Annotated in this window: 103 protein-coding genes (1 of these 103 only partly in view); 67 read left to right on the top strand and 36 right to left on the bottom strand. The window is 67.2% G+C overall.

The genetic code is table 11. From position 1 onward, the window contains the following. A protein-coding gene (locus LZD57_RS17565; protein WP_233720840.1) for a circularly permuted type 2 ATP-grasp protein crosses the window boundary here: on the bottom strand, positions 1–194 show its 5' portion. It extends 1,201 nt beyond the left edge of the window; 194 of the gene's 1,395 nt are visible here — the first part of the coding sequence; its start codon is at positions 192–194; its stop codon lies beyond the left edge, outside the window. 275 nt (positions 195–469) lie between these two features. On the opposite strand from LZD57_RS17565, the gene LZD57_RS17560 reads away from it, so the two are divergent. From LZD57_RS17560 to LZD57_RS17535, 6 genes are all read left to right on the top strand, one after another. Further along, positions 470–1,423 carry a sugar-binding transcriptional regulator gene (locus LZD57_RS17560; protein WP_233720785.1) on the top strand — a complete coding sequence of 318 codons (954 nt, stop codon included), beginning with the start codon at positions 470–472 and terminating at the stop codon, positions 1,421–1,423. Between the two features lie 269 nt (positions 1,424–1,692). Next, complete coding sequence (locus LZD57_RS17555; protein WP_233720784.1) at positions 1,693–3,012, top strand: ABC transporter substrate-binding protein; 1,320 nt, start codon at positions 1,693–1,695, stop codon at positions 3,010–3,012. 290 nt (positions 3,013–3,302) lie between these two features. Continuing rightward, positions 3,303–4,175, top strand: coding sequence for a carbohydrate ABC transporter permease (locus LZD57_RS17550; protein WP_233720783.1), 873 nt, complete (start codon positions 3,303–3,305; stop codon positions 4,173–4,175). Between the two features lie 13 nt (positions 4,176–4,188). Continuing rightward, complete coding sequence (locus tag LZD57_RS17545; RefSeq protein ID WP_233720782.1) at positions 4,189–5,019, top strand: carbohydrate ABC transporter permease; 831 nt, start codon at positions 4,189–4,191, stop codon at positions 5,017–5,019. 11 nt (positions 5,020–5,030) lie between these two features. Then, positions 5,031–6,056, top strand: a complete 1,026-nt coding sequence (locus LZD57_RS17540) for an ABC transporter ATP-binding protein (protein WP_233720781.1) — start codon at positions 5,031–5,033, stop codon at positions 6,054–6,056. A 151-nt stretch (positions 6,057–6,207) separates the two neighbouring features. Further along, a complete protein-coding gene (locus tag LZD57_RS17535) occupies positions 6,208–7,680 on the top strand; it encodes a mannitol dehydrogenase family protein (protein WP_233720780.1) in 1,473 nt (490 codons plus the stop codon). A 152-nt stretch (positions 7,681–7,832) separates the two neighbouring features. Here the strand turns inward: LZD57_RS17535 and LZD57_RS17530 are convergent, their stop codons facing one another. Further along, positions 7,833–9,512, bottom strand: coding sequence for a glycosyltransferase (locus LZD57_RS17530; RefSeq protein ID WP_233720779.1), 1,680 nt, complete (start codon positions 9,510–9,512; stop codon positions 7,833–7,835). A gap of 350 nt (positions 9,513–9,862) precedes the next feature. On the opposite strand from LZD57_RS17530, the gene LZD57_RS17525 reads away from it, so the two are divergent. Together LZD57_RS17525 and LZD57_RS17520 are read left to right on the top strand one after the other, a co-directional pair. Continuing rightward, a complete protein-coding gene (locus LZD57_RS17525; RefSeq protein WP_233720778.1) occupies positions 9,863–11,506 on the top strand; it encodes an FGGY-family carbohydrate kinase in 1,644 nt (547 codons plus the stop codon). A gap of 131 nt (positions 11,507–11,637) precedes the next feature. Continuing rightward, the gene (locus LZD57_RS17520) at positions 11,638–12,144 is read left to right on the top strand and encodes a DUF3429 domain-containing protein (protein WP_233720777.1); all 507 of its coding nucleotides are present in this window, start codon (positions 11,638–11,640) and stop codon (positions 12,142–12,144) included. Between the two features lie 29 nt (positions 12,145–12,173). Here the strand turns inward: LZD57_RS17520 and LZD57_RS17515 are convergent, their stop codons facing one another. Continuing rightward, on the bottom strand, positions 12,174–12,674 hold the full coding sequence (locus tag LZD57_RS17515; RefSeq protein WP_233720776.1) for a lysozyme inhibitor LprI family protein: 501 nt from the start codon (positions 12,672–12,674) through the stop codon (positions 12,174–12,176). A gap of 91 nt (positions 12,675–12,765) precedes the next feature. Between LZD57_RS17515 and LZD57_RS17510 the strand changes: the two genes are divergently transcribed. Then, complete coding sequence (locus tag LZD57_RS17510; RefSeq protein WP_233720775.1) at positions 12,766–13,251, top strand: TspO/MBR family protein; 486 nt, start codon at positions 12,766–12,768, stop codon at positions 13,249–13,251. 71 nt (positions 13,252–13,322) lie between these two features. Then, positions 13,323–14,087, top strand: a complete 765-nt coding sequence (locus LZD57_RS17505) for an SDR family NAD(P)-dependent oxidoreductase (RefSeq protein WP_233720774.1) — start codon at positions 13,323–13,325, stop codon at positions 14,085–14,087. A gap of 63 nt (positions 14,088–14,150) precedes the next feature. Here LZD57_RS17505 and LZD57_RS17500 read toward each other — a convergent pair whose 3' ends face one another. Beyond that, positions 14,151–14,573, bottom strand: a complete 423-nt coding sequence (locus LZD57_RS17500) for a MarR family winged helix-turn-helix transcriptional regulator (RefSeq protein ID WP_233720773.1) — start codon at positions 14,571–14,573, stop codon at positions 14,151–14,153. A 173-nt stretch (positions 14,574–14,746) separates the two neighbouring features. Here LZD57_RS17500 and LZD57_RS17495 point away from each other — a divergent pair, with 173 nt between their 5' ends. The 10 genes from LZD57_RS17495 to LZD57_RS17450 all read left to right on the top strand — a co-directional run bounded on the left by LZD57_RS17495 (position 14,747) and on the right by LZD57_RS17450 (position 27,638). Beyond that, on the top strand, positions 14,747–15,832 hold the full coding sequence (locus LZD57_RS17495; RefSeq protein WP_233720772.1) for an efflux RND transporter periplasmic adaptor subunit: 1,086 nt from the start codon (positions 14,747–14,749) through the stop codon (positions 15,830–15,832). After that, the gene (locus LZD57_RS17490; RefSeq protein ID WP_233720771.1) at positions 15,829–16,920 is read left to right on the top strand and encodes an efflux RND transporter periplasmic adaptor subunit; all 1,092 of its coding nucleotides are present in this window, start codon (positions 15,829–15,831) and stop codon (positions 16,918–16,920) included. The genes LZD57_RS17495 and LZD57_RS17490 overlap by 4 nt, the downstream gene beginning before the upstream one ends. After that, positions 16,917–20,081, top strand: coding sequence for an efflux RND transporter permease subunit (locus LZD57_RS17485; RefSeq protein WP_255700023.1), 3,165 nt, complete (start codon positions 16,917–16,919; stop codon positions 20,079–20,081). Before LZD57_RS17490 ends, LZD57_RS17485 begins: the two co-directional genes overlap by 4 nt. Before the next feature lie 193 nt (positions 20,082–20,274). Next, positions 20,275–21,072, top strand: coding sequence for a FadR/GntR family transcriptional regulator (locus tag LZD57_RS17480; RefSeq protein WP_233720770.1), 798 nt, complete (start codon positions 20,275–20,277; stop codon positions 21,070–21,072). Positions 21,073–21,130: 58 nt separating this feature from the next. Then, positions 21,131–22,198: a multiple monosaccharide ABC transporter substrate-binding protein gene (chvE, locus tag LZD57_RS17475; protein WP_233720838.1), complete on the top strand. Its 1,068-nt coding sequence runs from the start codon at positions 21,131–21,133 to the stop codon at positions 22,196–22,198. Between the two features lie 158 nt (positions 22,199–22,356). Continuing rightward, positions 22,357–23,889 carry a multiple monosaccharide ABC transporter ATP-binding protein gene (gene mmsA, locus LZD57_RS17470; protein WP_233720769.1) on the top strand — a complete coding sequence of 511 codons (1,533 nt, stop codon included), beginning with the start codon at positions 22,357–22,359 and terminating at the stop codon, positions 23,887–23,889. Positions 23,890–23,900: 11 nt separating this feature from the next. Next, positions 23,901–25,118: a multiple monosaccharide ABC transporter permease gene (gene mmsB, locus LZD57_RS17465; RefSeq protein WP_420844831.1), complete on the top strand. Its 1,218-nt coding sequence runs from the start codon at positions 23,901–23,903 to the stop codon at positions 25,116–25,118. Between the two features lie 5 nt (positions 25,119–25,123). Then, the gene (locus tag LZD57_RS17460) at positions 25,124–26,068 is read left to right on the top strand and encodes a Gfo/Idh/MocA family protein (protein WP_233720768.1); all 945 of its coding nucleotides are present in this window, start codon (positions 25,124–25,126) and stop codon (positions 26,066–26,068) included. After that, entirely contained in the window at positions 26,065–26,994 is a 930-nt protein-coding gene (locus LZD57_RS17455) for a 2-dehydro-3-deoxygalactonokinase (RefSeq protein ID WP_233720767.1), read from the top strand. The genes LZD57_RS17460 and LZD57_RS17455 overlap by 4 nt, the downstream gene beginning before the upstream one ends. Continuing rightward, positions 26,991–27,638, top strand: coding sequence for a 2-dehydro-3-deoxy-6-phosphogalactonate aldolase (locus tag LZD57_RS17450; RefSeq protein WP_233720766.1), 648 nt, complete (start codon positions 26,991–26,993; stop codon positions 27,636–27,638). Before LZD57_RS17455 ends, LZD57_RS17450 begins: the two co-directional genes overlap by 4 nt. A 7-nt stretch (positions 27,639–27,645) precedes the next feature. Here LZD57_RS17450 and LZD57_RS17445 read toward each other — a convergent pair whose 3' ends face one another. Then, positions 27,646–28,500, bottom strand: a complete 855-nt coding sequence (locus tag LZD57_RS17445) for a D-amino-acid transaminase (RefSeq protein ID WP_233720765.1) — start codon at positions 28,498–28,500, stop codon at positions 27,646–27,648. Positions 28,501–28,673: 173 nt separating this feature from the next. On the opposite strand from LZD57_RS17445, the gene LZD57_RS17440 reads away from it, so the two are divergent. The 9 genes from LZD57_RS17440 (at position 28,674) to LZD57_RS17400 (ending at position 38,098) form a co-directional block, all read left to right on the top strand. Next, positions 28,674–29,324: a hypothetical protein gene (locus LZD57_RS17440; protein WP_233720764.1), complete on the top strand. Its 651-nt coding sequence runs from the start codon at positions 28,674–28,676 to the stop codon at positions 29,322–29,324. A gap of 167 nt (positions 29,325–29,491) precedes the next feature. Beyond that, positions 29,492–30,328, top strand: a complete 837-nt coding sequence (locus tag LZD57_RS17435) for an urease accessory protein UreD (RefSeq protein ID WP_233720763.1) — start codon at positions 29,492–29,494, stop codon at positions 30,326–30,328. Between the two features lie 40 nt (positions 30,329–30,368). Beyond that, positions 30,369–30,671, top strand: a complete 303-nt coding sequence (locus LZD57_RS17430) for an urease subunit gamma (RefSeq protein WP_163466018.1) — start codon at positions 30,369–30,371, stop codon at positions 30,669–30,671. A gap of 132 nt (positions 30,672–30,803) precedes the next feature. Continuing rightward, positions 30,804–31,679: a bifunctional helix-turn-helix transcriptional regulator/GNAT family N-acetyltransferase gene (locus LZD57_RS17425; RefSeq protein ID WP_233720762.1), complete on the top strand. Its 876-nt coding sequence runs from the start codon at positions 30,804–30,806 to the stop codon at positions 31,677–31,679. Positions 31,680–31,766: 87 nt separating this feature from the next. After that, positions 31,767–32,174: a DUF1810 domain-containing protein gene (locus LZD57_RS17420; protein ID WP_233720761.1), complete on the top strand. Its 408-nt coding sequence runs from the start codon at positions 31,767–31,769 to the stop codon at positions 32,172–32,174. 234 nt (positions 32,175–32,408) lie between these two features. Continuing rightward, entirely contained in the window at positions 32,409–36,206 is a 3,798-nt protein-coding gene (metH, locus tag LZD57_RS17415; protein WP_233720760.1) for a methionine synthase, read from the top strand. A gap of 332 nt (positions 36,207–36,538) precedes the next feature. Next, a complete protein-coding gene (locus tag LZD57_RS17410; protein ID WP_233720759.1) occupies positions 36,539–37,354 on the top strand; it encodes a ferredoxin--NADP reductase in 816 nt (271 codons plus the stop codon). A gap of 206 nt (positions 37,355–37,560) precedes the next feature. After that, complete coding sequence (locus LZD57_RS17405; RefSeq protein WP_233720758.1) at positions 37,561–37,893, top strand: BrnT family toxin; 333 nt, start codon at positions 37,561–37,563, stop codon at positions 37,891–37,893. Beyond that, a complete protein-coding gene (locus tag LZD57_RS17400) occupies positions 37,874–38,098 on the top strand; it encodes a CopG family antitoxin (RefSeq protein ID WP_233720757.1) in 225 nt (74 codons plus the stop codon). Before LZD57_RS17405 ends, LZD57_RS17400 begins: the two co-directional genes overlap by 20 nt. A gap of 142 nt (positions 38,099–38,240) precedes the next feature. Here LZD57_RS17400 and LZD57_RS17395 read toward each other — a convergent pair whose 3' ends face one another. Then, positions 38,241–39,128, bottom strand: a complete 888-nt coding sequence (locus tag LZD57_RS17395) for an SMP-30/gluconolactonase/LRE family protein (protein ID WP_233720756.1) — start codon at positions 39,126–39,128, stop codon at positions 38,241–38,243. 307 nt (positions 39,129–39,435) lie between these two features. Between LZD57_RS17395 and LZD57_RS17390 the strand changes: the two genes are divergently transcribed. From LZD57_RS17390 to LZD57_RS17370, 5 genes are all read left to right on the top strand, one after another. Then, a complete protein-coding gene (locus LZD57_RS17390; RefSeq protein WP_233720755.1) occupies positions 39,436–40,527 on the top strand; it encodes a sugar ABC transporter substrate-binding protein in 1,092 nt (363 codons plus the stop codon). Between the two features lie 167 nt (positions 40,528–40,694). Continuing rightward, positions 40,695–42,287: a sugar ABC transporter ATP-binding protein gene (locus LZD57_RS17385; RefSeq protein ID WP_233720754.1), complete on the top strand. Its 1,593-nt coding sequence runs from the start codon at positions 40,695–40,697 to the stop codon at positions 42,285–42,287. Beyond that, on the top strand, positions 42,284–43,243 hold the full coding sequence (locus LZD57_RS17380) for an ABC transporter permease (RefSeq protein WP_233720753.1): 960 nt from the start codon (positions 42,284–42,286) through the stop codon (positions 43,241–43,243). The genes LZD57_RS17385 and LZD57_RS17380 overlap by 4 nt, the downstream gene beginning before the upstream one ends. A 3-nt stretch (positions 43,244–43,246) precedes the next feature. Further along, complete coding sequence (locus LZD57_RS17375) at positions 43,247–44,227, top strand: ABC transporter permease (protein WP_233720752.1); 981 nt, start codon at positions 43,247–43,249, stop codon at positions 44,225–44,227. A 109-nt stretch (positions 44,228–44,336) separates the two neighbouring features. Further along, the gene (locus LZD57_RS17370) at positions 44,337–45,092 is read left to right on the top strand and encodes a sulfite exporter TauE/SafE family protein (protein ID WP_233720751.1); all 756 of its coding nucleotides are present in this window, start codon (positions 44,337–44,339) and stop codon (positions 45,090–45,092) included. 207 nt (positions 45,093–45,299) lie between these two features. Here the strand turns inward: LZD57_RS17370 and LZD57_RS17365 are convergent, their stop codons facing one another. Together LZD57_RS17365 and ubiG are read right to left on the bottom strand one after the other, a co-directional pair. After that, on the bottom strand, positions 45,300–45,647 hold the full coding sequence (locus tag LZD57_RS17365) for a hypothetical protein (RefSeq protein WP_233720750.1): 348 nt from the start codon (positions 45,645–45,647) through the stop codon (positions 45,300–45,302). A gap of 353 nt (positions 45,648–46,000) precedes the next feature. Beyond that, on the bottom strand, positions 46,001–46,744 hold the full coding sequence (ubiG, locus tag LZD57_RS17360) for a bifunctional 2-polyprenyl-6-hydroxyphenol methylase/3-demethylubiquinol 3-O-methyltransferase UbiG (protein WP_233720749.1): 744 nt from the start codon (positions 46,742–46,744) through the stop codon (positions 46,001–46,003). Positions 46,745–47,108: 364 nt separating this feature from the next. Between ubiG and LZD57_RS17355 the strand changes: the two genes are divergently transcribed. From LZD57_RS17355 to LZD57_RS17335, 5 genes are all read left to right on the top strand, one after another. Continuing rightward, positions 47,109–48,362, top strand: coding sequence for an aspartate kinase (locus LZD57_RS17355; RefSeq protein WP_233720748.1), 1,254 nt, complete (start codon positions 47,109–47,111; stop codon positions 48,360–48,362). Positions 48,363–48,639: 277 nt separating this feature from the next. Further along, a complete protein-coding gene (ptsP, locus tag LZD57_RS17350; protein ID WP_233720747.1) occupies positions 48,640–50,847 on the top strand; it encodes a phosphoenolpyruvate--protein phosphotransferase in 2,208 nt (735 codons plus the stop codon). A 121-nt stretch (positions 50,848–50,968) separates the two neighbouring features. Then, complete coding sequence (gene prfA, locus LZD57_RS17345) at positions 50,969–52,054, top strand: peptide chain release factor 1 (RefSeq protein ID WP_233720746.1); 1,086 nt, start codon at positions 50,969–50,971, stop codon at positions 52,052–52,054. A 22-nt stretch (positions 52,055–52,076) separates the two neighbouring features. Then, on the top strand, positions 52,077–53,063 hold the full coding sequence (prmC, locus tag LZD57_RS17340) for a peptide chain release factor N(5)-glutamine methyltransferase (RefSeq protein ID WP_233720745.1): 987 nt from the start codon (positions 52,077–52,079) through the stop codon (positions 53,061–53,063). Between the two features lie 352 nt (positions 53,064–53,415). Then, positions 53,416–54,534 carry a DUF4167 domain-containing protein gene (locus LZD57_RS17335; protein WP_233720744.1) on the top strand — a complete coding sequence of 373 codons (1,119 nt, stop codon included), beginning with the start codon at positions 53,416–53,418 and terminating at the stop codon, positions 54,532–54,534. Between the two features lie 639 nt (positions 54,535–55,173). On the opposite strand, the gene LZD57_RS17330 is transcribed toward LZD57_RS17335, so the two are convergent. The 8 genes from LZD57_RS17330 to LZD57_RS17295 form a co-directional block, all read right to left on the bottom strand. Then, entirely contained in the window at positions 55,174–55,662 is a 489-nt protein-coding gene (locus LZD57_RS17330) for a VOC family protein (protein WP_233720743.1), read from the bottom strand. A 5-nt stretch (positions 55,663–55,667) separates the two neighbouring features. Further along, complete coding sequence (locus LZD57_RS17325; RefSeq protein ID WP_233720742.1) at positions 55,668–56,450, bottom strand: VOC family protein; 783 nt, start codon at positions 56,448–56,450, stop codon at positions 55,668–55,670. Between the two features lie 45 nt (positions 56,451–56,495). Then, complete coding sequence (locus tag LZD57_RS17320) at positions 56,496–57,203, bottom strand: DUF1428 domain-containing protein (protein WP_233720741.1); 708 nt, start codon at positions 57,201–57,203, stop codon at positions 56,496–56,498. A gap of 68 nt (positions 57,204–57,271) precedes the next feature. Then, positions 57,272–57,709 (bottom strand): VOC family protein, encoded by a 438-nt coding sequence (locus LZD57_RS17315; protein WP_233720740.1) that lies wholly within the window; start codon positions 57,707–57,709, stop codon positions 57,272–57,274. 65 nt (positions 57,710–57,774) lie between these two features. Next, positions 57,775–58,434, bottom strand: coding sequence for a glutathione S-transferase family protein (locus LZD57_RS17310; RefSeq protein ID WP_233720739.1), 660 nt, complete (start codon positions 58,432–58,434; stop codon positions 57,775–57,777). Further along, positions 58,431–59,042, bottom strand: a complete 612-nt coding sequence (locus LZD57_RS17305) for a dihydrofolate reductase family protein (RefSeq protein ID WP_233720738.1) — start codon at positions 59,040–59,042, stop codon at positions 58,431–58,433. Before LZD57_RS17305 ends, LZD57_RS17310 begins: the two co-directional genes overlap by 4 nt. A gap of 39 nt (positions 59,043–59,081) precedes the next feature. Further along, on the bottom strand, positions 59,082–59,777 hold the full coding sequence (locus LZD57_RS17300; RefSeq protein WP_233720737.1) for a DUF899 family protein: 696 nt from the start codon (positions 59,775–59,777) through the stop codon (positions 59,082–59,084). A gap of 32 nt (positions 59,778–59,809) precedes the next feature. After that, positions 59,810–60,499, bottom strand: coding sequence for a glutathione S-transferase family protein (locus tag LZD57_RS17295; RefSeq protein WP_233720736.1), 690 nt, complete (start codon positions 60,497–60,499; stop codon positions 59,810–59,812). A 94-nt stretch (positions 60,500–60,593) separates the two neighbouring features. Here LZD57_RS17295 and LZD57_RS17290 point away from each other — a divergent pair, with 94 nt between their 5' ends. The 6 genes from LZD57_RS17290 (at position 60,594) to LZD57_RS17265 (ending at position 64,777) form a co-directional block, all read left to right on the top strand. After that, entirely contained in the window at positions 60,594–61,028 is a 435-nt protein-coding gene (locus LZD57_RS17290) for a MarR family winged helix-turn-helix transcriptional regulator (protein WP_233720735.1), read from the top strand. A 123-nt stretch (positions 61,029–61,151) separates the two neighbouring features. Continuing rightward, positions 61,152–62,285 (top strand): endolytic transglycosylase MltG, encoded by a 1,134-nt coding sequence (gene mltG / locus LZD57_RS17285; RefSeq protein WP_255700020.1) that lies wholly within the window; start codon positions 61,152–61,154, stop codon positions 62,283–62,285. Positions 62,286–62,440: 155 nt separating this feature from the next. Continuing rightward, positions 62,441–63,328: a YicC/YloC family endoribonuclease gene (locus tag LZD57_RS17280; protein WP_233720733.1), complete on the top strand. Its 888-nt coding sequence runs from the start codon at positions 62,441–62,443 to the stop codon at positions 63,326–63,328. Then, positions 63,325–63,990, top strand: coding sequence for a guanylate kinase (gene gmk, locus LZD57_RS17275; protein ID WP_233720732.1), 666 nt, complete (start codon positions 63,325–63,327; stop codon positions 63,988–63,990). The genes LZD57_RS17280 and gmk overlap by 4 nt, the downstream gene beginning before the upstream one ends. A 95-nt stretch (positions 63,991–64,085) precedes the next feature. Continuing rightward, positions 64,086–64,415, top strand: coding sequence for a nucleotidyltransferase family protein (locus LZD57_RS17270; protein ID WP_233720731.1), 330 nt, complete (start codon positions 64,086–64,088; stop codon positions 64,413–64,415). After that, positions 64,415–64,777, top strand: coding sequence for a HepT-like ribonuclease domain-containing protein (locus tag LZD57_RS17265; protein ID WP_233720730.1), 363 nt, complete (start codon positions 64,415–64,417; stop codon positions 64,775–64,777). Before LZD57_RS17270 ends, LZD57_RS17265 begins: the two co-directional genes overlap by 1 nt. A gap of 96 nt (positions 64,778–64,873) precedes the next feature. Here the strand turns inward: LZD57_RS17265 and rsmA are convergent, their stop codons facing one another. From rsmA to LZD57_RS17235, 6 genes are all read right to left on the bottom strand, one after another. Next, complete coding sequence (rsmA, locus tag LZD57_RS17260; RefSeq protein WP_233720729.1) at positions 64,874–65,701, bottom strand: 16S rRNA (adenine(1518)-N(6)/adenine(1519)-N(6))-dimethyltransferase RsmA; 828 nt, start codon at positions 65,699–65,701, stop codon at positions 64,874–64,876. Then, complete coding sequence (pdxA, locus tag LZD57_RS17255) at positions 65,701–66,747, bottom strand: 4-hydroxythreonine-4-phosphate dehydrogenase PdxA (protein ID WP_233720728.1); 1,047 nt, start codon at positions 66,745–66,747, stop codon at positions 65,701–65,703. Before pdxA ends, rsmA begins: the two co-directional genes overlap by 1 nt. After that, on the bottom strand, positions 66,744–67,691 hold the full coding sequence (locus LZD57_RS17250; RefSeq protein ID WP_233720727.1) for a peptidylprolyl isomerase: 948 nt from the start codon (positions 67,689–67,691) through the stop codon (positions 66,744–66,746). Before LZD57_RS17250 ends, pdxA begins: the two co-directional genes overlap by 4 nt. A 346-nt stretch (positions 67,692–68,037) precedes the next feature. Continuing rightward, entirely contained in the window at positions 68,038–70,479 is a 2,442-nt protein-coding gene (locus tag LZD57_RS17245) for an LPS-assembly protein LptD (RefSeq protein WP_233720726.1), read from the bottom strand. A 3-nt stretch (positions 70,480–70,482) separates the two neighbouring features. Then, positions 70,483–71,562, bottom strand: coding sequence for an LPS export ABC transporter permease LptG (lptG, locus tag LZD57_RS17240; protein WP_233720725.1), 1,080 nt, complete (start codon positions 71,560–71,562; stop codon positions 70,483–70,485). Continuing rightward, complete coding sequence (locus LZD57_RS17235; protein WP_233720724.1) at positions 71,559–72,752, bottom strand: LptF/LptG family permease; 1,194 nt, start codon at positions 72,750–72,752, stop codon at positions 71,559–71,561. Before LZD57_RS17235 ends, lptG begins: the two co-directional genes overlap by 4 nt. Positions 72,753–73,304: 552 nt before the next feature. On the opposite strand from LZD57_RS17235, the gene LZD57_RS17230 reads away from it, so the two are divergent. Next, positions 73,305–74,813 (top strand): leucyl aminopeptidase, encoded by a 1,509-nt coding sequence (locus LZD57_RS17230; RefSeq protein ID WP_233720723.1) that lies wholly within the window; start codon positions 73,305–73,307, stop codon positions 74,811–74,813. A gap of 123 nt (positions 74,814–74,936) precedes the next feature. Then, positions 74,937–75,389 carry a DNA polymerase III subunit chi gene (locus LZD57_RS17225; RefSeq protein ID WP_233720722.1) on the top strand — a complete coding sequence of 151 codons (453 nt, stop codon included), beginning with the start codon at positions 74,937–74,939 and terminating at the stop codon, positions 75,387–75,389. A gap of 15 nt (positions 75,390–75,404) precedes the next feature. On the opposite strand, the gene LZD57_RS17220 is transcribed toward LZD57_RS17225, so the two are convergent. Further along, positions 75,405–76,217, bottom strand: coding sequence for a PhzF family phenazine biosynthesis protein (locus LZD57_RS17220; RefSeq protein ID WP_233720721.1), 813 nt, complete (start codon positions 76,215–76,217; stop codon positions 75,405–75,407). Positions 76,218–76,378: 161 nt separating this feature from the next. Between LZD57_RS17220 and LZD57_RS17215 the strand changes: the two genes are divergently transcribed. Continuing rightward, positions 76,379–77,515 (top strand): cation diffusion facilitator family transporter, encoded by a 1,137-nt coding sequence (locus LZD57_RS17215; protein WP_233720720.1) that lies wholly within the window; start codon positions 76,379–76,381, stop codon positions 77,513–77,515. Between the two features lie 4 nt (positions 77,516–77,519). On the opposite strand, the gene LZD57_RS17210 is transcribed toward LZD57_RS17215, so the two are convergent. After that, the gene (locus LZD57_RS17210; protein ID WP_233720719.1) at positions 77,520–77,804 is read right to left on the bottom strand and encodes a heavy-metal-associated domain-containing protein; all 285 of its coding nucleotides are present in this window, start codon (positions 77,802–77,804) and stop codon (positions 77,520–77,522) included. A 311-nt stretch (positions 77,805–78,115) separates the two neighbouring features. On the opposite strand from LZD57_RS17210, the gene LZD57_RS17205 reads away from it, so the two are divergent. Continuing rightward, positions 78,116–80,644 (top strand): heavy metal translocating P-type ATPase, encoded by a 2,529-nt coding sequence (locus LZD57_RS17205; protein ID WP_233720718.1) that lies wholly within the window; start codon positions 78,116–78,118, stop codon positions 80,642–80,644. Between the two features lie 63 nt (positions 80,645–80,707). Here the strand turns inward: LZD57_RS17205 and LZD57_RS17200 are convergent, their stop codons facing one another. Next, on the bottom strand, positions 80,708–81,340 hold the full coding sequence (locus LZD57_RS17200) for a hypothetical protein (protein WP_233720717.1): 633 nt from the start codon (positions 81,338–81,340) through the stop codon (positions 80,708–80,710). 202 nt (positions 81,341–81,542) lie between these two features. Between LZD57_RS17200 and LZD57_RS17195 the strand changes: the two genes are divergently transcribed. From LZD57_RS17195 to sdhA, 8 genes are all read left to right on the top strand, one after another. Further along, a complete protein-coding gene (locus tag LZD57_RS17195) occupies positions 81,543–82,472 on the top strand; it encodes a ring-cleaving dioxygenase (RefSeq protein ID WP_233720716.1) in 930 nt (309 codons plus the stop codon). A 267-nt stretch (positions 82,473–82,739) separates the two neighbouring features. Then, positions 82,740–83,411 (top strand): TetR/AcrR family transcriptional regulator, encoded by a 672-nt coding sequence (locus LZD57_RS17190; RefSeq protein WP_233720715.1) that lies wholly within the window; start codon positions 82,740–82,742, stop codon positions 83,409–83,411. Positions 83,412–83,451: 40 nt separating this feature from the next. After that, complete coding sequence (locus tag LZD57_RS17185; RefSeq protein WP_233720714.1) at positions 83,452–84,672, top strand: efflux RND transporter periplasmic adaptor subunit; 1,221 nt, start codon at positions 83,452–83,454, stop codon at positions 84,670–84,672. Next, positions 84,669–88,268: an efflux RND transporter permease subunit gene (locus LZD57_RS17180; RefSeq protein ID WP_233720713.1), complete on the top strand. Its 3,600-nt coding sequence runs from the start codon at positions 84,669–84,671 to the stop codon at positions 88,266–88,268. The genes LZD57_RS17185 and LZD57_RS17180 overlap by 4 nt, the downstream gene beginning before the upstream one ends. A gap of 88 nt (positions 88,269–88,356) precedes the next feature. After that, on the top strand, positions 88,357–88,851 hold the full coding sequence (locus LZD57_RS17175) for a GNAT family N-acetyltransferase (RefSeq protein WP_233720712.1): 495 nt from the start codon (positions 88,357–88,359) through the stop codon (positions 88,849–88,851). A gap of 243 nt (positions 88,852–89,094) precedes the next feature. Beyond that, complete coding sequence (gene sdhC, locus LZD57_RS17170; protein WP_233720711.1) at positions 89,095–89,487, top strand: succinate dehydrogenase, cytochrome b556 subunit; 393 nt, start codon at positions 89,095–89,097, stop codon at positions 89,485–89,487. 14 nt (positions 89,488–89,501) lie between these two features. Next, on the top strand, positions 89,502–89,879 hold the full coding sequence (gene sdhD / locus LZD57_RS17165; RefSeq protein ID WP_233720710.1) for a succinate dehydrogenase, hydrophobic membrane anchor protein: 378 nt from the start codon (positions 89,502–89,504) through the stop codon (positions 89,877–89,879). Positions 89,880–89,882: 3 nt separating this feature from the next. Continuing rightward, complete coding sequence (sdhA, locus tag LZD57_RS17160) at positions 89,883–91,754, top strand: succinate dehydrogenase flavoprotein subunit (protein WP_233720709.1); 1,872 nt, start codon at positions 89,883–89,885, stop codon at positions 91,752–91,754. On the opposite strand, the gene LZD57_RS17155 is transcribed toward sdhA, so the two are convergent. Beyond that, positions 91,700–92,263: a hypothetical protein gene (locus LZD57_RS17155; protein ID WP_233720708.1), complete on the bottom strand. Its 564-nt coding sequence runs from the start codon at positions 92,261–92,263 to the stop codon at positions 91,700–91,702. The two genes, sdhA and LZD57_RS17155, sit on opposite strands and share 55 nt — an antisense overlap. On the opposite strand from LZD57_RS17155, the gene LZD57_RS17150 reads away from it, so the two are divergent. The 7 genes from LZD57_RS17150 to LZD57_RS17120 all read left to right on the top strand — a co-directional run bounded on the left by LZD57_RS17150 (position 92,223) and on the right by LZD57_RS17120 (position 102,661). Further along, positions 92,223–94,139 carry a methyl-accepting chemotaxis protein gene (locus tag LZD57_RS17150; RefSeq protein WP_233720707.1) on the top strand — a complete coding sequence of 639 codons (1,917 nt, stop codon included), beginning with the start codon at positions 92,223–92,225 and terminating at the stop codon, positions 94,137–94,139. The genes LZD57_RS17155 and LZD57_RS17150 overlap by 41 nt on opposite strands. Before the next feature lie 262 nt (positions 94,140–94,401). After that, positions 94,402–95,181, top strand: coding sequence for a 3-hydroxybutyrate dehydrogenase (locus tag LZD57_RS17145; protein WP_233720706.1), 780 nt, complete (start codon positions 94,402–94,404; stop codon positions 95,179–95,181). A gap of 420 nt (positions 95,182–95,601) precedes the next feature. Further along, on the top strand, positions 95,602–97,551 hold the full coding sequence (locus LZD57_RS17140) for a methyl-accepting chemotaxis protein (protein WP_233720705.1): 1,950 nt from the start codon (positions 95,602–95,604) through the stop codon (positions 97,549–97,551). 179 nt (positions 97,552–97,730) lie between these two features. Next, the gene (locus LZD57_RS17135; RefSeq protein ID WP_233720704.1) at positions 97,731–97,877 is read left to right on the top strand and encodes a DUF3096 domain-containing protein; all 147 of its coding nucleotides are present in this window, start codon (positions 97,731–97,733) and stop codon (positions 97,875–97,877) included. Between the two features lie 9 nt (positions 97,878–97,886). Then, positions 97,887–99,158, top strand: coding sequence for an NAD(P)/FAD-dependent oxidoreductase (locus LZD57_RS17130; RefSeq protein WP_233720703.1), 1,272 nt, complete (start codon positions 97,887–97,889; stop codon positions 99,156–99,158). 266 nt (positions 99,159–99,424) lie between these two features. Further along, entirely contained in the window at positions 99,425–102,325 is a 2,901-nt protein-coding gene (locus LZD57_RS17125; RefSeq protein ID WP_233720836.1) for a DNA translocase FtsK, read from the top strand. 153 nt (positions 102,326–102,478) lie between these two features. Beyond that, complete coding sequence (locus LZD57_RS17120; protein WP_233720702.1) at positions 102,479–102,661, top strand: hypothetical protein; 183 nt, start codon at positions 102,479–102,481, stop codon at positions 102,659–102,661. 190 nt (positions 102,662–102,851) lie between these two features. Here the strand turns inward: LZD57_RS17120 and LZD57_RS17115 are convergent, their stop codons facing one another. Further along, a complete protein-coding gene (locus LZD57_RS17115) occupies positions 102,852–103,916 on the bottom strand; it encodes a 3-carboxy-cis,cis-muconate cycloisomerase (protein ID WP_233720701.1) in 1,065 nt (354 codons plus the stop codon). Beyond that, entirely contained in the window at positions 103,913–104,719 is an 807-nt protein-coding gene (gene pcaD / locus LZD57_RS17110; RefSeq protein WP_233720700.1) for a 3-oxoadipate enol-lactonase, read from the bottom strand. The genes LZD57_RS17115 and pcaD overlap by 4 nt, the downstream gene beginning before the upstream one ends. Before the next feature lie 182 nt (positions 104,720–104,901). Between pcaD and LZD57_RS17105 the strand changes: the two genes are divergently transcribed. After that, entirely contained in the window at positions 104,902–105,852 is a 951-nt protein-coding gene (locus tag LZD57_RS17105; protein ID WP_233720699.1) for a carbohydrate kinase family protein, read from the top strand. A gap of 232 nt (positions 105,853–106,084) precedes the next feature. Here LZD57_RS17105 and LZD57_RS17100 read toward each other — a convergent pair whose 3' ends face one another. Next, positions 106,085–106,876, bottom strand: a complete 792-nt coding sequence (locus tag LZD57_RS17100) for an outer membrane protein (RefSeq protein WP_233720698.1) — start codon at positions 106,874–106,876, stop codon at positions 106,085–106,087. 510 nt (positions 106,877–107,386) lie between these two features. On the opposite strand from LZD57_RS17100, the gene LZD57_RS17095 reads away from it, so the two are divergent. Beyond that, positions 107,387–107,833 (top strand): c-type cytochrome, encoded by a 447-nt coding sequence (locus LZD57_RS17095; protein WP_233720697.1) that lies wholly within the window; start codon positions 107,387–107,389, stop codon positions 107,831–107,833. A 170-nt stretch (positions 107,834–108,003) separates the two neighbouring features. Here the strand turns inward: LZD57_RS17095 and LZD57_RS17090 are convergent, their stop codons facing one another. The 7 genes from LZD57_RS17090 to LZD57_RS17060 all read right to left on the bottom strand — a co-directional run bounded on the left by LZD57_RS17090 (position 108,004) and on the right by LZD57_RS17060 (position 111,349). Then, a complete protein-coding gene (locus LZD57_RS17090; protein WP_233720696.1) occupies positions 108,004–108,567 on the bottom strand; it encodes an NUDIX hydrolase in 564 nt (187 codons plus the stop codon). Between the two features lie 4 nt (positions 108,568–108,571). Continuing rightward, complete coding sequence (locus tag LZD57_RS17085; RefSeq protein ID WP_233720695.1) at positions 108,572–108,865, bottom strand: type II toxin-antitoxin system RelE/ParE family toxin; 294 nt, start codon at positions 108,863–108,865, stop codon at positions 108,572–108,574. After that, positions 108,862–109,119, bottom strand: a complete 258-nt coding sequence (locus LZD57_RS17080) for a type II toxin-antitoxin system ParD family antitoxin (protein ID WP_233720694.1) — start codon at positions 109,117–109,119, stop codon at positions 108,862–108,864. Before LZD57_RS17080 ends, LZD57_RS17085 begins: the two co-directional genes overlap by 4 nt. 72 nt (positions 109,120–109,191) lie before the next feature. Then, entirely contained in the window at positions 109,192–109,872 is a 681-nt protein-coding gene (locus LZD57_RS17075) for a DsbE family thiol:disulfide interchange protein (RefSeq protein WP_233720693.1), read from the bottom strand. Continuing rightward, on the bottom strand, positions 109,869–110,060 hold the full coding sequence (gene ccmD / locus LZD57_RS17070; protein ID WP_233720692.1) for a heme exporter protein CcmD: 192 nt from the start codon (positions 110,058–110,060) through the stop codon (positions 109,869–109,871). The genes LZD57_RS17075 and ccmD overlap by 4 nt, the downstream gene beginning before the upstream one ends. A 23-nt stretch (positions 110,061–110,083) precedes the next feature. Beyond that, complete coding sequence (locus LZD57_RS17065; protein ID WP_233720691.1) at positions 110,084–110,845, bottom strand: heme ABC transporter permease; 762 nt, start codon at positions 110,843–110,845, stop codon at positions 110,084–110,086. 57 nt (positions 110,846–110,902) lie between these two features. Then, positions 110,903–111,349: a GNAT family N-acetyltransferase gene (locus tag LZD57_RS17060; protein ID WP_233720690.1), complete on the bottom strand. Its 447-nt coding sequence runs from the start codon at positions 111,347–111,349 to the stop codon at positions 110,903–110,905. Between the two features lie 253 nt (positions 111,350–111,602). Here LZD57_RS17060 and LZD57_RS17055 point away from each other — a divergent pair, with 253 nt between their 5' ends. Continuing rightward, positions 111,603–112,652 carry a GGDEF domain-containing protein gene (locus LZD57_RS17055; RefSeq protein ID WP_338034717.1) on the top strand — a complete coding sequence of 350 codons (1,050 nt, stop codon included), beginning with the start codon at positions 111,603–111,605 and terminating at the stop codon, positions 112,650–112,652. The last annotated feature ends 475 nt before the right edge of the window (positions 112,653–113,127 follow it).

The raw sequence follows: 113,127 nt of genomic DNA, 5'->3' as shown, positions 1-113,127 counted from the left end.
CGGGGGACGAGGTCGAAGGGGATCAGCCGCTCGGCCGCTTCCTCCTGCCCATAGACGTTGAAGGTGATGCCGGTTCGCCGGAAGAACGCTTCCGCCTCGCCGGCCTTTTCGCCGAGGGCGTCCGCGTCCTGTTCCCTGAACCATTCGTAGAAGCGGGCGTAGGGCTCCCGCACCTCGTCGTTCGCTGTCAGCATCTCGTCGAATGAATTCACCGGCAACCTCCGTCACGCTTCCAATCAAAGAGAAAGCCATTCGGCTAAAAATCAAGCCGTCCGATCGAATTGGATGAGTCTGATGAAGGAATGTGCATGCTGCGGCGCCGGAACGACGCGTCGTGCCAAGCTTTTCGGCAGGCTCGTGACGCAACGGCGACCTCGCCGTGGGATGGCCGCGCCGGTCGCCGCGACGACCGTTTGCCAGTGCCCGCCCTCCCACATTACACATCCCCGGTTGGGAGGACAGGCAGGCGATGGCAAAGATGCGGGACGAGGCGACGACGCGGCTCGACGAGGCGGCAAGGGCCGGCTGGCTCTATTACGTCGCCGGCAACACCCAGGACCAGATCGCCGCCAAGCTCGGCATTTCCCGCCAGGCCGCCCAGCGGCTGGTCTCCCATTCGGTCTCGGCCGGGCTGGTACGGGTTCGCATCGACCATCCGATCGCCGCCTGCCTGGAACGCTCCGAAGCCCTCAAAGCACACTTCGGCCTCAGATTCTGCGAGGTGGTGCCGTCCGACCGGGCCTCGGCCTCGACGACGCTCGGCATCGCGGAAGCCTGCGCGGCCGAGATGGAGCGGGTGCTGAAGCGCGAGGTCCCGACCATCCTCGCCGTCGGCACCGGCCGCACCCTCAGAGCCGCCGTCGAGCATCTGCCGCCGATGTCGGCGACCCAGCACCGCATCGTCTCGCTGACCGGCAACATCGCTCCCGACGGTTCTGCCTCGGTCTACAACGTCATCTATTCGATGGCCGACCAGGTGAAGGCGCCGCATTATCCGATGCCGCTGCCGGTGGTCGTCTCGACGCCGGAGGAGCGCCAGCTCCTGCACCAGCAGAAGGTGGTCGAGAGGACCCTGCAGCTCGCCGCCAGGGCCGAGGTCACCTTCGTCGGCGTCGGCGAGATCTCGGCCAATGCGCCGCTCGTCCTCGACGGCTTCATCACCGCGGAGGAGCGTGTCGATCTCGAGCGCCAGGGCGCCGCCGGCGAGATCGTCGGCTGGGTGTTCGACGCGTCCGGCCGGGTGATCGACTGCCGCTTCAACGAGCGGGTGGCGAGCGCGCCGATCCCGTCGACCGACAGGGGCGAGGTGGTCGCCGTCGCCATGGGACCGGCCAAGACCTCGGCGATCCGCGCCGCGGCGACGGGCGGGCTGATCAGCGGTCTGATCACCGACGAGGCGACGGCCGAGCGGCTGCTGGGCTGACCCCCTCCCAAAGTATCCGTGTCCTTCGCGAGAAACGCGCGGGCGCGGGGGGCCATGCCGGCGCATGGCCGAAATCTTCGCGGGCGCACCAGGGTTCTTTTGCACCGCAGGATTGCATGTGACCGGCGGCTCTGGTTCCCTCCTTCTGCAGAGCGTCGAGGGTTCGGGCTGCTGCACTGCGGCATGGAATTCGATTGACATTCGAACGCCGACGGTGAAGTTTTGCCCCGCCATTGAACAAATGCTCATCTCAGAGCTGGGAGGCTTCCATGAGATTTTCCATGCTGACGGCGAGCGCTTGCGCGCTGATCGCCGTCGCGGCGACGTCCGCCGAGGCGCAGACGACGCTGACGATCGGCACCGTCAACAACTCCGACATGATCCGCATGCAGGGCCTGACGCCCGAATTCGAAAAGGCGCATCCGGACATCAAGGTGAACTGGGTGACGCTGGAGGAGAACATCCTTCGCCAGCGCGTCACTACCGACATCGCCACCGGCGGCGGCCAGTTCGACGTCATGACCATCGGCACCTACGAGGTCCCGATCTGGGCCAAGCAGGAGTGGCTGAAGCCGCTCGACGGGCTGGGCGACGGCTACGACATGGACGACCTGATCCCGGCGATCCGTTCGGCCCTGTCCTCCGACGGCAAGCTCTATGCCGCGCCGTTCTATGCCGAGAGCGTGCTGACGCTCTACCGCAAGGACCTGTTCGAGAAGGCCGGGCTGACCATGCCCGAAAAGCCGACCTGGGACTTCATCGCGGAGGCCGCGGAGAAGGTGACCGACAAGGATGCCGGAATCTACGGCATCTGCCTGCGCGGCAAGCCGGGCTGGGGCGAGAACATGGCCTTCCTCGGCAACATGGCCCGCGAGTTCGGCGCCAATTACTTCGACGCCGACTGGAAGCCCCAGTTCGAGTCGGAAGGCTGGAAGAAGGCCGTCACCCTCTATGTCGACCTGATGCAGAAATACGGCCCTCCGGGCGCCGCATCGAACGGCTTCAACGAGAACCTGCAGCTCTTCGGCCAGGGCAAGTGCGGCATGTGGATGGACGCGTCAGTCGCCGCCTCCTTCGTCACCGATCCCAAGCAGAGCCAGGTGCCGGACAAGGTCGGCTTCGCGCCGGCGCCCTGCGGCGTCGAGGGCTGCCCGAACGACGGCTTCAACTGGCTGTGGGCGTGGTCGCTGGCGATCCCGAACTCCTCGCAGAAGGCGGAAGCCGCGCAGACCTTCATCTCCTGGGCGACCTCGAAGGAATATCTCGAACTCGTCGCCGAGAAGGAAGGTTGGGCGAACGTGCCTCCGGGCACCCGCACCTCGCTCTACGAGAACTCGAAATACACCGAAGCCGCGCCCTTCGCCGAGGCGACCCTGAACGCCATCCAGCATGCCGATCCCTCGCCGACCGACGACAAGCCCTATTACGGCCTGCAGTTCGCGGCGATCCCGGAGTTCCAGGGCATCGGTACCGCGGTCGGCCAGCAGATGGCCGCGGCGCTCTCCGGTTCGGCGACGGTCGACCAGGCGCTGAAGCAGAGCCAGGCGATCGCCGAGCGCGAGATGAGCCGGGCCGGCTATCCGAAGTGACCCCGGCCGGGATCTGACGAACACCGGCACGGGCGGCCGCTCAAAGAGCCGCCCGGCCGAAAGCTTCAGGGAGGAAGGCCGAGTTTCGCCGGCGCTGCTGGACGGCGGCCCCCGAATTCGTTCCCGACATCGCCATCCTCCCGACACGCTTGCGTCCCCGCCCTTCGGCAGATCGACCGTTTGAAGGGTGGGAGGCGGGGCGAGATGCAGACCGGCGGCCGCCATTCGATGCGCGGCCGCCTCTCATCCGCGCTTTCACGCCGCGCGCGGCGGCAGAACGGGCAAGTGGCATGGCGACCCTGCATACCAAGAGCGCGGCGCGCGCGATGATGGCGCCGGCGGTGATCGTCCTCCTGATCTGGATGATCGTGCCGCTGGCGATGACGCTGTATTTCTCGACGCTGAACTACACGCTCTACAATCCGATCTCGACGCCTTTCATCGGCTTCGAGAACTACAGCTACTTCCTCACCGACCCGACCTTCCTGGCGGCGCTCGCCAACACGCTGATCCTCGTCCTCGGCGTCCTCGCCATCACGGTGATCGGCGGCATCCTGATCGCGCTTCTGCTCGACCAGGAATTCTACGGCGTCAACATCGTGCGGCTGCTGGTGATCGCGCCCTTCTTCGTCATGCCCACGGTGGCCGCGCTGGTCTGGAAGAACATGATGATGAACCCGGTCTACGGAGTCATCGGCCAGCTTCTCCAGGCGGTCGGCCTCGCACCGATCGACTGGATGACCGAGGTGCCGCTCCTGTCGATCGTCATCATCGTCGCCTGGCAGTGGCTGCCCTTCGCGACGCTGATCCTCCTCACCGCCCTTCAATCGCTGTCGGCGGACCAGAAGGAGGCCGCCGAGATGGACGGCGCGGGGGCCCTGTCGATCTTCTGGTACATCACCCTGCCGCATATGAGCCGCGCGATCACCGTGGTGATCCTGATCCAGACGATCTTCCTCCTGTCGATCTACGCCGAAATCCTGGTGACGACCCAGGGCGGGCCGGGCTCGCAGTCGACCAACATCACCTATCTCGTGGCGCAGCAGGCGACGTCCTACGGCGACATCGGCGCGGCATCCGCCGGCGGCATCGTCGCCGTCGTCCTCGCCAACATCGTCGCGATCTTCCTCGTTCGCCTCATCGGCAAGAATCTCGACGCCTGAGGGAGGGCTGACCATGGCACGCAACGTCACCACGGGTCGCAAGATCGGAACGACCATCCTCGCCTGGTTCGTCGGGCTGGTGATCTTCTTCCCGATCCTGTGGACCTTCCTCACCTCCTTCAAGACCGAGCTGCAGGCGATCTCGATCCCGCCGGTCTTCGTCGGCTTCGACTGGACGCTGGAGAACTACCGGACCATCCAGACCCAGTCGAACTACTTCCACTTCATGGCGAACTCGATCTATCTGTCGCTCGGCTCGACGGCGCTCGGGCTGATCTTCGCCATCCCCGCCGCCTGGGCGATGGCCTTCTCGCCGACCAAGCGCACCAAGGACGTGCTCCTGTGGATGCTGTCGACGAAGATGCTGCCGGCCGTCGGCGTGCTCATCCCGATCTACCTGCTCTTCGTGCGCTTCGGCCTGCTCGACTCGCGCCTCGGCCTGATCGTCGTCCTGTTCCTCATCAACCTGCCGATCATCGTCTGGATGCTCTACACCTACTTCAAGGAGATCCCCGGCGAGATCCTCGAGGCGGCGCGGATGGACGGGGCGAGCCTCGGCAAGGAGATCACCCAGGTTCTGGCGCCGATGGCGGTGCCAGGGATCGCCTCGACGATTCTCCTCAACGTCATCCTGTCTTGGAACGAGGCCTTCTGGACGCTCAATCTGACGACGTCCAACGCCGCGCCGCTGACCGCCTTCATCGCGTCGTTCTCCAGCCCCCAGGGCAATTTCTACGCCAAGCTCTCGGCCGCCTCGATGCTGGCCATCGCCCCGATCCTGATCGTCGGCTGGTTCTCGCAGAAGCAGCTCGTGCGCGGCCTCACCTTCGGCGCCGTCAAGTAAGGAATTCCGCCATGGGACAGATCCATCTCGAAAAGGTTCGCAAGGCCTTCGGCGACGTCGTCATCATCCCCGAACTCGATCTTCAGATCGAGGACGGCGAGTTCGTCGTCTTCGTCGGCCCGTCCGGCTGCGGCAAATCCACGCTGCTGCGGCTGATCGCCGGGCTCGAAGACGTCACCGGCGGCAAGATCGTCATCGACGGCGCGGACGCGACGACGCTGCCGCCGGCCAAGCGCGGGCTCGCCATGGTGTTCCAGTCCTACGCGCTCTATCCGCATATGAGCGTGAGGAAGAACATCGCCTTCCCGCTCAAGATGGCCGGCATGGACAAGGCCGAGATCGATCGCCGCGTCGACTATGCGGCGAAGACGCTGAACCTCGACAACTACATCGACCGGCGCCCCGGCCAGCTCTCCGGCGGCCAGCGCCAGCGCGTCGCCATCGGCCGGGCAATCGTGCGCGAGCCGAAGGCCTTCCTCTTCGACGAGCCGCTGTCCAATCTCGACGCGGCTCTCCGGGTGGGCATGCGCCTCGAGATCTCCGAGCTGCATCAGCGGCTGAAGACGACGATGATCTACGTCACCCACGATCAGGTCGAGGCGATGACCATGGCCGACAAGATCGTGGTTCTGAGGGCCGGCAACATCGAGCAGGTGGGCTCGCCGCTGGAGCTTTACTCGCAGCCGCGCAACACCTTCGTCGCCGGCTTCATCGGCTCGCCGCGGATGAACCTCCTCGGCGGCAAGGAGGCCGCCGGATACGCTGCGGCGACCATGGGCATCCGGCCCGAGCACATCAGGCTCTCGACCACCGAGGGCAAATGGAAGGGCACGGTGAAGGTGTCCGAACATCTCGGCTCCGACACCTTCCTGCACGTCGAATCGCCGGTGCATGACGAGCCTCTGACGGTGCGCGCCGACGGCGAGTTTCCCGTTCATGCCGGCGACGTCGTCTATCTGACGCCCCAGGAGGACAAGATCCACCGCTTCGACGACAAGGGTCTCGCCATCAGGGGCAACGGCCGGGTCGCCGGCTGACGGCGCGCCGGTTTTCCCGAGCGGTCGCTCGGCCGGTCGTCCTTCGCACGAGCCGGGCCGGCCTTTCCCGGTGCGGCCGCAGCGTCTATCGAACTCCCCCCGCGCGGGATCGTCCCGGCGCGGCAACGACCAGATCCTCAGGAGACCTGCCATGAGCGTTAGGCTTTCCGCCCAGACCCTTTCCGACATCGCCGAAAAGGCCGCCATTCCCGGCTACGACCGCGCGAAGCTTTCCCCCGGCATCCTGCATTTCGGCGTCGGCAATTTTCACCGGGCCCATCAGGCGGTCTATCTCGACGATCTGTTCGAGACCGGTGAGGGGCATGACTTCGCCATCGTCGGTGCCGGCGTCATGCCGTCCGACGCGGCGATGCGCGACAAGCTCGCCGGCCAGGACTATCTCACCACCGTCGTCGAGCAGGACAATGCCCGCACCAGCGCCCGCGTCACCGGGCCGATGGTCGACATGCTGCCGGTCGGCGATGCCGCGGCGATCGTCGAGAAGCTCGCCGATCCGGCGATCAGGATCGTCTCCATGACCGTCACCGAGGGCGGCTACTTCATCGATTCCGACGGCGTCTTCGATCCGGCCCATCCGGCGATCGCCGCCGACGGCGCCGATCCCGAACGGCCGAAGACCGTCTTCGGCCTGATCGGCGCCGGGCTGAAGGTCCGGCGCGAGCGCGGGATCGAAGCCTTCACGGTCATGTCCTGCGACAACATTCCGCACAACGGCCGGGTCTGCCGCAGCGCCGTCGTCGGTACCATGCGGCTCTCCGACCCGGCCTTCGCCGACTGGATCGACCAGGCCGTGGCCTTTCCGAACGGCATGGTCGACCGCATCACCCCGGCCACCAGCCAGCGCGAGATCGACCATTGCCGCGAGACCTTCGGCATCGACGACGCCTGGCCGGTCTATTGCGAGGAATTCAAGCAGTGGGTGCTGGAGGACGACTTTCCCGCCGGGCGCCCGGCGCTGGAGAAGGTCGGCGTCCAGTTCGTGCCGGACGTCTCTCCCTATGAGACGATGAAGATCCGCATTCTCAACGGCGGCCATGCGATCATCGCCTATCCGGCCGGGCTGATGGATGTCCATTTCGTCCACGAGGCGATGGAGACCGATCTCGTCGCGAAGTTCCTCGACAAGGTGGAAGCGGACGAGGTGCTCCCCGTCGTCCCGCCGGTGCCGGACACCGACCTCGCCGACTACTACGCGCTGATCAAGCGGCGCTTCGCCAATCCGAAGATCGGCGACACGATCCGCCGCCTCTGCCTCGACGGTTCGAACCGCCAGCCGAAATTCATCGTCCTGTCGATCCTCGACAATCTGAAGGCCGGCAAGGAGCCGACGGGCCTCGCGCTCGAATCGGCGCTGTGGTGCCGCTACTGCCGGGGCGTGACGGATTCCGGCGCGACGATCGAGCCGAACGATCCCAACTGGGACAAGCTGACCGAGCGGGCGAAGGCCGCCGAGAGCGACCCGTCCGCCTGGCTGTCGATGACCGACGTCTACGGCTTCCTGAAGGACGAGCCGCGCTTCGCCGAGCCCTTCGCCAAATGGCTGAAGATGCTGGCTGAGAAGGGGACGGCCGAAACGCTGAAGGTCTATCTCGGGGAGGGGTGATCCATCCCACCCGACGCGGTCGAAACGCCGGCGGCGGGTGAGGAGCCGACCCGTCCGCCAGATCGAGCCGCAGTCGAGCGAGAACGCCGACGGCCTCGCACGTAGGCCGTGATCTCCGGCGACGGACCGACGACCCCACGAAGGTCAGTGAATCATGTCAGCTGGAACTGCCACGATTTCGCGGTGGATTTGTAGTCGAGCTGCGGCGAAAAGACATGCCGCGTGTACAGCGGCATGGGTATGAGCCAAGGCAGGCTGCTCCCCGAGCCGAGCACCGCCTCGGCATGGAGACGCGCAAATGCGATCGAGAACGAGCCGGGCCCGGTGTTCCACCAGATTCGGCCGTTGAACAACTCCTCCTCCGGCATGCGCGTGACGATCTCGATGGCTTCGTGCAGGAGGGGATCCTTCTTCGCCAAACTCAGATACATGTTCGGCAGTTCGACCGGCGCGACGATGCGTTGAAGCCTGACGCATCGCATTGCCTTGTCGAAGAATGGGGGCAGCGACTTGCAGAATTCGTCGGCGTCGACGTAGATCCCGCCATTCTCGTACAGGTAGAATATCCTGAACAGGTCGGCTTTCATGGCCGGGTGCTCGGCGCGCCTGAACCGCGCGCCAACCTCGCTTCCATAGGTGCGAGCCAGCCAGTCTTCGGCATTCTCCTCGTTGAACAGGGAATATTGAAAGCCGCGCTGCGCCAGGGCCTGCCACGTCCGACAGCATCGTTCGACATCCTCCGGGACGGTTCGGCTGTCCCAGAACTGAACGATTGCGCGCGGCACTTCCTCGGCTGCGGCAGCGTTCGGGAGCGTCCGGTCTCCGATGGGTGCGCCGCCGACGACATGCGACAGGTAGAATTGTGAAAGGCAAACTCTCTCTTCATGCGTCCGGCAATTCTTGTCGTCGGCGAGATATGACTTCGATCTCTCTTCGAGAGTTTCTGCAGACGTGTCACGGATGAGTTCGGTCGCCGAAAGGAACGACCGGGCGTAGACGTTGCGAAACCGATCGGTCGTCGACGCGGCGGATTGACGGTCCTTCGTGTCGCCGCTCGAAAGGGACGCATCGATTTCCGTCAGCGCGTGCTCGATGCCCGGGCCGTCGAGCCGATACATCGCCGCGTAAAGCTCGTGATTCCACGCCGCCTTCCGAAAGGAGGCATGGCCGCTCCGCTTCGCCTTGTCGATAAGCCCTTCATCGTCGATGTCGACCATCGACGTGCGAGCTCTTGCGTCGGCGAGGTGCAAGCGTAGGCCGAGCGTCTCGTCATCTTGCAAGATCAACCTTTGAGCGTCGTCGAACCAGCCGTTGGCGATCGCATGATTCGCAAGTAACGTTCGGATCGGCCCCGCATGATTGACGATGCCGGCAGCCAATTCGGCTCGTTTCAACTTGTAGAGGGCCGTTTCCAGGCCCAGGAAGCCGAGGATCTGGAAATTGATCGTCCATATCCGGAGCGCATGACGGGACAGTTCCTCCTCGGAGCAAGCGGCCAGCAGGCCCTCGAAGACGGACGAGGCGGCCTCGGGATGTCCCGCGCGCAGAAGCGCTCCGACCTCATGGGAGACGATGCCGATCAAATTGTCGACCGCCAGGGATCGCCAATTCGATGCCGGGCCCGTGGACAAGTATTTCGAGAGAACTTTGCGGGCTTCGGAATGCCGTGACAGTTCACGAAGAGAAATTGCAGAGTCGATCCACGAACGCTGATCTTCAGGGCAAAGATCGAGGAGCTTTCGGAACAGCGCCAGCGACGTCTCATGATCTCCAGCGTTGCGAGCGCCCAAGGCACGTTGACGAAGATTGTCAATTTCCTCGGATGTCGTCATCGAGGCTCCATGAAATTTCGATCGGGCATTGACGGTGCGGCGGTTGAGGAACGCAAGGTAAACATGGCTCCACCGCTGCCGCCATCGATCTTGGCACAGGCTGGCGGCACGGCGGAAGCCGAGCGCTATGGATTTCGCCTCGCTGGGTGGTTCTTTGTCGCGGTCTGGCGATCGTCGCGATCTTCTATCGCCACCGCTTTGGTCCGATCTCCGAAGAACTTCATTTCGATGGGATATGAAACTGCAGGCATCGACGCCCGGAACGGCCTCCCCGCATCACGACTGCCACCCCTTTTCTTTGCCGGTAAAATCCGGCTAGGTCGCTGGCGACGCGAACCTTGGGAGGCGGCATGGCTGAGGCGTTTCTCGGCATCGACGTGGGGACGGGCAGCGCCCGCGCCGGGCTGTTCGATCGAAATGGCCGTCTCATCGCCTCGGCCAAGCGCCCCATCCGCCTGTGGCGCGAAGAGCCGAACGTCTTCGAACAGTCCTCCGAGGACATCTGGCAGGCGATCTGCGAAAGCGTCCGCGAGGCCGTCGCGAAGGCCGGTGTAAAGCGGGAGGACGTCAAGGGCCTCGGTTTCGACGCCACCTGCTCGCTCGTGGTGCTGGACGAGGGCGGCCATCCCCTGACCGTGAGCCCTTCCGGCGACGAGACGCGCAACGTCGTCGTATGGATGGACCACCGGGCGCTCGATCAGACCGCCCGCATCAACGAGACCCGCCATCCGGTGCTTCGCTATGTCGGCGGGAGCATCTCGCCGGAGATGGAAACGCCGAAGCTCCTCTGGCTGAAGGAGAACCTGCCGCAGACCTATGGACGGGCCGGGCACTTCTTCGATCTCGCCGATTTCCTGTCGTTCCGGGCGACCGGCAGCCTCGCCCGCTCGGTCTGCACGCTCACCTGCAAATGGACCTATCTCGCCCACGAGGGCCGATTCGACGCCGACTTCTTCCGGACGATCGGCCTTGAGGACCTCGCCGCGGAGAACTTCGCCCGCATCGGCACCGAGGTCGTCGACATCGCGACGCCGCTCGGCGCCGGCCTGACGGAGGAAGCCGCCGCGGATCTCGGCCTCGTCGCCGGCACGCCGGTCGGCGCCTCGCTGATCGATGCCCATGCCGGGGGGGTCGGCACGGTCGGCGGCGCCACCGGGCAAGGCGCGGCGGCCGACCCGACGGCGGAACTCGCCTTCATCATGGGCACGTCCTCCTGCACCATGACGCTGACCCGTGAGCCGGCCTTCGTCGACGGCGTCTGGGGGCCGTATCTCGGCGCGATGATCCCCGGCTACTGGCTGCTCGAAGGCGGCCAGTCGGCCTATGGCGCGGCGCTCGATCACGTCGTGTCGCTGCATCCGGCCTATCCGGCGGCCGAAAAGGCGGCTGCGGCGGCGGGTATCGCGGTGCTCGACCATCTGGAACGGCGGGCCGTGGAAATTGCCGGGTCGCCGGAAGCGGCGGCATTTCTCGGCGCCGAACTCACCGTCGTGCCGGAATTCCTCGGCAACCGCTCGCCGGAGGCCGATCCGCATGCCAGAGGGGCGATCTCGGGCCTGACGCTCGCCTCCAGCGAGGAAAACCTCGTCAAGCTGTTCGTCGCGACGCTGTCGGGCCTGTGCTACGGCACCCGCCAGATCGTCGAGGCCAACCGGGCGAAGGGGCTCCAGCTCGGGACCATCGTCGCCTCGGGGGGCGCTGCCCACTCGGCGCTGCTGCGCCGCCTGCTCGCCGACGCGACGGGCCTGTCGGTGGCGCTGACCGCGACGCCCGAGCCGGTGCTCCTCGGCAGTGCCATGGTGGGCGCCGTCGCGTGCCGTGCCCATCCCGATCTCAAGGCGGCCGCCGCGGCGATGAGTCGCGCCGGCGAAGTCGTCGTCCCCGCGGGGGGCGCCGTCGCCGAATTCCATGCCGCGAAATACGAGGCCTACCGGCTGTTGCAGCGTTGCGAGAGGCAGACGCGGGCGATCCTGCGCCCATATGTCGGAACCTGAAGCACCGGCCGTCGGCTCCAACGTGATGCGGGGGGATATCTTCGCCCTTTGGAAACATCGAGGCGGTCACCTGCGAAATCAGCGCGGGACCCCGACGCGAGGCAGGACGGACAATGGCGAGAGGAACGACGATGGCGAGCGAACGTGACGGCCGCACGATCACCGCGACCGAGGCCGCCGAGCCGCCGCCGATCGGCGCGCTCCTCGCCTTCGTGGCGATGCTGCCGATCGCGGCCGGCGCCGTCTATCTGTGGATCGGAACCGAGGCGGAGGCCTTTCTCACCGTCAATCTGACGCTGTTCTGGGGCGCGGCGATCCTCACCTTCCTCGCCGGGGTGCGGCGCGGCGTCAGCTTCCGCCAGCCGGGCGGGCCGACGCTGATGCAGCTCGCCACCATGCTCTGGCTCTACGGCCTCGGCTTCGTCGCCATCGTCGAGACCGTCTGGGCCTACACGCTGACGGCGACGGCGCTCGAACTCGTCGGCTATCTCAGCCTCGCCGTGCTCGACCCGGTGGCCGCGAAGAACGGCGAGGCGCCGCTGTTCTTCGCCTCGCTGCGGCCAGTCCAGATGGCCATCCCGATCGTCGCGCTGCCCGTGCTCGGCTACTATGTCTGGCAGAGCCCGCTCTTCGGCTGAGAGCCGGGCTGCGAAGCTGCCCGCAAGCTTCAGCGCGGCTCGTCCGTCAGGCCGAGTTCGATCGCCCGCTCGGCGGTCATCCGGTTCTGGCAGGCGGCATAGACGGTGAAGCGGATGGTGCCGTCCATGTTGCGGGCGTAGAGCCGATCGCATTCGGCGTCGCGAAAGGCGATCCAGGCGCGCTGGGCCTTCTTGAGACCGTCGGCGGCCCCCGGGTCGCCGCCGTTCTCCTTGGCTTCCGCGTCGTAGGACGAGGCGTCCTTCATCGCCGCCTTGTAGTTCTCGTTCAGCACTGTGTCCCAAGCTTCGGCCTCGCGGTCGTAGCAGCCGTTGACGCCGGTCTCGGTCTCGGAGGAGAGGCCGTCGACGCAAGGGTCGACCACCGTCTCGATGCAGCTGCGGGGATCGTCCTTGGCGCCTTCGACGCAGGCTTTCAGCGCAGCGGCGTCGGCCGCGACGTCCGGGCCGGCGGCCGCGGCCGGGTGGGCGAGGACGAGGACAGGGAGTAGGATGAGGGCAAAACGTTTCATACGGGATGGCACCTGATGGCTTCGACGACGTTGATGGCTTTGATATCAGACACTTTCGCCCGTCTCGGCAATCGAAATCTGGGGTTTTGAGATGGCATCGCTCTTCAGTCTCGGCGTCTTCGTGGCGATCGTCCTCGTCGTGGCTTCGAGCGGCGCCGTGTTCAAGCCCGGGCCGTGGTATCAGCGGCTCGACAAGCCGGGCTGGACACCGCCGAACTGGGCCTTTCCGACCGTCTGGTCGCTGCTCTACGTGATGATCGCCATCGCCGGCTGGCGGGTCTACGAGACCGCCGGGCTCGTCGCGACTCCGTTCGTCGCCTACGGGGCCCAGCTCCTCCTCAATGCAGCCTGGTCGGCGCTGTTCTTCGGCCTGAAGCGGCCGGGGCTCGCCTTCGCCGACGTTCTGGCCCTGTGGCTCGCGGTGGCGATCAACGCGTTGACGTTCTACCCGATCGACGCGGTCGCCGGGCTGCTGATGATTCCCTATCTCGCCTGGGTGACGGCGGCGGCCTGCCTCAATTTCGCGGTCTGGCGGCGCAATCCGCAGGCGTTCCGCGCCGCCGCGGCGAACGGTTGACCGAAAGCGCCGGCCCGTCGCAAAGAGGCGCCGCAAGGCGCTTCCGCCGACGTCCCACGGAGTCTCGATCGATGCCGCAATTTGCCACCTATCCGAGTCTGAACGGCAAGACCGTCCTCGTCACCGGCGGGGCGTCCGGGATCGGGGCGGAGATCGTCCGCGCCTTCGCGGGCCAGGGCTCGAAGGTCGGCTTCCTCGATCTGGACGAAGCGGGCTCGGCCGCCCTCGGCGCGGAACTGAACCGGGAGGGCGCGTCGGTCGGCTTCGAATGCTGCGACCTGCGCGACATCGACGCGACCAGGGCGGCGATCACAGCTCTTGCCGATCGCCACGGCCCGGCGACCGTCCTCGTCAACAATGCCGCCCGCGACGACAGGCATGGCTGGGAGAGCGTCACGCCCGACTATTTCGACGAGCGGATCGCCACCAATCTGAAGCACATGTTCTTCGCCATCCAGGCGGTCGCCCCCGGCATGATCGCCGCCGGCGGCGGCTCGATCGTCAACATGGGGTCGAACTCCTGGTGGGAGGCGGGCGGCGGCATGCCGGCCTACACGACCGCGAAGGCAGCCGTGCACGGCATGACCCGCTCCTTCGCCCGCGATCTCGGCCCGCATCGGATCCGCGTGAACACCGTCGTGCCCGGCTGGATCATGACCGAGCGCCAGAAGGAGCTCTGGGTCACCGAGGCGGCGATCGAGAAGCATCGCGACCGCCAGTGCCTGAAGGATCTGATCGAACCGGCCTACGTCGCCCGCATGGTGCTGTTCCTCGCCTCCGACGACGCGGCGATGTGCACCGCCAACAACTACATGGTCGAGGCCGGCTCGATCTGACCGGCCCCGTGTTGCCGAAGGCCGGCCGTTGCGAAGCGGCCGGCGCCGGGCGTCTTTCGTCCGTCAGCCCGTCTCTTTCGGGCCGACGCATGGTACCGGCTCTTCGAGAAGGGCGCGAAGGAAGCGCGCGACGCCGATCGCCTCCTCTCGCGACAATCCGTCATAGGCGCTCTTCAGGCGGTTGCGCAGATCCTTCTGATCGTCGAGCACCTTGCCGGCCTTGGCTTCGACGAGGACGATGATCACCCCGCGCCGGTCCGCCGGATTGGGGCGGCGCGTGACGAAGCCCTCGCGCTCCAGCCTGTCGAGCAGTGCCGTCGTCGCTCCCGTCGACAGGCCGACGTGTTCGGCGATCTTCTTGGCACTGACCGGTTCGTCCGAGTCCTCCAGAAATCCCAGGCACATCAGGTCGGTCAGAGCCAGACCGTAGCGGGTCGCGAGTTCGCGATCGAGCCCGACCGCCACGTGAACCACCTGTTTGAACAAATGGGAAAATTCCTTGAAGCCTTCCGGTCGTCGCAGTTTCGATGGGGTGGGCGCGGCCTTCGCAGGAGGCATTGACGTTCCTCGTCCTCTCGATATATCTCGATCATAAAGTAATTTGATCGATAAGTCACATGGATGTTCGCACGATGGTATGGTGGTTTTTGCGACGCCCCATGCGTCGCTTCCCGAGGCTCGGTGCGTTGGCGGTCGTGCCGCTTCTCGCCGGCTGCGGCGACGAGGCGGTGCCGGAAGCGCCGCCGCAGGTCGCCGCCTTCGTCGAGGCCGAGGTCGAGCCATTTTCCCGGACGATTTCCCTGACCGGCACGATCGTCGCCCGCAACACCTCGACCTATGCCTTCGAGACCGGTGGCCGTGTCACCGAGGTCGACGTCGACGTCGGTGACCACGTCGAGGTCGGCACGGTCCTCGCCAGGATCGATCCGACCCAGGAAGAAGCCGACGTCGCGTCGGCAAAGGCCAAGGTGGGATCGGCCGAGGCGGTGGTCGCCCAGGCCGAGGCCGCCTTCGAACGTCAGACGAAGCTGCTGGCCCAGGGTTTCACGACCCGCTCGGACTACGACGATGCCGAGCAGACGCTCGCCAGGGCCCGAAGCGACCTCGATACCGCGAGGTCGGATCTGACGACCGCAGAGAACACCCTGGACGACACGGTCCTGAAGGCGAAGGCGGACGGCGTGATCACCAGCCGCAGCATCGATCCGGGCCAGGTCGTGACGGCCGCCCAGGCGGCCTTCGGCTTCGCCCAGAGCGGCGCCCTCGATGCCGTCTTCAGGGTCCAGGAACAGCTGCTGCTGGCCGGGGGGAACCCCCCGTCGGTCGAGGTTTCGCTGGTGGAGAACCCGTCGGTGTCGGCGATCGGCCACATCCGCGAGGTCTCGCCCCTGATCGACGGCGGTACCGGCACGGTTCAGGTCAAGCTCGGCCTCGAAAATCCGCCGCCGGCCATGACGCTCGGCTCCGCCGTGGTCGGTCGCGAGACCAGTGGCGGGCCGAGCGAGGCCGTCAGCCTGCCCTGGAACGCGCTTCTGGTGAAGAACGGCCAGCCGGCCGTCTGGGTGGTCGGCGAGGGCGACAAGCCCGTGCTGAAGTCGGTCGAGATCGCCGCCTATCGCACCAAGGACATCCTCGTCGCGAGCGGGATCGCGAGGGGCGAGCGCGTCATCACCGCCGGTTCGCAACTGGTGCTGCCCGGCACGACGCCCCAGCTCGTGCGCGCCGAACGGGAGAAGACGCGATGACGATCGGATCGCGCATTCGCCTCACCGGCGCCTTGTCGCTGTCGCTCTTTCTGTGGGCCTGCAGCCAGTCGGAAGAGGAAGGCCCACCGCCTTCGCCCCGGCCGGTGCGCACCACGGTGCTCGCCGAGAGCGATCCCCAGGCTCTCGGCTACAGCGGAACCGTCGAGCCGCGTTTCACGACGCAGCTCGCCTTTCGCACCCTCGGCCGCATCGTCTCGCGGGAGGTCGACGTCGGCGACATCGTGGAAAAGGGCGAGCCCGTCGCGGCGATCGACGCCGAAACCCTCGATGCGGATCTCCGGTCGGCCGAGGCCCAGCTCGACAGCGCCGAGATCCAGGACCGCAACGCCAGGGCGGCCTTCGAGCGGACGAAGCGGCTGTTTGCCGAAAAGACCGTGGCGCAGTCCGAGGTCGACAACGCCCAGCAGAGCCTCAGCGCGGCCGAGGCGCAGCTCGTCAGTGCCAAGGCGCAACTCGCCAAGGCGCAGAACTCCCTGTCCTACGCCATTCTCAACGCCCCCTTCGACGGGGTCATCACCAACCGCGCGGCCGACGTCGGCCAGGTGGTTTCCGCCGGCGAAGAGGTGATGACGCTGGCTCGCACCGACCAGCGCGAGGCGGTGATCGACGTGCCGGCCGAACGCGCCGGCGAAGTGTCGGTCGGCTCGCCCTTCGAGGTGGTGCTGCAGATCGCGCCGTCCGTGAAGACCGACGGCAAGATCCGCGAGATCGCGCCGCAGGCCGACACGCTGACCCGGACGGTGCGGATGCGCATTTCGCTCGACGATCCCCAAAGCGCCTTCCGGCTCGGCGCGCTGATCACCGCGATCCCCGCCGCGAAGGCGGATGAGCCGGTGATATTCCTGCCGCCGAGCGCGATCTTCGAGGACGACGGCAAGACCTGGATCTGGGTCGTCGACGAAAAGGACCAGACCGTGCACAGAAAGGCAGTCGGGATCGAGCGGGACGGCGGCGGCCGGGTGATCCTCGTGTCGGGCGCTGCGGTCGGCGCCGCGGTGGTGACGGCGGGCGTCCACAGCCTCGAAGAGGGTCAGAAGGTGTCGCTCTCCAAGGGGATTCGGTCTTGAGGTCGTTCAACCTGTCCGATTGGGCGCTGCATCATCGTTCGATGATTTGGTTCCTGATGCTGATCGCCTGTTTCGCCGGCCTGTTCTCCTACTTCAACCTCGGCCGCGAAGAGGATCCGAACTTCACCATCAAGACGATGATCGTCTCGGCCTCGATGCCGGGCGCGACCGTCGAGGAAATGACCGAGCAGGTCACCGACCGGATCGAGAAGAAGCTGCAGGAACTCGACAGCCTGGACTACACCCGCTCGATCACCACGCCGGGACAGACGGTCATCTTCGTCAATCTCCTGCCGACCACCAAGGCCCGGGACGTGACCGGCATCTGGCGGAAGGTGCGCGACAAGATGGCGGACATCCGTTCGGATTTTCCGTCCGAATTCCAGGGCTTCGCCTTCAACGACGAGTTCGGCGACGTCTTCGGCAACATCTATGCCTTCACCGCCGACGGCATCACCTTCCGGCAGCTTCGCGACTATGTCGAGGGCGTCCGCACGCAGCTCCTGCAATTGGGCGATGCCGGCAAGGTCGAACTGGTCGGCGAGCAGGACGAGGCGATCTATCTGGAATTCTCCCTGCGCAAGATCGCCGGCCTCGGCCTCGACCAGCAGTCGATCATCGACACGCTGCAGGCACAGAACGCCATCGCGCCCTCGGGCGTGATCCAGTCCGGCCCCGAACGGATCATCGTCCGCGTTTCCGGGCAGTACACCTCCGAAGACAGCCTCGAGGCCGTCAATCTCAGGGTCAACGACCGCTTCTTCAAGCTGAGCGACGTCGCCAGCATCACCCGCGGCTACGAGGATCCCCCGACGACGCTGTTCCGCTTCAATGGCCAGCCGGCGATCGGGCTTGCCATCGGCATGCGCTCGGGCGGCAACATCGTCGACTTCAGCGAGGCGCTGAAGCAGGAAATGTCGCGGATCGTCAGCGAACTGCCGATCGGGGTCGGGGTCCATCAGGTCGCCGATCAGGGCGCCGTGGTCGAGGAATCGGTCGGCGGCTTCACCCAGGCGCTGTTCGAGGCGGTGGCGATCGTTCTCGCCGTCAGCTTCGTCAGCCTCGGCTTCCGGGCCGGCTTCGTCGTCACGCTGTCGATCCCGCTGGTTCTCGCCATGACCTTCATCGGCATGGAATATGCCGGCCTGACGCTGCAGCGTATCTCGCTCGGCGCGCTCATCATCGCGCTCGGCCTTCTCGTCGACGACGCGATGATCGCCATCGAGACCATGGTGACGCGGCTCGAGGCCGGCGAGAGCCGCGAGAAGGCGGCGAGCTTCGCCTGGACCTCGATCGCCTTTCCGATGCTGTCGGGAACGCTGGTGACCGTCGCCGGCTTCCTGCCGATCGGCTTCAACAATTCGAACGCCGGCGAATACACCTTCTCGCTCTTCGTCGTCATCGCGATGTCGCTGATGCTGTCCTGGATCGTCGCCGTCCTGTTCACGCCGCTGATCGGCGTCCTGATCCTGCCGAAGTCGATGCACAGGCACGATGCCAGGCCGGGCTTCGTGCGCCGCGCCTTCTCCGCCGTGCTGCGCGGGGCGATGCGGTTTCGCTGGATCACCATCCTCGTCACGGTCGCCCTGTTCGCCGGCTCGATCTATCTGATGCAGTTCGTCCAGCAGCAGTTCTTTCCGACCTCGGACCGGCCGGAACTCGTCGTCGACTTCACCCTTCGCCACAACGCGACCATCGCCGAGACGCGCGCTCAGATGGACGAGCTGGAGGCGTCGCTGGCCGGCGATCCCGACGTCGACCATTGGAGTTCCTATGTCGGCCAGTCGGCCGAGCGCTTCATCCTCGCCTACGACGTCCAGCCCGCCAACCCGTTCTTCGGCCAGGTGGTGATCGTCAACAAGGACGTCGAAGCGCGCGAACGGGTGAAGGCGAAGCTGCAGTCGTTCATCCGCGAAAATCTCGTCGGCACCGACGTCTATGTGAAGTATCTCGAACTCGGACCGCCCGTCGGACGCCCGGTGCAGTACCGTCTCGGCGGTCCCGACATCGAGGTGGTCCGCGACCGGGCCCGCGAACTCGCGGCGCTGATGGCGAGCGACCAAAGGCTGACCTCGATCGTGCGGGACTGGAGCGAGCCGGCGCGCGTCCTGAAGGTCGAGATCCTGCAGGACAAGGCCCGGCAGCTGGGGATCACCTCCCAGGAGATCGCCTCGCGGCTGAATTCGGTGCTGGACGGCAGCACCATCACCGACATTCGCGACGGCATCTATCTCGTGCCGGTGATCGCGCGGGGGTCGGAATCGGACCGCGATTCCATCGAGGCGATCGAGAACCTGCAGCTGACCAGTTCGCAGGGCGAGGCCATCCCCCTCGCCAGCCTGGTCAGCTACCAGTACACCTACGAGGATCCGATCCTCTATTCGCGCTCGCGCATCCCGACGATCACCGTCAGTGCGGCGATCAACGGTCCGGCGCAGCCGGCGACGATCGTAAAGGCCCTGGCGCCGAAGATCGCGGAGTTCGAAAAGAGCCTGCCGACGGACTACCACGTCGAGATCGGCGGTGCGGTGGAATCGAGCGCCGAGAGTCAGGGGCCGATCGCCGCCGTCATTCCGGTGATGCTGCTTGCCATGCTGACGCTGATCATGATCCAGATGCAGAGCTTCCGGGCGTTGTTCGTCGTGCTCTGCGCCGCGCCGCTCGGACTGATCGGCGTCGTCGCCGCGCTGCTGCCCTCCGGCGCGCCGCTCGGCTTCGTCGCGATCCTCGGCGTCCTCGCCCTGATCGGCATCCTGATCCGCAACTCGATCATCCTCGTTCACCAGATCGACGTCCTGCGGGAGGAGGGGATGCAGCCCTGGCAGGCGGTCTTCGAGGCGAGCGAGATGCGCGCCCGGCCGATCATCCTGACGGCCGCCGCCGCCAGCCTGGCGCTGATCCCGATCTCGCGCGAGATCTTCTGGGGTCCGATGGCCTTTGCGATGATGGGCGGCATCATCGCCGGGACGCTGATCACCCTGTTGTTCATTCCGGCGCTGTATCTGGCGGTGTTCCGCATCTCGAAACCGGACGAAGGGGATCTGCCGTCGAAGGATCACGTGCCGGCGGCGCACGGGGCGCCGGCTCAGGCCTCCGGCGATGGGATTCCTGCCGGCGCCGCGGGCAATTTTCCCTGGCATCGGTCGGCGGACACCCCGTAGCGCCACCGCTCCGAAAAGCATGCAAGACGCCTCGGCGGTCGCCGGGGCGTTTTTCGTTTCGCGGCCGCTTCCGCCGTGGCCATCGACGCCAATGATACGACCTTCGTCGTAGAACCGGCGTTCCGGGACTTGCGCAATCGCCGTTTCCGGCGCAATGGTACGATCATTGCGGATGGGAGGTCCGGCGGAATCCATGGGTTACGAGCGTCCGACAATCGACGGGGAGCGGTCGAATCGTACCGTTGCGCTCGCTGCCGAATTCGGCCGCCGGATCACGTCGGGCGATCTCCTCAGCGGCGACGCGCTGCCGACGGAAAAGGAAATCCAGTCCCACCACGGGGTGTCGCGCACGGTGGTGCGCGAAGCGATCCGTCATCTCGCCGCCAAGGGCCTCGTCAGCGTCGGCCCCAAGGTCGGCACCAAGGTGCGCCCGCGCATCGCCTGGAACATGCTGGATGCCGACGTCATGGCGTGGCATCTCACCGCCCCGGTGCGCCGCCCCTTCGTCGAGGCGCTGTACGAAATGCGGCTGATCAACGAGCCGGCCGCGGCCCGGCTCGCCGCCCGGCGCATCGACGCGGCGCAGGGCGAGCGTCTGACGCGGGCGCTCGGCGGCATGCGCGACAATCCGCGCGGCTCGTCCGAGCTGATCGCCGCCGATCTCGACTTTCACCGCATCGTACTCGAGTCGACCGGCAATCCGCTGCTCGTCTCGCTCGGCGCGCTGATCGAGCGCAGCCTATCGGTCTCCTTCTCCTTGTCCTGGCGGCAGAACCCGCAGGAGGAGACCGTGCGTCAGCACGAGAGGGTGATGCAGGCGATCCTGACCGGCGACGGCGATGCGGCCGAGCTGTTCATGCGGCGTCTCATCGAGAGCGCCTTCGACGACGTCGTTCATGCCCTCTACGCCAATGGCGAGGAGGAAACGCGGTCCGGCGGCGCGCCGGACGCAAGAAAGATGGCCGAGCCGCGCCCATCCGGCGTGGCTTGAGCGGAAATGGGCGCCTCGCGGCGTCCGCAACGGTCAGGGAGGTGAAGTGACCATGATGATGAAGACGTTTCTTGCGGGGGTCGCGGCTGCGGTCGTGACGCTGGCGAGCCCGATGGCGGCGAACGCCCAGGACAAGGGCACGATCGGCATCGCCATGCCGACCAAGTCCTCGGCGCGCTGGATCGCCGACGGCGACAACATGGTGAAGCAGTTCAAGGAAGCCGGTTACGACGCGAACCTGCAATATGCCGAGGACGACATTCCGAACCAGGTCAACCAGGTCGAGAACATGATCACCACCGGCGTCGACGCGCTGGTGATCGCGGCGATCGACGGCACGACCCTGTCGAACACGCTGGCCAACGCCGCCGCCGCCGGCATTCCGGTGATCGCCTACGACCGGCTGATCCGCGATTCCGAGAACGTCGATTACTACGCGACCTTCGACAACTTCCAGGTCGGCGTGCAGCAGGCCGAGTCGCTCGTCGACGGCCTGAAGCAGCGCTTCCCCGACCAGGAGAGCTGGAACGTCGAACTCTTCGGCGGCTCGCCGGACGACAACAACGCCTACTTCTTCTACGACGGCGCGATGAGCGTGCTGCAGCCGCTGATCGACGAGGGCAAGATCAAGATCCCCTCCGGCCAGATGGGCATGGACAAGGTCGGCACGCTCCGCTGGGACGGCTCGGTCGCCCAGGCCCGCATGGACAACCTTTTGTCGGCCAACTACACCGGCGACCAGAAGGTCAACGGCGTGCTGTCGCCCTATGACGGCCTGTCCATCGGCATCATCTCCTCGCTGAAGGGCGTCGGCTACGGCTCGGGCGACCTCGAGATGCCGATCATCACCGGCCAGGACGCCGAGGTTCCCTCGGTCAAGGCGATCCTCAGAGGCGACCAGTATTCGACGATCTTCAAGGACACCCGCGAACTCGCCAAGGTGACCGTGCAGATGGTCGACGCCGTCCTCCAGGACAAGGAGCCGGAGGTCAACGACACCAAGACCTACGACAACGGCGTCAAGGTCGTGCCGTCCTATCTGCTCAAGCCGGTTCTGGTCACCAAGGACAACTGGGAAAAGGTCCTGGTCGACTCGGGCTACTACACCGAAGACCAGATCAAGTAGTCCATCCGCCCGGGGCGCCATGCCCCGCGTGACCCATGCGTCGGCGCGCCGGTGTCCTTCCGGCGCGCCGCACCGATCGGGCCAGGCCCGTTCGCGATGGCAAACTTCACGTCCGGGCGCTGCCGGCTCGCGACGCGGACGCTTCGAGACATTCCGTCATGACCACGATTTTGCAGATGCAGGGCATCACCAAGACCTTTCCGGGGGTGATCGCGCTCGACGACGTCAATCTCACCGTCGCGGAAGGCGAGATCCACGCCCTCGTCGGCGAGAACGGCGCCGGCAAATCGACCCTGATGAAGGTCCTGTCCGGCGTCTATCCCCACGGCTCCTATGACGGGGTGATCGAATTCAGGGGCGAGGAATGCCGCTTTTCCGGCATCGCCGATAGCGAAAAGCGCGGCATCATCATCATCCACCAGGAACTTGCACTCGTCCCGCTCCTGTCGATCGCCGAGAACATCTTCCTCGGCAACGAGCGGGCGGCCGGCGGCGTCATCGACTGGCACGAGACCTTCTCCCGCACCCGCGATCTGCTTGCCAAGGTCGGCCTGAAGGAGTCGCCCCAGACGAGGGTGACCGAACTCGGCCTCGGCAAGCAGCAGCTCGTCGAGATCGCCAAGGCCTTGTCGAAGGAGGTCAAGCTTCTGATCCTCGACGAGCCGACCTCGAGCCTCAACGAGACCGATTCCGAGGCGCTGCTCAATCTGTTGCTCGAATTCAAGGCCGCCGGCATTTCGTCGATCCTGATCTCCCACAAGCTGAACGAGATCTCCAAGGTCGCCGACACCATCACCGTCCTGCGCGACGGCGCGGCGGTCTCGACGCTCGACGCCAAAGGCAGCCATGTCGGCGAGGCGGACATCATCCGCGACATGGTCGGCCGCAGCCTCAACGACCGCTATCCGCCGCGCGAGCCGAAGATCGGCGAGACGATCTTCGAGGTAAAGAACTGGACGGCCCATCACCCGCAGCATTCCGAGCGCAAGGTCTGCGACGACGTCAGCTTTCACGTGAAGGCAGGCGAGGTCGTCGGCATCGCCGGGCTGATGGGGGCAGGGCGCACCGAACTCGCCATGAGCCTTTTCGGCAGATCCTATGGCACGAACATTTCCGGCACGGTGGAGATGCACGGGCGTCCGGTGGACGTCTCGACCGTCAACCGCGCGATCTCGGCCGGCATCTGCTACGCCACCGAGGACCGCAAGACCTTCGGCCTCGTCCTCGACGACACCATCCGCCGCAACATTCCGCTCGCCAATCTCGGCGGCATCGCCGACGGCATCGTCATCGACGAGAACCGCGAACTCGCCGTCGCCCGGGACTATCGCGAGCGCATCCGCATCAAGTGCTCCTCGACGGCGCAGGAAGTCGTCAATCTCTCCGGCGGCAACCAGCAGAAGGTGGTGCTGGCGAAATGGCTCTTCGCCGGGCCGGAGGTGCTGATCCTCGACGAGCCGACGCGGGGCATCGACGTCGGCGCGAAATACGAAATCTACGCAATCATCGCCGAGCTTGCGAGGACCGGCAAGGCGATCGTCGTGATCTCCTCGGAGATGCCGGAGCTCCTCGGCGTCACCGACCGGATCTACGTCATGAATGAAGGCCGCTTCGTCGGCGAAATGCCGACGAAGGAAGCGTCGCAGGAAAAGATCATGTCGCTGATCATCCGCTCCGGCCACAGGAACTGAGGAAAAAAGGAATGTCTCAAGAGGCCATTCACCAGCCGGCCGTGACCAAGCCGGCGCCGAGCGGCACGGCCGGCGCGTCGGCGAGCTTCATTCGCAAGCACATGCGCGAATACGGCATCCTTCTGGCGCTGATCGTCATCATGGCGTTCTTCCAGATCGTCACCAACGGCATCTTGCTGAAGCCGATCAACCTGACCAACCTGATCCTGCAGAATTCCTACGTCATCATCATGGCGCTGGGGATGCTGCTCGTCATCGTTTCCGGTCACATCGACCTGTCGGTCGGCTCCGTCCTCGGCTTCGTCGGGGCGCTCGCGGCCGTGATGATCGTCCAGTGGGACATGAACTACATCCTCGCCGGCGTCATCTGCCTCGCCGTCGGCGCCGTCATCGGCGCGATGCAGGGCTACTGGATCGCCTATTGGAAGATCCCGTCCTTCATCGTCACGCTCGCCGGCATGCTGGTGTTCAAGGGGCTGACGCTGTGGGTGCTGGCAGGCCAGTCGGTCGGTCCCTTCCCCCGCGGCTTCCAGCTGATCTCCTCGGGCTTCCTGCCGGACGTTTTCGGCATCAAGGGCTTCAACCTCCTGTCGATGCTGCTCGGCGTCGTCGTCGTCGCGGTGATGCTGTTCTTCGGCTTGCGCTCGCGTTTCCGCAACCGTTCCAGCGGCCATGACGACGAGCCGGCGCTGTTCTTCTTCGGCCGCAACTTCATTCTCGCCGCGGCGATCGTCTACATCACCTGGGCGCTCTCGACCTTCCGGGGCTTTCCGAACGTTCTCGTGGTGATGGCGCTTCTCATCGCCGTCTATTCCTTCATCACCTCGCGCACCACCATCGGGCGGCGGATCTACGCCGTCGGCGGCAACGAGAAGGCGACGCGGCTGTCCGGCATCAACACCGAGCGGCTGGTGTTCTTCACCTTCGCCAACATGGGCATGCTGGCGGCTCTCGCCGGCCTCGTCTTCGCGGCCCGCCTCAACACCGCGACGCCCAAGGCCGGCCTCGGCTTCGAGCTCGACGTCATCGCCGCCGTCTTCATCGGCGGCGCCTCGATGGCCGGCGGCGTCGGCACGATCATCGGCGCGGTGATCGGCGCATTCATCATGGGCGTGATGAACAACGGCATGTCGATCCTCGGTATCGGTATCGACTACCAGCAGGTGATCAAGGGCCTCGTGCTGCTCGTCGCCGTGATCTTCGACGTCTACAACAAGAACCGGGCCTGAGGCACATGGCACCCGTGAAACTCGGCCTCGTCGGCATCGGCAAGATCGCCCGCGACCAGCATCTGCCGTCGCTGTCGCGCAGTTCCGACTTCGACCTCGTCGCGGCGGCGAGCCGCAATGCCGGCGTCGACGGCATCGCCAATTTCGCTTCGACCGAAGAGATGCTGGAGGCGATGCCGGAGATCGCGGCCGTCTCGCTCTGCATGCCGCCGCAGGCGCGGCACGCGGTCGCGGCCGAGGCGCTGGCCAAGGGCAAGCACGTGATGCTGGAAAAGCCGCCCGGCGCGACCCTGTCCGAGGTCGAACATCTCGCCGGCCTCGCGGCTTCGCACGGTGTCTCGCTCTTCGCCAGCTGGCATTCGCGCGAGGCGCCGGGCGTCGGGCCGGCACGCGATTGGCTGAAGGGCCAGCGCATCCGCAAGGTCGCCGTAACCTGGAAGGAGGACGTGCGCCTTTGGCATCCGGGGCAGGACTGGATCTTCGAGCCGGGCGGCCTCGGCGTCTTCGATCCGGGCATCAACGCCCTGTCGATCGTGACGCGGATCCTGCCCTTCCCGATCTGGCTGACCGGCGCCGAACTGACCTTTCCGGAAAACCGCCAGGCGCCGATCGCCGCGTCGCTCGTCTTCGCCGGGCCGGGCGGCGAGGCGGTCGAGGCGGAACTGGATTTCCGCCAGACCGGGCCGCAGACCTGGGACATCGTCGTGGAGACCGATGGCGGGACGCTGACGCTCTCCATGGGCGGGGCGAAGCTCAGCATTGACGGCGAGGAGCAGGCGATGGCGCCGGAGGCCGAATATGACGGCCTTTATGCCCGCTTCGCCGAACTGATCTCGGCCGGGCAGTCCGACGTCGACCCGTCGCCGCTCCGCCATGTCGCGGACGCTTTCCTGTTCGGGCGGCGGGCCGTCACCGAACCGTTCTTCTTCGATCCGCCGGCGGCCCTGTGAGCACGGCCTTCGCAGCCCTCGTCGACTGGGGCACGACGTCCTTCCGCCTCTGGCTGGTCGGCGAAGACGGAACCGTTCTCGCCGAACGCCGCGGCGGCGAGGGGATGGCGACGGCCGCCGAGGAACCGGGCGGCTTTGCCGGCGTGCTCGACCGCCATCTCGCGGCTGTTTCCGTTCCGGCCGATCTGCCGGTGGTCGCCTGCGGCATGGTCGGGGCGAAGCAGGGCTGGCTCGAGGCGCCCTATGTCGAGACGCCCGCCGATCCGGACAGTCTCGCGGCCGGCGCGGTCAAGGTGCCGGGCGCCGAGCGGCCGGTCTTCATCCTGCCGGGGGTCTGCCAGCGCGCCGACGGCCGGTTTGACGTGATGCGCGGCGAGGAGACGCAGATCCTCGGCCTCGAAACATCGCAGGATCGGCAGGACGGCCGTGAACTCGTCTGCCTGCCGGGCACCCATTCGAAGTGGGTTACGCTGGAAAAGGGACGCCTCGCTGGCTTCGCCACCTTCGTCACCGGCGATCTTTTCGCCGCCATTGCCGGGCATACGATTCTCCGGCACTCGTTGACGACGGGCGACGATCGCTTCGACGCGGCTTCGTTCGCTGAGGCCGCGCGGGCCGCATTCGCGCATCCGGCGGAAATCTCCAACCGGCTCTTCGCCATCCGCGCCGGCGGGCTGCTCGCCCCCGAAGCGGCGCCGCATGCGGCCTCGACCCTGTCCGGGCTCCTCATCGGCCTCGAACTCGCCGGCGCCGCCAGCCGCTTCGGCGGGCTCGGCGGTCACGTCGTCCGGCTCGTCGCCGCCGGCCCGCTCGCCGCGCGCTACCGGGCGGCCTTTTCGGCCCTCGGTCTCGACGCGACCGCAGAGGACGGCGAGGCGGCGGTGCGGCGCGGCCTTCTCGCCGCTGCAAGAAGGATCCTGACATGAGCGAACCGACGCGCCCTCGCGCACCCTGGCCGAAACTGAAGCGCGATCTCGTCGCGATCCTGCGGGGTCTCGCGCCGAACGACTGCCGGGCGGTCGTCTCCGGCCTGATCGAGGCCGGGTTCGAGGCGATCGAGATCCCGCTCAACTCGCCGGATCCGTTCCGCTCGATCGAGACGGCATCGCTGCTCGCTCCGGACGGCGTGCTGATCGGCGCCGGCACGGTGCTCGACGTCGCCTCCGTCGATCGTCTCGCCGACTGCGGCGGTGAGCTTCTCGTCAGCCCGAACGTCGACGCCGCCGTGCTCGCCCGCGCCCGCGAGCAAGGCCTCGTCACCATGCCCGGCGTCTTTACGGCGACCGAAGCGCTCGCCGCCGCCGCCCTCGGTGCCTCGGCGCTGAAGTTCTTTCCGGCGAGCGTTCTCGGCCCGTCGGGCATCGCGGCGATCCGCGCCGTGCTTCCCGCCGGCCTGCCGATCGGCGCGGTCGGCGGCGTCTCGGAAAAGGACTTCGCCGCCTATGCCGCCGGCGGCATCCGCACCTTCGGCCTCGGCTCGTCGCTCTTCCGGCCGGGCGACGACGCGGCCACGGTCAAGGCCCGAGCCGAGAAGACGGTCGCGGCATACGACGCAGTATTCGGGGGTTAGACGGCGGTCACACCGCCGTCCTCACCGCCTCGTCGATGTAGATCGCCCGCAGACGCCGGGCGATCTCTCCCGGTACGCCCTCGCCGATCTTCTGGCCGTCGATCTCGACCACCGGCAGGACGAAGCTCGACGCCGAGGTGATGAAGGCCTCGCGCGCGGCGAGGGCTTCCTCGACGGAAAACGGCCGCTCCTCGACGGCGAGCCCGGTCTCGGCGGCGAGACGCAGCACCGACGTCCGGGTGATCCCCGGCAGGATGGCGGGCGAAAGGGGCCGGGTGACCAGCGCGCCCTCGGCGTTGACGATATAGGCGTTGTTGGACGTGCCTTCGGTGACGAAGCCGTCCTCGACCAGCCAGGCGTCGTCGACGCCCCGCCGCTTCGCCTCGGTCTTGGCCATCGAGGGATAGAGCAGCTGCACCGTCTTGATGTCCCGGCGCGCCCATCGAAGGTCCGGCAGGGTGACGATCCTCAAGCCGGTTCTCGCCGCCGGCCGGTCGCGCAGCTGCCCGGTCTGGGTGAAGAGGACGAGCGAGGGCCTGATGTCGCCGGACGGGAACAGGAAATCGCGGTCGGCGGCGCCGCGCGAGACCTGCATGTAGATCATCCCCTCGGCCAAAGCGTTCTTGTCGACGAGCTGCCGGTGGATCGACAGGAGTTCGTCCTCGCTCGCCGGCGCCGGGATCGAAAGTTCGGCCATCGATCGGCGCAGCCGTGCCATGTGCCCGGAAAAGTCGATCAGCTTGCCGTCGAGGACGCTCGTCACCTCGTAGACGCCGTCGGCGAACAGGAAGCCGCGGTCGAAGATCGACACCACCCCCTGGTTTTCCGGGCAGAAGACGCCGTTCACATAGACCGTGCGCATCGCGTTCCTCCATCTCGGGGCCGCCTGGCCCCCGGCGCGCGACCATAAGGGCGAGGGTCTCGGCGGCGCAATATCGCCGGCGGTTTGCCGGCCGCCAATGAATCCAGTTTTACGAAAGCTTCAGGAGATCGGCGCGACAATCGCGGCCATTGTTGCGTATCCAGGACCCCGCCATGGTGGACCAGTCGTTCGATCGAATCCTCGAGGGGGTCGCCGCCCGTCACGAAGGCAAGGGCTGGCGCTCGGTGTTCGGCCGGGCGTCGGACGGCGTCATGTCGGTGATCGGCATCCGGCGCGGCCCGAAGATCGCCGAGAGCGTCGAGCGGACCGCTGCCGCCCGCGCGGCTTACGAGGAAGCGCTCGAGGCGGAAGATTTCTCCGAATTCGACGAGCCGGAGCCGGTGAAGCCTGCCGAGCCGCCCCGCGCCGCCTCGCAGCGGGCGGAAAAGCGCCCCGAGCCGCCGCAGGATTTCGAGGCGCGGCACCCGGGCGACCGGACGCGGAGGACGCCGGAGCCGACGCCTCCCGGCGGCAACCGCGGCACCGGCTCCGCCACCGAGGCCGGCGCCGCCTATGCGAGGACGGTCCGTGAGGCGCAGCCCGGCGCGCCGAGCACCGACCCTTACGACATCGCGATGGAACTGGACATTCTCTCGCTCGCCAGCGTCAAGGATCTCCTCGAAGCGCGCCGCAATTTCGCCCGGACCAACCATCCGGACCGCGTGGCGATCGGCTTCCGGTCCGAAGCGACGACCCGCATGCAGATCGCCAATCGCCTCGTCGACGATGCCGTCGCCAGGATGAGCGGGCAGGCGCGGCGGTAGGGCGGGCAGGGCTTCGGCGCCGTCAGCGAAAGATCCGGCGCCGTGCTGCCGCCGGCCGGCTTCCCATCGCCGCCCGTGCCGGGATAAGGCTCCGTGAGCGTCCGTGCGCCGGTTCCGTTCTCGGGATCGTGGCGGGGCGAAACGATGATCCCGGGACGATTTCGCTGATGACCGACGGACTTCCTCTTCCTTCTCCCGGCGGATCGGCCACGCCCCTCCAGCGCGCCCGGGGCCGGCTCGATCTGAGGGTCAAGGCGGCGGGCGGGCGCACCCGGCTCGAGGATCTCCACCAGGCCGGCTGCCTGAAGCTGCGTTTTCCGAAAGTGCCCGGCGAAACCAGCGAGGCCGTCCTGATCAACACCGCCGGCGGGCTGACCGGCGGGGACGTTCTCGATCAGCGCTTTGCCGTCGGCACCGGCGCGGGCCTTTCTCTCACCACCCAGGCCTGCGAGCGGATCTACCGGGCGAGTTCCGGCCGGGCCGAGGTGGCGACGCGGCTGAGCGTCGAGGCGGGGGGCTTCCTCGCCTTCCTGCCGCAGGAGACCATCCTCTTCGACGAGAGCGCGCTTGCCCGCAGGCTGGAACTCGACGCCGCCGACGAGGCCGAGTTCGTCCTTTGCGAGAGCGTCATTCTCGGCCGCGAGATGATGGGCGAGAGCGTCCGGCGGGGGCTCTTCCGCGAGAGCTGGCGCATTCGCGTCGGGGGGCGGCTCGCCTTCGCCGACGAGACCCGGCTCGAAGGCGACATCGCCGGGCGGACCGGCGCTGCGGCCTCGCTCGCCGGCAACCGCGCCTTCGCCACCCTCGTCGCCAGGCGCGCGGCGCCCGAAACCTTCCTCGCCCCGCTTCGCGAAGCGGTCGGCGAAAGCGGCGGCGCCAGCCTCGTCGACGGGGTGATCGTCGCGCGGCTCGTCGCTCCCTCCGGCTTTCTTCTCAGAAAGCGGCTGGTTCCGGCCATCGCGGCACTGGCAAAGGCTGCCGTCCCGCGGATATGGTCGCTCTGACCTTATCCGAACTTCCGACCCGATCTTCGAGGACGACACGATGCAGCTCACCCCCCGCGAAAAGGACAAGCTCCTCGTCTCCATGGCGGCCGTCGTCGCCCGGAAGCGGCTGGAGCGCGGCGTGAAGCTGAACCATCCCGAGGCCATCGCTCTCATCACCGACTTCGTCGTCGAGGGCGCACGCGACGGCCGCAGCGTCGCCGACCTGATGGAGGCCGGCGCCAAGGTGATCACCCGCGACCAGGTGATGGAGGGCATCGCCGAGATGATCCACGACGTCCAGGTGGAGGCGACGTTCCCGGACGGCACCAAGCTCGTGACGGTGCACGAGCCGATCCGTTGAGGGCGCAGGCGCTCCGGATGCCGGAGGGTTCGCAGACCATTCATTGACGGAGCATCACGCCGAAGGGTCTCTGGAGAGCCCTTCGCAAGATTTCTCTTGCCCGAAATTTTTATCTGACTTAAGTCAGTTATCATGTTTCTAGATCCCGTCTCCCGCTTTCGCCGTTTCGCCCGCGCTTCCGTCAGCGAGGTGGGCGCGCTCGACCATTCCTTTCTCGGCCGCGGCCGACCGCTCGGCGTCGCCCGCGTCCTCAATGCCATCGGACACGGCAAGGGCGACGTCAGCGAAATCCGCGCCTATCTCGGGCTCGACTCGGGGCTGGTCAGCCGGATGCTGCGGGGCCTGGAGGAGGAGGGTCTCGTCGAGACCACGCCCGATCCGGCCGACGGTCGCAGGCGCATCGTCACGCTGACGCCGGCCGGGGAGGCGGAGTTCGCCGCCTATGAGGCCCTGTCCGACGACCGGGCGCGGCACGCGCTGGCCCGCCACGCCAACCCCGAGGCCTTGCTGGCGGCGATGGATCTCGTCGCCTCGGCCTTCGGCCGAGACCAGATCGCGCTGCGCGAAGTGGATCCCCGATCGGACGTCGCCCGCTATTGCCTCGGCGAATATTATGCCGAACTCGCGCGCCGCTTCGAGCGGGGCTTCGACGTGGCGCTCTCGGCCGATCCCGAAGCCGGGAGCATGATTCGTCCCCGCGGTGCATTTGTCGTCGCCTTTTCCGACGACATGCCGGTCGGATGCGTCGGCCTGAAGGGCACCTGCGCCGACTATGCCGAGGTCAAGCGGCTCTGGGTGGCGCCGGCGGCCCGAGGGCTGGGGCTTGCCTGGAAGATCATGGCGCAGGTCGAGGCGATTGCGCGCGAACTCGGCGTGCCCCTCCTGCGGCTCGACACCAACAAGGCGCTTCCCGAGGCGGTCGCCATGTACCGCAAATCCGGCTGGACGGAGATCGACCGCTTCAACGACGATCCCTATCCGGACTTTTTCTTTGAAAAGCGGCTTTGATTTCTAACTGTTCTCCCATCGACCGAGTTCACCCTGCCGCGTGAACCGGCGAGACCGGCGCGGCATTCCGTCATGGAGGTTGGCACGATGTCCCTCGACCGTTTCATCGCAGCCCAGGACCAGGTCTACGAGACCGCGCTCGACGAATTGAAGGCGGGCGCGAAGCGCACGCATTGGATGTGGTTCGTCTTTCCGCAGATCGAGGGGCTCGGCTCCTCGCCGACGGCGCGGCGCTACGCCATAACCTCGCTCGCCGAGGCGAAGGACTACGCCGCTCACGAGATTCTCGGCCGGCGGCTGCGCGATTGTACCGAAGCCGTCCTCACCCATCCCGGCAAGTCGGCCCATGCCATCTTCGGCTCGCCCGACGACATGAAGTTCCATTCCTCGATGACTCTGTTCCATCGCGCCGCGCCGCAGGAGGCGTTCTATGGCGATGCGCTCGACGTGTTCTTCGACGGCAAGGAAGACGAGGCGACGCTCGCAAGGATCTGAGCGCCTCCTGCCCGGCCCGCCTCACGGTCGCCCTTATCCCGAAGTGCGGGCGAAGCGAGCCTCGAAGGGCGAGGGGCTCCTGCAGCGCCAGCCAGCCGCCTCGCTCGTCGAGGCGAATCTTTATGGTCACGTCACGAGGACTGGCGTCGAGACGTCCGTTCGCCCAGCCCATTTGTTGACATAAGAATATCTTTATGTGATCTGGATGGCGACCCAGAAGGACAAGCGACGCTCATGACCTCCACGACCGAACAGCTCTTCGGGCCGTTGACCGACGGCCGCAATCCCGTTGAGGCGTTCGAGGCGCTGAAACAGGCCGCCAGCGAACGCATTCTCATTCTCGACGGCGCCATGGGGACCGAGATCCAGCTTCTCGGCCTCGGCGAGGACGATTTCCGCGGCCACCGTTTCGGCGCCTGCGAATGTCATCTGCAGGGCAACAACGACCTCCTCAACCTGACCCAGCCGCAGGCGATCGAGGACATCCACTACGCCTATGCAATGGCCGGCGCGGACATCCTGGAGACCAACACCTTCTCCTCGACGACCATCGCCCAGGCCGACTACCAGATGGAAGATCAGGTCTACGAGCTCAACCGCGACGGCGCACGCCTCGCCCGCAGAGCGGCGATCCGCGCCGAGCAGACCGACGGCAGGCGCCGTTTCGTCGCCGGTGCGCTCGGCCCGACGAACCGCACCGCCTCGATCTCGCCCGACGTCAACAATCCCGGCTATCGCGCCGTCACCTTCGACGATCTGCGCATCGCCTATGGCGAGCAGCTGCGCGGCCTGATCGACGGCGGCGCCGACATCGTGCTCATCGAAACGATCTTCGACACCTTGAACGCCAAGGCGGCGATCTTCGCCTGCGAGGAGATCTTCGAGGAAAAGGGCGTGCGCCTGCCGGAGATGATCTCTGGCACGATCACCGACCTCTCCGGCCGCACGCTCTCCGGCCAGACGCCGACGGCCTTCTGGCATTCGGTGCGCCACGCCAGGCCCTTCACCATCGGGCTGAACTGCGCCCTCGGCGCGGCGGCGATGCGCGACCATCTCGCCGAGATCTCGAACGCCGCCGACACCTTCGTCTGCGCCTATCCGAATGCCGGTCTGCCGAACGAATTCGGCGAATACGACCAGAGCCCGGAGGCGATGGCGAAAGAGGTCGAGGTCTTCGCCAAGGAAGGCCTTGTCAACGTCGTCGGCGGCTGCTGCGGCTCGACGCCCGATCACATCAAGGCCGTCGCCGAGATGCTGAAGGCCCACAAGCCGCGGAAGATCCCGACCGTCGAGCGGCGGATGAAGCTGTCGGGCCTCGAGCCTTTCACGCTGACCAAGGACATCCCCTTCGTCAATGTCGGCGAGCGGACCAACGTGACCGGCTCGGCGCGTTTCCGCAAGCTGATCAAGGATAACGACTATCCGGCGGCTCTCGAGGTCGCCCGGCAGCAGGTCGAAAACGGCGCCCAGGTCATCGACGTCAACATGGACGAGGGGCTGATCGACTCCAAGCAGGCGATGGTCGACTATCTCAACCTCGTCGCCGCCGAGCCGGACATCGCCAAGGTGCCGGTGATGATCGATTCCTCGAAATTCGAGGTGATCGAGGCGGGCCTGAAATGCGTTCAGGGCAAGGCGCTGGTCAATTCCATCTCGATGAAGGAGGGCGAGGAGGCGTTCCTCGCCCAGGCAAGGCTCATCCAGCGCTACGGCGCGGCCGTGGTGGTCATGGCCTTCGACGAAAAGGGCCAGGCGGACAGCTACGAGCGCAAGGTCGAGATCTGCACCAAGGCCTATCAACTCCTGACCGAGAAGGCGGGCTTCGCGCCGGAGGACATCGTCTTCGATCCGAACATCTTCGCGGTCGCGACCGGCATCGAGGAGCACAATCCCTATGGCGTCGCCTTCATCGAGGCGACCCGGACGATCCGTCAGACCCTGCCGCACGCCCACGTCTCCGGCGGCGTGTCGAACCTCTCCTTCTCCTTCCGCGGCAACGAGGCCGTGCGCGAGGCGATGCACGCGGTGTTCCTCTACCACGCCATCCAGGCGGGCATGGACATGGGAATCGTCAATGCCGGCCAGCTCGCCGTCTACGACACCATCGACCCGGAACTGCGCGAGGCCTGCGAGGACGTCATCCTCAACCGCGTGCCGAAGGACGGCGGCGACCCGACCGAGCGGATGCTGGATCTCGCCGAACGCTACAAGGGTCAGGGCGGCGGCAAGGCCAAGGAGAAAGACCTTTCCTGGCGCGAGAAGCCGGTGAACGAGCGCCTCGCCCATGCGCTCGTCAACGGCATCACCGAATATATTGAGGCCGACACCGAGGAGGCGCGCGCGGCCGCCGAGCGCCCGCTGCACGTCATCGAAGGCCCGCTGATGGACGGCATGAACATCGTCGGCGACCTGTTCGGCTCCGGCAAGATGTTCCTGCCCCAGGTGGTGAAGTCGGCCCGCGTCATGAAGCAGGCGGTCGCCTATCTGATGCCCTACATGGAAGAGGAAAAGCGCCTTGCGGGCGGCGAGGGCCGCAAGAATGCCGGCAAGGTGCTGATGGCGACGGTGAAGGGCGACGTCCACGACATCGGCAAGAACATCGTCGGCGTCGTTCTCGCCTGCAACAACTACGAGGTCATCGATCTCGGGGTCATGGTGCCGGCGGCGAAGATCCTCGAAACGGCGAAGAAGGAAGAGGTCGACATCATCGGCCTGTCCGGCCTGATCACCCCCTCGCTCGACGAGATGGTGCACGTCGCCTCCGAAATGGAGCGCGAGGGCTTCGACATCCCGCTGCTCATCGGCGGGGCGACGACCAGCCGCGTCCATACGGCGGTGAAGATCCACCCGCAATACGAACGCGGCCAGAGCATCTACGTCACCGACGCCTCCAGGGCCGTCGGCGTCGTCTCGAACCTTTTGTCCGAGGAAAATCGCGACAAGACGATCGCCAACGTGCGCGAGGAATACCGGAAGGTCGCCGAGGCGCACGAAAAGTCGGAGCGCGACAAGAAGCGCCTGTCGCTCGCCGCGGCGCGAGACAATGCGATGAAGATCGACTGGTCGGGCTTCGAGGCGAAGGCGCCGTCCTTCCTCGGCACCAAGGTGTATCAGGAATTCGATCTCGCCGATCTCGCCGCTCATATCGACTGGACGCCGTTCTTCCAGACCTGGGAGATGAAGGGACGCTATCCGGCGATCCTCGAGGACGAACGCCAGGGCGAGGCGGCGCGCGCGCTGTTTGCCGACGCGCAGGCGATGCTGAAGCAGATCGTCGACGAAAAATGGTTCCGGCCGAAGGCGGTGGTCGGTTTCTGGCCGGCCAATGCGGTCGGAGACGACATCAGGCTGTTTTCCGACGAGGCCCGCAAGGACGAGCGCGCGACGTTCTATACGCTGCGCCAGCAGCTCGCCAAGCGCGGCGACCGGCCGAACCTCGCCCTGTCGGATTTCGTCGCGCCGCAGGACAGCGGCAAGGCGGACTATGTCGGCGGCTTCGTCGTCACCGCCGGCATCGAGGAAGAGGCGATCGCCAATCGCTTCGCCAAGGCCAACGACGACTACGCCTCGATCATGGTCAAGGCGCTGGCCGACCGCTTCGCCGAAGCCTTCGCCGAGCGCATGCATGCGCTGGTGCGCACCGACCTCTGGGGCTATGCGCCGGGCGAGACCTACACGCCGGAGGAACTGATCGCCGAGCCCTATGCCGGCATCCGTCCCGCGCCCGGCTATCCGGCCCAGCCGGACCACACCGAGAAGCTCACCTTGTTCGAGCTGCTCGACGCGGAAAAGGAGATCGGCGTCAAGCTCACCGAAAGCCTTGCCATGTGGCCGGGCTCCTCGGTGTCCGGGCTCTATATCGGCCATCCGGATTCGCACTATTTCGGTGTCGCCAAGGTCGAGCGCGATCAGGTCGAGGATTATGCGACCCGCAAGGGCATGTCGGTCGAAGAGGTCGAGCGCTGGCTCGCCCCGGTGCTGAACTACGTGCCGAAGCCGCGGGCGAACGAGGCGGTCGACGAGGCGGCCTGATCGTTTCGGGCCGGCGGCCTGCGGGTCGGCTTCCTCGCCTCCCCCCGGCCGCGACGGCATCGCGATCGCATTGACGGAAAATGCGATCGCGTCGGCGGATCGTGGCGCGGCGCAATGGATTTTCCGGTTCGGCGCGGGTTTTTGGAATTTCCGACGCTGCGGCTTTGCGATCCGGCAATTATGTTTGTACGCTAATGATCTCATCATTGGCTTGCGGGCCGGATCGCGCTACCGGACGACCCGGAACGCCCGCCGTGGCGGCCCCGGGATGACCTTGATCCGGTGCCGTAAGGCGCCGCCGCGCCATAGGACGAACGAGAGAGGCAATTGGCATGAGTTCTGTCGCCACCAGCGAAGCCGAAACGGCATTTCCGATCCCGGCGAACGTCTTCGCCGAGACGGTGACGGCGGTGAAGCACTACACCGACCGCCTGTTCTCCTTCCGCATGACGCGGCCGCAAAGCTTCCGCTTCCGCTCCGGCGAGTTCGTCATGATCGGGCTGCCCAACGCCGAAAAGCCGGTCTACCGCGCCTATTCGATCGCCAGCCCCGCCTGGGACGAGGAACTCGAATTCTTCTCGATCAAGGTGCCGGGCGGCCCGCTCACCGAGCATCTGCAGAAGATCAAGGTCGGCGACACGGTGCTGATGCGCAAGAAGCCGACGGGCACGCTGGTGCACGACGCGCTGCTGCCGGGCAAGCGCCTGTTCCTGTTCTCGACCGGCACCGGCATCGCCCCCTTCGCCTCGGTGATCCGCGATCCGGAGACCTATGAGAAGTTCGACCAGGTCATCCTCACCCAGACCTGCCGCGAGAATGCCGAGCTGAACTACGGCCGGGAACTCGTGGAAAATACCAGGAACGACGAGCTGATGAGCGAGTTCGTCGGCGACAAGCTGATGTTCCACGCCAGCGCCACGCGCGAAGGCGAGACCAGGGGCCACCGGGTCACCACCCTGATCGAGAACGGCAAGCTGTTCACCGACCTCGGCATCGAGCCGCTGAACCCCGAGACCGACCGGGCGATGATCTGCGGCTCGATGGCGATGCTGCGCGAGATCGAGGGCCTGCTCCAGGCGCGGGGTTTCGAGGAAGGCGCCAACAACAAGCCCGGCACCTACGTCGTCGAGCGGGCGTTCGTCGACTGACGCATTTATCAAGCGTGAGCCAGGAAGCGGGAGGCTGATGCCGTACAAACGAGCGTCCGTATAACAACGATGGCGTCGCCTGCCGTGCGAATGATGTCGTAGCTTTCAGACGGAACACTGCCGGATCGCGGCGGTGGTGCTCCGAGGCGCGGCGTCGGAATCGTGGTGCTATTGCGTCGATCCACACGAGGGTGCACCATCCGCCAATGAAGGTCGCGGGCTTCGATTGGGACGGAGGCAACTGGCCGAAGTGTGGCCGTCACGGCGTTTCGCGAGACGAGATCGAGACGCTGTTTCGTGCGGGTCCGGCCGTGTACGCCGATCCGAACCACTCGGCGACCGAGCAGCGTCTTCGGGCGATCGGACGAACTCTCGGCGATCGCTGGCTGTTTGTCGCCTTCACCTATCGTCGGCGCGAGGGAAGGACCCTGGTAAGGCCGGTCAGCGCCCGCTACATGCACGGCAAGGAGGTGGCGTTTTATGACGGACGCAAAGTCGTTGAAGAAAATGCCGGCACTCTTGACCGACGAGGCGGCTGAAGAGTTCGTGGCGACCGCCGATTTGACGGAGTACGATCTGTCACACTTCGTGCCCACGGCCTTTGAATTTTCCGACGAGGAAGAGGTCAACGTCACCCTGCCGAAGGTGCAGCTCGATGCCGTGAAGGCGCTTGCCGAGCGCCGTGGTGTGCCTTACCGACGTCTCATGCGTGAGCTGATCGAGATCGGCCTGAAAACCGCCTAGGTCATGCCGTGGAGCCGCATCTCGCGGCGTCCTGACGGCCGATCCTGAGGAGCAGAGTTCCCTGCATATGGGATGAAAGTCGCCAGGACGAGAGTGCGTTGACCGCAGGCGTGAGTGTTTCCGGGCAGCGGAACCATCTCGCTCAGACCTCCGGATCGAACTGTGGCTCGGGCAGACCCGGCACGTCGGTCTGCATGGCGAAGACGCCGCCGGAATGGGGAAGACGCTCCAGTTCCTCCGCCGGGCGGCCGTCGCGCGCCGAGGTGACGTAGAGCGTCTCGAGGTCCTTGCCGCCGAAGGCCACCATCGTCGTGCACATCGCCGGCACCGGATATTCGCCGAGAAGCTCGCCCTTGGGTGAATAGCGCCGGACCCGACCGCCCTCGTAGAGCGCCGACCAGTAGCAGCCCTCGGCGTCCACCGCCGCGCCGTCCGGGCGGCCCTTGTCGTCGCCGACATTCGTCACCTTGGCGAAGATCCGGCGGCCCGTCGCCTCGCCGCTCGCGACGTCGTAGTCATAGGCGTAGATCGTGCGGGCCGACGTATCGGAGTGGTACATGGTGCGGCCATCCGGCGCGAAGGCGAGGCCGTTGGATGTCCACAGGCCGGATTCGATCTGCGCCAGACCGCATCTGTCGAAGCGGTAGAGACCCGCGGTGCCGCCAGCCTTCATCTCGTCGATCGTGCCGAGGAAGAACCGGCCGCGGGGGTCGGTGCGCCCGTCGTTGATGCGGTTGGTCGCGTTCGGCTCGGGGTTCGGCGCCAGCATGGCGCGCCGCTCGCCGTTCGGGCCGAGATGCCAGACGCCCGAGCGCAGGCCGGCGACGAAGCCGCCGTCCTTGCGGATGGCGAAGCAGCCGATCTCTTCCGACAGGCCGATCGTGGTGTGGCGTCCGGTCTCCGGCTCGAAGCGATGGAGCTTCATGCCCTTGATGTCGACGAAGTAGAGCGCCCGCTCGGGGCCCGACCAGACCGGGCACTCGCCGAGGGCGCACTTGGCGTCGAGGACGAGAGAAAATGGCGAGGTCATCGGAATCTCCTTGGGGAATGCGCGAACCGCCGCCGCCTCGGTTCGATGTCTGCCGGGCCGCCTGGCGCCTCCTTGCCGTGGCCGGTCACCTGCGGCAGGCCATCCGGGTGGCAAGGGCCGTCGGCCCGGATACGGGGCCGTCAAACATTACCGGAGGATGAATTCTGCACGCCGCAGCCGCCGATCTTTACAAGACGTCTTCCCGTCGCCTTCACCAGATGCAAGTAATGTATGCGTTGATGTCGGGCCTGATCGGGGCCGCTCGGGAGGCGGCGCAGGCGACGACGAACTGCGGGAGGAAACCAGCATGCAGCGCAGACAGTTCATCCAGAGCGTAGCGGGCGGCGTCGCGGCCACGGCTTTCGGCGGCCTGATGGGGCGCCCCGCCTTCGCGGCGGAGGGCAAGTGCATCGTCCCATGGGCCTCCGACACCAAGATGATCAAGCGCGAGGCCAAGAGCGGCCCGTTCAACATCGCCCTGTCGAATTCCTACATCGGCAACACCTGGCGCACCGAGATGGTGCAGATCGCCAAGGCCTATACCGAGCGCGACGAGGTCAAGCCGCTCATCAAGAGCTTTCAGGCGACGAGCTCCGGCAACGAGGTCAGCGCCCAGATCGCCCAGATGAACCAGATGATCCTGTCGGGCGTCGATGCGATCATCCTGAACGCGGCCTCGCCGACGGGGCTCAACTCGGTGATCGACCAGGCCGCGGATGCCGGGATCCTCGTCGTCTCCTTCGACAACGTGGTGACGACGGACAAGGCCGTCACGGTCAATGAAGACCAGTACGAGATGGGCAAGCAGTGGGCCGACTTCGTCGTCGACAAGACCGGCGGCAAGGGCAACGTCCTGATGGTCCGCGGCGTCGCCGGCACCTTCGTCGATCAGGAGCGCACCCGCGCGGCGAACGACGTCTTCGGCAAGCACCCCGAGATCAAGACCACCGAGATCTACGGCAACTGGGACGACGGAACGGCCCAGAAGGTGACCGCCAACGCGCTCGCCTCCGGCACCAAGTTCGACGGCGTCTGGAGCCAGGGTGGCGACACCGGCGTGGTCCGCGCCTTCCAGCAGGCCGGGCTCGACGTTCCGCCGATCGCCGGCGAGGCGGAGAACGGCTTCCGCAAGCTGGCTTCCGAGCTGAAGTTCCCGATGCTCTCGATCGGCCAGTCGCCGGCGCTTTCGGCGCTGTCGATCATGGTGGCGCTCGACATCCTGCAGGGCAAGGAAACGCCCCAGTCTGTCTCGGCGCCGCTGCCGATGGCGACAACGGATACGTTGAAGTCCGGCGAGAACTTCTTTCCGGAGCTGCCCGACAGCTTCTTCACGCCGATCTCGATCCCCGTCTGCGGGCTCGATTTCACCGCCGAGCAGATCCTCAAGCAGAAGGTCTGACGCCGGAAAGATGCCGGGTTCCGGCGCATGGCGGGCGGGCGTCTTCCCTCCCGCCGGCCGCCGGTTTCCGAGCTCCGGCCGGTGCCCGCCTCGGGCCCTGAGGCCGGTGTTTCGTCTCCGCGCGGGCCGGACGTCCTCCGGCCCGCGCCCATTGGCGGAGAGTGTCCTTGAGTTCCCATCCAGATCCGACGTCTCCTTCGGCTTCCCGCGCATCTGCCGGCGAGGGCACGCTTCTCGAGGCGAGAGGCATCTCCAAGAGCTTCGGCGGCGTCCATGCGCTCGAGGACGCCGATTTTTCCTGCGAGGCCGGCGAGATCCATGCGCTGCTCGGCGCCAACGGCGCCGGCAAGTCGACGCTGGTCAAGGTGCTGAGCGGTGTCCAGCGCGCCGATGCGGGGACGATCGCGCTCGGTGGCGAGACCGTCAGCTTCGCCGGGCCGGCCGACGCCGCCCGTCACGGCGTCGCGACGGTGTTTCAGGAGCTGTCGCTGTTCCCCCATCTCACCGTCGCCGAGAACATCCTGATCGGCCATCAGCCGACCGGCTTTCTCGGGCAGATCAGCCAGCGGCGGATGCGGGCCGAGGTGCGCGGGCTGTTCGATAGCCTCGGCGTCGATCACATTGCGCCCGGCGCCCATGTCTCCGACCTGTCGCTCGCCGATCGGCAGCTCGTCGAGATCTTCAAGGCGCTGTCGAAGAAACCGAAGCTCCTGATCCTCGACGAGGGCACCTCGGCCCTCGGCCGCAAGGAAGTGCAGCGGCTGTTCGATCTCCTGCGCAAGCTGAAGGCGGGCGGCACGTCGGTGATCTTCATCTCGCACCGGATGAGCGAGATCCGCGAATTCGTCGACCGGATGACGATCTTCCGCAACGGCCGGCACGTCGCGACCGTCAAGGCCGCTGAGGCCAGCGACGGCGAGATCGTCGAGATGATGCTCGGCCAACGGGTCGAGCGGTCCTTTCCCGAAAAGACCGCAGTCGAGACGAACGCCCCGCCGCTGCTCGAACTCTCCGGCTTTTCGGCCGGCTCCGGCCTTCACGACATCTCGCTTTCCCTGAGGCGCGGCGAGGTGCTGGGGCTCGCCGGCCTCGAGGGACAGGGGCAGGGGACGCTGCTCCTGGCGCTCTTCGGCGCCTATCGCGGCATCGGGGGCGAGGTGACGATAGCCGGCAAGCCCGCGAAGGTCGCGAGCCCGTGGGACGCCAAGGCGAGCGGCATCGCGCTGATCCCGGAGGATCGAAAGACCGAAGGTCTCGTCCTGCCGATGAGCGTCAGAGAGAACATCACCTTCTCCGTGCTCGGCCGCCTCGGCCGTTTCGGCTTCGTCAGTCCTGCCAAGGAAAAGGCCTTCGTCGCGCGGATGATGGAGCGTCTCGCGGTCAAGGCGGCGTCGATGGAGCTGCCGGCCCGCTCGCTCTCCGGCGGCAACCAGCAGAAGCTGGTTCTGGCCAAATGGCTGGAGACGGGCGCCGACGTCTTCCTTTTCTACGATCCGACGCGGGGCATCGACGTCGGCACCAAGCAGGCCTTCTACGAGCTGATCGTCGGCCTGACGCGCGAGGGCAAGGGCGTGATCCTCTATTCCACCGAGACCAGCGAACTCATCGGCCTCTGCCACCGCGTCGCCGTGATGGACGACGGGCGGATCGCCCTGACGCTTCAGGGCGACGACATCACCGAACAGGACATCCTCGCCGCCTCGCTCGGCGTCGGGCGGGGGCGGGGCGAGGGCGCCGCCGTGATGGAGGCAGCCCAATGATCCTGCGTCGCTACAAGACCTCGTTGCTCGCCATCGTCGGCCTCGTGCTTCTGCTCGGCTATTACTGGTATCAGCAGCCGCTGATCGTCTCGCCCTTCGGCTTCCGGCTGCTCGCCAACCAGGGCACGACGCTGGCGCTGGCGGCGCTGGCCCAGCTCACGGTCGTCCTCACCGGCGGCGTGGACCTCTCGGTCGGGGCCATCGTCAGCCTCTCCAACGCGATCGCGGCCACCTATATGGGCGACAGCCCGTGGAGCGTCTTCGGCGTCGTCCTGCTGACCCTCGGTGCCGGTGCCGGCGCGGGGCTCGTCAACGGCCTTCTCGTCGCCTATGGCCGCATCCAGCCGATCATCGTGACGCTCGCGACGCTCTACGTCTATTCCGGCTTCGCGCTCCTCATCCGCCCGCAGCCGGGCGGCTCGGTGCCCGGCTATTACGCCTCGACGCTGACCGGCGCCTGGGGCTGGCTCCCCTATTCGCTGATCGTGCTTCTGGTGATCACGCTCGCCTTCCGCATGCCGATCATGCGCTCGCGCCTCGGCACGGCGATCTACGCCGTCGGCGACAATCCCGGCGGGGCGCACATGTCCGGCATAAACGTGCCGCGCACCCTCGTTTCGGCCTATGTGATCGGCGGCGTCCTCGCCGCCTGCGCCGGCCTGTTCCTCACCGCCCAGACGACCTCCGGCGATGCCACCGTCGGCACGTCCTACACGCTGAACTCGGTCGCGGCCGTGGTCTTCGGCGGGGCGATCCTCGGCGGCGGCAGGGGCGTCGCACTCGGGCCGATCGTCGCGGCCTTCTTCATCTCGATCATCATCTCGGTGCTCTTCGCCGCCGGCGTCTCGTCCTTCTACCAGAGCGTCTTTCAGGGGGCGATCCTGATCCTCGTCCTGATGTTCGGCAACGCCTGGACGCTGCGGGCCCGCAACCGTCTGACCGTCCTCAGGAGCTGACCGATGACGTCCACGACCGCCGGCTCCCCGAGCCTCGCCTCCCGCCTGTCCGCCTTCACCAAACACGGCGTCGCCGTCTCCTATGTCCTCCTCGTCGTCCTCATCGTCGTCGCGGTGATCCTCAACCCGGCCTTCGCCTCCTGGGCCAACGTCAAGGCGCAGCTGCAGATCGCCACCTTCATCGGCATCATCGCGATCGGCCAGACGCTGGTCATCCTCACCGGCCAGATCGACCTGTCGGTGCCGTGGAACCTGACCTTCTCCTCGATCCTGATGGCGACGCTCTACGGCCAGGGCTACGGCTTCGGCGTGGCGATCGGTGCGGCGCTCCTCGTCGGCATCTCGGTCGGCCTGATCAACGCCATCGGCGTCGCGGTCTTCCGGCTGCACTCGCTGGTCTGGACGCTCGGCATGAATGCCCTCCTCGAAGGCGCGACCATGGTCTATACGAACGGCCAGCCGCCGGATTCGACCATTCCCTCCGTGGTGCGCTTCCTCGCCGTCGGCCATCTCGGCGGCATGCCGGTCTCGCCGCTGGTCTGGGCCTTTCTGTCCCTCGTCACCATCCTCGTCCTCGCCCGCTCGCGCTTCGGCCGCTTCCTCTATGCGACGGGCAACAATGAGCCGGCGCTGTTCCTGTCCGGCGTCGACACCCGCCTCGTCTATGTCGGCGCCTTCGTCGCCTCCGGCCTGTGCGCGGTCATCGGCGGGATTCTCCTCACCGGCTACGCCTCGCAGACCTATCTCGGCATGGGCAACGACTATCTGCTGGTGCCGATCGCCGCCGTGATCATCGGCGGCACCAACATCATGGGCGGCGCCGGCGGCTATGTCGGCACCATCGCCGGCACGCTGATCGTCGTCCTCCTGCAGTCGATCCTCTCGATCGCGCAGATCGGCCAGGCCGGCAAGAACATCGTCTTCGGCGTGATCATCATCGCCCTGGTGCTGCTCTACGCCCGCGAGGCGCGGCCGACCGACTGAAACCGCCGGGGCGGCGGCAACCGCGTCCTTCGGACTTTCACGGGCGATTTCGCAATGTCCGGCGAAATCGCCTATGAGGGTCCGTCCTCACTTCAGCGATTCCCCATTCATGTCCATCCTCACCATTCTGCTTCTCTTCCTCGCCGGCTTTGCGGCGGCGGCCATCAATGCGGTGGCCGGCGGCGGCACCTTCATCTCCTTCGGGGCCCTGTCCTTGATCGGCATCCCGCCGATCTCCGCCAACGCCACCTCCTCGATCGTCCAGCTGCCGGGCTATTTCACCTCGACGCTGCCCTATCTGAGAGACATCCGCCGGATGTGGCGGGGCATCGCCGTCCTCGCGGTCGTCTCGGTGGTCGGCTCGACCCTCGGCGCGCTCCTGCTCCTGTGGCTCGACAACGAACAGTTCTCCGCTGCCGTGCCCTGGATGCTCCTCGCCGCGACCGGCCTCTTCGCCGCCGGCCCGTGGCTGAAACCGAAGCCGCGCGAGGCGGTCGCCACCACCGAAAAGCGCGGCATTGCGGCGCCCGTGATGCAGTTCGTCACGGCGATTTACGGCGGCTTCTTCGGCGCCGGCATGGGCATCATGATGCTGGCGACGCTGGGGCTCACCGACGCCGGCGACTATCACCGGCTGAACGCCATCAAGAACGTTCTCGCCAACGTCATCGCCGTCGTCGCGGTGGTGATCTTCGTCTCCGGGGGCGTGGTGAATTGGCCGGGCGCGCTCGCCATGGTCCCGGGCGTTGCGCTCGGCGGCTATTGCGGCGTCTGGCTCGCCAAGCGCGTGCCCCAGATCGCCGTGCGCTGCTTCGTCATCGCCGTCGGGCTGTTTCTCGCCGGCTACTACTTCGTCACCGGCTGAGGGCGTTTCGTCCTGCCGCCCGCCGAGACCCGGACCGGCGACGTCGCCTCGCTGAGACGCGCCGCCCCGCCACAGCGACCCGCAATCTGCTGGTCGGATTCGTCCGCGATGCCTCGGTGGGCGCGTCGATCAGCGGGTCGAGGAATCCGTCCGAAAAATCCCGAACGACGGAGACCGCACCTGACGATGGGCTGCGCGAGTGATCCCTCAGCCCCGCGCGGTTCTGGCCAGCGTCACGCCGCGGCGCTTCGGCATGAGGTGGTCGTGTTCTTCGAAGATGCCGTATTCGGTCGCCTGCTGGTAGAGCATGTCGCCCTTGGTGCCGGCGAGGATCCGCAGTTCCTTCAATTCGCACAGCAGCGTGATGCGGAAGGCGAGATCCCTCAGATGCACCCGGTTGTAGCAGAAGAAAGCGAGCCTCGCCCGTTCCATCGCGGGAATGGCGCGAACAAGGTCGTCGCGGAGCTCGCCCTCGCAGCGCAGGAGCTTTGCCAGAAGATCGAGGGGGACCGGGCACGTGGCCTCGTTCGGAATAAGGTCGCGGTTGGCAGCCATGTCATCCTCTCTTTCCGGCGCTCGAACCCTTTTGCCCATTCGACACTGTTCGTCCGATTTCAGCAGCCTAACGGAGCTGGCTTGCCCTGACCTTGATCACCGCTTCGTGAGCGATTGTAATCGGGAAGTCGAAATGCCGCACGGAAACGGCGTGCAAATGCAAAGACATCATGAAGTTTCGTGTTGCGAATGATCAATCCTCAACAAGAAGACGCACGAGAGCATTTACGAACTCATTCTTCATCGCGATGAGTCCGGATCTTGCATACTCAGGTGAATATGTTCGGCGATGTCCTGTTCCATGCGAGCGGGAAACAAGATCCGACGTGTCTCGTCGAGCCGGCGAGCGCCGGCTATATTTCCGAACGGCGCGAGAGAACCATGTAGTTCACGTCCGTGTCACGGTCGAGGCGCCATTCGTCGGCGAGCGGATGATAGACGACGCCGGTCTCCTCCAGAATGGAGAGGCCCGCCGCCTGGAGCGGCCGCTCGATCTCGTGGGGGCGTACCAGTTTGGAATATTGGTGGGTCCCCTTCGGCAGCCAGCCGAGGACGTATTCCGCCCCGACGATGGCGAAAGTGAGAGCCTTGAAGGTGCGGTTGATGGTGGCGACCAGGAGCAGGCCGCCCGGCTTCACCATGGCGGCGCAGGAGGTGAGGAACAGATCGACGTCCGCGACGTGCTCGACGATCTCGAGAGCGAGGACCACGTCGAAGGTCTCGCCGCCTTCGGCGATGGCTTCCGCGGTGGTCGCCCGATAGTCGATGGTGAGCCTCGAACCGGCCGCATGGAGCTTCGCCACCTCGATGTTGGTCTCCGACGCGTCGGCGCCGACGACCGAGGCACCGAGCCTCGCCAGCGGTTCGGCGATGAGCCCGCCGCCGCAGCCGATGTCGAGGACCGAGAGCCCCTCGAAGGGCTTCGGCTGCACCGTGTCGCGGGAAAAATTCAGCGCCATCTGCTCACGCACGTAGTCGAGCCTGACGGGATTGAACTTGTGCAGCGGCTTGAACTTGCCGGCCGGGTTCCACCATTCCTGGGCGACGCGCGAGAAGCGCTCCACCTCGTTCGCGTCGATCGTCGTTGCGTCCGGCATCGTTTCGTCCCGTTCATCGCTTCGCCAGACGGGATGTTCGCTTCGCGGCCGCGAAGTCAAGCGCCGGATAGGGCCTCGGCGTGTCGCGGAAGGAACGATGGCGCTGCCCGGGCCGGCGCGGACGATGCCGATTCGCTCTGCCGAAAGGCCGGCCGGACCGGTCGATGGGGGCGGGGAAGGACCGCCGTGAAAGCGCGCCCTGCCCGAACGCACGGGATGTTGTCGCGACGATTGCGCAGCGGTCCGCCATCGGCTAGGGAACCGGCGCTGAAGGGGTAGCGCGAGCCCTTCGCTTGCGACAACCAACGATGCGGGACCCGCTCCGCCGGAAGCCCGCGCTCAACGGATCGAACCATCTGAGCCCATGGCCCGTCTCGTCCTGAAATTCGGCGGAACATCCGTCGGTGACATTCCCCGCATTCAGAACGTCGCCCGGCATGTCAAACGCGAGGTCGAAGCCGGCCACCACGTCGCCGTCGTCGTGTCGGCGATGGCCGGCAAGACCAACGAACTGGTCGCATGGTGCCGCGAGGCCTCTCCCATCCACGACGCGCGCGAATACGACGCGATCGTCGCCTCCGGCGAACAGGTGACGGCCGGGCTGCTCGCCATCACGCTGCAGAAGATGGGGATCAACGCCCGGTCCTGGCAGGGCTGGCAGATTCCGATCCGCACCGACGGCGCCCACGGCGCCGCGCGCATCCAGGAGATCGACGCCGGCGAGATCGTCCGGCGCTTCGACGAGGACCAGGTCGCCGTCGTCGCGGGCTTCCAGGGGATCGCCCCCGACAACCGCATCGCGACGCTCGGCCGCGGCGGCTCCGACACCAGCGCCGTCGCCATCGCCGCGGCGATCGGCGCCGATCGCTGCGACATCTACACCGACGTCGACGGCGTCTACACCACCGACCCGCGCATCGAGCCGAAGGCGCGCCGCATGGCCAAGATCTCCTTCGAGGAGATGCTGGAGATGGCCTCGCTCGGCGCCAAGGTGCTGCAGGTGCGCTCGGTGGAACTGGCAATGGTACACAAGGTGCGCACCTTCGTGCGCTCCTCCTTCGTGGATCCGGACGCGCCCGGCATGGGCGACTTCGACAATCCGCCGGGAACCCTCATTTGCGACGAGGACGAAATCGTGGAACAGCAGGTCGTAACCGGTATCGCCTATTCGAGGGACGAGGCGCAGATTTCGCTGCGGCGTGTCGAGGACCGGCCGGGCGTCGCGGCGGCGATCTTCGGGCCGCTCGCCGATGCCGGCGTCAATGTCGACATGATCGTCCAGAACATCTCCGAATCGGGCGACGCCACCGACATGACCTTCACGGTGCCGGCGGGCGACCTGCAGAAGGCCATCACGCTGCTCGAAAATGCCAAGGCCGAAATGCGCTACGATGCGCTGCAGAGCGAATCGGGCCTCACCAAGGTCTCGGTGATCGGCATCGGCATGCGCAGCCACACCGGCGTCGCCGCCACGGCCTTCAAGGCCCTCGCCGCCCGCAGCATCAACATCAAGGCGATCACCACCTCCGAGATCAAGATCTCGATCCTCATCGACGGCGACTATACCGAGCTTGCGGTCCGGGCGCTGCATGGCGTCTACGGCCTCGACAAGGCGTGAGGACGACGCCCGGCGGGGTCGGGACGGGCGCGTTCCAGGAGCGGCGGGGGTTCTTGCTTTGCTCCAAGTCGTACCCCAAGCTGATCGTCAGGGGTGCGAATTCGCCGCGACGCTTGGGCGAACGCGGTTTGTGTGATCAATTGGGTTCGACGCGAACCGCGTAACCGACATCGTCTGCCGCCGCAGGAGTGGCTGCCGCGGCACAGAACGGAAAGCTGGGTTGAACAGGAGCGACACCTCAGGTCCGCGCGTCTTGATGCGCCGCATCCGGGAGCTGATGATCGAGCCCCTGGAGCCGCAGGCGCGTCTCGACCAGATCGTCAAGCTGATCGCCAAGCACATGGAGACCGAGGTCTGCTCGCTTTACGTGCTGCGGGCCGACGGCGTGCTCGAACTCTATGCCACCGAAGGCCTCAATCCCGGCTCGGTCCACCTGGCGCAGCTGCGGCTCGGCGAGGGTCTCGTCGGCACGATCGCGGCGACGGCGCGGCCGCTCAACCTCTCCGACGCCCAGAACCATCCGGCCTTCACCTATCTGCCGGAGACCGGCGAGGAGGTTTACGCGACCTTCCTCGGCGTGCCCGTGCTTCGGGCCGGGCGCACCCTCGGCGTCCTCGTCGTCCAGAACAAGGCGGCGGGCCGGGTCTATCCCGAAGAGGAGTCCGAAGCGCTCGAAACCGTCGCGATGGTGATCGCCGAGATGATCGCCGCCGGCGGCCTGGAAGGCCTGTCGCGCCCTGGCGTCACCCTCGACCTCACCCGGCCCGTCAGCTTCGCCGGGCTCGCCCTGTGCGACGGCATCGGCATCGGCCGCGTCGTCCTGCACGAGCCGCGGGTGATCGTGTCGAGCCTGTTCAACGAGGACGTCGACAGCGAGGTCTCCCGTCTCACCGAGGCCCTGGCGATCCTGCGCCAGTCGATCGAGAACATGCTGGGGCGGCGCGACGTCGCCGACGAGGGGGAGCACCGGGCGGTGCTCGAAACCTATCGCAAGTTCGCCCAGGATCGCGGCTGGGTGCGCCGGCTGGAGGAGGCGGTGCGCAACGGCCTCACTGCCGAGGCGGCCGTCGAGAAGGTGCAGTCGGACATGCGCGCGCGCATGATGCATCTCACCGATCCCTACATCCGCGAGCGGCTGCACGATTTCGACGATCTCGCCAACCGGCTCCTGCGCCAGCTCATCGGCCAGGCGGGCCAGGACAACGGGACGAACGACGCCGTCGTCGTCGCCCGCAACATGGGCGCCGCCGAGCTGCTCGACTATCACCGCGGTCAGATCAAAGGCCTCGTCCTCGAGGACGGCGCGGCGACCAGCCATGTCGTGATCGTCGCCCGCGCCCTCGGCATTCCCGTCGCCGGGCAGGTCAAGGGCGTCGTCTCCATGTCGGAGAACGGCGATCCGATCGTCGTCGACGGCGAGAGCGGCGACGTGCATCTGCGTCCCCCGCCCGAGGTGCACGAACTCTTCGCCGACAAATTGAGATTCCGCGCCGAACGCCAGCAGCGCTACCGCTCGCTGCGGGCGGTTCCGGCGAAGACCCGCGACGGCGCGGCGATCGGGCTGCAGATGAATGCCGGTCTCCTCGTCGACCTGCCGCAGCTCGACGAATCCGGGGCGGAGGGGATCGGCCTGTTCCGCACCGAGCTGCAGTTCATGGTGGCCTCCACCATGCCGCGGGCGGGCGATCAGGAGCGGCTCTATCGCGCCGTCATCGAGGCGGCGGGCGACAAGCCCGTCACCTTCCGCACCCTCGACGTCGGCGGCGACAAGCTGTTGCCCTATCTCGCCCACGGGCCGGAGCAGAACCCGGCGCTCGGCTACCGGGCGATGCGCCTGGCCCTCGACCGGCCGGGCCTTCTGCGCACCCAGTTGCGGGCGCTTCTGAAGGCGGCTTCCGGTCGCAAGGTCAAGATCATGTTCCCGATGATCACCGATCTTGCCGAGATCGACGCGGCGCGTTCGCTGATCGACCGTGAACTCCGGCATCTGGAGCGCTTCGGCCATGAGCCGCCGAAGGATCTGCAGCTCGGCGCGATGCTGGAGGTCCCCTCGCTGCTCTACCAGCTCGATCCGCTGATGGGCATGCTCGACTTCGTCTCGATCGGCTCGAACGATCTCTTCCAGTTCTTCTTCGCCGTCGATCGCGGCAATGCCAATGTCGCGACGCGCTACGACGACCTGTCGGTGCCGTTCCTGCGCGCGTTGCGGGACGTCGCCCTTTCCGGCGAGCGCCACGGCGTTCCGGTGTCGCTCTGCGGCGAGATGGCCGGACGGCCGCTTTCGGCGATGGCCCTGATCGGCCTCGGCTTTCGCAGCATCTCGATGGCGCCGCCCTCGATCGGGCCGGTCAAGGCCATGCTCCTCGAACTCGACGCGCAGAAGCTCCGCGCCGAGCTGGCCGCGCTTCTCGACGATCCGGGCGAGGCGGGATCGGCACGCAGTTTCCTGAAGGATTTCGCCGAGCGCCACCGGATCCCATATTAGCGTCCGAACGGCCCCCGGAACCGCCCGCCGGATGCTTCGCGGCTTGCCGACCTGCGGCCGCGGGGCTATCGCCGGCCCCTGACGGGGTATCGCCCCCACCGACAGCATCGAACCGGATATCATGGCAACTCTGCCGAACGCCACGCTGAACGACATCCAGAACCGCTTCGCCACCCTCGAACGGGAGATGGCGAAGGGGCCCGAACACGAGGTCTATTCCAAGCTCGCGGCGGAATATGCCGGGCTCGAAGACGTGAATGCCGCGATCGGCGACTATCGCCGCGCCGAGGAGGAGCTGAAGGGCACCCGCGCGCTCCTCGCCGATCCCTCGGCCGACCGGGAGATGCGCGAGCTCGCCGAACTCGAGATCGACAGCCTGAAGGAGCGGCTCGAGGAACTCACCCAGTCGATCCGGCTCCTGCTCCTGCCGAAGGACGCCGCCGACGAAAAGGGCGCGATCCTCGAAATCCGGGCGGGAACGGGCGGCTCGGAAGCCGGTCTCTTCGCCGGCGACCTCTTCCGCATGTATCAGCGCTATGCCGAACTCCACCGCTGGAAGCTCGAAATCCTGTCCGCCAGCGAGGGCGAGGTGGGCGGCTACAAGGAGGTGATCGCGGCGATCAAGGGCCGGGGCGTCTTCTCGCGCCTGAAGTTCGAATCCGGCGTCCACCGCGTGCAGCGCGTCCCGGAGACCGAATCGGGCGGACGCATCCACACGTCCGCCGCCACCGTCGCGGTGCTGCCCGAGGCCGAGGACATCGACGTCGATATCCGGACCGAGGACATCCGCATCGACACCATGCGCGCCTCCGGCGCCGGCGGCCAGCACGTCAACACCACCGATTCGGCGGTGCGCATCACCCATCTGCCGACCGGCATCGTCGTCACCTCCTCGGAAAAGTCGCAGCATCAGAACCGCGCACGGGCGATGCAGGTGCTCAAGGCTAAACTGTTCGACATGGAGCGCCAGAAGGCCGACGACGAGCGCTCCGCCGCCCGCAAGAGCCAGGTCGGATCGGGCGACCGCTCGGAGCGGATCCGCACCTACAACTTCCCGCAGGGCCGGGTCACCGACCATCGCATCAACCTGACGCTCTACAAGCTCGACCGGGTGATCGAGGGCGAACTCGACGAGCTGGTCGAGGCGCTGATCGCCGATCATCAGGCGCATCTGCTGGCCGCGGTCGGCGTCGACGAGGGGGCTTGAGTCGGCCGATGGGGCGCGGCGGATGAGCGGCACCGAAGACGACGGCAGCGCGACCGGCCGGCAGCCGGTTGCCACCGTTGCGCCGGAAGCCGGCAAAGCGGGCGTGACGGCGCGGCTCGGCGACATCTACGTTTCGGCGGCGCAGCGTCTGCGCGCGGCCGCGAGGGCCGACTCGCGCGGCGCCGCGGGCGGAACGCCGGAGATTTCCACCCCCGACCTCGATGCCCGGCTGCTCACCGCCGAGGCGGCCGGCCTGTCGCCCGGCGAGGTCCACCGTGCGAGCGGGCAGGTGGTAGCTCCTCTCGCCGCCGAACGCCTGGAGGCCTTTCTCGCCCGGCGGGTCGCCGGCGAGCCGGTGCATCGGATCATCGGCCGGCGGGCCTTTTACGAGCACGAATTCACCCTTTCGGCAGAGACGCTGGAGCCCCGGCCCGAGACCGAAATCCTCGTCGAGGTGGCCCGTCCCTTCGTCGAGACGGCGATCGCTGACCGGGGCGAGTGCCTGTTCGTCGACGTCGGCACCGGATCCGGGGCGATCGCCGTTTCGCTGCTCGCTCTCTACGGCCGGGCGCGGGCAGTCGCGATCGACGTTTCGTCGGGGGCTCTGGCGACGGCGCGGCGCAATGCCGAGGCGGCGGGCGTCGCCGGACGCTTCCTGCCCGTCGCCTGCGATCACCTGGCGGCACTCGGCGGGGCGGTCGACCTCGTCCTGTCCAACCCGCCATACATTCCGACCCGGGACATCGACGGGCTCTCGCCGGGAGTGCGGCGGCACGATCCACGGCTGGCGCTGGACGGCGGGCCGGACGGGCTTGACGCCTATCGCGCCATAGCGGACGGCGCAGCGCGCGTGCTTCTGCCCGGGGCGGCCGTCGTCGTCGAGATCGGCATCGGCCAGGCGGAGGACGTCGAGGCGATTTTCGCGGCGCGCGGCATCGCCGGTCCCGGACGGACGAGAGACCTCGCGGGGATCGAGCGGGTCGTGTCGATGCGCTCGCAGCCGGCATGACGGAAGCTTTCGCGAAGCCCGTCTTCTTGCACGAGGATTCGCCGTCTTCGGCAAATAAGGCTTGTGGCGCGGGGGTTTCATCTCTATTGTCAGGCCCGTAACGGAGCAATCGAGGGGGACATCTCAGGCGGCAAAGCCCGGAGATGCTCGAGATGGCCGAATGGCCGTCCGTGTGCTGGCAGTTCGGATCGCCAGTCGAAACCGAAATTAGAACATTTCCATCGCCGGCCCGACCTCAGACAGGCGGCCGCGTTCGGGGCACGTTACACGCTCCCAAGACGGACCATCCTGCGGGATGCTCCCGACACCAAGAGACAGGAAGAGCATGAGGCCAGGACAGCAAAAGAACCGTATGCGCGGGCGTGGTCGCAAAGGGCCGAATCCGCTTTCGCGCAACTACGAGTCGAACGGTCCGGACGTCAAGATTCGCGGCTCCGCCCAGCATGTCGCCGAGAAATACGCGATGCTGGCGCGCGATGCCTCTGCCGCCGGCGACCGGGTCATGGCGGAAAACTATCTCCAGCACGCCGAGCACTACAATCGGATCATCGCCGCCGCCCAGGCGCAGTTCCAGCAGCCCCGCGACGATCGCGACAGCCGCGACAGCGACGACGAGGACGAGGACGACGGCTTCGACACCGGCAATTACGGCCGCAACGACACGAGCGACCGCAACGACCGCAACGATCGCGATCGCCGGTTCCAGTCGAATGGCGGCCGCGACCATCAGCAGAATGCCGGCCGCGATCAGCAGGGCGGCAATCGCGACGGCGGCAGCGGCCGCGACAATGGCGGCCGCGACCGCAATCGCGACAACAACCAGCGAGGCCGCGACGACAACGGCCAGCGCGACGGGGGCCAGCGCGACGGGGGCCAGCGCGACGGGGGCCACCAGCGCCGCGACCGCAACAATCCGCCGGCCGGCACCGGCCCGCAGCCGGTGATGGTGCGCGACGACAATGACGGCCATGCCGCCAATGGTCACGCCGGCGGCAACGGCGCCGCCGCGGCAGCCCATGGCCGATCCGACGACCGCCGCGCCGGCAGGAACGACGAGCGCTCCGGCGAACAGGCTCGCCAGGGCGGCAATGCCGACCAGGGCGACGCGTCGTCCGTTTCGATGACCGCGGCGGACGCCCTCGAAGAGACCCAGAACCGCGCCAAGCGCCGCACCCGCACGCGCCGGCCGCGACTGGCCGACAGGGCCGAGGCCGCGGAGACCGCGGGCGAAGCGGCAGATGCGCCGAACGCGGCCGAAACCAAGGCGTCTCCGGAAACGGCACCGTCTGCCGAAGCGGAGGCCGAGACCGGGGCGAAGAAGCCCGCGACGCGGCGCAAGCCGAAGGCCGATTCCGAGGGCGAGGACAAGCCGAAGCGCCGGCGGACGACGCGGGCCAAGAAGTCGGACGACGACGAAGGCGGCGAGCCGCAGGGCGAACTGCCGGACTTCCTGCTGGCTTCCAACGGCTGACCGGCGAGGCTGCACCGCCCGGAATTGCGGGCCTGGCCCTTTCCGGTATCAGCGAGAGCACGGAGGGCGCGATCGAGCCGATCGCGCCCTTTGCCGTTTCGGCCAGCCGTCATGTTTCGCCATGCTGCTCGCAATGCCGGCGCTCGTGCACGCCAGGGCAATCGCTCGAAGCCGGGCGCAAGCTGGCGGTTGGCCTGATCTCCCCCCTTGCGGGGGAGATGCCGGCAGGCAGAGGGTGGCGACCTCGCGCCGGACTGCTCGAACATGCCGCGACACCCCCCTCTGGGTTGCCACCCATCTCCCCCGCAAGGGGGGAGATCGAGGCGTCGCCGACGGCGCTCGCCTTCAAGCGATTGCCCCGTTCGTGCACACTCCGCCGTTCGACCTACGACATTCACAAGTTTCAGATCGCCTCGCCGATGAAGGCGATCTGAAATGTGTGAATCTCCTAGGCCATTTCCCGGGGGTTTCCGGCGGCTGCCCGACGCCCCGAGGCGGCTTCATGCAGGAACGGGCGACCCGTCGAACAGGGCGACGGGCCGCCCGTCTCCGGCCGACGGAGCGGCAGGTCGGCGGACCTTGCCCGGGCTCCTTCGGCCGATCGCCTCTGGCCGACCTTCCGGCCGAGCCCGTTGGGACTCAGCCCTTGGCGGCGCGCTCGATCGCCGCGACGTCGATCTTTTTCATCGCCATCATCGCTTCCATCACCCGCTTCGCCTTCGCCCTGTCCGGATCGCAGAGAAAGGTGGGCAGAATGCGCGGAACGATCTGCCAGGAGAGGCCGAAGCGGTCCTTCACCCAGCCGCAGGCTTCGTTCTCGGGATGGGCCGACAGGGCGTCGTGATAGCGATCGACCTCGTCCTGGCCGTCGCAATCGATCGACAGCGAGATCGCCTCGGTGAAGGTGAAGTTCGGTCCGCCGTTCAGCGCCTGGAAGCGTCGTCCAAACAGAGTGAAGTCGATCATCAGGACGCTGCCGGCCGCGCCGGAAGGATAATCCGCAGGCGCATGCATGATCCGGTCGATGGAGGAGCCGGGAAAGAGATCGACGTAGAACCGTGCCGCCTCCTCGCCGTTCCCGTCGAACCACAGGCAGGTGGCGAGGGCGTCCTTCGTTTCTCGCGTCATGAGTTTCAGCCCTTCCTGCGAGGGCCGACGAGGCCGAAGCGGGCGCCCTCGGGATCGGCCGAGACGATCGCGAAGGAGCCGCCGGGAATCTCGCTCGGCCCATGCAGCGCCCTGCCGCCGGCCGCTTCGAGCCGCCGATGCACCGCATCGATGTCGGCGACGAAGAAATAGACCTGCCAGCCCGCCGAGGCGCCGGGCGGCTGCGGCATGACGGCGCCGATCCGCGTGTCGCCGGCGAACCAGAATTTGTAGTCGCCGAGTTCGCCCATCGGCATGGCGCCGTCCTGCCTCAGGCCGAGAAGCTCAGCATAGAAGGCAACCGCCGCGTCCTGATCGGGCGCCGTCAGCTCGTTCCAGACGGCGTGGCCGGGAAGCGCGGTCATCCCGTCCTGGAAGGCTTGGCTGTCCCGGTCGGAAAAGCCGCGCATCACATAGAACATCGTGCCCTGCGGATCGGCGAGGAAGGCGAAGCGGCCGACTTCGGGGATGTCGGTCGGCGGCATGTGGACCGCCGCGCCGAGGCCTTGCGCCTTTTCCACCGTCGCGTCGACGTCGCCGACGCCGAAATAGATCAGCCATGTCGGTGGCATCGGCGCGCCCTCCGGCATCTTCATGATGCCGCCGACCGGCCCGTCCTCTGCCGCGCAGACGCGGTAGTCGACGCCGGGCGGCCCCATCTGCGGCCTTTCGATCGTCCAGCCGACGACCTTGGCGTAGAATGCCTGCGCCGCGTCCTGGTCGCGGGTGAGAAGCTCGTACCAAATGGGTGTTCCGTGCGGATTGGGCATGCGAGCACTCTTGTGTCCGGGGGTGGGACCGCCGCGGCGACGCGTTCAGATGACCTCGAAGCCGGCGAAGATCATGCGTTTGCCGTCGAAGGGCATTTCGGACGGCATCGTTGCCATCCGCTCGTCTTCCATCATCGCCTTCATGCCGGCGTCGCGCGACGCCTTGTCGTCCCATTCCACAAAGGCGAAAACGATGGCCTCGTCGTCCCCGGCATGGGCGGCACGAAAGAAGTCGGTGACCTCGCCCCGCGGGACGTCGATGCCCCAGGCTTCGACGTCCCGCCTCGCTCCATGGTCGCGAAAAATCGGCCATGCGGACAGCGCCATGGCGCGGAAGGCCTCGCGATTGCCCGAAGGGACGGGAATGACGAAGCCGTCGACATAGCCACCCTCGACGGACCCGCCCTCGTCCATCAGCGTCTCGAAGCCACCGAAGATCATCCGCTTGCCGTCGAAGGGCATGTCGCCGAGTTCGCGCATGCGCGGATCGGCCATCATCCTGTCGAAACAGGCCTTGGCGGTCGGCGCATCGGGAAACTCCATCCAGCCGAAGCAGACGGTCTCGTCGTCCTTTGAAGCGACGGCGCCCTTGAAGTCGTTGACCTTGCCGTCCGGAACGTCGACGCCCCAGGCATCGACGACGCGGCTCGCGCCGAACTCGCGCATCAGCGCCGCCGCCTTGCGGGCATGGTCCTCGAAGGCGGCACGCTTCGCGGTCGGCACCGCCGTCACGAAGCCCTGGATGTAGCTCATTGGTTTCGTCCTTTTCGGCATTGGGACGGGAGGTCGGGGGATTGCCGGATTTGCTGTCGGCTTCTGGCTTAGTCTGCCTGAGGCTCGCCGCCGGCCATGGCCTTTTCCATCGCGGCGAGATCCATCCAGGTGACTTCCCAGATGTGTCCGTCCGGATCTTCGTAGGAGCGGCCATACATGAAGCCGTAGTCCTGTTTCGGCGTCGGATCGGCCGTGCCGCCGGCGGCGACCGCCGCGGCGACGGCGGCGTCGCAGGCTTCGCGGCTGTCCATCGTCAGGCAGAGCAGCACCTGCGCGCTCGTCTTGGCATCGGGAATGGCCTTGGTCGTGAAGTCGCGCCAGCGATCGTGGGAGAGCAGCATGACGTGGATGGTGTCCGAAATCACCATCCCGGACGTCGTCTCGTTGGAGAACCGCTCGTTCTTTTTGGCGCCGAGGGCTTCGTAGAAGGCGGTCGAACGCTTCACGTCGCCGACGGGGAGATTGACGAAGATCTTTTCGCTCATAAGACGCTTCACTTCACTTCACTGTCTGGCGGATCGCTCGCCGGTTTCGGGTCGGTCTTCCGGCTTCAGTCCCGGTCCGGCGCGCCGAGCGGGAAAAGCGGGCGATAGGGTCGTGCCTCATCGATGCAGCGGGCGAAGGAAGGGCGCGCCTTCAGCCGTTCGCGATACGCGGTGACGGCCGGAAATCGGTCGCCGATCGGATGGGTCCAGTCGGCATAGAAGAGCTGCGGCGCGGCGGCGCAGTCGGCGAGGGAGAACGTCTCTCCTGCCACCCATTCGCGGCCCTGCATGTGGCGGTCGAGATGGGCATAGGCGGTGTCGAGCATCGCGCCGGCGCGCTCGACCCCGTAGGGATCGCGGCTGCCCTCGGGAGACAGGGCGTCGATGACGAACTTCTGCTGCGGCGTCGCAATGTAGTTGTCGAAGAAGCGATCCCAGAACCGGACTTGCAGGGCCGCCTTCGGATCGTCCGGGATCAGCCGGACGGGGCCGGGGTAATGCAGCGCCAGATGCTCGATGATGATCGAGGCTTCGACGATCGGCCGGCCGTCGTCCAGAAGCAGCGGGAATTTTCCGATCGGCCAATGCGCTTTCAACTCGCCGAAGGTGTCGGGCGCGTCGGGGCCGAGCATCCGGAATTCGAAGGCGATGTCGTTCTCGTAGAGCGCGATCAGCGCCTTCTGGCAGTAGGAGGAGAAGGGATGGGCGAAGAGCTGCAGCGTCATCCCCGGTCCTCCAGCGCGAACGAGCCGGTGCGGACTTCCCCGGACGGCTCGTAGACGGCGATGATCGCGCCGCTCTCGGAAACTCTGGTGTCGACCAGCCGGAAGGCTCCGGGCATGACGCCTGGAAGCGCCCGTTTGCCGGTGCCGAGAATGACCGGGAAGGTGATGAGATAGAGCCGGTCGATCAGGCCGTTCTCCACGAGTCCGGGATAGATCGTGCTCGATCCCTGAACGATCAGCCGTGGCCCGTCGGTCTCCTTCAGCGCCCTGACGGCGGCGAAGTCTTCCAGCCGGTGGGAATTGTGCCAGGCGAGCGGCTCGCGCGACGATGTGAGCACATATTTCGCCGCCGCGTTGAACTTGTCGGCGAAGGGGTCGCCCTCGATCTTCGGCCAGTGGCCGGCGAAGATGTCGTAGGTCCTGCGCCCCAGCAGCAGGTCGAACGCGCCGGAGAAGACCTCGTCGATGAAGGCCCCCGTCGTCTCGCTGAAATGCGGAACCAGCCAGCCGCCGAAGGCAAAGCCGCCGCTTTCGTCCTCCTGCGGGCCGCCGGGCGCCTGGACGACGCCGTCGAGGGACTGGAACAGGCCCGCCACGATCTTGCGCATCGCATGTCCTTTCTCGGCCGCGCCTCGCGAGCTGCTCTGTCAGTATCGAAGGCTCGGATACCAGTCGGTGCCGCGCCCCTCGGGCGTCGTGTCGAGGATGGTCCAGAGCGGGTTGAGGTCCGGCGCCATGTGCGGGTCCTGGCCGGGATCGGCGATCTCGCTGCCGCCTTCGGGGGCCCAGAAGTGCCGGATCGTCCCGTCCTTGCGCGAGAAGACGTTGTAGGCGGGCATGTCCGAATCCCGGTCGCCGACATAGTCGGCCGTATAGTCGCCGGACGGGTCGCCATAGAGCTTCAGGTTCCGCCAGCCGCGCTCTTCGGCAAGCCCCCTGATCCGCACGATCGGCGAGCGGGCGACCATGGCGAAGGCGACGCGGCGCTCGATATGCGGGGCCTCGCCGTCCCAGGCGCTCATCGTCGCCGCGCACATCGGGCACACGTCCCGGCGCTTCGGCCCGTACATGAAGCTGTAGAGGACGAGCGTGTCGTGCGGGCCGAAGAGATCGGCCAGCCCGACCTCGCCCTTTCCAGTCGCGAAGCGGTAGTCGCGCGAGACCTCGCCGCCGGGCGGAAGCGTCCGTCGCAGCGCCGCGACGCGGGCGAGGTGGCGCCGCAGCTCGATCTCCTCGGCGAGAAGCTCGGTCCGGGCCCGGCGATAGGCGGCGCTCTCATTGGGGAAATGCCGGGGCGCGAGCCGGGCGAGTTCGCCCGCCGGCCTGAGTTCGGCTTCGCTCATCGGTGGTGTCCTTGCAGCGACGGCGGATCGGTTCAGGCGGCGACTTCGTAGCGGGCGGCATTTCTGGCGAAGGGCTCGACCTGCTCGGCGAGCGCCTTTTCGAAGGCGGGCCGGGCAAGGCAGCGCTCCAGATACCGCTCGAGCGCCGGAAAGCCGGCGAGAACGTCGCCGTGGCCGAGGTTGCGCAGCACGGTGGCCATCAGGATGTCGGGCGCGAAGAACTCGCCCACCAGGAAGTCGCGCTCGCCGAGCGCCGCCTGGAGCTGGGCGAGGCGCGTCTCGACCGCCGATACGGCGCCGGGGCGGAGCTTCGCCTTCAGCTCCTCGTCGTCGAGGAAGAAGGCAATTTCGACCAGACGCGCCACCACGGGCTCGACGGTGTTGAGTGCGGCGAAGCTCCAGGTCAGCGCCTGCCGGCGCTCCGCCGGGCCCTTGGGAAGGAGATGGTCGCTCGCCTCGGCGATCGTCCAGACGATCGCGCCGGACTCGAACATCGAGCCGCCGTCCATGTCGATCGCCGGCACCTGGCCGAAGGGCTGGCGGGCGAGGTGCTCCGGCTCGCTCTTCTGCCGGTGGTCGATCAGCCGGGCTTCGTAGGGCAATTTCGCCTCGTTCAGCGCCCAGCGCACCCGCAGGTCGCGGACGTAGCCCTGCGCGAAGGAAGGCACCCAGTCGTAGGCGGTGACGACGATCGAAACCTGTGGATTCGAAGACGATTGCAACGGAACCTCCCAATTCCCGACTGGACATAAACGTTGATATCAACATAAACGTCCTATGTCAAACCGAAATGATTCGCATGCCGAAGCTTCGAACATGGTGCCCTTCACCACCACCATCCGGGTTCGCGACAACTGCCTATGCCTGCACAGCCAGCGGGCGGCCCGGGCGATCGCCCGCAAGTTCGACGAGGCATTCCGGCCGCTCGACCTGAAGAGCGGCCAGTTCTCGATCCTGATGTCGCTCAACCGCCCCGAGCCGCCGACGCTGGGTTCGGTCGCCGACCTTCTCGGCATGGACCGCACGACCCTGACGGCCAATCTGAAGCCGCTGGAACGGCGAGGGCTGCTCCGGGTGTCGCCGGACGAGAAGGACCGGCGTCTGCGCCGCCTTTCGCTGACGGATGCCGGCCGGGACATCCTCGCCGACGCCGTGCCGCTGTGGGAATGGACGCAGGCCGAGCTCGAAGAGGCGCTCGGGATCGCCGGCGATCCGGACCGCCTGCGCAGCGATCTCAACGCCCTTGCCTGAGCGGCGCAGACCCGGTCGGCAGGCGCCGTTCGCCCGGCGTCGGGCCGACTTTCCTTGCGTCGTCCGGCGTTTTGCCACATTGGCATGGTGCCAGAGCGGGCGAACGAGGGCGCGCGAGAGGGGATGTCGGTGAACGATCACTACGCAGACGGCAGCGGCGACGACCGTCGGAACCCGCGCGGCCGGAAATTTCAGTCCTCGCCGGCCCCCAAGCCGCCGAGGCGCTCGCGCCACTCCCGCAACCAGCTGGTGATCTTCCTGAATTTCTGCCTGACGGCGGGCCTGTTCGTGCTTCTGGCCGTCGGCGCGATCCTCTATTGGGGCAAGAGCGAATTCGAGCGGCCCGGGCCGCTGACGAAGGAGGCGACCTATGTCGTCCCGCGCTCGACGGGGGTCTCCTCGATCGCCAGCGGCCTGGAGAGCGAAGGGATCGTCTCCGACGCCCAGGTGTTCGAATACGGCGTGCGCCTGTCCGGCGCCGGCGGCCAGCTGAAGGCCGGCGAATACGCCTTCCCGGCCGGCGCCTCGATGCGGCAGGTGATGGAGAAGCTGAAGAGCGGCGAATCGATCATGCACGCCGTGACGATTCCCGAAGGCTGGACCGTCTATCGCGCCTATGAGCGGATCGCCAATGCCGACTTCCTGACCGGGGACATGCCCGGCGAGGTGCCCGAGGGGACGCTCAAGCCGGACACCTATCTCGTCCAGCGCGGCACCACCCGCAAGGAGGTGGTGCGGCAGATGAAGGGCGCCCAGGACCAGCTCGTCGAGGAGATCTGGGAAGGGCGCGAACCGGACCTGCCGATCAAGGACATCGGCCAGTTCATCACCCTCGCCTCGATCGTCGAGCGCGAGACCGGCATCGCCGGCGAAAGGCCCCACGTCGCCTCGGTGTTCATCAACCGGCTGAAGAAGGGGATGCGGCTCGATTCCGATCCGACCTTCCTCTACGGGGTCTATGGCGGCGAGGGCAAACCCTCCGGCCAGCCGGTCAGCCAGTCCGACAAGGACAGCGAGACGCCCTACAACACCTACAAGATCCGCGGCCTGCCGCCGGGGCCGATCGCCAATCCCGGCCGGGCGGCGCTCGAAGCGGTCGCCCATCCGCTCGAGACCGACGATCTCTTCTTCGTCGCCGACGGCACCGGCGGTCACGTCTTCGCCTCCTCGCTCAAGGAGCACAACAACAACGTCGCGAAATACCGGGCGCTGCAGCGCCAGCGAAACGCCGAGGAAGAAGCCGCCTCGGGCGGGTGAACGTCCACCGGTGACGCCGGGCGACGCGGCCGGAGCCGTCGCCATGGGCCTCGGCTCTGCCCTCGGGGCTTGATCCGAAGGCCGCGATGGGACACTCAGTCGCCAATGGGCCGGCCCGCTTCGCCGGCCCCGGATCCGATCGGAGAGGGCGCGCAATGGCGGTCAGGAGCATGACGGGCTTTGCCCGCGCCGAAGTCGAGACGCCTGCGGGCAGCTTCGTCTGGGAGTTGCGCGCGGTCAACGGCAAGGGGCTCGACGTCCGCTTCCGGCTGCCCCAGGGCATGGAGCATCTCGAAGCGGACCTCCGCCGCCGTCTCGCCGCCACGGTTTCCCGGGGCAATCTCCAGGCCAGCCTGCAGTGGCGGCGCGAGGCCGGCGTTCCGGCCCTCGTCGTCAACGAGGAGATGCTGTCGAAGATCCTCGCCATGTCGAGCCGCCTCGTCGCGGACGGCCATGCCGCCCCGCCGACCGCCGACGGGCTTCTCGCCATCAAGGGCCTGATCGACGTCGCCGAGGAAGCGCTCGACGACACCGCCTCCGGGGCACGCGACGCCGCCGTCGTCGAGGGATTCGACGCGGCGCTGGCGCGGCTGGAAGAGACGCGGCGCGAAGAGGGCGCGGCGCTGCACGGCGTCCTTGCCGACCGGCTGGCCGAGATCGGCACCCTCGTCGAACGGGCCGACGGCGACCCGGCGCGCACCACCGAGGCGATCGCGAGGCGTCTCAAGGAGCAGGTCGAGGCGCTCACCGCGGCGAGCGAGGGCCTCGACCCCGTCCGGCTTCACCAGGAGGCGGCGATCCTCGCCGCGCGGGCCGACATCCGCGAGGAGATCGACCGGCTGCGCGCCCATCTCGCGGCCGCCGGGGCGCTGCTCGACGCCGGCGGGGTGATCGGCCGGCGGCTCGACTTCCTTTCACAGGAATTTCACCGCGAATCGAATACCATCTGTTCGAAGTCCAACGCGGCCTCGCTGACGGCGATCGGGCTCGATCTCAAGGTCCTCGTCGACCAGTTCCGCGAGCAGGTGCAGAACATCGAATGACCCTTTCGACCGACCTCGGCTCGACGCCGGACATCGCCCGCCGCGGCATCATGCTGGTCCTCTCCTCGCCCTCGGGGGCGGGCAAGTCGACGATTGCCCGCAATCTCCTCGAATTCGATCCGAGCTTCTCGCTGTCGGTGTCGGTGACGACGCGAAAGCGCCGCACCAGCGAGATCGACGGCGTCCATTACCGCTTCGTCGACCGGGAGGAATTCGAGTTCCTGCGGGCTGGGGAGGGGCTCTTGGAATGGGCCGAGGTGCACGGCAACTTCTACGGCACCCCCCGCGCGCCGGCGGAAAAGGCGATGCGCGAGGGCCGCGACATGCTCTTCGACATCGACTATCAGGGCGCCCTGCAATTGCAGGAAAAGGCCAAGGACGACGTCGTCTCGATCTTCATCCTGCCGCCTTCGATGGAGGAGCTGAAGACCCGCCTGTTGCGCCGCGCCGAGGACTCGGCCGAGACCATCGCCATCCGCCTGAACAACGCCAAGGTCGAGATCGCGCGCTGGCGCGACTACGACTACGTCGTCGTCAACGACGATCTCGACCGGGCCTTTCAGGCGGTGCGGGCGATCATCGCGGCGGAGCGGCTGAAGCGCGAGCGACGGCCGGGACTGGTGGCCTTTACGGAGACGCTGCTGGCGCAGGAGGTTGGGTGAGGGGGAGCGGTTCGCACGAAGATGCGCGTCCGATCGACCTCGCCGCTCGTGCAGCTCGGTGCGACGGGCGAGGCTGACATGCGATCGAAGATGACATGGTCGACGAGTCATCTTATCTTGAGGCCATGACCCGCGACGACGTCATCGCCCGCCTCAAGGGCCTCGAACCGCAGATCCGCGCCCATGGCGTGGCGGCGCTGTATCTCTATGGCTCCTATGCCCGCGACGAGGCCGGGCCGGACAGCGACATCGATCTGCTGGCCGATTTCGACGAGGGGCGGGACGCCGACATCATGGACTTTCTCGCGCCCTATGAGGCCCTGGAGAGTGCGTTTCCGGGAATGGAGATCGGGTTCAGCACCCGCGACCGGCTGGTGCCTGTCTATCGGCCATTCATCGAAAGCAGCGCGGTCCGCGTTTTCTGATGACTTCGGCCAAAGACCCCCGCGTCAGGCTCCAACATATTCTCGAAAATATCGACGGCATTCTGTCCCACACGGACGGGTTGACCTTCGAGACGATCCTCGGCGATTTCGTGCTCATCCGGGCGGTGGAGCGATCGATCCAGATTATTTCCGAGGCAGCCAAGGAACTGCCAGCCGACCTGCGAAGTCGGGAGCCCGACGTGCCGTGGCAGGGGATCATCGGCATCGGCAACTTCCTGCGCCACGAATACTATCGCATCAATCACAACGACATCCGGTCGATCCTGGTGGTCCATTTGCCGGCTCTACGGCCCGCCGTCATTCGGTTGATGGCACGGCTGGATGGGGAAGCTACACCGTAAGTCATGTCTGCGAGGACATTCGCCCCCGCAATCGCCGCGTTTCGTCCCTTTTTGCCTCGCGGCTCCAGAGGGCGAACGAACCGGACGCCCTTCGGCTCACACCGCATTCGCCAGCCGCACGAACTCGCTGACGCTCAGTGTCTCCGCCCGCCGCTGCGGGTCGATGCCGACGCTCGTGAGCAGCGCTTCGCCGCCGAGGGGCTTCAGGCTCTGGCGCAGCATCTTGCGGCGCTGGCCGAAGGCGGCGGCGGTGACTTTTTCGAGCTTGTCGAGCGCGGCGGGTTCTGGTGCGGGGTTCGGCGTCAGCTGGACTATCGACGAGGTGACCTTCGGCGGTGGCGTGAAGGCGGCGGGAGAGACGTCGAAGAGGATCTTCGCCCGCGCCCGCCAGCCGGCGAGGACCGACAGGCGGCCGTAGTGGTTAGTGCCGGGGGCCGCGACGATGCGCTCGGCGACCTCCTTCTGGAACATCAGCGTCAGGCTTTCCCACACCGGCGGCCAGATGGCGGGGGTGAGCCAGTCGAGCAGCAGCTGAGTGCCGACATTGTAGGGCAGGTTGGCGACGATCTTGACCGGGCCGCCGCCGGACAGCGCCGTGAAATCGACGTCGAGCGCGTCGGCAGAGAGGATATCCAGCCGTCCGGGGAAACGGGCGGCGATTTCCTTGAGGGCTGCGATGCAGCGCGGGTCCTTCTCGATCGCGACGACCTTCCTGGCGCCCTCGGCGAGCAGCGCGCGGGTCAGGCCGCCCGGTCCGGGGCCGACCTCGACGACGGTTGCCCGGTCGAGCGGCAGGGCCTGCCGGGCGATGCGGCCGGTGAGGTTGAGATCGAGGAGGAAGTTCTGGCCGAGGCTCTTCTTCGGCGCGAGGCCGTGCGCCTCGATCACCGCCCGCAGCGGCGGCAGCCCGTCGGTGGGGGGCATCAGGGGGTCTTCGCCGCGGCCTCGCTCGCGGCCATCTTCCAGGCGAGCGCGATGGCGGCGGCAAAGCTGTCGGGGCGCGCGGTGCCGGTGCCGGCGATGTCGGCGGCGGTGCCATGGTCGGGCGAGGTGCGGATGATCGGCAGGCCCAGCGTGACGTTGACGGTTTCGTCGAAGGCCAGCGTCTTGGCCGGAATCAGCGCCTGGTCGTGATACATGCAGATCGCCACGTCGTAGCGCGCCCGGGCCGGCGGGTGGAACATCGTGTCGGCGGGAAGCGGGCCGACCGCATCGATGCCCTCGGCTCTCAGGGCCTCGATCGCCGGGCGGATCACCGCCTCGTCCTCCTCGCCGATCGCCCCCTTTTCGCCGGCATGGGGATTGAGCCCGGCGACGGCGAGACGCGGCGCGGCGATGCCGAGGCGGCGCCGATAGTCCGCTGCGGTGATGCGGCAGGTTTCGACGATCAGATCGCGCGTCAGGGCGGCCGGGACGTCGGCGAGGGGAATGTGGATGGTGACGGGGACGCAGGACAGCTCCGGCCCGGTCAGGAGCATGACCGGCACGACCGGCGTGCCGGACCGCGAGCAGAGCTCGGCGAGATATTCGGTATGGCCGGGATGGCGGAAGCCGACGTCGTAGAGCGCCTTCTTGTCGATCGGCCCGGTGACGATCGCCGAAGCCCGCCCGTCGAGGCAGAAGCCGACGCCCCGGTCGATCGCTTCGATCGTGCCGGCCCCGTTGGCCGGCCGCGGCGTGCCGGGCGTCTCCGTCTGACGGTTTTCGAGGGGCAGCAGCGCCAGCGCCTCGGGGCGGGCACCGGCGGCGTCTTCCGGCGCGGCGATCGTCTCGAAGCGGATCCGGCCGGAAAGTCCCAGCCGGCTCGCGCGGGCGGACAGCATGTCCGGATCGGCAAGGACGAACAGCGGCGGAAGCGCGTCGGCCTTCGCCGCCTTCAGCATCAGCACGATGTCCGCGCCGACGCCGGACGGTTCGCCCAGCGTCACCGCGAGCGGCGCGAGGCGGGTGTCGCCGCCGCCGGCCGTCATTTGCGGACGATCTTCGCGCTCTTCTTGAGCTTGTCGAGAAGCTCCTTGTCGGGGCCCGACTCGCTCTTGCCGAGCTTTTCGAGATCACGCGAGCGGAAGACCATCGCCGCGGACACGTCGTCGGAAATCTCGCGGGTGTTGCACACCATGATGAACTCGACGCCGCGATCGGTTTCCTTCACGGGCGTCGACTTGCCGACCGACGACGCCTCCACCGCGTCCTTCCAGAGCGGCGGCAGCTCCGGCGCCGCGACGCGGCCGAGATCGCGCACGGTCACGTCGCGCAGCTGCTTGGCGATGTCGTAGGTTCCCTCGCAGCCCCGCAGCCGCCCGCGCATGCCCTCGGCCTCGCGCTTGCGCAGCGGCATCCTGGCGCCGCGCTCGCTCGGCGGAATGACGAAGATGATCTGCTGCAGCGTGTATTCGGTGGTGGTCGGCTTCTTGCCGCCCTGGGCCAGCATGCGCTGGACCGCATCCTGCTCGCTCACCGCCTCGTTGCGGCGAAGGCTCGCCTGCACGGCCTGGCCCCAGCTCATCTGGGCGCGGATGTATGTCTTGAAGCCCTCGGCGGAGAAGCCGGCCCGCGACAGCACTTCCGTGAGCTGCGCGGGGGAGAGCTTGTTCTGCTTGGCGAAGTTCTCGAAGGCCTGATCGACGGCCTGATCGGGAATGTTCACCCCGCGCCGCCGCGCTTCCTGCAGCTTCAGCGTTTCGTCGATCAGCTCGTCGGTGGCCTTCTGCGTGAGATTTCCGCTCTCGCGGCGAAGCTTCATGAAGGCCGCCCGCTGACGGATCTGATAGGTGGTGACAGGCTGACCGTTGACGACGACGGCGACCTCCGAAGCCGCCTGCGCCACCTTCGGGGCGAGCGAAAGGTCGGCGGGCGCAGCGACGAAAAAGGCGCCGGCCGCGGCAAGGCCTGCCAGCAATCTCACGAATGTCATCGAGGCTCTGACTCCTCATCCAGAGCGGCCGTTTCTGCCGCTGGGTTGGTCGGTTGGTCGGCGCGGCCGATCGACTTGCGGCCCGCCCGCCGTCAGGCCGTCTTCGTGTAAGCGACTTGACGCTCCGTGAGAAGTGAATTCGTCGCTGACTGCGGTCGGTGGCGCGCGTCACCGGTCCGGTCAACACGAAAGCTTTGGCGAAACGATGGTGACGGCGCGGAACGGCGAGATCGTTTTGCCGCAGGCCTTCGCGCGAGCGTCGGTCGAACCGGAGGGGATTGCCGTCGCCACGCAGGCGCCCCGCACCGGGCTGCCGGCGCGATCGCGTAGCGGCGGAGTGCGCCGCTCAGAGCCCGATGTCGTAGGGTTCGTTGAAGTTCGTCAGCGTCCTCAGGCCGATCTTGAACATCACCGTCGTCGAGCCGTTTTCGTCGGAATAGCTGGAATTTTCGTCCTCGAATGCGAGAAGCATCGAATAGCACTCGTTGGCCCAGCCGACGGCCACGCCCTGGCGGATCACCGACTTGTTCTCGATGTCGTAGCCGATCGTGCCGTAGGCGGTCCAGTTCTGGTCGAATTTCAGCGAGGCGCCGGCGGTGATCTGGTTCTGATCGTCGATCGACCCGTAGGTCGGCTGCGCGTCGATGAAAGAATAGGCGACGTAGCCCGAAGCGATCGGTCCCGTATAGGAGCCGTAGAGATCGGCCCGGCGCAGGGCGAAGTCCTCTTCGTCGAACCGCGCCTGGGTGCCGAAGGTGACGCCGGAGGGCATGCCGAAGGACAGGGAGCCGACATAGTCGGAGCGATCGGTTTCCAGGCCCGAATCATAGCCGACGAGGCTGAGGTCGCGCTGGGCGTAGGAGTTGATGCCGGCCAGATGATAGGACTGGCCGATCACCGCGTCGATCGAATAGCCGCCGTCGAAATTGCCGGCGTAGCGCAGGCCGAGATTGGCCCTGGTGCCCCCCTCGATCCGGTCGTAGCCGGAGAACTTGTCGAGGGAGAAGAGGTTGGCGGTGTTGAAGACGAGGGTCTGGGCGTCTTCGTTCGGAAGATAGCCGATGCTGGTCTCGTCCGGGCGCACGATGATCTGGCCGATCGGCTCGATGACGTGGCTGCCGTATGCCGTCTCGATCATGTAGGGGTAGCGCGCCTCGAGGGCCGCCGTCGCCATGCCTCGCGAGCCGTCGTCGTCGATGTCCACCGCGCCGAAGCCATCGTTGGTGATCCGCGTCCCGCCCGCGTAGAACGGCAGGGTGGAGCCGTTGCTCGACATGTCGGCGGTGTAGAGATCGCCCCGCACCGAGGCCATCGGCGTCAGCACCAGGCCGACGGGAAGGATGTAGCTGTTCTTCCACTCGAGCGCCGTGGTCGCGCGGGTGTAGCTGCCGTCCAGGCCCTCGTAGCGAAGGTTGTTCGGATCGAACTGGAAGCCGTCGAAGGGCTCCGCGCAATCGTCTTCGGGGTCGATCCCGCCCGAAAGATAGGTGTTGCAGATCCGCGTGACGGAATCCTCGTTGCGATGGATCGAAGCGAGGTTGGCGGTCAGCTTGAGTTCGCCGCCGAAAAGCGACTCCGGCTCGATCCGCTCGTAGTCAAGGGACGGCAGGACGTAGGGCTGCTGACGCGACAATCCGTCGTCGTCCGACTGGTACTGGAACTTCTGCGCCCTGAGGTCGAAGTAGCTGCGCTCGCCGAGACCCGTCAGATAGACTTCGGAGACGCGCTTGCCGTCCGAATATCCGGCGATGTCGTAGGTGTTGGCGAAGTTCTGGTCGCTCTCCACGAGGACGTCCCAGCCGAAGGTCCAGCGGTCGGACAGGGCGAACTTGCCGGTCGAGCCGATCATGCCGCGGTCCTTGTTGGCGTAGTCGGGGGTGTCGTCGTCGAAGGTGCCCCGGTCCTGCTGGATGATGCCGGCGGTCTTCAGGGTGAACATGCCGTTGTCGAAGGCCTGCCGATACTCGGCTTCGGCGAGAAAGCCCTGCTTCGTGTAGTAGGTTCCGGCGACGGTGACGTCGGCGCTGTCGTTCAGCACCATGAAATAAGGAACCCGCACGCCGTAGCCGAGATCGCTGGAGGTCCGGAACTCCGGTGCGAGGAAGCCGCTCTGGCGCTTCACCGTCGGGTCGGCCGACTGGAAGTAGGGCAGATAGGCGATGGGCGCGCCGAACAGCTCGAACTGCGCACCGTAATAGCGGATCACCTTCTCCTTCTCGTCCCAGATGATTCGCCGCGCCTTGATCTGCCACAGCGGGGCGCGCTCGGGATTTTCGCGACACGGCTCGCAGGCGGTATAGACGCCGCGCTCGAATGTCGTGGCGCCGTTTCCGCGCACCGCCTGGGCCGCGGCGAATCGGGTGTTTTCCGGCGTTTCCAGCCTGAGGGCCTCGATGAAGCCGTCGCGGAAGTCGTCGGTGACGTCGATCTGGTCGGCATAGATCAGGTTGCCGTCGGGCTCCTTCAGCTCGACGTCGCCGACGGCGATCAGCCGGCGGGTCTTCTGATTGTAGATCAGCCGCCGGGCGACCAGCTTGTATTCGCCGTAATCGATCTGGACACCGCCGGTGGCGGTGACGACGTCGTTCCTGGTGTCGTAATTGACGGTATCGGCGGCCAGGAACAGCTTGGCGTCGCGGTCCGGCGCCGCTGCGCCCACCGTCGGGATCGCCGGCTGAGCGCGCACGCCTGCCGGGTCGCCGAGCAGAAACGCCGCGAAAAGAAGAATGGTCCACGGCCTAAGCCGGAACGCGCCCGGCTCGGCGGCGAACGTCCCCCTCAATGTCATCGCCTATCCATCCTCCTGATGGAGCAGGATCGTTACCCCCAACGATCCTGCGGCCAATACCGGAAACCACGCGGCCACCACCGGCGGAACGATGTCGTTGCTCCCCAGCGCCTTCGCGAGGAACGTTATCACGTAGAGTGTGAAGCCCGCCAGCACTCCAAGGGCAATCGCCCGGCCGGCCTGTTGAGTTCTGGAGAACCGTGTCCCAACTGTCGCAGCCACGAGCGTCATGGCGAGGAACAGCGCCGGGCGGGCGAGCAGCGTCTGATACTGCATGTCGAAGGCCATCGCATTGAGGCCGAGGCTGCCCGCCACCTTGATTTCCCGGGGCAGCGCGAACACCGAGGTCGCCTCGGGATCGGCGACGCGCTGTTCGATGTATTCCGGCTTCAGGGTGGTCGGCAGCACGAATTGCCGGGGATAGGACGGCGGATAGCCGATCCGGGTGACGCGGGGCTGCGACAGCACCCACTGGCCGTTCTGGAGGACGGCGCGGTCGGCATCGATGCGCTGGACGATCGAACCGTCGTCGCCGAACAGGAAGGCGCTGACCTTGCCGAGTTCGGTGCCGCCGGCGGCGACGGTCGCGCCGCCGAGGATCGAGCGAACGCCGTCGGCGTTCTGACGCAGCCACACCTCCTCGCCGGTTCGCGACGAGGATCCGCCGAACACCGACGTCTCGATCGTTTCGGCCTGCGCCTTGGTCCAGGCGGCGAGCGGATTGTAGACGAAGGTCGCGGCGAGGCCGAGAAGCAGCGATCCGGCCATGAAGGGCATCAGCATCTGCCAGATCGACACGCCGGCGCTGCGCGCGACGACGAGTTCCAGCCGCCGGTTGAGATTGAGCAGCGTGAAGATCGACGCGAACAGGACGATGAAGGGAAACGCCTGTTCCATGAAGCCCGGCACGCGCAGCGCCGAGAAGCTCGCGGCGCCCAGGAAGCCGAGTTCGTCCGTGCGTCCGCGCCGCGACAGCTCGACCATGTCGATGAGATAGATGAGCGCGAAGACGGCGAGCAGCGTCGAGAAGAACGAGATGAGATAGAGCCGCAGGAAATAGCGGTTGAGCGTCAGGTTCCTCATCGGCCGGCCCCGGCGGTTCCGGGCTTCGGGCCCTCGAAGAGCCGGGCGATGGCATGGGTCGCCGCCTCGACCGCCTCGACCGATCGCCGGTAGACCGTCCATTCGGCGATGTTCGCATCGGACCAGATCAGCCAGGCGTCGAGCGCGATGGCCGAAAGCGGCAGAACATAGGCGGCGAGAGCCCATCCGGACTGGCCGTCGACCTGGGCGATGACCAGAAAGCCGAGTGCCTTCAGCCCGAGCCCGCCCGTCAGGCCGAGCGTCATCGCGGCGGAACTCGCCTCGCGATTGGTGCGCGGATGGCCCGCCACGACGACCGCCCAGAGCGCGAAGGCGACGGCATAGAGCCACGAGGTCATCCGGTCGGTCAGTTCCGCCCACAGGGAGCCCGGATCCTCGCGATAGAGCTTGTCGGCGGGGTTGGGGGAGATCAGCTCGGCGGTCGAGCGCTCGGAGGTGCGGATCCAGTCGCTCTGATTGGCCGGCTTCAGGTCGGCCAGATCGAACGCATAGGACTGGAACTGGACGACCGCGACGGAATCGTCCTTGACGTCGCGGCGATGCAGCTGCCCGTCGCTGAGGAGAAGCAGCGACTGCCCGTCTTCCTCGGCGATCCGCGCCTGCCGGGCGAAATAGATCAGCTCGGTCTTCGGATCCCGCGTGTCGGCGATGAACAGGCTGGTGATGTTCGAGCCGCGCGCCGCGCCGATCGACAGTTCGAGGCCGTCCTGGACCTTTTCGAACCGTCCCGGCTGCAGGAACAGGGTGATGGTATCGGCGTTGATGGCGCGGATCCCGTCGCGGAAGGCCTTCGAGGACATCGGTCCGACGACGTGCGAGACGAGGAGGATAACGATCCCGCCGAGCACCCCCAGGACGATGATCGGCTTGGCGGCGACCTTCGGCGAGGCGCCGGAAGCGGCCATCACCGCCCGTTCGGAATCGGCGTTGAGACCGTTCAGCGTGTAGATCGCGCCGATCAGCACGGCGAAGGGGACGATGCCGGCCGCAAGGTCCGGCAGAAGCATCAGGGCGATCCAGAAGACGTTGCCCGCCGCCGACGCCGTCGACTTGACGATGTCGACGCGCGACAGCGCCTGGACGATCCAGACGATCATCACCAGCGCGCCGAGGGCGCCCAGCGAATTCGTCACGGCCCGCCGGAAGACGTAGCGTTCGAGTATCGTCATGTGGGTCGGCGCCCAGCCTTCACGAGGCGGCTCCTTGAGTATCCGAGAGACGAGGCATCCGCGGTGTCGGCCGCCTGCATCTTCCGCCTGCGCGTGCTGCGCATGCTCCGTCCGATGTCGCCGCCGCAATAGACGTCCCGGCCCGGCTTGTCGAGAAGCCGGCGGCCACACCTCTTGCGGCATTCTTCGCGCGGTCGGCGATGATCGTGGCGGCATTCATGCGTCGGGCAAACTCGTCGAAGGGTGCGGTGGGCCCGGCCCGGCGGTTCTGCCGGCGGCCCGGGTCACAGTCGCGCAGCTTGGCTAAGGAAGCGCCAAGCGACATGGTTAACGCGCCGTCTCGCTTGTCGGCGCCCTTGCATTTCGCTGCCGGGGGCTCAAATCTGGCCCGGTTCGGCCGGCGAGTCGATCGCCAGGGGCCGACGGATGGCGGCAAAGCCCGCCGACCCGGGGCGCGGCCCGGACCGACGCCCGGACCAGACGACGCCGCCCGGCCGGCCGGAGCGCCGATCGCGTCGGGCCGACGACGCTCACGAGAGACCAGGAGACATCATGGCAACGCTTCCAAAGATCGAATTTTCGGCTCTCGACGCACCGGCGGGCGACGTCCTGGTCGTCCTTGCCGGCGAGGGCGGGTCGATCCCGGAGAGCCTGCCGGCGGCCCTGCGCGAGACGGTCGCCAAGGCGGCTCCCATCGCCAAGTTCAAGGGCAAGAGCCTTGCCACCCTCGACCTCATCGCGCCGGCCGCCGTCGAGGCCGATCGCCTCCTCGTCGTCGGCACCCATTCGAAGGAGCCGGCGAGCGAGGAGGACTTCCTCAAGCTCGGCGGCACGGCCCTTTCCAAGACCAAGGGGGCCGCCAGGGTCACGATCAGGTGTGAGCTACCGGGCGGCGCCGTCTCGCCCGAGGATGCCGCGCGGATCGCCGCCGGGGCGCTGCTGCGCGGCTATGATTTCGACCTCTACAAGACCAAGAAGGCGAAGTCCGGCGAGGAGGAGGAAGACGTCTCCGGCGACCAGCCTTCGACCCTGACCCTCGCCGTCGCGGACCCTGAAGCGGCGCGCGCCGCCTTCGAACGGGAGGAGGCCGTGGCGACCGGCACGATGCTCGCCCGCGACCTCGTCAACGAGCCGGCCAACATCCTCGGTCCCGTCGAATATGCCGAGCGTATCCAGGAACTGGCAAAGCAGGGCATCGACGTCGAGGTGCTCGGCGAGAGCGAGATGAAGGCCCTGAAGATGAACGCGCTCCTCGGCGTGTCGCAGGGTTCGCCCCGGCCGCCGCGCCTCGTCATCATGCGCTGGAACGGCGCCGCGGACGACGAGCAGCCCGTCGCCTTCGTCGGCAAGGGCGTCGTCTTCGACACCGGCGGCATTTCGATCAAGCCGGCCGGCTCCATGGACGAGATGAAGGGCGACATGGGCGGATCGGCCGCCGTGGTCGGCCTGATGCGGGCGCTGGCCGGCCGCAAGGCCAAGGTCAACGCCATCGGCATCGTCGGCCTCGTCGAGAACGCCGTCGACGGCAACGCCCAGCGGCCGGGCGACATCGTCACGGCGATGTCCGGCACGACGATCGAGGTGCTGAACACCGACGCCGAGGGGCGGCTCGTCCTCGCCGACGCGCTCTGGTATTGCCAGGATCGGTTCAAGCCGAAGTTCATGGTCAATCTGGCGACGCTGACCGGCGCCATCATCGTGGCGCTCGGCAATCATTACGCCGGCCTGTTCTCCAATGACGACGCACTGGCCGAGCGGCTCTCGGCCGCCGGCAAGGCGAGCGGCGAGAAGGTCTGGCGGCTGCCGCTCGGGCGCGAATACGACAAGATGATCGAGGGCAAGTTCGCCGACATCAAGAACATCGGCGGCGGCCGGGCCGGCGGCTCGATCACTGCCGCGCAGTTCCTCCAGCGCTTCGTCAACGACGTGCCCTGGGCGCATCTCGACATCGCCGGTACGGCGATGGGCTCGCCGTCGAACGAATACAACCAGTCCTGGGCGTCGGGCTTCGGCGTGCGGCTGCTCGACCGTCTGGTCGCCGATCATTACCAGTCGACGTGATCGGTCCGGGGAGGCGGTCTCCGCCTTCCCTTTCAGGCCCGGATCGGCGAAAGTCTCGAGGATATGGCGGTGGCGCAGCGTCGAGGGGCCGGGCCGCCGACGCGTCTCATGGAACCGCCGCCGATGACGGAAGTCCTGTTCTACCATCTGACCGAGAGCCGGCTGGAACAGGCGCTGCCGGATCTTCTGGAAAAGTCGCTGGCGCGCGGCTGGCGGGTCGTCGTCCAGTGCTCCAGCACCGAGCGGCGCGACGCCCTCGACAATCATCTGTGGACCTACCGCGAGGACAGCTTCCTGCCGCACGGCAGCGACGCGGAGAGTTCCGGCGCCCTGCAGCCGGTGCTCCTCACCGTCGATCCGAAGCAGCGGGCGAACGAGCCGCATGTGCGGTTCCTGGTCGACGGCGCCGTGCCCGACACGCTGACGGGCTATGTCCGGGCCGTCTATCTCTTCGACGGCCACGACGGGGAACAACTGCAGACGGCGCGCGGGCGGTGGAAGGTCGAAAAGGCCGCCGGCCACGCCGTCACCTATTGGCAGCAGACCGAGGAAGGCCGCTGGGTGAAGAAGGCGTGAGGGCGCGCCGCGCCGTCATCCCGGCAGGACGATCTCGCCCTTCAGATACAGCACCGCCTGGCCGGAGACGACCACCGTCTCGCCGTCGAGGGTGCATCTGAGGTCGCCGCCTCTGGCCGAGACCTGCCGCGCGACGAAATCGGTCTTGCCGAGCCGCTCTGCCCAGTAGGGCACCAGCGAGCAATGCGCCGAGCCGGTCACCGGGTCCTCGTCGATCCCGGCCTTCGGTGCGAACATGCGCGAGACGAAGTCGACGGCGAGCCCCGGCGCGGTGGCGATGACGTTGAGCGGTGGGAGCGCGGCGATCGCCCTGACGTCGGGGGTCAGGCCCATGACGTCGGCCTCGTCGGTGAAGACCGCGAGCCAGGAGGTGTCGCCCGGCGTGGCGAATTCGATCACCTCGTCCGGCCGGCGGCCGAGCGCCGCCGCCACCGGCTCGATTGCCGCCGTGCCGTTGCGTGGCCGGCGGGGAAAGCGCATGACGAACCACCCGTCGGCACCCCGCGAGACGGTGAGGTCGCCGACCATCCGGGTCGAGAAGGTCAACGTCGCGGCCGTCTCGCCGAGCACCTCGGACAGCACGAAGGCGGTGGCGAGGGTCGCGTGGCCGCAGAGCGGCACCTCGATTTCCGGGGTGAACCAGCGCAGCTCCCATTTCGCTTCGCCGGCCGGGACGAGGAAGGCGGTTTCGGAGAGATTGTTCTCGGCGGCGATCCTCAGCATCGTCGCGTCGTCGAGCCAGCTCTCGAGCGGCACCACTGCGGCCGGATTGCCGGAAAACAGCCGGTCGGTGAAGGCGTCGACCTGATAGATCGGCAGGGTTTGCATCGTCGCGTCCTCGGGTCGTTTCGTCGGCTACACGGACTGGCGGCTTTCGGCCGCCGAGGCCACCCCCTTTCCTGTCACGGGAGCAAATTTGCCGGAAACGTTCCAGGCGGGTGCCAAGACCGCGCCGAAAACCTATGTTGGCAGCGAGAGGAGTGGACGTCATGGCTGCCGAACACCGGGACGCGACCCATCACGGCCATCAGGGTCACGATCATCGGGGAAGCGACCATGATCGCCACGATCATGGGGAATCCCGGCCGGGCGCCGAAATCTCCGGTCATGCTCATGGTGATCACGAACACGGTGGCCATGAGGACCATGGGCATCACGACCATTCGCACGGCCATCACCATCACGCGCCGACGGTTTCGAGCGGCAACGAGCGGGCGGTGCTGTTCGGATTCGTCCTGACCTTCGGCTTCATGATCGTCGAGGGCCTCGGCGGGCTGCTCTCCGGCTCGCTCGCCCTCGTCGCCGATGCCGGCCACATGCTGACGGATTCGGCGGCGCTGGCGCTCGCCTGGGCCGGCTTTCACTTCGGCCGCCGCAATTCCGACGACCGCCGCACCTTCGGCTACATGCGCTTCGAGATCCTTGCCGGCTTCGTCAACGCCGTGGCGCTGATCCTCCTGATCGCCTGGATCGTCTATGAGGCGGTGATGCGGCTGGTGACGCCGCAGATGGTGCATGCCGGGCCGATGCTGGCCATCGCCGTGATCGGCCTTCTGGTCAATGTCGGCGTCTTCTTCATGCTGCGCCAGGGCGACACGGAGCACGTCAACATTCGCGGCGCGCTGCTGCACGTCCTCGGCGACCTTCTCGGCTCGGTCGCGGCCATCGTCGCGGCGATCGCCATCTATTTCACCGGCTGGATGCCGATCGACCCGATTCTCTCCGTGCTCCTGTCGGTGATCATCCTGAAGAGCGCCTGGACGCTCTTGAAGAACACCCTCAACATCCTGATGGAGGGCGTGCCCGGCGGCATCGCCATGGACGATCTGACCGACACGCTCCTGCAGGACGTGGGCGGCCTTGCAGCCGTCGAGCACGTCCATGTCTGGTCGATCACCTCCGGCCAGCCGCTGGCGACGATGAACGTCCGGCTGGAAGAGGGCGCCGAGCCGAGAGCGGTCGTCTCCTCGGTCAAGGCGGTTCTGCGCGACCGATTCGGCATCGATCATTCGACGATCGAGATCGACTTCGGCGGCCCGCCGGCCCTCTGTCCGCTCGACGACGGGAAGGAACGGCGGGGCAAGGCGCAGCAAGGCCGTTCGGCGCCCACCTCCGCAGCAGCCTGACGCCTCAGGACGCGGCCGGTGAACCGGCGATCGGCTCCGGCGTGTAGCCGGCGGCACGGATCGCCTCCGCCGCGGTCTCCGCTTCCTCCGCAGGGGCCGCGACCTCGACCCGCTTGGACCCGCGATCGACGCTCACCGGCCGGTTCGGCAGGGCCGAGGCGAGTTCCTTGCGGATCGCCGCCTCGCAATGGCCGCACGACATGTCGGCGACGGCGAAAGCGAGCGGAGCGGCGTCGGCCGTCCCGGCAGGATGGTCGGACTTTCGCTTGAAGGGATTGGGGATCTGCATCGTCGTCTCCGTGAAGTTCAAAGGCCTGCGGATCTCGGTTCCGTCGTGAGCGGCTGACGAGGCGCGGGCCGGGCTTGTGAGCCTGATGTGGGCGTTCCAGTAACGGGAAGGTCAAGACGTCAGCGGCTTTCCCGGCCATGACGCGATGCCATCCTCCCTTTCGCCCGACCGAGCGACGCGGGTCTTGACCTTCCAGTCACTGGAAAGGCGATGTCCTGAATAGGGAGCGGCGTCCTTTTCGGCCGTGCGGGCCGGAAGACGGCTCCGCCGGGACGGGACGCTTCCCGCAGACCGATCGAAGGACGAGGCAGATGACCACCACGCGATCCCTCACCGTCGCCGTCGACGGCATGTCCTGTGCGTCCTGCGTCAAGCGGGTCGAGAAGGCTTTGAGAGGCGCGGACGGCGTCACCGGCGCCGACGCCAATCTCGCCGCCGGGACGGCAACCATCGGCCTGAGCGAGGGCGCCGATCCCGCCGCGGTCGTCGCGGCGCTGGATGCGGCCGGCTATCCGGCGGTTCTCGAAGATCTCACCTTCGACGTCGAAGCCATGAGCTGCGCCTCCTGCGTCGGGCGGGTCGAACGCGCGCTGAGGGCCGTGCCGGGCGTCGTCGCGGCGTCGGTCAATCTCGCCTCCGGGACCGCATCGGTACGCGTTCTCGAAGGCGCGGCGGATGCCTCGGCGATCGCCGAGGCGGCGACGGCGGCCGGCTATCCGGCGACGCCGCGAAGCGACGGCGACGAAGCCGCTGCCGGACGCGACGAGCGCATGGCGGCGGAAGAGAGGGCGCTGCGGCGGGACGTCGTCGTCGCGGCGGTGCTCGCCACGCCGGTGTTCCTGCTGGCCATGGGCGGGCACGTCTTTCCGGCGGCCGAAGCCTGGCTCGACGGCACCTTCGGCCACCGGACTCTGCTGTTCGTCCAGTTCGCCCTGACGGCGGCGGTGCTCGCCGGTCCCGGCCGGCGCTTCTACGCAAAGGGCGTTCCGGCGCTGCTGCGCGCTGCGCCCGACATGAACTCCCTCGTCGCCCTCGGCACGGCGGCGGCCTTCGCCTATTCGGCCGTCGCGACCTTTTTTCCCATGGCGCTGCCGGAAGGCGCCCGCCACGTCTATTACGAAGCCGCCGCGGTGATCGTCCTCCTCATCCTGGTCGGCCGGCTGATGGAGGCGCGGGCCAAGGGGCGGACGGGCGCGGCGATCCGCAAGCTCGCCGGGCTGCGGGCGAAGACCGCAAGGGTGCTCAAGGACGGCGCGGAAATCGACACGCCGATCGACCGGCTGGCGCCCGGCGACGTCATCCGGGTGCGGCCGGGCGAGCGCATCGCCGTCGACGGCACCGTCATAGAAGGCACGAGCTTCGTCGACGAATCGATGCTGACGGGCGAGCCGTTGCCGGTCGGAAAGCATCCCGGCGACACGGTGGTCGGCGGCACGGTGAACGGCGCCGGCAGTTTCGCCTTCACGGCCGAGAAGGTCGGCGCCGAGACCACCCTGTCGCAGATCATCCGCATGGTCCAGGCGGCGCAGGGCGCCAAGCTGCCGATCCAGGCGCTGGTCGACAGGGTGACGATGGTCTTCGTGCCGGCGGTGATGGCCGCCGCCGCGCTCACCTTCGTCGCCTGGCTGGCCTTTGCCCCCGCACCGGCGCTGGCCGACGCGCTGGTCGCCGCGGTGGCGGTGCTGATCATCGCCTGTCCCTGCGCCATGGGGTTGGCGACGCCGACCTCGATCATGGTCGGCACCGGCCGCGCGGCCGAACTCGGCGTCCTCTTCCGCAAGGGCGATGCGCTGCAGGCCCTGCACGAGGTGGGCGTCGTCGCCTTCGACAAGACCGGCACCCTGACCGAAGGCCGGCCGAAGCTGACCGACCTCGTCGTCGCGCCAGGATTTTTGGAGAACGAGGTGCTGCGGCTGGTCGCGGCGGTCGAAGCCACCTCGGAACATCCGATCGCGCTCGCCATCGTCGCCGCGGCGAGGGCACGCGGCATCGATCCGGCGGCCGCCGCGAACTTCCGCTCGCTGACCGGCCTCGGCGTCGCGGCCACCGTCGAGGGCCGGGAGGTCCGCGTCGGCTCGGCGCGGCATCTCGCCGGCGAGGGGATCGCGCTCGGGCGCCTCGAAGCGGCCGGCGACGGGCTGGCGAAAGCGGCGAAGTCTTCGGTTTTCGTCGCGATCGACGGCGCCGCCGCGGCGGTCGTCGCGGTGGCCGATCCGGTTCGCGCGGAGACGCGCACCGTCGTCGACGCTCTGCACGGCATGGGGTTGAAGGTGGCGATGATCTCCGGCGACGCGAAAGCGAGCGCCGAAGCGGTGGCCGCGAGCCTCGGCATCGACCACGTCGTCGCCGGCGTCATGCCGGACGGCAAGGTCGCGGCGGTGGAATCGCTGCGGGAGAGCGGCCGCCGGGTCGCCTTCGTCGGCGACGGCATCAACGACGCGCCGGCGCTGGCGGCGGCCGACATCGGCATCGCCGTCGGCAGCGGCACGGACGTCGCGATCGAGAGCGCCGAGGTGGTGCTGATGTCCGGCGATCTCGCCGGCGTCCTGTCGGCCTTCGAGATCAGCCGGCGGACGATGGCGAACATCCAAGAGAACCTCGTCTGGGCCTTCGGCTACAACGTCGCGCTGATCCCGGTGGCGGCGGGCGTGCTCTATCCCGCCTATGGCATTCTCTTGTCGCCGATGCTGGCGGCAGGCGCGATGGCGCTGTCCAGCGTCTTCGTCCTCACCAACGCCCTGCGGCTGCGCTTTGCCGGATCGAAGCGCTCGTCGGGGGCGAGCGGCGCGCCGGCCACCCGCAGGCCCCGCCAGACCGCCGAGCGGCCGGTCGAGGCCTGACCTGCCGCATGCGCGGCTCCCCGGTGAGCGCCCGATCCGTCAGGGAAGGCAATGGGGCGCGGATCAGAGATCCTCGCGCAGCATCTGGTCGATCTCGCGCCGCTCCTTGCGCGAGCGGATCTGCACGGCGTCGATGGTGCGCGGGCTCAGCTTCATGTTGCCGTCGTCCTGGCCGACGTCGTAGCTGCGCTTGGCGCCGATGCTGATCTCGTCCGGCCCGTAGACGCCGATGACGTAGATGCTGAACCCCTTCAGCCCTTCCCAGTCGTTGTGCGGGCCGGGCGGATCGTTCGGGCCCTTGTAGTCGAGGACGTGGGTGACGATGGCCGAGAAGCTTCCGAGATCGCGCATCGCGCCGGATTCGATCGGTCCCTGGCGGGTCTGCTGCTTGATGTTGCCAGAATCGCCGGTGTTCTCGATCTCTTCGATCTCGGTCACCGGATAGCGCAATTCGCCGGCCTGGGTTTCGAGCACGACGATGATGCTGCGGATGAAGATCGTGTCGCGGCTCATATTGGTGACGAGGCAGCGGGAATCGAGATCGGAGCGCAGGCCACGGGTGATGAGCAGCCGCGGACGCCGGTCGCGGCTGAAGCTCGAATAGAGCATCTGCAGGTAGAACGCCCAGATGCCGAGCATGCCGAGATTGGCGAAGACGTTGATCAGATCCGCATTGGCGGTGATCCACTCCAGCATGTCTGCGTATTCCGATCCTTCTTCGACGACGGAAGCCCAATTGCCTGTCGGGACGTGCAATGCCCTTCCTGCCGGCCGTTCGAGCCTGCGGGACGCCGGCAAAAAAATGAGGCGTTCGTCCGAGATTGCGAGGGACGGGCCGTCGATCCTATTTTTAGCCGGCGGAAAACAGGCCCCGCCGCAAAGAGCGAACGAGGACGCGATGAAGAGCGCCGGCATCCACCACGTGACCGCGATCGCCGGGCCGGCGATGCGCAATCTCGACTTCTACACCCGCGTCCTCGGCCTGCGGCTGGTGAAGAAGACCGTCAACTTCGACGATCCCACCGCCTATCACCTGTATTTCGGCGACGCGGCCGGCACGCCGGGGACGATCGTCACCTTCTTTCCGGTCGAACATGCCGCGCAGGGCCGGGTCGGGGTCGGCGAGGTCGAGGAGATCATGCTCGCCGTCCCCGCCGCCTCGCTCGGCTTCTGGTCGCACCGGCTGATCGAAAAGGGCGTCGAGCATTCCGGCATCGAGAAGCGCTTTTCCGAGAGCGTCCTGCCGTTCAAGGACGCCGACGGGATGCGCCTGTCCTTCGTCGGGACCGCGGCCGAGCCGCATCCTGCCGGCGAAGCGACGGACGTGGGCATTCCGGCGGAGCATGCCATTCGCGGCATCCACGGCGTCAGCCTGTTGATCGAGGAGGAAGCGCCGACGGCGGCGATTCTCGCCGACGTCTTCGGCTTCGACAAGATCGGCGAGGAGGGCTCGCGCCATCGCTACGTCTCCGGTGCCTCGATCGGCGGCATCGTCGACCTCCACGCCGTCGGCGGCTTCCTCAAGCCGCGGCCCGGCCGCGGCAGCGTCCACCATCTGGCCTTTCGGGCGCGCGACGAAAGCGAACAGGCGGCAATGGCGGAAAAGCTGACCGAGGCCCACGGCCGCGACGTCACGGCACTGAAGGACCGAAAATACTTCCGCTCGGTCTATTTCCGCGAGCCCGGCCACGTCCTGTTCGAGATCGCCACGGACGCGCCCGGCTTTGCGGTCGACGAGGCGCCGGATGCCCTCGGCAGCGGTCTGATGCTGCCAGACGAGTACGAGCCGCTGCGGAAGCGCATCGAAGCGACGCTACAGGCCCTCTGATCGGCTGTCGGCCGGCCCGGTCTGCCGATCCCGCCGGGGCCTGCTTCCGCGACGATTTCCGACTGATCGGAAACGCTTCAGGCGGCTCGGCCGGAACCGATTTTTTACGACCTCGCGAAATCTTGTCGCCGCGTTGCAAGAAACCCTCTCGCAATGCGGCTGCAGGACGGCTACATCTGCGAACGATCGTTCGCTCTCGGATCTTCGGCTGCCTCTCCCAAGCAAGGACGGTCGAACGTCCGCAGATCCACAGCCGGAAAGTCGTCCATGTCGGAAAGCTCCGCCCGCGCCATCACCTTCCCGGTTCCGCCAGCACCAGCGACGGCGCAGGAACAGCGGCGCCAACAGATCCTCGATGCGGCGCGGGTGTGTTTTGCCCGGTCCGGCTTTCACTCGGCCTCGATGCATCAGATCTGCGCCGAGGCGCAGATGAGCCCCGGCGCGCTCTATCGCTACTTTCCCTCCAAGGATTCGATCATCGAGGCGATCGCCGAGGAGGAGAGGGTGACGGCGGCGGCCTGCGCCCAGCTTCTGTTCGAGCCGGGTGACCTCGTCGAGCGGATCGTCCAGGTCGGGGTCGAATATCTCAAGCACACGCGCGACCGGGCGACGGGCGGCCTGACCATCGAGATCTGGTCGGAAAGCATCCGCAACACGGCGGTCGGCCAGCGCTTCTGTGAGATCGAGGCGGGCATCCATGCCAGCCTCCGCACCATGGTCTTCGCCGCGCGAGACCGCGGCGAGATCGATCCCGATGCCGACGTCGACGCCGCCCTGACGCTGATCTTCGCGCTGGCCGACGGCCTCGTGCTGCGTCTGCAGCTCCAGCCGGAGATCAGCATCGATTCGATCGAGCCCCAACTGCGCAAGTTCGTCCGCGGTCTGCTCGCGCCGAAGGCCGACGCGCCGGTCGGCTCGGTCATCCACCCCGAGGTTTGACGTGGCCGTGTTCTTTCGCCGCCCTGAAGAGAAGACGACGATGCCTGCAACCGAGCAAAATCCGTCGATCACCCAGCGCAGCCGTTTCGGCCTCGTCGCCGCGGCGATCATCGCCGGGACGCTGCCGTTTTCCGCCCTTGCACAGGAGCCCGCCGCCACGACGGGCGCGCCGAAGCCGCCGAGCATTTCGGTGATCGCCGCCAGGACGGGCGAGATCGTCGAGACCGTCGACGTCACCGGCACCTTGATGCCGCGCGAGACGGTGTCCGTCGGTGCCGACGTCGACGGCCTCAGGATCGTCGACCTTGCGGCCGACGAAGGCGACGAGGTCGAGAAGGGCGCGGTTCTGGCCCGGCTGGAAACCGACATGATCGATTCCAACATCGAGCTCAACGCCGCCCAGATCGAGCGGGCCGAGGCGGCGATCGCCCAGGCCGAAGCCCAGATCGCCGAAGCGCAGTCCGCCGTGACGGAAGCGAGCGCCGCCCTCGATCGCTCGCGGCCGCTGGCCAAGAAGGGCATCATCGGCCAGGACGTGCTCGACCAGCGGATCGCCGCCGCGTCGAGCGCGAGGGCGCGGCTGAGCGCCGCCGAGCAGGGCCTCGCCGTGGCAAAGGCCGACGAGGCCGCCCAGATCGCCCAGCGCGACCAGTGGCTCCTGAGAAAGTCGAAGGCCGAGATCAAGGCACCGACCGCCGGGCTCGTCCTGTCGCGCGATGCAAGGCTCGGAGCGATCGTCTCGGCGGGCTCCGGCAGCCTGTTCGAAATCGCCCGCGACGGGCTGATCGAACTCGAAGCTTCCGTTTCGGAAACGGTTCTGGCGCGGCTCGACGACGGTCAGCCGGTCAAGGTGCATCTCGCCGGGCGGCGCGAGCCGGTGACCGGAACGATCCGGCTGATCTCGCCGCGGGTCGACCAGGCGACGCGGCTCGGCACCGTCGACATCGCGCTGCCGAAGGACGCTGACGGCCTCCATAGCGGCGCATTCGCCAGAGGCGTCATCGAGGTCGCCCGGCACGACGGCGTGCTGGTGCCGCGCACGGCCGTCGTCTTCGAGGGCGAGGACGCCGTCGTCCAGGTGGTGGAGAACGGCGTGGTGAAGCGGCGCGAAGTCGACCTCGGCCTCACCACCGCCGATACCGTCGAGATCCGCGAAGGCGTTTCGGCGGGCGAGACCGTGGTCGCGACGGCCGGCGCCTTCGTGCGCGACGGCGACAGCGTGACGCCGGTGAAGATGGCCGAGAGCGGGGGCGAGCGATGAACTTCAACATCTCCGGCTGGGCGATCCGCCACCCGGTTCCGCCGATCCTGCTCTTCGTGGTGCTGATCGCGCTCGGGCTCTACAGCTTCTTCGCCCTGCCGATCACCCGCTTTCCGAACATCGACGTGCCTGTGGTCTCCGTCGCCATCACCCAGTCCGGCGCGGCGCCGTCGGAACTCGAGACCCAGGTGACGAAGCGCGTCGAGGACGCGATCGCCGGCGTCTCGGGCGTCAAGCACATCACCTCGACGATCACCGACGGCCAGTCGGTGACGGCGGCCGAATTCCGTCTCGAGATCGACACCGACCGGGCGGTCAACGACGTCAAGGACGCCATCGCCAAGATCCGCATGGACCTGCCGCGCTCGGTCGACGAGCCGATCGTCCAGCGCATCGAGGTCGAGAACCAGTCGATCGTCACCTATGCGGCATCCTCGCCCGGCATGACGCCGGAGCAGCTCTCCTGGTTCGTCGACGACACGGTGGTCCGCGCGCTGCAGGGCCTGAAGGGCGTCGGCCGGGTCGAGCGCATGGGCGGCGTCGAACGCGAGATCCAGGTGCGGCTCGATCCCGACCGGCTGGCGGCGCTCGGCGTCACGGCGGCGACGATCAACGAGCAGCTTCGCTCGACCAACGTCGACCTGTCCGGCGGGCGCGGCGACTTCGGCGGTCAGGAACAGGCGATCCGCACGCTCGCCTCGGCCGACACCGTCTCCGGCCTCGCCGCGACCCGCATCGCGCTGCCGGGCGGGCGCGAGGCCAAGCTCGCCGACCTCGGCGAGGTGGTCGACAGCTGGGAGGAGCCGCGCTCCTTCGCGCGTCTCGACGGCGAACCCGTCGTCGCCTTCTCGATCTACCGCGCCAAGGGGGCGAGCGATACGACCGTCGCCGACACCGCGGCGGAACGGATCGCCGAGCTCGGCGTCGAACATCCGGACGTGTCCTTCGCCAAGATCGACGACAGCGTCACCTACACCTACGGCAACTACGAATCGGCCATGGAGACGCTGGCAGAGGGCGCGATCCTCGCCGTCATCGTCGTCCTGTTCTTCCTGCGCGACTGGCGCGCCACCCTCGTCGCGGCGATCACCCTGCCGCTCGCGGCCATCCCGACCTTCGGCCTGATGGACCTGATGGGCTTTTCGCTGAACCTCGTCAGCCTGCTCGCCATCACGCTGGTCACCGGCATTCTCGTCGACGACGCCATCGTCGAGATCGAGAACATCGAGCGCCACATGTCGATGGGCAAGCCGCCCTACAGGGCCTCGATGGAGGCGGCCGACGAGATCGGCCTCGCGGTCATCGCCATCACCGCGACGATCATGGCGGTGTTCGCGCCGGTGTCGTTCATGGGCGGCATCGCCGGCCAGTATTTCAAGCAGTTCGGCCTGACGGTCGCGATCGCGGTGTTCTTCTCGCTGCTCGTCGCGCGCCTGATCACGCCGATGCTCGCGGCCTATTTCTTCAAGCCCCATCGCCACGACGGGCCGGGCTTCTGGCGGCTGTTTCTGACGAGGCTCCTGTGGTTCATCCCGTTGTGGGCGGTCGGCGCCGCGGCGCTCTACACACTCGCCGTGCTGCCCGACCTCGGCGCGGATTCCGCCCTGCGCAACCTCGTCCAGCCGCTCGCCGCCGATCTGCCGGCGATGGACTTCGTGACGGCGCGTGAGGATGCGGCGCTTCTCGCCGCCGGCCTGTTCGGCCTCGCCGCCGTGCTCGCCTACCTCGCCATGCCGCACGCTCCCGAAGGCAAGGTCGGGCCGTTGACCCGCGCCTATACCGGGTTCCTGCGCGGCACTCTGCACGTCTTCCGCATCCCGACGCCGTTCTGGCGCAAGGGCGAGGACGGCAAGCGGCGGCTCCTGCGGTTTCCCTTCGGCATGCGCTGGGTGACGCTCGCCGTCGGCCTCGGGATCTTCGCCGGCTCGATCTACGCGATCCAGTTTCTGCCGACGGGCTTCATTCCGAAGGAGGACGCATCGCGCATCGTCGTGTCGCTGGAACTGCCGCCCGGCTCGACCCTCGAGACCACCCGGGGGATCACCGACGAAGCGGTGGAATCGATCCGCGAACTGCCCGAGGTCAGAAGCGTTCTCGTGATCGGCGGGTCGAGCCCGACCGGCACGCTCGAAGTGCGCCGCGCCGCGCTGACCGTCAACCTTCTGAGAAAGCACGAGCGCACGCGCAGCCAGGGCGATCTCGAGCCGATCATCGCGGCAAAGCTCGCCGCCATTCCCGACGTCCGGGCCTTCTACGTCAACGACCGCGGCGAGCGCGAACTCTCCGTCGGCATTCTCGGCGACGACGGGGAGAAGGTCTCGGAGGTCGCGGCGAAACTCGAATCGCAGATGCGCAAGGACCCGATGTTCGCCAGTCCCTCGGCCATGGCCTCCTTCGCCCGGCCGGAAATCCGCATCACCCCGCGCTTCGACGTCGCCGCCGATCTCGGCGTCACCGCCGACCAGATCTCCCAGACGGTGCGGGTGGCGACCATCGGCGACGTCGGCGCCAATCTCGCCAAGTTCAATCTCGGTACCCGGCAGATCCCGATCCGCGTCGAGCTGGAGGAAGACGCCCGCGCCGATCTCGCCACCATCCGCAACCTGAAGGTCAACACCGCGTCCGGGGCGGCCGTGCCGCTCGAGACCGTCGCCGAGATCGGCTTCGGTCGCGGGCCCTCGACCATCGACCGCTACGACCGGGACCGGCTGGTCAAGGTCGGCACCTCGATGGCGCCGGGCTACGAGATCGGCCAGGGCTCGGCGCGCATCGCCGAACTGCCGGCGGTGAAGAACATGCCGGCGGGCGTCCGCCTGCAGGAGGTCGGCGACGCCGAGATCCAGGGCGAGGTCTTCGCCGGCTTCGCCTCGGCGATGGTGGCCGGCATCATGATGGTGCTGGTCGTGCTGATCCTCCTGTTCGGCTCGTTCTTCGTGCCGATCACCATCCTCGCGGCGCTGCCCCTGTCGGTGGCCGGCGTCATCGGCGCTCTGCTTCTGACGCACACGGCGGTTTCGATGCCGGTCGTCATCGGCATCCTGATGCTGATGGGCATCGTCACCAAGAACACGATCATGCTCGTCGACTTCGCCGTCGAGCGCGAAAAGCACGGCATGAGCCAGACCGAGGCGATCATCGACGCCGGCGCCAAGCGCGCCCGGCCGATCATCATGACGACGCTGGCCATGGCCGCGGGCATGCTGCCGGCGGCGATGGCGACGGGCGAGGGCGGCGAGTTCCGCGCGCCGATGGCGATCGCGGTGATCGGCGGCCTGCTCGTTTCGACGGTCCTGTCGCTGGTGCTGATTCCGTCGATCTACACGCTGATGGACGATCTCAGCCACGTCACCGGCCGGCTGTTCCGCTGGCTCTTGTCGCCCAACCAGCCGCATGAGGGGACCGGCACGGCCGTCGTTCCGGCCCATGGAGGCGCCACGGTCATGCCCTGGCCGCATCCGGCCGGGCCCATGCCGGTCGCGGGGCCCGGTTCCACATTCGTCTACGGTCCGCCGGCGATCTACCAGATCGGCACGACCAAGGTGCGGGACGAGGACGAGGGCGGAAGCCCGAGCCGCTATCCCCACGCGGCCGAATGAAGCGGGCGAGTGCTGCGCCCGTCTGCCTCGTAAAAGGCGCTGGCTCGCCTCTTGACCGGTGCCGCGATCGCGTGGACAAGCTCGCCCCATGGAAAAGATCGGCGACAGCGCGCCAGCGCCGGACATCGACATCAAAGGGTTGACGCTCGCCGATGCGCGCGATCTCGCGCCGTTGATCGCCGCCTACAACCAGTCGCTGTTTCGCGGCCCGCCCGGCTCGCCCGACGCCTTTTACGCCGAGAAGCTGCTGCAGGACCGCACGGCCGAGATCCTCGGGGCCCGGCTCGACGGCGCGCTCGTCGGCTTCATCATCTTCTACGACATCCCGGACGTGTGGACCGGCATGCGGTCGGGCCTTGCCGACCACATCTTCGTCGACCACCGCCACCGCCGCAAGGGCATCGCCAAGGCGATGGTCGACGTCCTCGCCGAAGAGGCCGACGGCAGGGGCTGGTCGAAGCTCGTGCTGCACGCGCCGCGCAATCCGGGAACCGGGCGCCGGCTCTATGAAAAGGTCGCCGAACCGGCCGACTGGGCGAGCTACGTCGTCCGCTTCGTCGACCGCGAGCCCGACGTGAAGTGATTCGCAGATCCAGCCCTTGCGAGAGCGCGCGGATCGCCGCCGATCCGACGTTCGCCGGCCACCCGCCGATCGACGGACGAACGCTTAATCGATTAAGCCTCGCGGTTCTTTTCGCAACTGCGGCGAAAGGCTTGCTTTCAAACGGGCGATCGTCCTTTTAGAAGGCTTCCATTGGCCGCTCGCCGCCCCGCTCGACCCCGAGGAGGGCTTCGTCCGGCCGAAAGCATGGACAGGAAGGCACCGATGTCCGACGTCAAATCCGCGCGGCCGCTCTCGCCGCATCTGAGCATCTATCGCTTCAGCCCCACCATGGCGATGTCGATCGTCCACCGCATCACCGGCGGCGCGCTCTATGTCGGCACGCTGCTGCTCGTCTGGTGGCTGGTCGCCGCGGCGAGCGGGCCGGATGCCTTCTCCACGGCCTCTGCGGTGTTCGGCTCGTTCATCGGCCAACTCGTGCTCTTCGGCTACACCTGGGCGCTCGTCCACCACATGCTCGGCGGCCTGCGCCACTTCGCCTGGGACATGGGCCATGCCGATTCCAAGGAAACCTCGACCAAGCTCGCCGTGGCGACGCTGGTCGGCTCCGTGACGATCACCGTCGTCCTGTGGCTCGGCATCCTGATCTTCGGCTGAAAGGGGCACCATCCATGAGCGACTTCAGAACCCCGCTTCGCCGCGTCCGCGGCCTCGGCGCTGCCGGCGGCACCGAGCATTTCTGGCAGCAGCGGCTGACCGCGCTGGCCAACGCCGTCCTGATCACCTGTTTCGTGATCCTCCTCCTGACGCTGATGAACGAAAGCTACGAGGGGGTGCGGGCGGCCTTCGCCAATCCCTTCGTCGGCATTCTCATGGCCCTGATGGTCGTCTCGGCGACGATCCACATGAAACTCGGCATGCAGGTCATCATCGAGGACTACATCCACGGCGCGGCCAAGCTGCCGCTCCTCATCCTCAACACCTTCTTTGCGATCGCCGTGGCTGCCGCATGCCTGTTTGCGATCGTCAAGATGAGCTTCGGAGTCTGAGCGATGGCTGAGAACGCGACCCACAACGGCACGGCCACGAACGGTTCGGGCCAGCCGCACCGCACCGCCCCCGCCCGGAACGGCAAGGCCTACGGCTTCGTCGACCACACCTTCGACGTGGTGGTGGTCGGCGCCGGCGGCGCCGGACTTCGCGCCACCCTCGGCGCGGCCCAGGCCGGGCTGAAGACCGCCTGCATCACCAAGGTCTTCCCGACCCGTTCCCACACCGTGGCCGCCCAGGGCGGCGTCGCCGCCTCGCTCGGCAACATGGGCAAGGACGACTGGCGCTGGCACATGTACGACACCGTCAAGGGGTCGGACTGGCTGGGCGATCAGGACGCCATCGAATATCTGGTGCGCAACGCGCCCCAGGCGGTCTACGAGCTCGAGCATTTCGGCGTGCCGTTCTCCCGGACGGAAGACGGCCGGATCTATCAGCGGCCCTTCGGCGGCATGACCACCGAGTTCGGCCAGGGGCCGGCCGCCCAGCGCACCTGCGCCGCCGCCGACCGCACCGGCCACGCCATCCTCCACACGCTCTACGGCCAGTCGCTGCGCCATGCGACCGAATTCTACATCGAATATTTCGCCATCGACCTGATCATGGACGAGGAAGGCGCCTGCCGCGGCGTCGTGGCGCTCTGCCTCGACGACGGCACGATCCACCGCTTCCGCGCCAAGAAGACGATTCTGGCCACCGGCGGCTATGGCCGCGCCTATTTCTCCGCAACTTCGGCCCACACCTGCACCGGCGACGGCGGCGGGATGGTGCTGCGCGCCGGCTTGCCGCTGCAGGACATGGAATTCGTCCAGTTTCATCCGACCGGCATCTACGGCGCCGGCTGCCTGATCACCGAGGGGGCCCGCGGCGAGGGCGGATATCTGACCAATTCCGAGGGCGAGCGCTTCATGGAACGCTACGCCCCCTCGGCCAAGGATCTCGCCTCGCGCGACGTCGTCTCCCGCTCGATGACGATGGAAATCCGCGAGGGTCGCGGCGTCGGCAAGGACGGCGACCACATCTTCCTGCATCTCGACCATCTCGACCCGGCCGTGCTGCACGAGCGCCTGCCCGGCATCTCGGAGTCGGCGCGGATCTTCGCGGGCGTCGACGTCACCAAGGAGCCGATCCCGGTGCTGCCGACGGTCCATTACAACATGGGCGGGATCCCGACGAACTTCCACGGCGAGGTGCTGACCAAGAAGGACGGCGATCCGGACGCGGTCGTGCCCGGCCTGATGGCGGTCGGCGAAGCCGGCTGCGTTTCGGTGCACGGCGCGAACCGCCTCGGCTCCAACTCGCTGATCGACCTCGTCGTCTTCGGCCGGGCCGCCGCCCTGCGCTGCGCCGAGACGGTATCGGCCGGCGAGAGCCAGCCGGACCTGCCGGCCGGCGCCGGCGACAACGCGCTCGCCCGTCTCGACCGCTTCCGCTACGCCGACGGCTCGACGCCGACGGCGCAGCTGCGCGACAACATGCAGCGGACCATGCAGTCGAACTGCGCGGTCTTCCGTACCGGCGAGATCCTCGAGGAAGGCCATCACAAGATCCACGACGTCTGGAAGGCCTCGGACGACATCCGCGTCACCGACCGCTCGCTGATCTGGAACACCGACCTCGTCGAGACGATGGAATACGACAACCTCATCGCCCAGGCGGTGGTGACGATGGACTCGGCGCGAAACCGCACCGAATCCCGCGGCGCCCATGCCCGCGAGGACTTCCCCGACCGGGACGACGCCAACTGGATGAAGCACACGCTGTCCTTTTGCGACACGGTCGGCAAGACCGTGACGCTGGAGGATCGGCCGGTCCACACCTACACCTTGTCGAACCAGATCGAATACATCGAGCCCAAGAAGCGGGTGTACTGAGGCTGTCCTTGCCGGCATCGAATGATATCAAGTAATCGGCGTCGCACCGGATGGTGCGGCGCCGATTCCGCTTTCATGCCGCCAGTTCGCCGTCGATCGCGGTGGCCATGCTCTGCACGGGCGCTCATGCGCTGATTCTTCTGTGTCTTTCGCGGCGCCGACCGGTCACGATCGCGGGCACCGTGATCGGACACGACGCTCGGGTGGTTCGTCGAGCGACCCGGCGGGCGAAGAATGACTGCAGGTCGACCGGCCGAGCCGCCCCGCAGAGCCACAGTCCCCTCGTGATGCTCTTCGTCGGATCCCGTCTCAGCAACAAGGGCAACCCAGCAGCCGGCAGGATTTTTCGCGAGATCGGTCAGATTTGAAACCAATACTTCATGCCTTGCATGGCCATGTTGCACCGCCAAATCCACTGACGTCGACGGGACCATCATGTCTTTGACCATCCCCAGGAAACTCGCCATCATGATCGCCATCGCGGCGGTACTGTCGATGGCCGCAACCACGGTGCAGCTCTTTTCGATGCGCACCCAGCTTTGGAGCGACCGCGAGAACCTGCTCAAGGCCGAGGTCGACAGCGCGCTGTCCCTCCTTACGAACTTGGGTGAGAAAGTCGCCAGGGGCGAGATGGCCGAGGCCGAGGCCAAGGCGATGGCCGCCTCCATGATCGCCTCCATGCGCTACGGCAAGGACGACTATTTGTTCGCCAACGCCTACGACGGAATCGTCGTGGCGCATCCCAAGACGGAGAGACTCGGCGACAATCAGTGGGACAAGACCGATCCGGCCACCGGCGCCTATCACGTCCGGCACATGATCGAGGTCGGACGGGCCGGAGGCGGGTTTACGTCCTACATGGCGGCGCGCGCCGACAGCGAGGATCTGATCGACAAGCTGTCCTACACGAAGGCCTATGAGCCCTGGAAATGGGTGGTCGGCACCGGCGTCTATACCGACGACATCTTTTCCCAATTCGCCCGGGCGGTCCTGAACGCCGCCTTGTGGCAGCTCGGCATCCTGGCGGTGCTGATCGCCTGCGCGATGCCGCTGGCGCGTTCGATCTCGCGGCCGATCACGGCGATGAGTGCGGCGATGCGGCGTCTGGCTACGGGCGACAGGGAGGTCGAAATCCCGGCCGTGGGACGCTCCGACGAGATCGGTGAGATGGCCGGCGCGGTCCAGGTGTTCAAGGAGCAGGCGATCGAGGCGAAGCGGCTCGAGCAGGTGGCCAACGCCGCCCGTGCCTCCGAGGTGGATGCCAAGGAACGCCAGGCCCGGCTCGAAAGCGCCAAGGCGGAAGATCTCAGGGCCTTCATGGGGATCGTCGACGCCAGCTTCGATCGGCTTTCCTCCGGCGACCTGACGGTCCGCATGTCGGATGCGGTGGCGCCGGAATTCGAGCCGATCCGGGCGAAGTTCAACGCCTCGGTGGAAGAGCTGGAGGCTGCGATCGGCCAGGTGGTCGGGACCGTCGGGACGATCCGCACCGGGCTGTCGGAGATCACCGTCGCCTCCAACGATCTCGCCCACCGCACCGAGCAGCAGGCGGCGAGCCTCGAAGAGACGGTCGCCGCGCTCGGCGAGGTGACGGGCGGTGTCAACAGCACCGCCGAAGACGCCGGCAAGGCCCGGCAGGCGGCGAACTCCGCCCGGCGGAAGGCCGAGAAGGGGGGCGAGATCGTCGCGCGGGCGGTGAACGCGATGCAGGGCATCGAGTCGTCGTCGCAGCAGATCTCGCAGATCATCGGGGTGATCGACGAGATCGCCTTCCAGACCAACCTCCTCGCTCTCAATGCCGGCGTCGAGGCGGCGCGGGCGGGCGAAGCCGGCAAGGGCTTTGCCGTCGTCGCCCAGGAAGTGCGGGCGCTCGCCCAGCGCTCGGCGGAGGCGGCCAAGGAGATCAAGGGACTGATCAACGCCTCGTCGGAGCAGGTGGAACAGGGCGTCGACCTCGTCTCGGCCTCGGGCCGGAGCCTGGACGAGATCGTCGCCGAGGTGGCCGGCATGGCCGAGGTGATCGCAAAGATTGCCGACAGCGCTCGCGAACAGGCGACCAGCCTGCGCGAAGTGTCGGGTGCGGCCGACCAGATGGACAAGGTGACGCAGCAGAACGCCGCGATGGTCGAACAGTCGACGGCGGCCGCGCAGACCCTGTCCACCGAGACCGACGGTCTCGCCCAGGCGGTGGCGCGCTTCAAGACGGCGGATCGGAGCGCCGGTACAACGGCCACCACGTCGGCGAAGGCTCGTCTTGCTTCCTCGAACGTCGCAAGACCCGCCGCAAGGGTATCCACGAGCCCCGTGCCGCAGATGAAGAGGTCGGGATCCGGCGGCGCCGCCCGCCAGCCCGCCATGGCCGAAGACAGCTGGGAGGAGTTCTGATCCGTCAGCGTTGGCGGGCGGCCGAAACCGGCCGCGCGGCACGGCGCAGACCTTGCTGAGATGAAAACGGGGAGGGCGATCGCTCTCCCCGCTTTCATTCGTCGCCGGCGACCCGCGAGCGCGTTCGGAACGCCGGGACGGTGCCCGACGATCACGTCCCCGCCTCGGCGGGCCGAACTGCGTTCATGATCCCCATGGCGGCCTTGCTCCACGGTTCGTCTCGTCCATTTGCTGCAGGAGCGAACAGCAAAGGATGAGGACCATGCAACTCGAAGGTAACGTCGCCGTCGTGACCGGTGCGAGCTCGGGAATCGGCAGGACGATCGCCGAAACGTTCGTCCGCGAGGGCGGCAAGGTGGCGATCTGCGACATCAACATCGACGGTGCCGAAAAGGTCGTCGCCGAAATCAAGGCGAAGGGCGGCGACGCCATGGCGGTCGAAATGGACGTCACCGACGAGGGGGCCGTCAATCGGGGTGTCGACAAGGTGGCCGAGCGTTACGGCCGCATCGACACGATGGTCTCCAACGCCGGCATCCAGATCGTCCACCCGATCGAGGAATTCCCCTATGCCGAGTTCCGCAAGCTGGTGACGATCCATCTCGACGGATCGTTTCTCCTCACCAAGGCCTGCGTCAAGCACATGTATCCGAGGAACTCCGGCTCGCTGATCTACATGGGCTCGGTCCACAGCCATGAACCCTCCGCCCTGAAAACCGCCTATGTCGCGGCCAAACACGGCATTCTCGGCCTTTCGCGGGTCATGGCCAAGGAGGGCGCCAAGCACGGCGTGAGGTCCAACACCATCTGCCCCGGCTTCGTGAAGACGCCGCTGGTCGAAAAGCAGATCCCCGAACAGGCGCAGTCGCTCGGCATCTCGGAAGAAGACGTGGTCGACAAGATCATGCTCGGCGAGACGGTGGATCAGGAGTTCACCACCATGGAGGACGTCGCCGAGGTGGCGCTGTTCCTGGCGAGCTTCAAGTCGAACGCTCTGACCGGCCAGTCGATCGTGCCGAGCCACGGCTGGTACATGGCCTGAGCCGCGGGACGCGGCATCTTCGGGGTAGGCTCCGGCTCGAGGCTTTCGCGAGCCTGCGACAGGACGGCACTTCGCGCCGGCGGGTCGGCGGTGACGGCTTCCGCAACGCCACCCGCCCCGACTGGCGCGGGCGGACGGCACGCGCCGCCCTTCGTCTCTCGCCGAAACGGTGACGCGGATCTGCAGCCGATAGCAAGTCGAAGATATACAATCCGCAATAGTGGATTGTGGAATGCGTCGCTGACCTTCGGGAATGCGGATCGACACTTCACCGACGCGAACGTAAAGTCGTCTTATATTGTATCGATGAACAACAAATGTCGGCGCGGGCGCGTCGCGATAAGATGACATTCATCAATTCCTGCCAGAACGGGGCGAGATTGACGCGCAGTCCCGTTCACACCGGCCGGAGAATAGATCTTGTCCTTCGCGAATATGTCCATTTCCCGCAAGCTGGCGCTTGCTCTCGGTTTCCTCTCGCTCCTGTCTCTCGCGATGGGCGCGACGATCTTCTGGACGGCCGGCCGGATCGCCGACGCCGCCGCCACCAAGGACAGCCGCACGGCGATCGTCGACGCTGCGGTCGATGCGCGCTTTGCCCTGGCGCGGCAGGAGAATTCGCTGCGCGGTTTCATGATCACCCGCGACGAGTACTTCGCCGGCCGGGTGAAGGAGCATCACAAGTCCTTCGAGGCCGCGCTCGCCAAGTTGCGTGATCTCGTCGGCGCCGGCAGTGCCTTCGGGGCGAAATATGCGGACGTTCTGGCGGCGATGACCGCCTGGCAGAGCGAGATCGCCGATCCGGTCATCGCCGCGGCCCGCCAGGAGGCGACCTATCCCGCGGCGCTCGCGATCTTCAATTCCGGCAAGGCAGACAAATTCATCGAGCCGATCGAGGAGGCGCTCGACGCGGAACGGGACGAAGCCCGGCAGGCGCTGGCCGAGGCCAAGACGGTCGAACTGGACGCAATCTCGCTGTCGCGCAACGTCATCGTGGCCACGCTCGTCGCCATCGCCATCTCGGCAATCGCGCTCGGGGTCGTCCTTGCCAAGACCATCATTCGGCCGATCAGCGCGATGACCGGGGCGATGCGCCGGCTCGCCTCCGGCGACAAGTCTGTCGAGGTTCCTGCCACCGGCCGCGGCGACGAGATCGGCCAGATGGCCGGCGCCGTTCAGGTCTTCAAGGAACAGGCGCTCGCCCGCGACCGGCTGGAGAAGGAAGCCGAGGCGGCCCGCGTCTCGGAAGCCGATGCCAAGCAGCGTCAGGCCGATCTGGAACACGCCAAGGCGGAGGATCTCAGGGCCTTCATGGGCGTCGTCGACGCCGGCTTCGACCGGCTGTCCTCGGGTGACCTGACGGTTCGGATGACGGGCGCCGTGGCGCCGGAATTCGAGCCGATCCGGGCGAAGTTCAACGCCTCGGTCGAGGAACTCGAAGCCGCGATCAGCCGGGTGATCGGCGCGGTCGGCACGATCCGCATGGGGTTGTCGGAGATCACCGTCGCCTCCAACGATCTCGCCCACCGCACCGAGCAGCAGGCGGCGAGCCTCGAAGAGACGGTCGCCGCGCTCGGCGAGGTGACGGGCGGCGTCAATGCCATGGCCGAGGACGCCGGAAAGGCCCGCCAGACGGCTCAGTCCGCGCGCCAGAAGGCGACGCGCGGCGGCGAGATCGTCGCCGAGGCGGTCTCGGCGATGAACGGCATCGAGTCCTCGTCGCAGCAGATCTCGCAGATCATCGGCGTCATCGACGAGATCGCCTTCCAGACCAACCTCCTCGCCCTCAATGCCGGCGTCGAGGCGGCGCGGGCGGGCGAGGCCGGCAAGGGCTTTGCCGTCGTCGCCCAGGAAGTGCGGGCGCTCGCCCAGCGCTCGGCGGAAGCCGCCAAGGAGATCAAGGGGCTGATCAACGCCTCGTCCGAGCAGGTGGAAAAGGGCGTCGACCTCGTCTCGGCCTCGGGCAAGTCGCTCGACGAGATCGTCGCAGAGGTCGCCGGCATGGCGGAAGTCGTCGCCAAAATCGCCGAATCGGCCCGCGAACAGGCGACCAGCCTGCGCGAAGTCTCGGGTGCGGCCGACCAGATGGACAAGGTGACGCAGCAGAACGCCGCGATGGTCGAACAGTCGACGGCGGCCGCCCAGACCCTGTCCACCGAGACCGACGGTCTCGCCCAGGCGGTGGCGCGCTTCAAGACGGCCGGCGGCAAGAGTGCCGGCGCAGCCCCCGCGAGGGCGCAGGCCGCCGCAAAAGCGCACAAGCCGGCCGCCAAGGCCGCGCCGCGCGCCGTGCCGCAGATGCGGTCGACGGGAACCGGCGGTGCCGCGCGCCAGTCTGCCCCGTCCGCCGACAGCTGGGAAGAGTTCTGATCCGGGCCGGTCGCACGAAGACGCGGACAATCCCGTCGAGACGGCGGATGGACGAGAGGGGCGGCCGCAAGCCGCCCCTCTCGTCGTTGCGGCGGGCGAGCCGCCCGCTGCGGGCTGCCGCAGCACTTTGACGCGGCGCGCCGCGCGCTAGTTACCGCCTCCCCACCGGAGGCACGTCCATGGAAATCATCGCCATTCAGCCGCTCGTCGCGCTGATCGCCGGGATCCTCATCCTCGTCGTTCCGCGGCTGCTCAACGTCATCGTGGCGATCTATCTGATCGTCGTCGGCCTGATGGGCCTGTTCCCCGACCTCATTCACATCTGAGGGCCGGTGATGGCTCCCCGGCTGGTCATCCTCGGCGGCGGTGCCGGCGGCTCCGAACTCGCGGCGAAGCTCGGCGGCCGGGAAGACCTCGACGTCACCCTGGTCGACCGCCATGCCTCGCACATGTGGAAGCCGCGGCTGCACGAATTCGCCGCCGGGACGATCGATTCGACGCTGTCGGAACTGAGCTACTACATGCTCGCGCGCATGCGCGGCTTTTCCTTCGAGCAGGGCGAGGTGGAGCGCATCGACCCGGCGGAGAAGCGGGTTTGTCTGACCGGGCCGGCGGCCCCGTGCGGCGCCGGCGCCGTGCCCCGCCAGATCGCCTACGATCGTCTCGTCGTCGCGCTCGGCGGGGTGACGCCGGATTTCGGCACGAAAGGCGTCGCCGAACACGCCGTTCGCCTCGACGAGCGGGTCGACGCCGACCGCTTTCGCGCCCGCTTCATCGCCCTGATGATCTCGGCCCGCGCGACCGGCCGACCGGCCCATGTCGTCATCGTCGGCTCGGGGGCGACCGGCACCGAACTCGCCGCGCATCTGCGCCAGGTCGAGAGCGGCTTCTTCCGCAAGACCGGCGAGAGGCCCCGCGACCTTCTGGAGATTCTGGTCGCCGAGGCGGCACCGGAGCTGATGCCGGGGGCGGAAGAGACGCTGCGCCGGAACGTCGAGGCGCGGCTTCACGCCCTCGACATCGACACCCTGACCGGGGCGAAGATCGCCGAGATCGCCACCGACGGCGTGGTCGAGGCCGACGGCACCCGGCATCCCGCCGACATTTCGGTCTGGGCGGCCGGCCTCGTCGGCAATCCCGGGCTTGCCGGCTTCGCCGATTTCGAACTCGACAAGAAGGGACGGATCGTCGTCGACCAGCGGCTGCGCTCGACGATCGATCCGGCGATCCAGGTGCTCGGCGACGCCGCGAGCTTCACACCCGTGGGCGCCGATGCGGCCCTGCCGCCGACGGCCCAGTGCGCCAGCCAGCAGGCGGCCTATCTTGAGACCGCGATCCCGTCGCTGCTTGCAGGCAACGAGCCGGAACCTTTCGTCTACGACGATCGCGGCCGGCTTCTGTCGCTGGCCCGGGCCGGCTCGGTGGGACAGATCGGCTTCGGCCGCAAGACCGACCTCATCGTCAAGGGCCAGTTCGCCAACGCCGCCTACAAGAGCCTGCAGCGAAGGCACCAGTGGACGCTGCTCGGGCCGTTGCGCGGCGGCGTGGCGATCTTTGCCGACTGGCTCTCCCCGGCCAAGGGGGCGCAGCTGAAGCTGCACGGCTGAAGCGTTCGATGGCCGGTCACGGCGGCCCGTCGACCGCGTTCGGGGCACGCGCCGAGGTCCCTTCGGCAAGCCTCGCCTTGAAGCGGCTTTGCTAACGCGGCCTTAATCTTAAGAGCGCCTTAACCCTCCTCGGCTAGTCTCCGTGGCAGTGTGGACGAGGCCGGCCCCGGTCGGCGGATCGTCGAAAAAAGTCGCAGCGGGTCAGGTGAATGGCGTACGTAACGGTCGGCGCAGACGAGACTTCCCTCCTTCGGCGCGGTCTGGAGATGACGGTGGCCGTCGGCCTCCTCCTCCTTTCGGCCTATCTCGGCCTTGCCTGCGCCACATGGTCGGTCACCGACCCTTCGCTCAGCCAGTCCAACCAGAACATGATCGAGAACGCCGCCGGCGCCACCGGGGCGATCGTCGCCGACCTGATGATGCAGATCTTCGGCATCGGCGCGACGCTGGTGATCGGCCTGCCGGTGATCTGGGCGCTGCGGCTGATCCGCGGCGACGGCGTCGATCACGTCTGGAAGCGCGGCTGGTTCGCCGTCGGCGGCATCGTCACGTTCTGCGCGGCGCTCGGCTGCATCGAGCCGCCGGCCACCTGGCCTCTGCCGATCGGCATCGGCGGCGTCGCCGGCGATCTCGTCCTGAAGATCCCCGCTTCGCTGTTCGGCGGCTATCCGAGCGGTGTGACGGCTCTCGTCCTCGCGGCGCTGTTGGCGGCTCCGGCCATCTGGCTCTATCTCAACGGCGCCGCCCTGATCGGCCGTTACCCCACCCATGCCGAGAGGCTGCGGCACGCCGAGGAGGACGACCGCGAGGGACGCTTCGCCCTTCTCTTCGGCGCCGCGGCGCACGGCTTCTACTCCCTCAAGGCCGCCTGGCAGCGTCGCAGCGAGCAGCGCCAAAGGCAGAAAGAGCCCGATTTCGGCGATCGTTTCGACAATTGGCACGACGCCGACGAGGCGGCCTTCGCACCGCCCCCCCCGGCGCCCGTCGAGCGGGCGGGCCGGTCGATCCGGGTGCAGATGCCGGTCCATGACGGCAACAGTTTCGTCGACCCCACCGACTGGCAGGAAGACGACGACGAGGCCGCCGCAGCCTGGGCGACGGCCGACGAGACCGCCTGGCAGGACGAGCGGCAGGTCGCTCACGCGGCTCCGAGGCAGCCGGCGGTCGACGACTTCTCCGTGACGGATGACGAAGACGCGCGCACCGACTTCGAGGAGGAGATCGCTGCCGCCGCTTGGCACGAGGCGCCGCCGGCCGAACAGGTCCGAGGCGATGCCATGTCCGTCAGCGCCGACGACCGGGTCACCGGCCGTGGGGGCGAGGACGAGGGCGGCGGCTGGCGCGGGCTTCTTTCCGGCAACATCGTCGCCTTTCCCGGCCGCAGGGCCGGCCAGCGGAGCGAGCGCCAGGACGGCGAGCGGCGCGATCCGGCCCCGGCGCAGGAGCCGCAGCGGCCGCGCCCGCAGGCGCCCCAGGCCGCGCCTTCGCGGGGCCCCGCCGCCGGCGAGGCAGCCGCCCGCGTCGTCCCGCAACAGCGCACGGTGACCGCCGACCAGCAGCGGCTGCGCACCGGCTCGGGCCGGGCCGTGGCGATGAAGGCCGCGCCGCAGCCGATGACCGTCGCCGATTCGGCCACCTTCGAGCTGCCCTCGATCGAGTTCCTGTCGCCGCCCAAGGCGACCGGTCGCGATTCCTCGATGTCGCCCGAGGCGCTGCAGGAGAATGCGCGGCTGCTCGAAGGCGTGCTGGAAGATTTCGGCGTCAAGGGCGAGATCATCGAGGTTCGTCCGGGACCGGTGGTCACGCTCTACGAGCTGGAGCCGGCGCCCGGCATCAAGTCCTCCCGCGTCATCGGCCTTGCCGACGACATTGCCCGCTCGATGTCGGCGATCGCCGCCCGCGTCGCCGTCATCCCCGGCAAGAACGCCATCGGCATCGAACTGCCGAACCAGCGCCGCGAGACCGTCTACTATCGGGAGATGATCGCGTCCGAAGCCTTCGCCCAGAACAAGGGCAAGCTGCCGCTCGTCCTCGGCAAGACCATCGGCGGCGAGGCGGTGATCGCCGATCTCGCCAAGATGCCGCATCTGCTCGTCGCCGGCACCACCGGCTCGGGTAAATCGGTGTCGATCAACACGATGATCCTGTCGCTGCTCTACCGGTTCACCCCCGCCGAGTGCCGGCTGATCATGATCGACCCGAAGATGCTGGAACTGTCGATCTACGACGGCATCCCGCATCTCCTCTCGCCGGTCGTGACCGACCCGAAGAAGGCCGTCGTCGCACTGAAATGGACGGTCCGCGAGATGGAGGACCGCTATCGCAAGATGTCGAAGGTGGGCGTCCGCAACATCGACGGCTTCAACTCCCGCGTCAAACAGGCGATGGAGCGCGGCGAGACGATGTCGCGCACGGTCCAGACGGGCTTCGACCGGGAGACCGGCGAGCCGATCTTCGAAACGGAAGAGTTCGATCTCGAGCCGTTGCCCTACATCGTCGTCATCATCGACGAGATGGCCGACCTGATGATGGTCGCCGGCAAGGACATCGAGGGCGCCGTCCAGCGCCTCGCCCAGATGGCCCGCGCCGCCGGCATCCACGTCATCATGGCGACCCAGCGCCCCTCGGTCGACGTCATCACCGGCACGATCAAGGCGAACTTCCCGACCCGCATCTCCTTCCAGGTGACGTCGAAGATCGATTCCCGCACCATCCTCGGCGAGCAGGGCGCCGAGCAGCTGCTCGGCATGGGCGACATGCTGTTCATGGCCGGCGGGGGGCGCACCCAGCGCGTCCATGGCCCCTTCGTCGACGATCAGGAAGTCGAGGCGATCGTCAACCATCTGAAGTCGCAGGGCGTGCCGGACTATCTCGATGCGATCCTCGTCGACGAGGACGAGGACGAGGACGGCGGCTCGGGCGGGGGCTCCGGCGGCAATTCCGGCGGCTCGTCCGGCGGCGACGATTCCGACGATCCCTACGACCAAGCGGTCGCGGTCGTCCTCAGAGACGGCAAGGCGTCCACCTCCTACATCCAGCGCCGTCTCGGCATCGGCTACAACCGTGCCGCCTCGATCATCGAGAAGATGGAGCAGGAGGGCATCGTCGGTCCGGCCAACCACGCCGGCAAGCGCGAGATCCTGGTGCCGACGGAAGACGAAATGTGAGACCGGGCGGCGGGCCCCGTTCCGGGTCCGTCTTCCCAGGCCGGAGGACCGATGGCGACGACGATCGGCCCGTGATGCGATCCGTCGCGTTGACAGCCCGCGGGCGGGGACGTTCAATCGACCGGTGCGCGACAGGCTTCCCGGACGGCCGGCATGTATCTCGACGAGAAGAACCAGTGGGGCCCGATCGATCCGGCCGGCAACGGCAGGCGTCTCGGCGACCGCGACGAGAAGGTCCTCCTCTGGGTGATCGGCATCTTCCTCGCCTCTCTGGTGATCGCACCCATCGGCGGCGCGAGCGTCATCGAGGCGATGCTTGCGCTGATCGGCGCTTAGGCCGGAGCGGGTGACCCGGCGAACTACCCGCGCGCCGGTCGGCACGGCCGGGTGATGAGATAGCGCTTGGCGAAGGCGATCTGGACGAGCGGAGCCATGGGCCTGATCCTTTCCGGGTGATCGATGCCGCTGGCAGTGGAAGGTCCAGGGCGGGATCAGACGAAGGCGCGACCGCCATCCCGCCGCGCCGTCACTCTTGCCTGTCTGCGAGCGACAGATTGCCCAGCAGGTCTGCCGCCGTACGGGTCGAAGCGGCGGCCGCCATCGCCATTTGCGGCAGGATCATCCATTCCAGCGACCAGGCGGCGCCCGAGCGCTCGTTCTCGTGGACGAGCGCCTGGTGCATGCCGGAGACGAGGGTGGCGTTGAACCGGGCGAGGGTGACGAGGATCTCCGCGCCGACCGGATTGTTCTTGTGCGGCATCGCCGAGGAGCCGCCGCCGCCGGAAAGCTGCAGCTCGCCGACCTCGTTCTGCAGGGACAGCACCGCGTCCTGGCCGAGCTTGCCGAGCGCGCCGGTGACGAGCGAGAACCAATTGGCGAGTTCGACGAGGCCGTCCCGTTCGGAATGCAGCGAGGAGGGCGCGGCGTAAAGGCCGAGGCGCGACGCGACCGTTTCGGCGATCCGATCGGCCCGATCGCCGAAGCCGGCCCTGTCGCCGACCGCGCCGCCCATCCTGAGGGCGAAGGCCTGCGGGGCGATCGCCTCGCGCTTCAGCCGGCAGCGCACCAGCGGATCGGTCCAGGCGGCGAGCTTGCGCGAAAAGCGGGTCTCTTTGGCCGCCTGCATGCGGGTATGAGCCATCACCGGCCGCTGCCCGGCTTCGAGGCTCCAGCGGGTGAGGGCGTCGGTGAGCGCGGCGAGCCGGCGGTCGAGGACCAGCGAGACGCCCTGCATGCGCATGGCGAGCGAGGCGTCGATCACGTCCTGGCTGGTCGCGCCCTTGTGTAGGGCCTTGGCGGCGGTCTCGGAGAGCCCGGTGCGCAGCTGCTTCAGGAGGCTCGGCACGACCACGCCGTCGCGGGCCGTCCCCTCTGCCAGCGCCCCGAGATCCGGCGCGAACTCGGCCATGCGGGCGCGAATGGCCTCGAGCTCGGCGCTCTCGACGAGGCCGAACTCGGCCTCCGCCTCTGCGAGCGCCGTCTCGAAGGCGACCATCGCCTCGATGTCGGCGGCCGCGGTGAAATAGCTGGCGACCTCCTCGTCGCCGAACAGCGGGCCGAGGAACGGGTGGGTGAAGATCGAGGCCGTCACGCCGTGGCGCCTTTGCCGAAGATCTCGTCGGCGAAATCGCCGAGCAGCCGGGCGGTCGTGTCCGGCTGCTCGATGCAGGGCAGATGCCCGGCGCCTTCGACGACCTCGAACCGCGCGCCGACGATGAGATCGGCGCAGGCCTCGACGAGATCCGGCGGTGTCGAGCCGTCCTGATCGCCGACGATGCAGAGCGTCCGGACTTCGAGGTTCCGGGCGGTCTCGGTGTGGTCGGCATCGCGAAGGGCGGCGCATGAGCCGAGATAGCCTTCGGCCGGCGTGTTCGCGAGCATGTTGGAATAGCCCTCGAAGGCGGGATTGCCCACGCTGCGGAAAGCGGGGGTGAACCAGCGCGACAGGATCTGTTCGGCGATCGCCGCGATCCCGCCCGTCTCGATCGCTTCGATCCGGCCGTTCCAGCCTGCCGCATCGCCGATCTTGTGGGCGGTGTCCATCAGGACGAGGCCGGCGAGGCGGTTCTGGTCGATCGCCGCGAGACCGAAGGCGATCTGGCCGCCGATCGACAGGCCGACGACGAGGGCCTGGCCGACGCCATAGTGATCGAGAAGCGCCAGAAGGTCGGCCGAATGGTCTTCCATGCGGTAGGGGGCCGGCGGAACCGCGGAGAGGCCATGGCCGCGCTTGTCGTAGCGGATCACCCGGTAGCGGCCCGCAAGCTGCGGGACGACGGCGTCCCAGATCCTGTAGTCGGTGCCGAGCGAGTTGATCAGGACGATGGTCGGGGCGCCGGCGGGCCCGTCGACCCGATGGTGGAGGGCAATTCCGTTGATGCGGTCGAAGGGCATGGGGGCGTTTCCGGGGCTCGTGTCGGCGAATCTCTCCGGCGATCATAGCGGCGGAAGCTGTCGAAGGAACCCCGACGGCCATGCCGCCCGATGCTGGTCGCCACACCTCTCTCTTTCGGCAATCGGACATTCCTGCTAGCGGCTGTGCTATCCTGAAACGAGATCGAAGCGGAGGATCGCGGATGTTCTTGAGCTGTGGTGATTGCCTGTTCGATCTGTTCGCCCTCCCGCAGGAGGAGGTGTCGACCGTCGCCCTGTCCGGGCGGATCGGCGGATCGCCGCTCAACGTGGCGCTGGGCCTGGCGCGGCTCGGGCACCATTCCGGCTATTTCACCAAGATGTCGGGCGATCTCTTCGGCGAGAAGATCCGCGCCTTCATGGAGCGCGAGGCGATCGACCAGCGCTTCCTGATCCCCACCGACCGCCAGACGACGCTCGCCATGGTCTCGCTCGGCCCGGACGGCTCGGCGAGCTACGCCTTCTACATCGAAGGGACGGCCGACCGTTCGATCGAGCCCGAGGAAGTGCCGCAGTCGCTGCCTGCCGAGGTCGAGGTCGTCCATGTCGCCTCCTATTCGACGGTGACCGAGCCGACCGCCTCGGCCCTTCTGCGACTGGTCAGGCAGGAAGCGCCGAACCGCTTCGTCTCCTACGACCCAAACGTCCGCGCCTCGATCGAGCCCGATCTCGACGTCTGGCGGGCAAAGGTCGCAGAAATCGTGCCTCTGGCGGGCTTGGTGAAGGCCAGCGAGGAGGACATCGCCCAGCTTTATCCCGGCCGTGCCGTCGACAGCGTCGTCGGCGAGTGGATCTCGGCCGGCGCCGAGATCGCCGTCGTCACCCTCGGAGAACACGGCGCGATCGCCGCGACGAGCCGGGGCGAGACGGCGAAGGTGCCGGGACGCGCGGTCCAGGTGGTCGACACGGTGGGCGCGGGCGACACCTTCCAGGCAGCGCTGCTCGCCGGCCTGAAGGAGCGCGGCGCCCTGTCGCGCGCGGCGATCGCCGGCTTTGCGCGCTCCGACGTCGAGGAACTCGTCGATTTCGCCGTGAAGGCGGCGGCCGTCACCTGCACGCGCAAGGGGGCCGATCTGCCCCGCCGCGCCGAACTCGGTCTCGCGCCGCTCGGCTGATCGAGGCGGTTCGGCCGTCGCCGGATATTAAGGACGGTCCCGGGGCCGATGATGCGCACGCAGGCGAGGATATCGCGGCAAGCGGCGCTCGAGCCAGCGTTTGCTTCCGGTCGCGAGCGGGGCCCGAAGCATATGAAACGACGAAGCCGGCCGGCGGATGGGTCAGGTCATCCGCCGGCCGGCTTCGGAGAAGTTCGGCGGGCAGCCAGTGCCACCCGCCGGTCACCCGATCTTAGTTGAAGTGGTACGATGCCTTCGCCCACACGGTGTGGAAATCGAAGTCCTGGTCGTCGTTGCTCTTGTACTCGACGGTGTTGCCGAGGCCATCGGTGCCGGTGATCGTCGAGCTGTTCTTGCCGAGATTGGTGTAGAGGTATTCGACGCCGAAGGAGAGGTTCTGCGTCGCCATGACGTCGACACCGGCGCCGGCCGTATAGCCGACCGAGGACTTGTCGTGGCTGCTGTCGAAGCTGTAGCCGGCAAATTGCGAGCCGGCGCTGGTCGACGGCGCCGAGGACTCCTGCTCGACGTCGCCATAGGCCAGACCGCCGGTGCCGTAGAACAGCACGTTGTCCATGGCATAGCCGAGACGGGCGCGGACCGTGCCGAGATAGTTCAGCTTGGTCTCGTCCTCGAAGGAGGTACCACCCGGCGTCGCGTAGCTCGTCTTCTTCTCGCGGTCGATATAGTTGAAATCGGCAACCGCACCCAGCACCACATTGTTCTGGAACTGGTAGTCGTAGCCGATATTGGCGCCGCCGACGAAGTTGCCGTCATGCTCGAAATTCGAGTCGCCGCCGCCGAGGGCGGTCGCCGTGCCGGGATCGAAGTTCGCGTCACCCGCGTGGCCGCCAAAGGCGGCGCCGGCCTGGACGCCGAGATTGAGGCCGGTCCAGGTGGTCGTCTGCGCGACCGGCTCGATGGCCATCGGCGCCGGTGCCGGCGGCTCGGGAACGAGGACGTCCGCCGCCATGGCCGGGGTGGAGAGAGCGGCGGTGGCGAGAAGCAGTGCGAGGCGTTTCATGCGTATGTCTCCTTTGTCGCGGGGTCGCGACGCATTGGCAGGGGCAAGGCCGCCTGCACGTGACGGATTCGGATCACATCCGAATTCGAGAACGACCACTGATCGGTATGGTTGGCTGAAAGATGGCAGGAATACGGTCTTATTCTTCCTGTTGCCAATGGGCCGCACCCCGCCAGAGGTCGTCTCGTTAATGACCCATTCATGATACCAAACTCTTGAGAAACGACTAAAATTCAAACTTAACGCAAATTTCCCCAAATCCTGCAGCGGTTTACGACTGTGGCGAAAATATGAAGACAATATTCCCAAAGGGAAGCTTGCATATGGTCGGCGCCGTCGATCCCTGCGGTCCGCGGCGCGACGGGGCCGCTGCCGCTCGGACCGGCGCCCGTCGGAATCGTCGAACAGTTTGGATTCGTTCTCATCTCGATTGCCAAGGCGGCGCAGGGCCCGATATGGTCCCGATGGGTGCCGGGACAATTGGACCAAGCGACTCGAAAGGGAGGAACGATGCGTAAACTCAACCTCGCCATTGCCGGGACGGCGCTTCTCTTCGCCGTCGGCACGGCGTCGGCCCAGGAGGTCGGCGATCCCGCGGCCGGCGAGAAAGTGTTCAACAAGTGCAAGGCCTGCCACGCCGTCGGCGAGGGAGCGAAGAACAAGATCGGTCCGGAGCTGAACGGCATCGTCGGCGACAAGCCGGGCGCCGATCGTGGCGGCTACAAGTTCTCCAAGCCCTTCCAGGACTGGGCGGCCGACAAGACGGCCTGGAACGAAGAACTTATGACGACCTGGATTTCCGATCCGCGCGGGACGGTCAAGGGCACCAAGATGGCCTTCGCCGGTCTGAAGAAGCCGGACGAGCTCAAGAACGTCATCGCCTATCTCGCCACCTTCGACGAATCGGGCGGCCAGCAGGACCCGGCCGAGGCCCTCAAGGCGGCTGCCGCGAAGTAGCCGATCGCCGCGGCGGACACCCCGCCGCGAGGCCATGTCGTCAATTCTTGCATGTCGTGAAAAGGGCGGAGCGCCGGTGCCGGCGTCCCGCCCTTTCGTATGAGAAGGTGCGCACGAAAGCATTGCGCCGAGGGGAGGGGCGTCGCTCGGCGTCGCGAAGGTCCGGCCCGTCAGCTCTCGCCGTGCGCCACCGGACGTCCGTCCGGCATGCGGTTGCCGATTTCGCCCGGCGGGTTGGAAAACGGCAGCGGCGGAGCACCCGCCTCGGCCGAGGCGTCGTGGGCGAGCGCCCAGTGCACCGAGGGAAAGGCGAGTTCGTCGAACGGGATCTCCGCCGGATCGAACAGCTGCACGTCCAGGCTCTCCGGCCCGGGCGCGAAATGCGGGTCTTGCAGCCGCGCCCGATAGATCAGCTGCACCTGGCTGATGCGTGGCACGGAATAGACGGCGAGCAGGCATTCGAGGTGGAGATCGGCTTCCGCCTCCTCCCAAGCCTCGCGTTTCGCCCCGTCCTCGGGCGTCTCGTTCAACTCCAGATAGCCGGCCGGGATCGTCCAGAATCCGCGGCGCGGCTCGATCGCCCGGCGGCAGAGGAGGATCCGGCCTTCGTGCCGGACCACGGAACCGACGACGATCTTCGGGTTCTCGTAGGCCACGAAGCCGCAATTGTCGCAGATTTTGCGGGCAATGCCGTCGTCTTCGGGCGTGCGGAGAGAAAAGGATGGCTCGGGCATGGGGCTATAGATGGTCCGAAAGATCCATCCGGGAATGGAGGATGCGGACGACGACGAGCTCCCCTCTGCTGCCTGAAGTGTGGAAGACGAGGTGGCTGCCAGTCCGGTGATTTCTCAGTCCCGGGCGAAAATGCGACGCGTCGCGACTTGGCAGCCGGCCGGCCGCGACGGCTTCGCAGCGTTCGATGATCCGAGACACATAGCGATCGGCCTGGTCACGACCGAAGCGGGCGTGGGAGAAGATATAGACGGCTGCCAGGTCGCGATCTGCGGCCGGGGTGAAAAGCAGCCTGCTCACTGGGCTTTCGAGCCGACCAGGTCGTGCATTCTTCGCAGGAATTCGTCGCGGTCGAATGCGACGGGCTCGCCACTCGCAAAGCCCTCCTCGATTGCCGCGCGGATTCTCGCCTCGTCTTCGGCATCCCGCCGCTCCAGAAGCGAGAGGCCGGCGCGGATCACCGCGTCGGCGTCGGCGAAATTGCCGGCCTCGACCTGGGCCTCGACGAAGGCGCCGAAATGCTCGCCGAGGTCGATGGTCTTCACTGCGCTCATCGCCGCTCCTCCATCCTCTGAAACTTCGCCGCGAGCCGGGCCCTCACGCGCCGCGGAAGAACACCCGACTGGTCAGCTGGTCGGCGGCCGCTCCTTCGCTTCGCGCTGCAGCGCCTTTTCGACCGCCGGCATCAAGCCGGTCTCGATCGCCTGCGGCGTGAAAGGCCCCGTCTGCTTGTAGACGATCTCGCCGTCGGGAGCGACGAGGAAGGTCTCCGGTACGCCGTAAACGCCCCAGTCGATGGTCGCCGAACCCTTTTCGTCGACGCCGATCGCTGCATAGGGATTGCCGAGATTCTGCAGGAAGCCGAGGGCGTTGGCCGGCTTGTCCTTGTAGTTGATGGCGACGAGCCGAAACCGTTCGTCCTTTGCGAGTTGCATCAGCAAGGGATGCTCCTCGCGGCAGGGCGCGCACCAGGAGGCGAAGACGTTGACGAGGACCGGCCGTCCGTCGCCGGGGCCGGAGAGGTCGAGCCCCGGCACCGGCCGGCCACCCGGCAGACGCGCGCCTTCCAGCGCCGGCAGCACCGTCATCGGTGCCGTCTTGCCGACGAGGACGGAGGGGATCTCCTTGGGATCGTGTCCGGACAGGAGCTGGTAGAGGAACACGCCGGCAAGGCCGAAGAACAGGACGAGCGGCAGAAGGACGACGAGCTTCGGACCGCGGCGCCGCCCGTCCGGCGTCGTCTCCTGCGGCAGCTCGTCGGCCGGCGCGGTCTGGAGCAAGGTCTCGTTTTCGCCGCCGGAACTCATCGCGCGGCCTCCGGCGCATCGCGAGACGTGCGCGCCTCGGAGCGGCGGCGGATGCCGCGCGCTTCCAGCTCCTTCAGCGCGCGGCGCTGGGTTCTGGCGTCGAAGAACACCCAGGCGAAGAGGCCGGCAATGGCAAAGGCGGAGATGCCGTAGGCGCTGGCGACGAAGGCGAAATAGTCGGCCTGCATGAAATGGCTCCAGTTCGGGCGCTTCAGCCCTCGGCCCGCCGGGCGGCGAGACGCGACAGGGCGGCGACGCGCCGGCGCAGGATCTCGGTGCGCATCGCCGTCAGATGCAGGGCGAAGAACAGCAGCGTGAAACCGGCCGCCGAGACCAGCAGCGGCGTCAGATAGGCGGCCGGCATCGCCGGTCCGTCCATGCGCATGACGCTCGCCGGCTGGTGCAGCGTGTTCCACCAGTCGACCGAGAACTTGATGATCGGAATGTTGACGAAGCCGACGAGGACGAGGATCGCGGCCGATTTGGCGCTCTTGCCCGGCTCTTCCAGCGCCCGCGTGAGGGCGATCAGGCCGAGATACATCAGGAACAGCACGAAGACCGAGGTCAGTCGCGCATCCCAGACCCACCAGGTGCCCCACATCGGCCGGCCCCAGATCGAACCGGTGATCAGACAGAGCACGGTGAACACCGCGCCGATCGGCGCCGCCGCCTTGACCGCGACGTCGGCCAGCGGATGACGCCAGACCAGCGTGCCAAGCGCCGAGACGCTCATCACCGTCCAGATCATCATCGACAGCCAGGCGAAGGGCACGTGGATGAACATGATCGTCACGGTCGAGCCCTGCTGGTAATCGGCCGGCGCCGTCAGGCCCAGGAACACGCCGGCGGCGACCGCGATCAGCGCCGCGCCGTAGAGCCATGGCTGCAGCCTGCCCGACAGCTCCAGGAAGCGGGTCGGATTGGCGAGGATCGAGAAGCGCGAAGGCTTGGCGCTGGCGGAAACGTCGGTCATGGCCGACATACTAGAACCAGTCGAAGCCACCCGCAAACGGATGATGCCTTGCGCCGATCATCTTTTCGCGGGGTCGCCGCGATAGAAGCGCGCCATGCCGATCGAGGCGGGCATCACCGGCTCGAAGCCGAATTTGGCATAGAGATGCTTCGCGTCGCCGTCGGCGATCAGGCTGACATAGGCGGTGTCGGGCGCCGTCCGGGCGAGCCAGGATTCGAACGCCGCGAAGATACCCTTGCCGATGCCCTTGCCCTGATGCGCCGGCTCGACCGCCATGGCGACGATCTGCATGTGGCAGCCGCCGTCGCCGACGACGCGGCCCATGCCGATCACCCGGCCCTGATGGCGCACCACGACGGCAAAGAGCGTGTTCGGCAGGGCGATCCGCGCCGCTTCGAAGCTCTTGGGCGTCAGGCCGGCCACGGCGCGAAGGCGCCGATAGTCGTTGATCGCGGGGATCTCCTCGGCGAAATCGTAGCCGGCGGCGACGTCGCGGCCAGGCAAACCGGTGGGTGGCGGGGGTGGACGGCACGGTCGACTCGCATGTCTTGAACCACGACGAGCCATCTTCTGGCTCGGGGCCCGCGATCGGGCAAGGCCGGGGCACGGTTAAAGCGGGATTTACACTTGTGTTCCAATATCGGCGGTGATCCGACCCGATGGCGGCGAAGATTGGCGAGCGTTGCCAGGCCTCCTTTTCTCGGAGCCGTTCGGCCGCGCCGCCGAAGTTGTTTCGGCGGCAAACGAAGCGACCAGGATGCAGAAGTATGGGCGTCTAGCTTTGGCGGATGAGACAAGCAGATTCGAGGACGGCGACGCGTTCCGCCGCGCCGTACTTCTCGCTCTGTTGATCTTCACGGCATGCTTCGGCGCGATATTCGCTGTCCTCAACTATTACCACGGCAACTACATGGCGATGGCCGGCGAAATCGCGATGGGGCTTTTCGCGCTGGTCCTCGTTCCCGTCATCCGCAGGACGCGGCATCTCATCCGCTGGTCCTTCGTCTATCTCGTCCTGTTCGACACGACGATGATGATGATCCTGACGACGCCGCAATCGTCGCCGTCGGTTTTCGCCTGGGTGCTGATGATCCCGATCTTGTCGCACATGCTGCTCGGCCGGGCGCTGGGCGGCGGCGTCACCCTCGTCTTCCTCTTGACGGCCTTGCTGATCTATTTCACGCGCTTTTCGCAGAGTGCCGTCCTCGGCAATCCGCGGGCGCTTCTCGACGTCGCCGGGGTCGCCCTGTGCATCTTCGGCTTTTCCTTCGTCTACGAGACTTCGCGCTCGCGCGGGGAAAAAGCGCTGAAGCGCCAGGCCCTGACCGACCCGCTGACGGGCCTCGGCAACCGCGCCCATCTCGACCTGCGCTTTCGCGAGGAGAAGGCGCGATGGGAGCGCCACGGCACCGCCTTCGCCCTTCTCCTCCTCGACATCGACTTCTTCAAGAAGATCAACGATTCCCATGGCCACGAGACCGGCGACAACGCCCTCAAGGCGATGTCCGCCTGGCTCACCGACAACGTCCGCGGCACCGACCACGTCTTCCGCTACGGCGGCGAGGAGTTCTGCCTTCTCCTCTCGCACGCCGCTCCGCACGCCGCGCGGCAGGCGGCGGAGCATCTGCGCCGCGTCGTCGAGACCTCGTCCTTCGAGGAGGCGGGCGAGACGCTGTCCTTCACGACGAGCATCGGGGTGGCGTCGTTTCCGGAAGACGGAGCGGATCTGCAGGCCCTGCTCGGCGCAGCCGACAAGCGGCTTTATGCGGCGAAACTCGGGGGGCGGAACCGGGTGGTGTGGGAGTGAGGCGGGAAGGCAGCGGGGGGCGACTAACTCTGCCGCCTCGTTGACGCTGCAGGTGATGCCAACGGCATCGCCCGACATCTCCTGCGGCGGCTAGCGAGAAGCTGAAGGCCAGGACGTGCGAGCACCACGGCAAGGCGGAGAGAGAGAGCAGCGTTCCAGTCGCTTCCTGGGACCAGCCCGCAGAGACCTGGTTTCGGTCGCGAGACGACCATACTGGCGCCGTAGGTATGGAAGCTTAGGGCGCTGACATACGAATTTCGTCATCCCGGGCTTGACCCGGGATCCATTCCTCTGCGTTGAAACGGCCATTCGTCTCAGAATGTTAGCGTCTATGGCCACCGATTTGGAATGGCAACTGTGTTCATGCAAAGGCCTTTTTGTCCCTCTGCATGGCATTGAGGACGGTGAGAAGCTTTCTGGCGACGGCGATGATCGCGACCTTCTTGGATCCCGATCTTTCGGTGACGGCGTTGAA

The sequence above is a fragment of the Jiella avicenniae genome, from assembly GCF_021390325.1.
GTDB lineage: Bacteria > Pseudomonadota > Alphaproteobacteria > Rhizobiales > Rhizobiaceae > Jiella > Jiella avicenniae.
The sequence above is the reverse complement of the archived record's forward strand: the minus strand, read 5'-3'. Positions and strand labels throughout refer to the sequence as shown.

What these genes read in the sequence shown, in the direction of transcription:
- LZD57_RS17435 (WP_233720763.1), top strand. Translation starts at nt 29,492, where the DNA reads ATGACCGACGGACTTCCTCTTCCTTCTCCCGGCGGATCGGCCACGCCC.
- LZD57_RS17180 (WP_233720713.1), top strand. Translation starts at nt 84,669, where the DNA reads ATGAACTTCAACATCTCCGGCTGGGCGATCCGCCACCCGGTTCCGCCG.
- LZD57_RS17075 (WP_233720693.1), bottom strand. Translation starts at nt 109,872, where the DNA reads ATGAGTTCCGGCGGCGAAAACGAGACCTTGCTCCAGACCGCGCCGGCC.
- LZD57_RS17080 (WP_233720694.1), bottom strand. Translation starts at nt 109,119, where the DNA reads ATGAGCGCAGTGAAGACCATCGACCTCGGCGAGCATTTCGGCGCCTTC.
- LZD57_RS17520 (WP_233720777.1), top strand. Translation starts at nt 11,638, where the DNA reads ATGGCGAGCGAACGTGACGGCCGCACGATCACCGCGACCGAGGCCGCC.
- LZD57_RS17145 (WP_233720706.1), top strand. Translation starts at nt 94,402, where the DNA reads ATGCAACTCGAAGGTAACGTCGCCGTCGTGACCGGTGCGAGCTCGGGA.
- LZD57_RS17550 (WP_233720783.1), top strand. Translation starts at nt 3,303, where the DNA reads ATGGCGACCCTGCATACCAAGAGCGCGGCGCGCGCGATGATGGCGCCG.
- lptG (WP_233720725.1), bottom strand. Translation starts at nt 71,562, where the DNA reads ATGAGGAACCTGACGCTCAACCGCTATTTCCTGCGGCTCTATCTCATC.
- LZD57_RS17250 (WP_233720727.1), bottom strand. Translation starts at nt 67,691, where the DNA reads ATGACATTCGTGAGATTGCTGGCAGGCCTTGCCGCGGCCGGCGCCTTT.
- LZD57_RS17190 (WP_233720715.1), top strand. Translation starts at nt 82,740, where the DNA reads ATGTCGGAAAGCTCCGCCCGCGCCATCACCTTCCCGGTTCCGCCAGCA.
- LZD57_RS17560 (WP_233720785.1), top strand. Translation starts at nt 470, where the DNA reads ATGGCAAAGATGCGGGACGAGGCGACGACGCGGCTCGACGAGGCGGCA.
- LZD57_RS17125 (WP_233720836.1), top strand. Translation starts at nt 99,425, where the DNA reads ATGACGGTGGCCGTCGGCCTCCTCCTCCTTTCGGCCTATCTCGGCCTT.
- LZD57_RS17235 (WP_233720724.1), bottom strand. Translation starts at nt 72,752, where the DNA reads ATGACGATACTCGAACGCTACGTCTTCCGGCGGGCCGTGACGAATTCG.
- LZD57_RS17135 (WP_233720704.1), top strand. Translation starts at nt 97,731, where the DNA reads ATGGAAATCATCGCCATTCAGCCGCTCGTCGCGCTGATCGCCGGGATC.
- LZD57_RS17195 (WP_233720716.1), top strand. Translation starts at nt 81,543, where the DNA reads ATGAAGAGCGCCGGCATCCACCACGTGACCGCGATCGCCGGGCCGGCG.
- sdhD (WP_233720710.1), top strand. Translation starts at nt 89,502, where the DNA reads ATGAGCGACTTCAGAACCCCGCTTCGCCGCGTCCGCGGCCTCGGCGCT.
- LZD57_RS17205 (WP_233720718.1), top strand. Translation starts at nt 78,116, where the DNA reads ATGACCACCACGCGATCCCTCACCGTCGCCGTCGACGGCATGTCCTGT.
- LZD57_RS17440 (WP_233720764.1), top strand. Translation starts at nt 28,674, where the DNA reads ATGGTGGACCAGTCGTTCGATCGAATCCTCGAGGGGGTCGCCGCCCGT.
- LZD57_RS17270 (WP_233720731.1), top strand. Translation starts at nt 64,086, where the DNA reads ATGGTCGACGAGTCATCTTATCTTGAGGCCATGACCCGCGACGACGTC.
- LZD57_RS17120 (WP_233720702.1), top strand. Translation starts at nt 102,479, where the DNA reads ATGTATCTCGACGAGAAGAACCAGTGGGGCCCGATCGATCCGGCCGGC.
- metH (WP_233720760.1), top strand. Translation starts at nt 32,409, where the DNA reads ATGACCTCCACGACCGAACAGCTCTTCGGGCCGTTGACCGACGGCCGC.
- LZD57_RS17055 (WP_338034717.1), top strand. Translation starts at nt 111,603, where the DNA reads ATGCAGAAGTATGGGCGTCTAGCTTTGGCGGATGAGACAAGCAGATTC.
- ubiG (WP_233720749.1), bottom strand. Translation starts at nt 46,744, where the DNA reads ATGCCGGACGCAACGACGATCGACGCGAACGAGGTGGAGCGCTTCTCG.
- LZD57_RS17100 (WP_233720698.1), bottom strand. Translation starts at nt 106,876, where the DNA reads ATGAAACGCCTCGCACTGCTTCTCGCCACCGCCGCTCTCTCCACCCCG.
- LZD57_RS17445 (WP_233720765.1), bottom strand. Translation starts at nt 28,500, where the DNA reads ATGCGCACGGTCTATGTGAACGGCGTCTTCTGCCCGGAAAACCAGGGG.
- prmC (WP_233720745.1), top strand. Translation starts at nt 52,077, where the DNA reads ATGAGCGGCACCGAAGACGACGGCAGCGCGACCGGCCGGCAGCCGGTT.
- prfA (WP_233720746.1), top strand. Translation starts at nt 50,969, where the DNA reads ATGGCAACTCTGCCGAACGCCACGCTGAACGACATCCAGAACCGCTTC.
- ccmD (WP_233720692.1), bottom strand. Translation starts at nt 110,060, where the DNA reads ATGCAGGCCGACTATTTCGCCTTCGTCGCCAGCGCCTACGGCATCTCC.
- LZD57_RS17210 (WP_233720719.1), bottom strand. Translation starts at nt 77,804, where the DNA reads ATGCAGATCCCCAATCCCTTCAAGCGAAAGTCCGACCATCCTGCCGGG.
- LZD57_RS17535 (WP_233720780.1), top strand. Translation starts at nt 6,208, where the DNA reads ATGAGCGTTAGGCTTTCCGCCCAGACCCTTTCCGACATCGCCGAAAAG.
- LZD57_RS17215 (WP_233720720.1), top strand. Translation starts at nt 76,379, where the DNA reads ATGGCTGCCGAACACCGGGACGCGACCCATCACGGCCATCAGGGTCAC.
- LZD57_RS17545 (WP_233720782.1), top strand. Translation starts at nt 4,189, where the DNA reads ATGGCACGCAACGTCACCACGGGTCGCAAGATCGGAACGACCATCCTC.
- LZD57_RS17530 (WP_233720779.1), bottom strand. Translation starts at nt 9,512, where the DNA reads ATGACGACATCCGAGGAAATTGACAATCTTCGTCAACGTGCCTTGGGC.
- LZD57_RS17460 (WP_233720768.1), top strand. Translation starts at nt 25,124, where the DNA reads ATGGCACCCGTGAAACTCGGCCTCGTCGGCATCGGCAAGATCGCCCGC.
- LZD57_RS17150 (WP_233720707.1), top strand. Translation starts at nt 92,223, where the DNA reads ATGATCGCCATCGCGGCGGTACTGTCGATGGCCGCAACCACGGTGCAG.
- LZD57_RS17175 (WP_233720712.1), top strand. Translation starts at nt 88,357, where the DNA reads ATGGAAAAGATCGGCGACAGCGCGCCAGCGCCGGACATCGACATCAAA.
- LZD57_RS17325 (WP_233720742.1), bottom strand. Translation starts at nt 56,450, where the DNA reads ATGCCCAATCCGCACGGAACACCCATTTGGTACGAGCTTCTCACCCGC.
- LZD57_RS17425 (WP_233720762.1), top strand. Translation starts at nt 30,804, where the DNA reads ATGTTTCTAGATCCCGTCTCCCGCTTTCGCCGTTTCGCCCGCGCTTCC.
- LZD57_RS17095 (WP_233720697.1), top strand. Translation starts at nt 107,387, where the DNA reads ATGCGTAAACTCAACCTCGCCATTGCCGGGACGGCGCTTCTCTTCGCC.
- LZD57_RS17375 (WP_233720752.1), top strand. Translation starts at nt 43,247, where the DNA reads ATGACGTCCACGACCGCCGGCTCCCCGAGCCTCGCCTCCCGCCTGTCC.
- LZD57_RS17330 (WP_233720743.1), bottom strand. Translation starts at nt 55,662, where the DNA reads ATGACGCGAGAAACGAAGGACGCCCTCGCCACCTGCCTGTGGTTCGAC.
- LZD57_RS17505 (WP_233720774.1), top strand. Translation starts at nt 13,323, where the DNA reads ATGCCGCAATTTGCCACCTATCCGAGTCTGAACGGCAAGACCGTCCTC.
- LZD57_RS17230 (WP_233720723.1), top strand. Translation starts at nt 73,305, where the DNA reads ATGGCAACGCTTCCAAAGATCGAATTTTCGGCTCTCGACGCACCGGCG.
- LZD57_RS17355 (WP_233720748.1), top strand. Translation starts at nt 47,109, where the DNA reads ATGGCCCGTCTCGTCCTGAAATTCGGCGGAACATCCGTCGGTGACATT.
- mltG (WP_255700020.1), top strand. Translation starts at nt 61,152, where the DNA reads ATGTCGGTGAACGATCACTACGCAGACGGCAGCGGCGACGACCGTCGG.
- LZD57_RS17420 (WP_233720761.1), top strand. Translation starts at nt 31,767, where the DNA reads ATGTCCCTCGACCGTTTCATCGCAGCCCAGGACCAGGTCTACGAGACC.
- sdhA (WP_233720709.1), top strand. Translation starts at nt 89,883, where the DNA reads ATGGCTGAGAACGCGACCCACAACGGCACGGCCACGAACGGTTCGGGC.
- LZD57_RS17090 (WP_233720696.1), bottom strand. Translation starts at nt 108,567, where the DNA reads ATGCCCGAGCCATCCTTTTCTCTCCGCACGCCCGAAGACGACGGCATT.
- LZD57_RS17290 (WP_233720735.1), top strand. Translation starts at nt 60,594, where the DNA reads ATGGTGCCCTTCACCACCACCATCCGGGTTCGCGACAACTGCCTATGC.
- gmk (WP_233720732.1), top strand. Translation starts at nt 63,325, where the DNA reads ATGACCCTTTCGACCGACCTCGGCTCGACGCCGGACATCGCCCGCCGC.
- LZD57_RS17525 (WP_233720778.1), top strand. Translation starts at nt 9,863, where the DNA reads ATGGCTGAGGCGTTTCTCGGCATCGACGTGGGGACGGGCAGCGCCCGC.
- LZD57_RS17105 (WP_233720699.1), top strand. Translation starts at nt 104,902, where the DNA reads ATGTTCTTGAGCTGTGGTGATTGCCTGTTCGATCTGTTCGCCCTCCCG.
- LZD57_RS17555 (WP_233720784.1), top strand. Translation starts at nt 1,693, where the DNA reads ATGAGATTTTCCATGCTGACGGCGAGCGCTTGCGCGCTGATCGCCGTC.
- LZD57_RS17315 (WP_233720740.1), bottom strand. Translation starts at nt 57,709, where the DNA reads ATGAGCGAAAAGATCTTCGTCAATCTCCCCGTCGGCGACGTGAAGCGT.
- LZD57_RS17405 (WP_233720758.1), top strand. Translation starts at nt 37,561, where the DNA reads ATGAAGGTCGCGGGCTTCGATTGGGACGGAGGCAACTGGCCGAAGTGT.
- LZD57_RS17310 (WP_233720739.1), bottom strand. Translation starts at nt 58,434, where the DNA reads ATGACGCTGCAGCTCTTCGCCCATCCCTTCTCCTCCTACTGCCAGAAG.
- LZD57_RS17200 (WP_233720717.1), bottom strand. Translation starts at nt 81,340, where the DNA reads ATGCTGGAGTGGATCACCGCCAATGCGGATCTGATCAACGTCTTCGCC.
- mmsB (WP_420844831.1), top strand. Translation starts at nt 23,901, where the DNA reads ATGTCTCAAGAGGCCATTCACCAGCCGGCCGTGACCAAGCCGGCGCCG.
- LZD57_RS17410 (WP_233720759.1), top strand. Translation starts at nt 36,539, where the DNA reads ATGAGTTCTGTCGCCACCAGCGAAGCCGAAACGGCATTTCCGATCCCG.
- pcaD (WP_233720700.1), bottom strand. Translation starts at nt 104,719, where the DNA reads ATGCCCTTCGACCGCATCAACGGAATTGCCCTCCACCATCGGGTCGAC.
- LZD57_RS17395 (WP_233720756.1), bottom strand. Translation starts at nt 39,128, where the DNA reads ATGACCTCGCCATTTTCTCTCGTCCTCGACGCCAAGTGCGCCCTCGGC.
- LZD57_RS17185 (WP_233720714.1), top strand. Translation starts at nt 83,452, where the DNA reads ATGCCTGCAACCGAGCAAAATCCGTCGATCACCCAGCGCAGCCGTTTC.
- mmsA (WP_233720769.1), top strand. Translation starts at nt 22,357, where the DNA reads ATGACCACGATTTTGCAGATGCAGGGCATCACCAAGACCTTTCCGGGG.
- LZD57_RS17280 (WP_233720733.1), top strand. Translation starts at nt 62,441, where the DNA reads ATGGCGGTCAGGAGCATGACGGGCTTTGCCCGCGCCGAAGTCGAGACG.
- LZD57_RS17365 (WP_233720750.1), bottom strand. Translation starts at nt 45,647, where the DNA reads ATGGCTGCCAACCGCGACCTTATTCCGAACGAGGCCACGTGCCCGGTC.
- LZD57_RS17510 (WP_233720775.1), top strand. Translation starts at nt 12,766, where the DNA reads ATGGCATCGCTCTTCAGTCTCGGCGTCTTCGTGGCGATCGTCCTCGTC.
- LZD57_RS17515 (WP_233720776.1), bottom strand. Translation starts at nt 12,674, where the DNA reads ATGAAACGTTTTGCCCTCATCCTACTCCCTGTCCTCGTCCTCGCCCAC.
- ptsP (WP_233720747.1), top strand. Translation starts at nt 48,640, where the DNA reads ATGATCGAGCCCCTGGAGCCGCAGGCGCGTCTCGACCAGATCGTCAAG.
- LZD57_RS17370 (WP_233720751.1), top strand. Translation starts at nt 44,337, where the DNA reads ATGTCCATCCTCACCATTCTGCTTCTCTTCCTCGCCGGCTTTGCGGCG.
- LZD57_RS17300 (WP_233720737.1), bottom strand. Translation starts at nt 59,777, where the DNA reads ATGAGCGAAGCCGAACTCAGGCCGGCGGGCGAACTCGCCCGGCTCGCG.
- LZD57_RS17390 (WP_233720755.1), top strand. Translation starts at nt 39,436, where the DNA reads ATGCAGCGCAGACAGTTCATCCAGAGCGTAGCGGGCGGCGTCGCGGCC.
- LZD57_RS17335 (WP_233720744.1), top strand. Translation starts at nt 53,416, where the DNA reads ATGCGCGGGCGTGGTCGCAAAGGGCCGAATCCGCTTTCGCGCAACTAC.
- LZD57_RS17320 (WP_233720741.1), bottom strand. Translation starts at nt 57,203, where the DNA reads ATGAGCTACATCCAGGGCTTCGTGACGGCGGTGCCGACCGCGAAGCGT.
- LZD57_RS17065 (WP_233720691.1), bottom strand. Translation starts at nt 110,845, where the DNA reads ATGACCGACGTTTCCGCCAGCGCCAAGCCTTCGCGCTTCTCGATCCTC.
- LZD57_RS17245 (WP_233720726.1), bottom strand. Translation starts at nt 70,479, where the DNA reads ATGACATTGAGGGGGACGTTCGCCGCCGAGCCGGGCGCGTTCCGGCTT.
- LZD57_RS17220 (WP_233720721.1), bottom strand. Translation starts at nt 76,217, where the DNA reads ATGCAAACCCTGCCGATCTATCAGGTCGACGCCTTCACCGACCGGCTG.
- LZD57_RS17490 (WP_233720771.1), top strand. Translation starts at nt 15,829, where the DNA reads ATGACGATCGGATCGCGCATTCGCCTCACCGGCGCCTTGTCGCTGTCG.
- pdxA (WP_233720728.1), bottom strand. Translation starts at nt 66,747, where the DNA reads ATGACGGCCGGCGGCGGCGACACCCGCCTCGCGCCGCTCGCGGTGACG.
- chvE (WP_233720838.1), top strand. Translation starts at nt 21,131, where the DNA reads ATGAAGACGTTTCTTGCGGGGGTCGCGGCTGCGGTCGTGACGCTGGCG.
- sdhC (WP_233720711.1), top strand. Translation starts at nt 89,095, where the DNA reads ATGTCCGACGTCAAATCCGCGCGGCCGCTCTCGCCGCATCTGAGCATC.
- LZD57_RS17130 (WP_233720703.1), top strand. Translation starts at nt 97,887, where the DNA reads ATGGCTCCCCGGCTGGTCATCCTCGGCGGCGGTGCCGGCGGCTCCGAA.
- LZD57_RS17540 (WP_233720781.1), top strand. Translation starts at nt 5,031, where the DNA reads ATGGGACAGATCCATCTCGAAAAGGTTCGCAAGGCCTTCGGCGACGTC.
- rsmA (WP_233720729.1), bottom strand. Translation starts at nt 65,701, where the DNA reads ATGCCCCCCACCGACGGGCTGCCGCCGCTGCGGGCGGTGATCGAGGCG.
- LZD57_RS17450 (WP_233720766.1), top strand. Translation starts at nt 26,991, where the DNA reads ATGAGCGAACCGACGCGCCCTCGCGCACCCTGGCCGAAACTGAAGCGC.
- LZD57_RS17305 (WP_233720738.1), bottom strand. Translation starts at nt 59,042, where the DNA reads ATGCGCAAGATCGTGGCGGGCCTGTTCCAGTCCCTCGACGGCGTCGTC.
- LZD57_RS17265 (WP_233720730.1), top strand. Translation starts at nt 64,415, where the DNA reads ATGACTTCGGCCAAAGACCCCCGCGTCAGGCTCCAACATATTCTCGAA.
- LZD57_RS17380 (WP_233720753.1), top strand. Translation starts at nt 42,284, where the DNA reads ATGATCCTGCGTCGCTACAAGACCTCGTTGCTCGCCATCGTCGGCCTC.
- LZD57_RS17480 (WP_233720770.1), top strand. Translation starts at nt 20,275, where the DNA reads ATGGGTTACGAGCGTCCGACAATCGACGGGGAGCGGTCGAATCGTACC.
- LZD57_RS17225 (WP_233720722.1), top strand. Translation starts at nt 74,937, where the DNA reads ATGACGGAAGTCCTGTTCTACCATCTGACCGAGAGCCGGCTGGAACAG.
- LZD57_RS17430 (WP_163466018.1), top strand. Translation starts at nt 30,369, where the DNA reads ATGCAGCTCACCCCCCGCGAAAAGGACAAGCTCCTCGTCTCCATGGCG.
- LZD57_RS17495 (WP_233720772.1), top strand. Translation starts at nt 14,747, where the DNA reads ATGCGTCGCTTCCCGAGGCTCGGTGCGTTGGCGGTCGTGCCGCTTCTC.